Here is a 113317-nt window from a genome sequence, read left to right as displayed (position 1 = left end):
CGCCCATGTCACCGAGCTTCGCTGGGGGGTGTTCCGCCCGGGCTGGTCGCGGCTGGTGGCGGAACTCGACGGGCCGTTCCTCGTGTCCTCCGCCTGGCAGGAGACCGATCCCGCCTCCGTCCGCATCCGGCTGGAGCCGACCGATGCCGCGGGGCTGGCCGCCGTTGCCGCCGATCCGGGCCGCGCGGTGGAGGGTACGATCTGGGACCTGCCCGACCCGGTGGTAACGGCTACGCCCAAGCGCCGCCAGACCGGCGAGGCGCCGCTGGTGGTGGCGCTCGATCCGGGCCATGGCGGGCTCGACCCGGGGGCCGAGGCGGCGGGCCTGACCGAGGCGCATCTGATGCTGGCCTTCGCGCGTGAGTTGCAAGAGGTGCTGCGGCGCGGCGGGATGCAGGTGGAGCTGACGCGGACCGAGGATGTCTTCGTGCCGCTGGAAACAAGGATTTCGGTGGCACGGGCGGCGGGGGCCGACCTGTTCCTGTCGCTGCACGCCGATGCGCTGGCCGAGGGCGAGGCGGTGGGTGCGACGATCTACACCCTGTCGGAAGACGCCTCCGACACCGCCTCAAGGTTGCTGGCCGAGCGGCATGACCGCGCCGACCTGCTGGCGGGGATCGACCTTGATGGCCATGATGACGAGGTGGCGGGGGTGCTGATGGACCTTGCCCGCACCGAAACCCAGCCCCGCGCCGACCGTCTGGCCCGGGCCCTGGCCGATGGCATCACCGCGGCCGGGCTGAAGACCCACCGCCGCCCGGTGCAGGCCGCCGACTTCTCGGTGTTGAAATCGCCCGATATCCCCTCGGTGTTGCTGGAGGTGGGGTTCATGTCCTCGGCCACCGACCGGGCGCGGCTGATGGACGAAGGCTGGCGGGCGCAGATGCAGGCGGCGCTGCTGGCCGGGATAAGGGCCTGGGCCGAGGCGGATGCCGCCGAGGCGCGGCTGATCCGGCAATAGCTACAGCAGTGTCGCCTTGGCAGGTCTAAAGCAGGGTCGCCATGGCTCCGGGCGCGCCGCTGTGAAAGGCGTGGCGCAGCCGGTCCGTCGCCAGCGTCATCGCCTCTTGCGCCGTCTCCACGACCGCGCCCATCCCGAAGAATTCATGCGTGACACCGTCGAAGGTGCGTTGCGTCACCGCGACCCCGGCCTCGGAGAGCCGCGCTGCCAGTGCCTCGCCCTCCGACAGCAACGGGTCGATCCGCGCGTTCAGGATCGTCGCGGGCGGCAGGCCCGCCAGATCGTCGCGGCCGACCACGTTCAGCCGGGGGTCATCAGTCTGGCCGTCGATCGGGAAGGCCTGCGCCAGAAACCACGCCATCCCCTGGCGGCCAAGCGGGACAGCCTCGGCATGGGCCACATGGGACGCCGTTTCCAGATCGTTCCCCGCCACCGGATACACCAGCAACTGATGCAGCGGCGGCGTCATCCCGCGGTCGCGCGCCGCCAGCGCCACGCCGATGGCAAGGTTGCCGCCCGCACTTTCGCCCGACACGGCCATCCGCAAGGGATCGCCGCCGAACTCCGCCGCTGTCTCGCTGGCCCACTGCCAGGCGGCGACCGCATCCAGATGCGCCGCGGGAAACGGATGCTCGGGCGCGCAGCGATAGTCGAAGGCCAGCACCAGCGCGCCCGCGCCAACCGCCAGCGCGCGGGCGGTGGCGTCATAGGAGTCGAGCCCCCCCAGCACCCAGCCGCCGCCATGGAAATAGACGATCACCGGCAATGGACCGGCGCCTTGCGGCAGGTAGGCCCGCGCCGCGATGTCACCGGCCGCGCCCGGGACCGAAAACTCGCGAATCTGCAGTCCCTTGTCCGCGGGCGCCGTGCCCACCCCTTCGGCCAGCAGCGCCGCCACGGCATCGGCCGGACCCGCCTGCGCGCGGAAGGCTGCTGCGTCCAGCGTGCCGGCGGGCCGCGCGCCAAGCGCCGCCAGCCGGTCCAGCACCGCCTGCATCTGCGGGTCCGGCTTGGCAGGGCCGCTGTCGCCGAACAGGGCCGACAGCACGCCGGCGGTGGTCTCGGTCAGGACGCTCATCTGCGGTCTCCTTGCAATTGCGGCTTGGGCTTCGGCCAACCCCGAGCCACCGCCGCGCGTTCCCCGGGCACGCCCGGCCCGGCGGGCTTTCGCGCACCCATCCCCCATCCCGTCCCCGATCTCGCCCCTGACACCGAGTTGTTTTGACCCTCGCCGCCACCCCGGCTATAGAGGCGCGGAACCTCCCGGAGCTGCCCCTTGATCCGTTTCCTCCTGAACTTCGTCGGCGCGATCTTTTCCGCGATCACCATTGGCGCGGCCTTTGTCGCGCTGTCGGTGGGCGCGATCTTCTGGATGTATGGCCGCGACCTGCCCAATCATGAGCAGCTGGCGCAATATACCCCGAAAACCATCAGCCGCATCTATTCCGGCGAAGGCCGCATCATCGACGAATTCGCCGAGGAACGCCGCCTGTTCGTGCCGATCGAGGATGTGCCCGATCTGGTGAAAGGCGCCTTCATCTCGGCCGAGGACAAGAATTTCTACCACCACGGCGGCTTTGACGCCCGCGGCATCGTCGCGGCGGGGGTGGAGGCGGTGCGCTCGCGCGGGGAAAACGTGCGCGGCGCCTCGACCATCACCCAGCAGGTGATGAAGAACTTCCTGCTGTCGTCCGACCGCTCGGCAGAGCGCAAGGTCAAGGAACTGATCCTGGCGACGCGGCTGGAAGAGACGCTGAGCAAGGACAAGATCCTGGAGCTCTATGTGAACGAGATCTTCCTCGGGCAGAACTCGTTCGGGGTCGCCGCCGCGGCGCAGACCTATTTCAACAAGACGATGGCAGAGCTGGAACCGCATGAGGCGGCGACGCTGGCCTCGATGCCGCAGGCCCCGGGGCGTTACCATCCGGTCACGGCCAAAGAGCGTGTGACAGAGCGGCGTAACTATGTTCTGCGCGAGATGTGGCAGAACGGCTATATCGACGAGGCGACCTATCAGTCCGAGGCCGCGAAGCCGTTGCGGTCCGTGCAGAACGGTGACTTCCCGGCCTTCCGCGAGGCGCTGCCGCCGCGCGACTATTTCACCGACGAGATCCGCCGCCAGCTGTCGCGCAGCTTCGGGCAGGAGGAATTCTTCGGCGGCGGCCTGTCGATCCGCGCCACCGTCGATCCCGACATGCAGTCGGTTGCCGCAATGGCCCTGCGCCGCGCGCTGGAGCAATACGACCGCTCCATCGGCGTCTGGCGTGGCACCGGTGTGACGGTGGACACGTCCACCCTTGGCGCCGAGGACACCTGGCGCGCCGCCCTTGGCGCCGCCGAGGTGCCGCGCGACATCGAAGGCTGGTTCCCGGCCGTGGTGCTGGAGATCGGCGAGCGCGACGCGCGCATCGGCATCGAGGGCACCCCGGATGACGAGGACGGCCACTGGATCCCGGCCGAGGATGTGACCTGGGCGCGCAAGCTGATGCCGGGGCGCGAGCGCGCGCGGCAGGCCCGTGTCGCGGGCGATCTGCTGACGGTCGGCGATGTGGTGCTGGTCCGCGCGATGACCAGGGATGACGATGGCAGCTTCATCCGCTGGACCCTGCGCCAGGTGCCGGACATCCAGGGCGCCTTCATGGCGATGGACGTGAACACCGGCCGGGTGATCGCCATGCAGGGCGGCTTCTCCTACCAGTCCTCGGTGTTCAACCGCGCGACCCAGGCGCAGCGCCAGCCGGGCTCGTCCTTCAAGCCCTTCGTCTATGCCGCGGCGCTGGACAGCGGGTTTTCCCCCGCCACCATCGTCGTCGACGCGCCCATCGAGGTGAACACCCCGCAAGGCATGTGGCGGCCCAAGAACGCCTCTAACCGCTTCTATGGTCCGACGCCGCTGCGCACTGGGGTCGAACAGTCGCGGAACCTGATGACGGTGCGGATCGCGCAGGAAATCGGCATGGATGTGGTGGCGGGCTATGCGGAACGCTTCGGCGTCTACAACCCGATGTCGCCGTTCCTGGCCAACGCCCTTGGCGCGCAGGAAACCACGCTGTTCCAGATGGTTGCCGCCTATGCCATGTTCGCCAATGGCGGCGAGCGGGTAGAGCCGACGCTGGTCGACCGGGTGCAGGACCGCTGGGGCCGCACAGTCTATCGCCATGACCAGCGCATCTGCGAGGATTGCGCCGCCGACAGCCTGCCCGCCGGCAAGGCCCCGCAGATCGCGTCGAACCGCGAGCGGGTGATGAACGCCATCACCGCCTATCAGCTGACCTCGATGCTGGAAGGCGTCGTGCAGCGCGGCACCGCCCGCGGCATCAACCTGCCGGTGCCAATCGCCGGCAAGACCGGCACCACCAACGATGCCAAGGACGTGTGGTTCATCGGCTTCTCCTCGAACCTCGTCGCCGGTTGCTACATCGGTTACGACCAGCCGCGCAGCCTTGGCAGCGCCTCGGGCGGCGGCATGTGCGGCCCGGTGTTCCAGAGCTTCATGGCCGAGGCGATCAAGGAATACGGGGGCGGCAAGTTCAAGGTGCCGCCGGGCGGGCATTTCATCAAGATCGACCGCTTCACCGGCGCGCGCCTGCCCGACGATGCCGTGGGCGACCATGTCGTGTCGGAATACTTCCGCGACGGCGAGGACAGCTTCATCGGCTTTGGCGCCTATGTCGATGGTGGCTTCGCGATGGGGCAGAACCTGCCGCTGTTCGCCTATGGCGAGCAGGGCGGCGACGAAGGCACCGCGATCACCACCTCGACCGGGCAGAGCCGGGTGATCCCGAAGAAGGCGGATTTCGGCACGCTGAGTTCGGGCGGGCTGTACTGATTGCTGGTGGAGGAGGGGGGCCGTCTGCCCCCCTCTTGGCGCGATGCGCCAATTCACCCCCCGAGGATATTTGGAAAAGGCAAAGCGCAAGCGGAGCTTGGGACGGGGCGGGCGCCTTGCCTCAGCAGGTCGATGGCGCTATGTCAGGCGACTGAACCAGCCGGAAGTGACCCATGCGCGCCGAGATCCAGAACACCTGCGAGACCATCCGCAAATCGCTGAAACTGCTTGGCCAGCGGATGGACTGGGAGACGGCGCCGCATCGGCTGGAAGAGATGAACGCCATGATCGAGGATGGCGACCTGTGGTCCGATCCCGAGCGTGCGCAGAAGCTGATGCGCGACCGTCAGGTGCTGATGGACAAGGTGGAGAGCTACCGCCGGCTGGAAGCGGGGCTGAACGACAATATCGAGCTGATCGGCATGGGCGAGGCCGAGGGCGATGACGAGATCATCGCCGAGGCCGAGGCCGCCCTGAAGGCACTGGCCACCGAGGCCGCCGCCAAGGAGCTGGAGGCGCTGCTGGATGGCGAGGCCGATGGCAATGACACCTTCCTCGAGATCAACGCCGGCGCGGGCGGGACCGAGTCCTGTGACTGGGCCTCGATCCTGGCGCGGATGTATGTGCGATGGGCCGAGAAGAAGGGCTACAAGGTCGAGCTGATGGCCGAGACCGCGGGCGAGGAGGCAGGCATCCGATCCGTCTCGTACAAGATCGTCGGGCAGAATGCCTATGGCTGGCTCAAGTCGGAATCGGGGGTACACCGGCTGGTGCGCATCTCGCCCTATGACAGTGCGGCGCGGCGGCACACCTCGTTTTCCTCGGTCTGGGTCTATCCGGTGGTCGATGACAATATCGAGATCGTCGTCCCCGACAACGAGATCCGCATCGATACCTACCGCTCCTCGGGCGCGGGTGGGCAGCATGTCAACACCACCGACTCGGCCGTGCGCATCACCCACTTGCCAACCAATATCGTGGTGACGAGTTCGGAAAAGTCGCAGCACCAGAACCGCGCCAATGCCATGGCGGCGCTGAAATCGCGGCTCTACCAGATGGAGCTGGACCGCCGGAATGCCGAGGTGAACGCGCAGCACGCCGCCAAGGGCGATGCCGGATGGGGCAACCAGATCCGATCCTATGTGCTGCAGCCCTACCAGATGGTGAAGGATCTGCGCACCGGGCATGAGACATCGGACACGTCGGGCGTTCTGGACGGTGATCTCGATGCGTTCATGGCGGCGACGCTGGCGCTGGACGTGGCCGGCAAGAGCCGTGCCGAGGCCAATGCCGAGGCGTGAGATGGCGCTCTTGCGGCCCGCGCGACGCGCGGTGTCCTTGCGGCGGCGTGCCCCATGACGGGGATCTGGTCCGAGGCAGGCGGTTCTGAACGGGCCAAGGCCACACCAGCCCGTCGCGCGCTGATCGTCGCGCATGGCCAGCCCTCCGATCCGGACCCTGCGGAAGCTGCGCTTGCGCGCCTCGCGGAACGGGTGGCTGCTGAACTTCCGGCGGCTTGGCAGGTCGAGGCTGCGACGCTCGCCGCACCCGGTGCGCTGGAGGCGGCGCTGGCCAGGGCCGGGTCAGGCAGTGCGCCGCTGCTGATCTACCCGATGTTCATCGCCGATGGCTGGTTCACCCAGGTGAACCTGCCGGCCCGTCTGCGCGCGGCGGGGATGGTGATCGTGCAAAGCGGCGCAGGCCTGGGCGATGATCCAACGCGCAATGACAGGCCCGCGGGGGCCCCCGCGAATGGCGATGGCATTGTGCGAGGTGAGGGCGGGGTGACCCTCCCTTGCGGGGGAGGGCGCGACCTTGGCGCGGCGGCCGCGGCTGCAGTCCTGAGGGCGCCGGAAGGGCATGACGGGACTTCTGTCGCGGGGAGAGCGGTGCCCAAGGGGCCTGCCGCGGATGGCCAGAAGCGCATCGCTGCCGCAGCCGATGGGCCGGAGCCTGCACAGCCCGCGGCGGCTGGCCTGGACGATGCGGCGGCATCGCGCGCGAACCACGGCATGCGGGACGTGCAGATCCTGCCCCCCTTCGGCCTCGATCCCGGCATTCTGCCGCTGGCCCTGCAGGGGCTTCGCGCCGCCCTCGCGGATCACGGGCTGCGCGCGGCCGAGATGGGGCTGATCGTCGCTGCCCATGGCTCGTTCAAGAGCCCGGCGCCTGCCGCGGTCGCGCGCCGGCTGGCGCGGGCGATCATTGCCGAGTTGCCCTTTGCCGAGATGCGCACTGCCTTCATCGACCAGGCCCCGCGGATTGCCGACTTCGCCGGTGGCCTGCCTGCGCCCGCCCTGTGCCTGCCGCTCTTTGCTGCCGCAGGGGGGCATGTCGAGGACGACCTCCCTGCCGCGCTTGCCGAAGCCGGGTTCTCGGGCCACATCCTCGCCCCTTTGGGGCTGGCCGAGGGCGCGCCCGGACTTGTTGCGGCGGCACTTCTGGCAGCGTCCGGGCGCGAATACCTAGGATTGTAGACCGCCGGACGTGCGTTTGCTCCACAGGCGCATCCTCGTTCAGCGATGCGGGTCTGGAGGCTGAACCGGCGAGGGCGTGACCGCGGCTGCCTGCTCCTCGCGCCTGGCTCAGGGAGGGGCGCAAATGTCGCGCGCATAACCTTGGCCAATCGACAGTCGCAGAGCGGCGAGGACGGCTGCCATTGGCCAAAGTTAGCAAGTCATGCAGCGTCGCGGCCATGCAGTGCTGCGGGCTTTGGCATAGTCCGGGGTGCAGCTCAGAAATCCTCCCAGTCGTCATTGCTCGCTGCGGGCTTCACGGCCAGTGCCGTCAGGCGGCGGCCCCCGCCGGAGGCAATGGCAACCTTGGGTGCGGGGGCGCGCGGCGCGGGTTTACTGGCGGCGCGGGCGGGGGCTGCGGCGTGCGGGCGCGCTGCGGGGCGGGGCGGGGCTCCGGTGCCGGCGGCGCCAGTGCGGAACCGGGCCATCGTCGCCGTCAGCGCCTCGGCCTCGCGGTTCAGCGAATGGCTGGCGGCGGTGGTCTGCTCGAACATCGCGGCGTTCTGCTGCGTCACCTGGTCGAGCTGGTTCACGGCGATATTGATTTCCGCGAGGCCCGAGGACTGCTCGCGCGACGACACTGCGATATCGGACACGCAGGAATAGATATCGGCGACCGAGGTTTCGATGCCGCCAAGCGCCTGGCCGGCCTGGCCGACCAGATCGACCCCGCGCTTGACCTGATGCGAGGAGGCCGAGATCAGCCCCGCGATCTCGCGTGCCGCTTCCGAGGAGCGCTGCGCCAGCGCCCGCACTTCCGAGGCGACCACGGCGAAACCGCGCCCCGCCTCTCCGGCCCGCGCCGCCTCGACCCCGGCGTTCAGCGCCAGCAGGTTGGTCTGGAACGCGATCTCGTCGATCACGCTGGTGATCCGAGAGATCTTGCCAGAACTTTCCTCGATTTCGCCCATTGCCACCACCGCCTCGCGCACCACATTGCCCGACACCTCGGCATTGGCCTTGGCTTCCGAGACCATGCGGTTCGCCTGGCCCGCGACCTCGGCGGCGGACTTGACCGAAGATGTCAACTGGTCGAGCGCCGCGGCGGTCTGTTCCAGCGTCGCCGCCTGCTGTTCTGTACGCCGGCTCAGATCGTCGGCGGCAGAGGAAATCTCGCCAGCCTCGCCACGGATCGCTTCGGCATTCTCGACGACGCCCTGCATCGCAGCACGCAGCTGATCGGTCGCCTCGTTGAAATAGGCGCGCAGCCGTTCGTATTCCGGCGAGAAGGGTTCGGTGAGCTTCGTGGTCAGATCCCCGGCCGCCAGTTGCTCGAGTCCCATCCGCAGCGCCTCGACCACGCGGTGCTGCGCCGCCTCCATCCGGTTGCGCGCGGCTTCCGCCGCCGCCTTCGCGGTCTCGGAAGCGGTCACGTCGGTGCCCAGCAGGATCAGGCTGCGGATCTGGTTCTTGCGGTCGCGCACGACCCCGAAGCTGCCATCGAGAATGACCTCACCGCCATCGGGCCGCGCCAGCCGGATCTGGCCGGTGACGCTCTGTCCCTGTCCAAGCGCCTGCAACATTTTTTCGGGCGTCTCGAAGCCTTCGACGCTGATTCTGCTGCGGAAATCGACTCCCAGCAACTGGTCGGCGCTCCGGCCGAGCGCCCGGTAAAAGGTGGCGTTGGCCGAGTCGAGCTGTCCCGCCGGGGTGAACTCCGCGCGCAGCTGGTTGGCGTCGATGGCCTCCAGCACAGCGGCATTGCGAAGCTCGACCGACAGATCCTTCCATTCGACCACGAAACCGATATGGCTCCCGTCGATGCCGCGGACCGCATTGACCTCGATCACCAGGTTGGCCCGCCCGAAGCTCAGTTCCGCCCGGAGTGGCAGCGCAGACACGTCCGCGAGCCGACGGCGCGCCGTGGCGCCATTGCCCTCGTGGAAGTTGTCCATGCTGCGCCCGATCAGCGCCGCAGGATCGAACTCCGGCAACCGGCCGCGGATGTCACCGGCATGGGTCGTCATCAGATGGGACAGGGCGGGGTTCACGAAGAGAATCTTCATGTCGGTGTCGCAGATCATCAGCGCGGCCGAGCATCCTTCATAGGCCGAGCCCTTGAACATGCCGATCCGCGTCGCCTCGGCGGCGTCTTGCAGCGACGAGCGGAAGGTTTCCAGCGATTGGGCAATGGCACCGATCTCGTCATGCCGGTTCAGCGCCGGAACCTCGACCGCGTAATCCCCCGTCGCCACTTGCCGCATCGCGCCATTGACCGCCACCAGCGGCCGCGAGACCATGCGGCGGAACGGGATCGACATGGCGAAGAGCGAGATCAGCAGCAGCACCGCCCCCAATGTATAGGCACGGATATGCGTCTCGCGCACCAGCTCGGAGGCGAGGTTCCGGTTGGCCTTGATCACCACGGCACCCGTCACCGCATGCTCCTTGCCGAACACTGCGGGGTAGGAGAGAGTTTCATGGTCGCCGGCGTCATGGAGGGCACCCGTCGCCTGCGCCTTGGCCCCGGCTTCGGCCATCGCGGCGTTCGGCGGCTCGCCGGCCGAGGCGACCAATGCGCCTGTGCGGTCATAGGCGGCCAGCGACAGCACGGCCTCGGGCGCATGGTCGAGCGCGCTCTGCAGCAGGTCTGCCACCGCCGCGTGATTGCCGAAATGCAGGCCGGGCCCGACATCATCGCTCAGCAGGGTCACGATGGTGCTCGCCCGGGCCTCGACGCCGTCGCGGGCGGTGCGGTCGGTGGCGCGCCCGTCGGTGATGGCCATGGTGGCGATGATCAGCGCGGAGCAGATCGCAAACAGCATCGCGGTCTTGGCAAAGACCGATCGGGGCAGGAGGCGGGCGCCGCGCGCCGGGTCTTGGGGGCGAGCCATCGGGAAATCCTTGCAGGCAGATGGGGGAAGGGGGCGGGGCAGGGCCGGCTGGCCCTGCCGTCACGCCGGTTCAGAAGGTCTCGGCATTCAGCCCGACGGTGATCGCGCCGATCGCCTGGCCGCTGGCCGGGTCGGTGACGGTCATCGACACCTGCGCCTGATAGGTCTGGGTGGATTCGTCGAGTTCGACCGCGCCCAGATGCAGGGTGCCGGGGCCGTGCGGAAAGGTCTCGCTGAACTTCTCTTCATCGCCCTGCCAGAAATCCGAGGTGATGCCCGAGGTGGCGACGTTGAGCCCGAGCGCATCCATCACGAAGACCTCGGTGATGGTGCCGCCGGCAGCCTGAACCCGGGCGCGCAGGAAATCGGAGGCGGGGTTTTCCAGCACCGGGGTGATCGTCGGCATCGCCGCGGCGCCGACCTCCGCCCGCCAGGCAAGGTCCAGCGCCAGAACCCCGTCGGGGGTGAGCGCGGCGCGAGCGCTGTTCGCGGCATGGATCGCGTCGATCAGCACCGGGTCCTGGACCCAGGCTGCGACCTCTGTTTCGGCATAGGCCTTCAGGCGGCCTTCAAGCTCTGCCGAATGGACGGGCAGGGCGGTGATGGCGGCAAGCGCGATGGCTGCGGCGGCAAGGCGGCGGGGCATGAACGATCTTCTCCCTTTGCGCGGCGCGCACGGGCGCCGGATTCCTCAACTGGAGGGCAAGTTAGGGATCGCAGGTTTCCGCTTGCTTAATCGCGGCGGGGTGCTTCGGATTTTATGCAAAGAGCCGGAGGGCTCAGCCAAGCGTCGCCAGCGCCGGGAAGGTTTCCAGCAGCCACCACGAGAATTGCGAGAAACCGCCGGTCAGCATCAGCAGGCCGATGGTCCAGAGCAGCAGGCCCATGATCCGCTCGATCCGCTCCATGTTGCGCTTGAAGAAGGCCATCGCCCCGGTCAGCCGCGGGAAGAAGGCGGCCACCAGCAGGAAGGGAATGCCAAGGCCGAAGGCGTAGATGGCCAGCAGGGCGGTGCCGCGGGCGATGCTGTCATCCTGCGCGGCAAGGCTGAGGATCAGGCCAAGCTGCGGGCCGATGCAGGGCGTCCAGCCAAAGGCGAAGGCCAGCCCCAGTACATAGGCGCCAAGGGCCGAGCCGCCGCGGTCGCCCGCATCCATCCGCGCCTCGCGCAGCAGCAGCGGGATGCGGATCACGCCCAGGAAATGCGCGCCGAAGATCATGACCATGATCCCGGCGGCGGTGTTGAACCAGCCCTGGTTCTGCAGGAAGAACCGCCCGAAGATCGAGGCGGTGAAGCCGAGGAACAGGAAGACGGTGGACAGCCCCAGCACGAAGAACGCCGCCGCCAGCAACGCCTTGCGGCTGGCGCGGCCCTCGCGCCCCAGATCGGACATGCCGATGCCGCCCATATAGGCAAGGTACGGCGGCACGATCGGCAGCACGCAGGGCGAGAGGAACGACAAAAGCCCCGCAACCAGCGCGACGGTGGCGGCCGGCAGGAAGCTGGCGTCGATGAGGTCTATCCCGAACATGCCAAGGGCTTAGCCGATCCGCCGCGCCCCGTCACGCGGCAAGCCATCACTTCGCCGTGGACAAATCGCCCCACGGGGCCTATCGCGCCGGGCATGGAGATTGCGCTGGAAATCGACGCCCGCGGGCTGCTCTGCCCGCTGCCGGTGCTGAAGGCCCGCAAGGCGCTGCTCGGCCTGCCGCCGGGCGCCGTGCTGCGGATCTGGACGACGGACCCCGCCGCCTGGATCGACCTGCCGCATTTCTGCACCGAGGCCGGGCATGAGTTGCTGGCGGCCGAGGATGCGGGCGGGGATCAGGGGTTCACGATCCGCAGGGGGTGAGGGCGGAGTTGCTGGGGCCTGCCGGCTCAAGCCGTCACCTCTCATGCCGCGCCCGCCTTGGCGAAGACCATCGCCTTCGCCACAAGCTGACACGTCATCTTGCACCGGGCGGGCCCTCAAATGGCCCGGCCAGCGCCCGCCCCGCCCTCGGCGGGCGCTTCTCGCCCGCCAGGTCGGGCGCTGTCCTCCCCCGGTTTCTCGCTGCCAGCGGCTCTGGGGGCATATGTCCTGCACGGGCGGGGGCGACGCAATGCCTCGCCTTTTCCCGCCCGAACCGAGCGTTGGGAATGCCGCGGTGAGGCAGCCGTGCAACCTGCCTGCCCGCGAAATGCGGTCACTGGCATCGAAGCTCCCGCCCCCCAAACGACAAGCGCCGGACCCGAAGGTCCGGCGCTGTGCCGTGGTCACCGTGAGACGGGGTGCTTACCGCGCCCACCAGCCGCGGCGCTTGGGCTTGTCGCCGTCTTCCGCAGCCGCTTCGGGCTCGGCCGGGGTCGGCTCGGGCACCGTCACCGGGGCCATCGCCTCGACCAGCTCCGCCGCGGCGGCCAGATCGGCCTCGGGCGTTGCCGGGGCGCGGGTCTCGCCAGCGGCGTCGCCCGCTTCGGCGACGGGGGCCTCTGCCACCGTCTCCGCCACAGGCGCGTCCGCCACCTTCTTCGCCCGCGGCTTGGCCGGGGCGCGGGTGCGCTTGGGCTTGGCTGCGGGTTCAGCGGCTTCCGGGGTGGCGGCGGCTTCGGCAGCAGCCGCAGCAGCAGCCTCCAGCGCCACTCCAGCCTTGGCGCGCGGCTTGCGGGTGCGAGTCTTCTTCTTCGGCGCTTCGGCCTCGGCGTCCACAGCAACCGCTTCCGGCTCTGCCGCAGCGTCCACTACCATGGCGCTTTCCGGCGCCTCGGTTGCGGAAACTGCGTCGGAAGCGGCATCATCACCGTCATCCTCGCCCTCGTCGTCGCCCTGATCAGACCCGGCCTCGGTCCCGGCGTCTGCGCCGTTGCCATTGCCGTTCTTCTTCTTCCGACGACGCCGGCGCTTCTTCTTCGGGCCGCGCTCGCCATCGCCCTCGGCCGCAGCCTCGGGCGCCGCCGGAGCAGCAACCGGGGCCACCACGGCAACCTCGGCCTCTTCCTCTTCAATCGCCTCGACGGCGACCTCTTCCTCATCCAGATCCGCCATCAGCGCGGCATCGGTCGCCGACACCACCTGCAGCAGCGATTCGGGGACATTGCGCACCGCGGTCTTGAACTTCTCGACCACGAAATCGGGGCTGACGAGCGAGGGATCCGCCTCGACCCGCACCGACATGCCATAGCGCGCTTCGATCTGCGCCACATGCTCGCGTTTCTGGTTCATCAGGAAGTTGACCACCGCCACCGGCGCGCGCAGCAGAACCTCGCGCGAGCGCTTGCGGGTGCCCTCTTCCTCGATCGCCCGCAGGATCGACAGCGCAAGACTGTCGTCGGAGCGGATGATCCCGGTGCCATGGCAATGGGCGCAAGGCTGGGTGGTGCTTTCCAGCATCCCCGGCCGCAGGCGCTGACGGCTCATTTCCAGAAGGCCAAAGCCCGAGATGCGGCCAACCTGGATGCGGGCGCGGTCGGTCTTCAGCTTGTCCTTCAGCTTCTTCTCGACGGTGGCATTGTTGCGCCGCTCTTCCATGTCGATGAAGTCGATGACGATCAGCCCGGCAAGGTCGCGCAGGCGCAGCTGGCGGGCGATTTCCTCGGCCGCCTCGCTGTTGGTCTTCAGCGCCGTTTCCTCGATCGAGCCTTCCTTGGTGGCCCGGCCCGAGTTCACGTCGATGGCGACCAGTGCCTCGGTGATGCCGATCACGATGTAGCCGCCGGATTTCAGCTGCACCACCGGGTTGAACATCCCCGACAGGTAGCCTTCCACCTGGAAGCGCGCGAACAGCGGCTGCGGCTCGGCATAGCGCTTCACCGCCCCGGCATGGGTCGGCATGATCATCTTCATGAAGTCCTTGGCGGTGCGATAGCCACGCTCGCCCTCGACGATGACCTCGTCGATCTCCTTCGAATACAGGTCGCGGATCGACCGCTTGATCAGGTCGCCTTCCTCGTAGATCGGGGCCGGGGCGATGGATTTCAGCGTCAGGTCGCGGATCTGCTCCCACAGGCGCAGCAGGTATTCATAGTCGCGCCGGATCTCGGTCTTGGTGCGCTGGCTGCCCGCGGTGCGGATGATCAGGCCGGCGCCTTCCGGCACCTCGATCTCACCGGCGATTTCCTTGAGCTTCTTGCGGTCGGCGGCATTGGTGATCTTGCGGGAAATGCCGCCACCGCGCGCGGTGTTCGGCATCAGCACGCAATAGCGGCCGGCGAGCGACAGGTAGGTGGTCAGCGCGGCGCCCTTGTTGCCACGTTCTTCCTTGACGACCTGCACCAGCAGGATTTGCCGGACCTTGACCACTTCCTGGATCTTGTAGCGGCGCGGACGCGGTTTCCGCGGGCTGCGGATTTCCTCGGCCACATCCTCTTCGGCGATGGACTCGATCTCGTCATCGGTCTCGGCGGCATGGTCGGCGGCCACATAGGGCTCGTCGGCCTCGGGCTCGGATTCCGCCGCGTTCTCGGCGTCTTCCTCGGTCTCGGCCTCGGCGCGGGACGACCCACGGCCACCCCGGCGGCGCGAGCTGCGCTGCGGCGCCGGGCGGGCATTCGCCGCATCCTCGGCCGCGGAATCGCCGCCGATATCCTCGGGCGCCTCGTCATCGTCCGACAGATCGACGATATCCATGTTGCCGATGTCGTCGCCGCTGGTCACCGCATCATCCGACGGCGCGGAGTGCGCCTTGGGCTGGCTGCGGGTCTGGCGTTTGCGGGTGCGGGCGGCGTCTTCGGCCTCCTGCGCTTCGGCAAAGGCGCGTTCCTCGGCCAGCAGCGCCTGACGGTCGGCCAGCGGGATCTGGTAGTAATCCGGGTGGATCTCCGAGAAGGCGAGGAAGCCATGGCGGTTTCCGCCATAGTCCACGAACGCCGCCTGCAACGAGGGTTCGACCCGCGTTACCTTTGCGAGGTAGATGTTCCCCGCCAGCTGGCGCCTGTTGAGTGTTTCAAAGTCGAACTCTTCAACCTTGTTTCCGTCCACCACGACTACGCGGGTCTCTTCCGCGTGTGTGGCATCGATGAGCATCTTCTTTGCCATTGTATCCGTATTCCGCACGGCAAGGCCCGCGCGCGGCCAGAGGCCGGGCAGGGGTGTCGCCGTAAATTTTCATTGAAGCTCTGCGCACGGAGGAAGACGCGGCTGCAGCGGCGGCACATGGCCTGCCTCTGTCCTGCCTGATCGTCTTCACGCGCTGCATCGCGGTTCTTGTCCCGGCACCCCGAGGGATGCCTTTGAATTGGCCCCTCCGGCAACAGCCGTCAGGACGAATGAGTGGCCTTGCGGCCCAATCGACCCATCCGCGCGGCAGGGGGGCCCTTGTCAGGGGCCGATTGCCGGGAATGGCAGCGAAACTGATGGATCGGCGGCGCGACGGGCGCGGTCCGGCCGATGTTCTGCAACTGTAGCGGGGAACGCCGCGGAAACACAATCGGTTTTTCGGGCGGCGTCGATTGCGGGCGGGCTGGCGCGCAGGCAGCGCTCTGCGCCAGCCCAGACACAAGTGTCTAGACCAGCGAGAGAACCAGTATTCCGATCACGCCGACCAGGATCACCGGCGTGAGCAAGACAAGACGATAGATGACACCTTGATACCGCGGCTTTATGGCGTGGCACCGCCCGCAAGCCTCGCCGGACAAACGCATCTTGTGGCCGCACTCGTGGCACCGGAACATACGCAACTGTATCAGTGATGACATGGCTGCACTCCTGCCGGAGAGGCTCCCCCCGAGCGCTAGGGTATATGCTACGTTGCAGCATTTCGCTACTGGCGCGTGACGACATGCGAAAAGAATCTAAGTGGGCCTTGGGCAAACGGTGCCTCGCACGCCGCTTTCTGGCGCCGCCGGACCTGTCATGCGACGCGCCCGGCAGCCTGCCCGCAGGCCATTCGACTAGAGGTAATCCGAACGGCTCAACGCATATTTCGCCATTTTCTCGTTCAGCGTGCGCCGCGGCAGGCACAGCTCGTCCATCACTGCGGTGATCGATCCCTTGTGCCGGCGCATGGTATTGTCGATCAGCATCTTCTCGAAGCTTTCGACATATTCCTTCAGTGGCTTGCCTTCGGTGCTGATCGCCGGGCCCGCGGCCTCGTTCTCGGTCATCAGCAGCGACGCGATCGAGCCCGATCCCCGCCGGTTCTGCAGCACCGCCCGTTCGGCCACATTGATCAGCTGGCGCACATTGCCCGGCCAGGGCGCCTGCAGCAACTGCGCCGCCTCCTGTGCGGTGATCGCCGGGGCCTCGCAGCCATATTCCTCGGCGAACTGCTCGGTCATCCGCGTGAACAGCGTCAGGATATCCTCGCCGCGGCTGCGCAGCGGGGGCAGGGTGATCTTCAGCGCCGACAGCCGGTAATAGAGGTCGGGGCGCAGCGCATCTTCCACGGTGCGGCCCTGCTGGTGATCGTTGCAGATCGCCACGATCCGGGTTTCCGCCGGGGTGCCCTGATCGTTGATGAAGGTCAGCAGCCGCGCCTGCAGCCCTTGGCTCAGCGCCTCGACATCCTCCAGCAGCACGGTGCCGCCGCGCGCCTCCTCGACCAGCGGCAGCGGTCCGCCTTCCTCGACCGGGCCGAACAGCCGCGCCGCCAGCACATCCTCGGAATAGGCCGCGCAGGACAAGGACGCGAATTTCTTGCCCGCCCGCGGCCCCACCGCATGCAGCGCATGGGCGACCAAGGTCTTGCCGGTGCCGGTCTCGCCGTCGATCAGCACGTGGCCGTCGGCCTGGCCCAGATCGAGGATATCCTCGCGCAGCCGGTCCATCGCCGCGCTGGCGCCGATCAGCTTTTGCATGATGCCCGATCCGTCCGACAGCTCCTTGCGCAGCGCCCGCGCGTCCAGCGTCATTCGCCGCGCCTGCGTCGCGCGCTTGGCCAGTTCGGTCATCCGGTCGGGGTTGAACGGCTTCTCCAGGAAGTCCCAGGCCCCCAGCCGCATCGCCTCCACCGCCATCGGCACATCGCCATGCCCGGTGATCATGATGACCGGCAGGCCGCTGTCCTGGCTCATCAGCCGCTTGAGGAACACCATCCCGTCCATGCCCGGCATCTTGATGTCGGACACCACCACCCCCGGCCAGTCAGAGCCGATGGCCTTCAGCGCATCCTCGGCGCAGGCGAATGTCTCGGTGTCAAATCCCGACAGCGCCAGCCACTGGCTGATCGACTGCCGCATATCCTGTTCGTCATCGACGATAGCGACCTTCATGGTGCGTGCCATTGTTGTTCTTACTCCGCTTGGTCGTTCTTCATGGTCGCGCCCGGCCTATTCAGCCGCGCGGGCCTCGTTCCCCAATATGGGCAGTTGCATCTCGAATACAGCCCCGCCGCCCGGAGCGTTGCGGGCGGTCAGCCTCCCGCCAAGGTCCTTCATGATCCCCGAACTGATCGCCAGCCCCAGCCCGACACCGTCGCCGGGCTTCTTGGTGGTCCAGAACGGTTCGAACATCTTGTCCAGCTCGGAAATCCCGTGGCCATTGTCGCGCACGCTCAGCCGCGCGGTCTCGCCGGCGGCCAGCAGGATCTCGATCTGCGGGTCGTGGGTCTCGCGGGTTGCGTCCAGCGCGTTGCGCAAAAGATTGATGATCACCTGTTCCAGCCGGATCCGGTCGGCCATCACCATCACCGCGCCGCGCGGCACCGTGCGCACGATCCTGACCGCGCGGGTGCGCAGCTGCGGCTCCATCATCGTCAGCGCCGAGGACAGGCACAGCCGCAGATCCACCGGCTCGAACGCCTCGCCACCCTTGCGGGCGTAGGATTTCAGCTGACGGGTGATCGCCCCCATCCGCTCGATCAGGTCGTCGATGCGCTGGAAGGAGGACATCGCCTCGGCCGGCCGGTCGCGTTGCAGCAGCAGCCGCGCCCCCGCCAGATAGGTCTTCATCGCGGCCAAGGGCTGGTTCAGCTCATGGCTCACCGCCGCCGACATTTCGCCCAAGGCCGCCAGTTTCGAGGATTGCGCCAGCGTCTGTTCGGCCACCGCCAGGTCCTTCTGCGCCTTCTCGCGCTCTGCGATTTCCCGCTGCAAACGCGCGTTCAGCTGCCGCAGTTCCGCCGACTCGCGCTGGAACAGCCGGGTCTGGAACCGCGCCCGGCGCGAAAGCTGGTAGAACGCCAGCGCCATCAGGATCGCAAAGCCCATGATTTCCAGCGCCAGAACGGCATTCACCCGCTCGCGGATCGAATCGTAGGTCGAGAACGAGGTCATGCGCCAGCCGCGGAACGGCACCCGGCTGTCGATGCGCATCACCGCCTCGCCCTGCACATAGGCATCGGGCGGCTCATTGGCCCAATCGGCCGTCGCCTGCAGCGCCCGCCGGATCGCCGAGGGCGCCGAGCGCACCGCCAGCGCCTCGTCCATCGTCAACCCGCGCCAGCGCGGCTCGGTCGCCAGGATGATCCGCCCCTCGCTATCGGTCACCGCAATCGCATCGGCGATCACCGACCAGCTGCGCTCGAACTTCGACAGGTCCACCCCGACCAGGATCACCCCCACCACCTGATTGTCGAGCAGGACCGAGCGGGAATAGGTGAACTCGAACCCGCCGCTGTCGCGCTCGGTCACGGTGAACACCGTGTCCTTCGACCGCAGGCCGGCAATGTAATGCGGGGCCTGCGACAGGTTGCTGCCCAGTTCGTTGCGATCGGTCGCCGCCACCACCCGGCCGTAAGCGTCCAGCAGCAGGATCGAGGCCGCGCCGATCTCCTTCTGCGCCGAGATCAGCCGGGCCGAGGTCAGCGCGTAATTCTCGACATCCAGCGCGGTGATCAGCGCGGGGTCGCGCGCCAGCAGCAGCGGCACCACCGAATTGCGCTGCAACTCCGACAGGATGTTGCCGGTATACAGCGCGACCCGCACCTCGGCGCGGTTGCGCGTCGTCTCGGAAAAGCGCGCCGTCAGCCAGGCATTGGTGATCCAGATCACCGCGACCGCGACCAGCACGATGCCCGCCACCACGCCCCGCAGCCACCACGCGCTGCGCCGTCCGGCGCGGGCCGGGGGCGGGGACGGGGCTGGAATGTCGCTCAGGCTCATGCGCGCCAGCTTACGCAGCGCGCGCGCCTCTCTCAAGCGGGCGCCGCTCAGGCTGCGGCCATCGCGCCCAGAATCGAGCGGAACAGCGCCGATCCGTCGGTTCCGCCCTGCGCCGGGTCCACCGCACGCTCGGGATGCGGCATCATCCCCAACACCCGGCGGTTGGGGCTGAGGATGCCGGCTATATCGGCCATCGCGCCATTGGGCGTGTCGAGATAGGTGAAGGCGATGCGGTCCTCGCCCTGCAGCCGCGCGAGGCCCTCGGCATCGATGGTGTAGTTGCCATCGTGATGCGCGACCGGGATACGGGCGACATCTCCCACCGCCCATTCGTTGGTATAGGGGCTGTCCGAGGTTGCGATGCGCAGATCGACCGGCTTGCAGACGAACTTGAGGCTGGCATTGCGCATCAGCGCGCCGGGCAGCAGGCCCATCTCGGTCAGCACCTGAAAGCCGTTGCAGATCCCCAGCACATGCCCGCCCTTTTCGGCGAAAGCCCTGACGGCCGCGGCCACCGGAGATTGCGCCGCAATCGCCCCGCAGCGCAGGTAGTCGCCATAGGAGAACCCGCCCGGCACGCCGACGATATCGGTGCCCGCCGGCAGCTCCGGCTCCTTGTGCCAGACCCGCGCCACCTCGAAACCGGCGCGCTCGAAGGCCACCGCAAGATCGCGGTCGCAATTGGACCCCGGAAAGGTGAGGACTGCGGCTTTCATCGGCGGGCGCTCCATCGGCTGGGGAATGGCGCTGCCATAGCGCGGAACGGTGGTTTTGGCCAGAGGGATGGTGGGGGTGAAATGGGAGGCTGGTTTAATTGGTCGTGCGGGGGGCGACCCCTCGAGACTCCCACTCCGCTCTCCATGGCGAAGGCCATCGCCTTCGCCACGCGGTGCCCTCGCAACTCTTACCGGACGGGCCCCCAAAGGGCTCGGCCAGCGCCCGCCCCGCCCCTGGCGGGCGCTCCACGCCCGCCAGGTCGGGCGCTGTCCTCCCTCGGTCTCGCGCTGCCAGCGGCTCCGGGAGCAGCCGCCCCGCACGGGCGGGGTCGAGGCAGTGCCTCGCCTTGTCCCGCCCGACCTCGCCGTTCCGCCACACCCCGGCCCAACCCCGCCCCATAACCCCCTTATTCCGGCCCAACTTTCCCGCTACTCTGCCCCCGAACGGGCAGGGGCGGCGGATGAGCGACGATACCAAGGTGGCAAAGCGGCGGGTGTTCTACATCCCCGGCTATGACCCGATCCATCCCCGCCGCTACCGCGAGCTTTACCGGCGCGAGGGCGCCGAGCAGGCGCGGCTCGAAGGCTACACCCTCGCCCTGCGCCCCAAGACCGGCGGCGGCGCCTATGGCTGGCATGTGGAGGCGCAGATCGAGGGCGCCCGCACCGAGGCCGATATCGACGTCCTCGTCTGGTCCGATATCGTCCGCGGCTCGATGGGCCAGTCGATCCTCGCCACCTATGGGCAGCTGGTGCGCACCGCCTGGGTCTATATCGTCTCCGGCGCGCTCTTCCGGCTGATGCGCCTGCGCAAGGGTCCGATGATCGCCGCGCTCTATCCGGTGGGGATGCTGCTCGGGCAACTGGCACTGGCCCTGCTGGCGGGGCGGCTGGTGGGCGCGCTTGCGGCCTGGGGCGGGGCGGCCGCTGGTCTGCCGGCGCTGCTGGCCACCGCGCTTGGCTGGGCCCTCGCCGCCGCCACCCTCGCCTTCGTCCTCATCCGCTTCCGCCGCGCCGACCCGCGCTTCTACGCCTATTACCTGATGCACGACTTCGCCTATTCCGCCCGCTGGCAGGGCGCGAGCCCGCCCGAGCTGGAGGCGCGGATGGCCGAGTTCGCCGCCACCATCGCCGAGGCGCTCACCCAAGACTGGGACGAGGTGCTGATCGTCGGTCATTCCTCCGGCGCGCATCTGGCAATCTCCATCCTCGCCGACCTGATCCGCGATGGCCGCGTGCCCGCCACCGGCCCCGTGCTCTCGCTGCTCACCCTCGGCCAGGTGGTGCCGATGGTCTCCTTCCTTCCAAAGGCACAGCGCCTGCGCCGCGACCTGCGCGACCTCTCGCAGCGGGATGAACTCACCTGGATCGACGTCACCGCCCCCGGCGACGGCTGCGCCTTCGCGCTCTGCGACCCGGTCTCGGTCACGGGCGTTGCGCCGCCCGGCAAGCGCTGGCCGCTGGTCCTGACCGCCGCCTTCACCCGCACCCTCAGCCCCGCGCGCTGGAAGGCGCTGCGCTGGCGGTTCTTCCGGCTGCATTTCCAGTATCTCTGCGCCTTCGACGCGCTGCCCGGCAAGGCGGACGACTACGACTATTTCCGCATCACCGCCGGCCCGCGCAGCCTCGCCGCCCGGCTCGGGGGCCGGAGCCCGGCGAAAAGCCGCATTGAAACTCCCGTCAACCGTTATACCGATTGCGGATGACCCTTCCCCCCAAACCGCCCTCCCGCCCCGACAAGGTCTCGCTCTGGCGTTACCTGCGGCTCTTCCGTGCCGATATCCTCTCGGCGCAGCCGGCGCGGCTGTATCGGGCGTGGATGGCCGAATTCCGCACGCCCTTCTTCAGAAGTTACCTTTGCAATGACCCGCAACTGATTGATCTCGTGCTGAAAGAACGCCCCGCCGACTTCCCGAAATCGGACCGCATCCGCGAGGGCCTTGCCCCGCTGCTCGGCAACTCGGTCTTCGTCACCAATGGCGAGGTCTGGAAACGCCAGCGCCGGATCATCGACCCGGCCTTCGAGGGCGGCCGCCTGCGCGACACCTATCCCGCGATGCTGGAGGCGAGCCTCGCCGCCCGGGACCGCATGATGAAGAACGCCTCGCAAGATATTGAGATAGAACAGGAAACCAGCCACGCCGCCGCCGACGTCATCTTCCGCACCCTGTTTTCCATCCCCATCGAGCACAGGGTCGCCGCCGAGGTCTTCACCCAGTTCCGCGACTACCAGCGCACCCAGCCGCTGTTGAACCTCGCCGCCTTCCTGCCGATCCCGACATGGATGCCGCGCTTCCACCGCCGCTCCACCCGCACCACCGCCAAGGCAATCCGCGCTCTGATCACCGGGCTGACGGCGCAGCGGATGCAGGAAATCGCCGCCGGAACCGCGCCCGATGACCTTGCCACCAAGATCATGACCACCGCCGATCCGGTGACCGGGAGCCGCTTCGACGTCGAGGAAATGGTCGATCAGGTCGCGATCTTCTTCCTCGCCGGGCATGAAACCTCCGCCTCCGCTTTGGCCTGGGCACTCTACCTTCTGGCGACGCATCCCGAAATGCAGGCCAAGCTGGCCGCCGAGGTCGCGGACCTTGGCGAAACCCCTGACTTTTCAGCCATTTCCAGGCTGAAGTTCACCCGCGACGTGTTCCGCGAGGCGCTGCGTCTCTACCCCCCGGTGCCGATGATGGTGCGCGAGAACCGCTGCCCCGAAACCTTCCGCGGCCGCTTTGTCGCGCCCGGCGCGCAGGTGGTGATCTCGCCCTGGCATGTGCAGCGGCATGAACGGATGTGGACGACGCCCGACGCCTTCGACCCCGGCCGCTGGCAGACCGAGGCCTGCCGCCACGCCGTGCGCGAGGCCTGGCTGCCCTTCTCGGCCGGCCCCCGCGTCTGCACCGGCGCCGGCTTTGCGATGATCGAGGGGCCGCTGATCCTGGCCGTGCTGGTGCGGGCCTTTCGCTTCGAGCCGGTGGCGGGCAAGGTGCCGGTGCCGGTTGCCCATCTGACGGTGCGCGCCAAGGACGGGATCTGGCTGCGCCCGGTGCCGCGCGACTGACCTCTGGACCTCGCCCGCGTCTTGGGGAATGGTCCGCGCCATGAGCGCCTTGCCCGAGATTGCCCGCACCTTCCTGAAGCTCGGCCTCGTCTCGTTCGGCGGGCCGGCGGCGCATATCGCGCTGATGCACAGGGTGCTGGTGGATGAGCGGCGCTGGCTGACCGAGGCGGAATTCCTGCGCGCCCTGTCGCTGTGCATGCTGCTGCCGGGCCCCGAGGCGACGCAGCTGGCCACCTGGGCCGGATGGCGGCGCGGCGGGGTGGCGGGGGGCGTGATCGCGGGGGCGCTGTTCGTGCTGCCGGGCGCCGCGATCATCCTGGCGCTGGCGGCGGGCTATGTTGCCTTCGGGCAGGCGCCGGCGGTGGCGGCGCTGTTCCTGGGGGTGAAGGCCGCGGTGGTGGCCATCGTGCTGCAGGCGCTGACCCGGGTCGGGCGGCGAGCCCTGACCGGCACCGCGCAGCGGCTGGTGGCGCTGGCGGCGTTTGTGGGGATCTTCGCGCTTGGCCTGCCGTTTCCGCTGATCCTGGCGCTGGCGGCCTTGTGGGGGGCGGTATTCGTGCGGGTGTCGCTGGAGCCCTTGACGGCCCCCGTGTCAGCGCCCGCGCCCACAGGCGGCGCGGTGCTGGCCTGCCTTGCGCTCTGGGTCGGGCCACTCGCCCTGCTTTGGGCGATCGGCGCCGAGTTCCTGCTGGCGATTGGCCTGTTCTTCTCCAAGCTGGCGCTGCTGACCTTTGGCGGGGCCTATGCGGTGCTGGCCTGGATGGTGGAGGCGGTGGCGATGGATCGCGGCTGGGTCAGCACCGCGCAGATGATGGATGCGCTTGGTCTGGCGGAAACCACGCCGGGGCCGCTGATCCTTGTGACCGAGTTCGTGGGCTTCGTCGCGGGCCATGCGCAGGGCGGCTGGGGGATGGCGCTGGCGGCTGCGCTGCTGGTGCTGTGGGTGACGTTCCTGCCCTCGTTCCTGTTCATCTTCGCGCTGGCGCCGTTCATGGACCGGCTGACGGCAGAGCCGCGGCTGGCGGGCGCGCTGCACGGGGTTACCGCGGCGGTGGTCGGGGTGATCGGCAATCTGGCGGCGGTCTTTGCGCTGCATGTGCTGTTCGGCCCGCCCGGCGATGGCCCGCTGGCGCTGCCCGCGCCGGACTGGAGCGCGTTCGCTCCGGCCGCGGCGCTGATCGCGGTCGGGGCAGGGGTGCTGCTGCTGGGGTTGCGCTGGCCGCTGGGGGCGGTGCTGGCGCTGTCGGCGCTGGCGGGGCTGGGGACTTCTCTTATCTGAAAAGCCTTCCTTTGCCCGGAATCAAGGCGCCTTGGCGCCGCCGGGCAGCGCCCGTCCGCCCCCTCGGGCGGGCGCTTTGCAGCGGTTCCGTCTAGAAATTCTGTGGGAGGGGTTGAGAGATAAAGTGCCTAGAATTCCTGTTGCTCGCCCACCCGGCGGACCGGCGCCGCCCTATGACTGTGTGAACTGGCCGGGCTCACGGACCTTCTATCCCCGTTGAATCCGCCCCCTTTCCTTCGGGATCGAATCCCCTATGCTGGCCCCATTGTTCCGCCACCCTCCCGCGGTATCCCCAAGCCCCTCGAGGTTCCGACATGGCCCGCCAGATCGACTATGGAAACCTGATGCACCGCGCGCTGCGCAGCCTCATCCAGGAGGTGCTGCAGGACGTGGCCGATCACGGGCTGCCCGGGGCGCATCATTTCTTCATCACCTTCGACACCCAGCATCCGGATGCCAAGCTGGCCGACTGGCTGCGCGACCGCTATCCGCAGGAAATGACGGTGGTGATGCAGCACTGGTTCGACAATCTGGTGGTGGATGACGAGGGCTTTGCGATCACGCTGAACTTCGGCGACATGCCCGAACCGCTCTATATCCCCTTCGACGCGGTGCGCACCTTCGTGGACCCCTCGGTCGAGTTCGGCCTGCGCTTCGAGACGCAGGAGAGCGACGACGACGACGACGAGGAGGACGAGGACGGCGACGAGGCTGAGGATGATGACGCCCCCCGGCAGGATGCCGAAGTGGTGCGGCTGGATACCTGGCGCAAGTAACGCTGCACCTGCATCGCAGATTGCTTTTCGCAGCGGCATTTCCTATCACCCGGGCGACCCCTTCAGGAGGCTTGCCCCGATGACAGCTACCCGCACCGAAACCGACAGCTTTGGCCCGCTTGAGGTTCCTTCCGACAAGTACTGGGGCGCGCAGACCCAGCGGTCGATCATCAACTTTCCCATCGGCTGGGAAAAGCAGCCCGTTGCGATCATCCGCGCGCTTGGCGTGATCAAGCAGGCGGCGGCCGAGGTGAACATGGCCACCGGCGCGCTCGATGCCAAGATCGGCACGGCGATGGTGCAGGCGGCCTCGGAAGTGGTGGCGGGCAAGTTCGACGACAACTTCCCGCTGGTCGTGTGGCAGACCGGGTCGGGCACCCAGTCGAACATGAACGCCAACGAGGTGGTGTCGAACCGCGCCATCGAGATCCTGGGCGGCGAGATGGGCTCGAAAAAACCCGTCCACCCCAATGATCACTGCAACATGGGGCAGTCGTCCAACGACACCTTCCCGACCGCGATGCACATCGCCATCGGCATGATGGCGCGCGATGTGCTGCTGCCGGGGCTGGAAAAGCTGCACGGCGCGCTGGCGGCGAAATCGGAAGAGTTCAAGGATATCATCAAGATCGGCCGCACCCATACCCAGGATGCGACGCCGCTGACGCTTGGCCAGGAATTCGGCGGCTATGCCCATCAGGTCGCCAAGGGCATCGAGCGGGTGAAGGCCTGCCTCGGCGACATCTATGAGCTGGCGCAGGGCGGCACCGCCGTCGGCACCGGGCTCAACACCAAGAAGGGTTGGGACAGGGCGATTGCGGCGAAGATCGCCGAGATCACCGATCTGCCTTTCGTGACCGCCCCCAACAAGTTCGAGGCGCTGGCCGCGCATGATGCGATGGTCATGTTCTCGGGCGCGCTGAAGACGGTGGCGGCGAGCCTGTTCAAGATCGCCAATGACCTGCGGCTGCTGGGGTCTGGCCCGCGCTCGGGCCTTGGCGAGCTGATCCTGCCCGAGAATGAACCGGGATCGTCGATCATGCCGGGCAAGGTCAACCCGACCCAGGCCGAGGCGCTGACCATGGTCTGCGCGCATGTGATGGGCAATGACGCGGCGGTGGGCTTTGCCGGCAGCCAGGGGCATTTCGAGCTGAACGTCTACAACCCGATGATGGCCTATAACGTGCTGCAATCCATGCAGCTTCTGGGCGATGCCGCCGCCAGCTTCACCGACAACATGGTGGTCGGCACGCAGGCGAACATCCCGCGGATCGAGAAGCTGATGCGCGAAAGCCTGATGCTGGTGACGGCGCTGGCGCCGACCATCGGCTATGATGCCGCGACCAAGGTGGCCAAGACCGCGCACAAGAACGGCACCACGCTGAAGGAAGAGGCGATCGCGCTTGGCTATGTCGATGCCGAGACCTTCGACCGTGTCGTGCGGCCGGAACTGATGATCGGGCCGGAAGACTGAGCAATCGAAGCGGCACGGAAATTCGGCGGCCCCCCCCTCGGGCCGCCGTTTGCTTTTGGGCCAGGGGTGCTAGGTTGGGGGGCAGGGGAGGCCGGCATGACTGAGATCATCAATCTGCGGCAGGCGCGCAAGCAGCGGGCGCGGGCCGAGGAGCGTAGCGAGGCGACGGCGCGGGCGGCGAAGTTCGGGCGCAGCAAGGCAGAGAAGGCTCTGGAAGACGCGCAGGCCGGGAAGGCTCGGGCGGCGCTGGACGGGCACAAGATCGAGGGGCAAGGGCGGGAGCCGGAAGGCGGCGAGGTATGAGCCGCCCGGTCAAACGCTCGCTGACCCTGCAGGGCCACCGCACCAGCGTGTCGCTGGAGGAGGAGTTCTGGCGCGCCTTCCGGGCGATTGCGCGCGAACGGGGCCAGGGCATCAACCAGCTGGCGGTTGAGATCGACGGCGGGCGGGCCGAGGATACCGGCCTTGCCACCGCGATCCGGCTGTTCGTGCTGGCCGATCTGCAGGCGCGGCTGGCCGCCAGATAAGGTGGGCCGGGGTGGGGGCTCCCCGGCCCGCCCCGCGGTCAGAAGCGGTAGGACAGCTTCATCTGCACGGTATGGAAATCGAAATCCTCATCCGAGCCGCGGGCATTGGTGCCGCCCGCCGGATCGGCGACGGAGAATGGGCCGCCCTGCAGGTTGGCCTCGTAGTCATTGCCGCCGAGGTTGACGTAGAGATACTCGGCCGAGAGCGACAGCCGGTCCGACAGCTTGCGCTCCACGCCAAGACCCGCCGCATAGCCGATCTTGTCATCCTGCCCGCCCGAGGTGGTGGTGGTCGCGCCCGAACCCGGCTGCGAATAGCTGAAATCCACATCGCCATAAGCCAGACCGGCGGTGCCGTAGAGCAGCGTGCTTGGCGTCACCAGATAGCCGATGCGGCTGCGCAGGGTGGCGTAGGTGTCAAGGTCACGGGCAATGGTATAGGTCGCGGGGGTAACGGAGCGGCCCTGCTGCTCATCCCCCAGATCCGCGAAGATCACGTCGCCGACGATGCCGTAGACGAGGTTGCCCTGCTGCTCGTCATAGCCGAAATGCAGGCCGCCGACGGCGCCTTCCTTGAAGTCGCCGGAAAAGCCGGGGGCGAAGGCGGTGTCGAGCGCGGGGCTGGAGGGCGACAGATCGAAGATGCCCTCGTCGTCGCTGAAGCCGGCGCCAAGGCTGACGCCGCCGTAATAGCCGGTCCAGTCCTGAGCCGTGGCAGCGGTGGCCCCGGCGACAAGCGCGAGCGGGAAGAGGAAAGCGGTGCGGAGCATGGGAGGGATCCTTCCTGTGGGTCGTGCATCCGGAACGATGCCTGCGCAGCTACGAAGCCGCGGCGGGCAGAGTTGCGGAGACGCGGGAAGGACGGCGGTCAACTGCGCGTGAGCGGGCGTGATCGGCTGTGATGAGGGGGGAAGGTGCAGGTTTCTGTTGCCAGGTACCTGCGAACCCCGCCTTACGCTGCTAAGCGCAAGGACTTAGTTTCGGCGACTCGAACTGCTTACGCAGCCAGAGCCATTGCCGGAGCACGGTTGTTGTTGGCAACTGTACATTTCGGACCGATAACGGTGGTACCTCACCGGGACAAAGCATAACCCCTTTAGACGTTCGTCGATCCTGTTTCGGCCCCATGCTCCCCCAACAAGGGAGTATATGGTGGAGCCGCCGGGTACCGCCCCCGGGTCCGAGCCGCTTATTACGAGCGCGTTTATGTCCATAGTCGGGGAACTCCCCGACAGCCCAGATATAGGACGCGGGCGGGGTGGGCGCAAGGGTGCGCCTGTGGCAGGACGCCGGGGGCGCTGCCCCCGGACCCCCGGGATATTTATGCCAGCAAGAATGAGAAAGTGGGGCTCCCGGAGCCGGAACGCGGACCGGCTACGCAGCCGGGCGCCGCCCCGGAAGGCGGCGCGAGGCGTTCAGCGATGCAACGGGATCAGAACCCGGCCTTGATCTTCTCGAACTCGGCCAGCTGCTTTTCACGCTGCTCGGCGCTGTTCGGGGTCTGCGCCAGGATCGGGGCGCTGATCTCGGTCAGGCCGGCGGTTTCCAGCGTCTCGGCATCGACCAGCGCCATGGCGGCGGTGCTGGCATGGCCATAGCCGATGGCATCGACGAGCGCGGGGCCAGCCTCGGGGCGCAGCCAGGCATTGATGAAGTCATAGAGCTTGTCTTCCGACCCGGGACCGTCCTTGAAGTTCACGAAGCCGCAGAACCAGGTCGAGGAGCCTTCGGTGGTCTCGCGCTGGAAGCCGACCGGGAAGCCGTCATCCTGCAGATAGGCGACGCCATCGTTCCACGACCAGGCCACCAGCACCTCGCCCGAGGCCATCAGCTGGCTCATCTCGGACGGGTCGGCCCAGTAGCTGCGCACATTGGCATGGGCCTTGCGCAGCCATTCGGCGGCGGCGGCGAACTGGTCATCGGTGATGTCGGTCCAGTCGGTGACGCCGGTCGCCAGATAGGCCAGGGCCCAGACATCGTCCGAGCTGTCGGGAATCGACACGCGGCCTTCGTATTTCGGGTCGAGGAATACCTGCAGCGAGGCGACATCCTCGACCGGCACTTCCTCGGTGTTGTAGGCAACCGCGGTGACACCCCAGTCCGCGGGGATATACCACACGCCCTCGTCATCCTTGAACACCGGCGAGTCGAGGAACTTGGGGTCGATATTGGCGAATTCCGGGATCTTGGTGACGTCCCAAGGCTCGATCAGCCCGGCATCGCGGTATTTGCCGACCATCTGCGAGCAGGGATGCGCGACATCGGCCTTGAAGCCCGAGGCGACCTTCTGGAAGGCCTCGTCATCATCGCCATAGAAGGAATAGGTGGGCGCATCGCCATGCTTTTCCACATAGGTGGCGAAGAGCCCTTCTTCCTCGAACCCGGCCCAGTCGAACACCAGAAGGTCCGGATCGGCAGCGAGGGCGGGCGCGGCGCACAGGAGGGCGGCGGAGGCAAGCAGCAGCGAATGGCGGGTCATGTCTGTCCTTTCGGCAATTGGTGCAGGAAGTCGTCCGGCCAAAGGCTAGGGCGAAGCGATTTTCTCAACAAGTGATTTGTCGGCGAGCGGCGCCCCTGCGGCGGCGGGACGCGGCGGATGCCGAAGGATGCGGCAGGACGCGAACGGCTGGCGGCAGCTTGACCGGCGGCGGCATGCGTGGCCTGATCCGGCTCCGAGAATTGCTAAAAGGGGGCTGGGATGATCACCTTGGACAGCTGCCGCGTGATGGCCCGCTACAATGCCTGGCAGAATGACAACCTCTATGCGGCGGCGGCGCTGCTGGAGGACGAGGGGCGGCGCGCCCCGCGCGGGGCGTTCTTCGGCTCGATCCATGCGACGCTGAACCATCTGCTCTGGGCCGACCGCATGTGGCTGAGCCGGTTTGGCCGCGGCGAGGCGCCGGGGGGCGGCATCGCGGGCAGCGTCGCTTTGGTGGCGGAGTGGCAGGCGCTGTGCGCCGCGCGGCGGGACATGGACGCCGTGATCGTGGACTGGGCCGACGCGCTGGCGCCAGAGGATCTGGCCGGCGATCTGGCCTGGTATTCGGGCGCGTCAGGCCGGGAAATGACCCGGCCCAAGGCGCTGTGCGTACTGCACCTCTTTAACCATCAGACCCATCACCGCGGGCAGGTCCATGCGATGCTGACCGCGGCAGGGGCGGTGCCCGGCCCGACCGATCTGGTCTTCGCGCCGGGCGAGATGCTGGGTGCCTGAACGGCCCCGCGGGTCAGATCGTCTTGGGGAAGCTGGCCGGGTCGATGCCGAGGGCGCGCAGCGCTTCGGGATCGGGGGTGCGGTGGGCTTCCATCGCGGCTGACACCGACCGGGCAGCGGCGAAAGCGGCAAAGAAGGTTGCCAGCGCATCGCGCAGCGTCGCCAGCGGGTTGTGGGTCATCGTGAGGGTCGTCATCTGTTTGGCCTTTCGGGTTTCGTCTGACCCATAGATGGGCGCACAGGGGCTTCGCTGCAACGCAGAAACTCGGAAGGTCCGCCATGCGCTGGACGCAAGGCATCCGGACAAGACAAAGGCCCGGCAGGGTGCCGGGCCTTGGCATTTCACGGGAGGAGGAGATCAGTCCTCGTCGCCCGCCATCTGGCGCAGCAGCGCGCCGCGGCCACGCATCCGCATCACCAGCGGCACGATCAGCGCCACCGCGGAAATGGCCAGCATTGTCGCGGAAATCGGCGAGGTCAGCAGCACCGTCCAGTCGCCCTGGCTGATCGACAGCGCCCGGCGCAGCTGTTGTTCCGCCATCGGCCCCAGGATCAGCCCCACCACGATCGGGGCGATCGGATAGCCGAACACCCGCATCCCATAGCCGACAAGGCCGAAGACCAGCAGCATCCCCAGCTCGAAGGTCGAGGGGTTGGCGCCGATGGTGCCAAGCGTGGCGAACAGCAGGATGCCGGCATAGAGCCAGGGTTTCGGGATGGTCAGCAGCTTTACCCAAAGCCCGATCATCGGCAGGTTCAGCACCAGCAGCATCGCGTTGGCGATCAGCAGGCTGGCGATCAGGCCCCAGACCAGTTCGGGGTTGGTCACGAACAGCAGCGGGCCCGGTTGCAGGCCGAATTGCTGGAAGCCGGCCAGCATGATCGCGGCGGTGGCGGTGGTCGGCAGCCCCAGCGTCAGCAGCGGCACCAGCGTGCCCGCCGCGCTGGCGTTGTTCGCAGCCTCGGGCCCGGCCACGCCCTCGATGGCGCCATGGCCGAACTCTTCGGGGTGCTTGGACAGCTTCTTCTCGGCCGCATAGGACAGGAAGGTGCCGACATCGGCGCCGCCCGCCGGCATCGCGCCGATGGGGAAGCCGATGAAGGTGCCGCGCAGCCAGGGCTTCCACGAGCGGGACCAGTCGGCCCGGCTCATCCAGACCGAGCCCTTGACGGCATGGACCTTGTCATCGCCGACATTGCCAAGCGCGGCGATGGCCAGCGCCTCGCCCACCGCGAACATCGCCACGGCCAGGGTAGTGACCTCGATCCCGTCCAGAAGATCGGGCACGCCGAAGCTCATCCGTGCCTGCCCGGTCAGCTGGTCGATGCCGAAGCACGCCAGCCCGAGGCCGAGGAACAGCGAGGTCAGCCCGCGCAGGGTGCTGTCGCCGAAGGCCGAGGACACGGTGACGAAGGCCAGCACCATCAGCGCGAAATACTCGCGCGGGCCGAAGACCAGCGCCAGTTTCACCACATGCGGGGCCAGGAAGGCCAGCAGCAGCGTGGCGATCAGGCCCGCCACGAACGAGCCGATGGCAGCGGTGGCGAGGGCAGGGCCGCCCCGGCCCTTGCGGGCCATCTTGTTGCCCTCCAGCGCGGTGATGATGCTCGCGCTCTCGCCGGGGGTGTTCAGCAGGATCGAGGTCGTCGATCCGCCATACATGCCGCCATAGTAGATCCCCGCGAACATGATCAGCGAGCCGGCCGGATCCAGCCGGTAGGTGACGGGCAGCAAGAGCGCCACGGTCAGCGCCGGGCCGATGCCGGGCAAGACACCGATGGCGGTGCCGATGGTCACCCCGATCAGCGCATAAAGCAGCAGCATCGGGTCCGACGCGGTGACGAGGCCCTGCATCAGGAAGTCGAACGAGCTCATGGTGCAGGTCTCCCGAAGAACAGGTTCTCCAGCGGGCCAGCGGGCAGGTTCAGCAGCAGCAGCTGCGAGAACACCATCCAGACGGCGAAGCTGAGCGCGATGCCGACGCCAAGCGCCAGCGGCAGGTTGCGCTGGCCAAAGGCCCGCGCGGTGAAGGCGAAGAGGACGCCGGTGGCGATGGAGAACCCGGCCACATTCAGCAGGACCAGCTGCGCCGCAAGGCCGGCGATGATCCACAGCACCGGGACAGGCTGCTGGCGCGGGCGCTCGGGGAAGTCGCCGCGCAGCGCGGCGGCGACAGTCCAGACCGCCAGCAGGATCAGCGCGATCCCCACCATCCGCGGCACCGTGCCGGGGCCGACCCCGGAATAGCCGCCGAAATCGGCCAGCCGCGCGGCATCGACCACGATCACGCCGCCGAACAGGGCCAGCCCGGCAGCGACGGCCAGGGCCGCCCTGTCAGGGCGGCGCTGCGTTTCATGCTGCTTGACGCTCATTTCACCAGACCGATGTCCTTGAGGACAGTCTCGGTGGCGGTGATGTCGGCGGCCAGCTGCGCCTCGAACTCGGGACCGGCGAGGTAGGTATCGGCCCAGCCTTTGGTCGCCAGCTGTTCCTGCCAGGCGGCCGATTTCACCATCGCCTCGATATCCGCGGAAACCGTGGCCTTCTGCTCGTCGCTCAGGCCCGGGGCCGCGGCGACCATGCGCCAGTTCTGCAGGACCACATCCAGGCCCGCCTCTTTCAGCGTCGGCGCGTCCACGCCCTCGATCCGTTCTTCCGAGCTGACGGCCAGCAGGCGCAGCGTGCCCGACTCGACCTGGGACACGAATTCTCCCAGCGAGGAGATGCCCGCGGTGACCTGGCTGCCCAGAATGGCCGCCAGAGCCTCGCCGCCGCCCGAATAGGCGATGTAGTTGATCTTGGTCGGATCGACGCCAGCGGCCTTGGCCAGCAGGCCCACCGCGATATGGTCGGCCCCGCCGGCCGAGCCGCCGGCCCAGCTGACCGCGCCCGGATCGGCCTTCAGCGCCTCGACCAGTTCCTCGATGGTCTGGATCGGCGAGGCGGCGGGCACGACGATGGCCTCATACTCGCCGGTCAGGCGGGCAATCGGGGTCACCGCCTCAAGGCCGACGGGGGCGTTGTTGGTCAGGATCGCGCCGACCATCACGTAGCCGCCGACGATCAGCGCATTGGCATTGCCCTCGTTCTGGCTGGCGAATTGCGCAAGCCCGATGGTGCCGCCGGCGCCGGGCACGTTCTGCACCTGGACATTGCCCGAGATGCCTTCGTCCTGCAGCACGGCCTGCATGGTGCGGGCGGTCTGGTCCCAGCCGCCGCCGGGATTGGCCGGGGCGATGATCGTGTAGTCGGCGGCCATTGCCGGCAGCGCGACGGCGCCGGCCAGAATGGTTGCAAGCATGAGTTTCTTCATTGCGGTCTCCTCCCAGGGGCGCCCGCTTGGGGCGCCGGACATGTGACGGGGCAGGGCTGGCCGGTTGGTGTTGGCGCGCCTCCCCCCGAAGCGCGGGCGCTGCCTCCACAGCACCCATGCGTCCATTCAGCACAGGAACCTGTCATCTGCCTGACATGAGCGGCGAAAAAATGCGCAGATGCGAAAAAGGAGTTTGGCGGCGGGGGCTGCGTCAGTCGCCCGCCAGCGCCGAGTTCCACCGCGCGATCAGCCGGGCCCGCTTGGCCTGGTCGAGATAGACCAGCAGGCCGGGGCTGACCGGCACCGGGCGCAGCTGGCCCCCCAGCGTGTCCTGCATGGCGCGGGCGCTGTTGCGGTCTGCCACCTCGAGGCTCACGGCAGGCAGGCGCAGCTCTTCGGCCAGGATGGTCTGCCCGGCGCGGGACAGGAAGAACCCCAGCATCTTCGCCCCCAGATCGGGGCTGCGCGCCGCCCGCGGCACCAGCCCGATGCGCGAGGCGACGACGGTATAGTCGCGCGGCAGCACCAGCCCGACATCGGGATGCTCGCGCGCCCAGTCGGCGGCATAGGAGCCGAGGATGTTGTAGCCCATCGCCAGCCGCCCGTCGGACACCCGTTCGAGGATGTCCTGACTGGTGGGGAATTGCTGCACCCCCGCCGCGCCCATGGCGCGGACGACCGACCAGATATCGGGGAAATGCTCCTGATCGCGGGCGAGGAACAGATAGCCGACGCCGGAGCGTTCAATGTCATAGGTGCCGATGCGGCCCTGCACATCGGTGCCCGTGCGCATCCAGTCCAGAAACTCGGCGCGGGTGGCGGGGGGCGGGGCATCCCGGAAGCTGGGCTTGTGATAGACGAAGACCGCCGGTTCGAACGTCATCGCATAGGCGGTGTCGCGCCAGTTGGCCCAGTCCGGCCAGTCATCGGTTTCGGGCGCGGTGACGGGGACAGCATAGCCGTCATTGACCAGCTTCACCTGCAGGTCCATCGCCGAAGAGAAGGCGAAATCGGCTGTGGGCTGGCCGGCATCGGTCTCGGCGGTGATGCGGGCATGGATCTCGCCGGTCAGGATGTCCTCGTAGCGCACGGCGATATCGGGGTTCTGGGCCTGAAATCCGACGATCAGCGGGATCGCCAGCCGCTCATCGAGCGAGGAATAGACCAGGATCTCGCGCGCTGCCGTGCCCGAGGGGGCGGGGAACAGGAACATCTCGGCCCGTGCGCCTGGGGCCCACAGCGCAGTGACAAGCGCAAGCGAGAGGATGCGGCAAAGGACGATCATGGCGGGCAGGATGCCCCAGCGGCAGCCCGTTCACAAGCGCGGGCTCGGCCGCTAAGGTCGCGGGGCAGAGGGGGCCCAACATGCGGATATTGCTGGTCGAGGATAACCGCGCGCTGGCCGAGGGGCTGGCGACGATCCTGCGCGGCACCGGCCATGCGGTGGATGTGGTGCAGGACGGCGCCTCGGCCGAGGTGCTGGCGGCGGCGGAAAGCTTCGACTTGGTGATCCTCGATCTGAACCTGCCGCAGATGGATGGGCTGTCGGTGCTGCGCGCGATGCGCGATCGCCAGAACCGCGCCGCCGTACTGATCCTGACGGCGCGGGGCAGCGCCGAGGACCGCATCCGCGGCCTCGACCTTGGCGCCGATGACTACATGGTCAAGCCCTTCGACGTGGGCGAACTGGAGGCGCGGGTGCGATCCTTGCTGCGCCGGCAGGCGGGCCTGCGCGCCTCGAGCGTCAGCTTCGGCGCGGTGACGCTGGACCTGACCAGCCGCAGCTTTGTCGCCGATGGCGCGGCGCTGGACATCCCGGCACGGGAACGCGCGCTGCTGGAGGTGCTGTTCACCCGCGCGGGCAAGGTGGTGGCGAAGGAGGCGATCGTGCAATCGCTCACCAGCCTCGATGACGATCTCAGCGGCAACGCGATCGAGCAATATGTCAGCCGCCTGCGCAAGCGGCTGGCCCCGCACGGGCTGACGGTGCGCACCGCGCGCGGCATCGGCTATTACCTCGACCGGCTGGCAGAGGGATGACGCCGGGGATTTCAGCCCATGCCGCCTATTCGCTGCGCCGGCGGCTGCTGGGATGGCTGCTGATCTCGACCGCGGTGCTGGGGGTGCTGGCGCTGGTCGACACCTGGCGCGAGGCGGTGCGCACCGCCAACACCGTGTCCGACCGGGTGCTGTTCGGATCTGCGCTGGCGATTGCCGAGCGGGTGACGGTGGATGAGGATGGCGGGCTGCAGGTCGATATCCCCTATTCCGCGCTGGAAATGCTGTCTTCCGCCGCGCAGGACCGGGTCTTCTACCGCGTCGATGGCCCGCCCGGCACCTTCCTGACCGGCTATGACCAGCTGCCGATCCTTGATGGCCCCTCCGACAGCCCGGTCTTCGCCGATGGCAGTTTCGGCGGCGAGCCGATCCGCATCGCCTCGCTGCACCGCGCCGCCTCCACCGGCATCGATTCGGTGCCGTTCACGGTGATCGTGGCGGAAACCACGGCAGCGCGGCGGGCGCTGACCGGCACGATCCTGCTGCGGTCGGCGCTGCGGCTGGCGGGGATGATCGGGGGCGCGGCGTTGATCGTCTGGGTGGCGGTGACGCTGTCGCTGCGACCCTTGTACCGGCTCGGGGAGGCGATCGCCCTGCGCTCCCCCGACGATCTGCGGCCCATCGAGCAGGCGGCGCCGAACGAGGTGCGCGGGCTGGTCGATACGGTGAACAGCTTCATGCTGCGGCTGGAGACGGCGCTGCGCGCGATGCGCAGCTTCACCGGCAATGCCAGCCACCAGCTGCGCACGCCGCTGGCGGTGGTGCGCACCCAGCTGGCACTGGCAGTGCGGGCGGGCGATCTGCCGGCTGCGCGGGCGGCGGCGCAGGCCGGGGATGCGGCGCTGGCCGAGGCGGAGCGGATCCTGGCGCAACTGCTGCTGCTGGCGAGGGTCGATGCGGCGGGCGGCGCGCCGTTGCCCGATGCACCGCTGGATCTGGTCGCGCTGGCCCGCGATCTGACGGCCGAGAAGGTGCCGGCGGCGGCCGAGGCGGGGATCGACCTTGGCTTTGCCGGGGAGGGTCTGGTGCCGGTGCGGGCCGAGCCGGTGCTGCTGGGGGAGCTGCTGCGCAACCTTCTGGACAATGCGCTGACCTATGCCGGGCGCGGCGCCGAGGTGACGGTGCGGGTCTTCGCCTCAGCCGAGGGCGGCGCGGTGCTGGCGGTGGAGGACGACGGGCCGGGCATCGCCCCCGACCGCCGCTCGGCGCTGCGCGGCCGCTTCGTGCGCGGCGCCGAGGACGGCGATCACCCGGCGGGGATGGGCCTCGGCCTTGCCATCGTCGAGGAGATCGCCACGCTGTTCGGAGGGCGGCTCAGCCTTGAGGATGCGGCGCCGATGGACGGGGTGAAGGACCGGGCCGGGCACCGGGGCCTCGTGGTGCGGGTGGCGTTTCCGCCGGGCGCCTAGGCCTCGCGCGGGCGCAGTATCAGCCAGATCAGCGCGCCGCCCGCCGCCACCAGGAACGGCACCATCGCCAGGTTCACCGCCTGCCATCCGGCCTCGACGGTGCCGCCCGAGCAGTTCATCAGCCCGCCCGACGACAGCGAGGCCAGGAACACCCCGCCGAACACCACGAAGTCGTTGACGCCCTGGATCGTCCCCCGTTCCTCGGGCTTGTGCGCCGAGGTCAGCATCGCGGTCGATCCGATGAACCCGAAGTTCCAGCCCACCCCCAGCAGGATCAGCGCCACGAAGAACTGCTCCAGTTCCACCCCCGACAGCGCGACGAGGCCCGAGGCGGCGAGGATCACCAGCCCCAGCCCCACGATCACCTCTTTTCCGAACCGCGCGATGAGGTGGCCGGTGAAGAACGAGGGCAGATACATCGCCAGCACATGCGCGCTGACGATGTCGGCGGCATGACCCTCGGTGAAGCCGCAGCCGACGACCGCCAGTGGGGTCGAGGTCATGACGAGGTTCATCAGCGCATAGGAGACGGTGGCGCAGATCATCGCCACGATGATCACCGGCTGGCGCAGCAGCACCTTCAGCGGCCGTCCTGCGGCGAGGCTGCCCTTGGGCGCGGGCGGGGTGCGCGGGATGTCGAGGAACGAGAACAGCAGCGGCCCGGTCAGGTTCAGCACGATCACCGCGAGGTAGGTGGCGAAGAACGGCACCACCATCGCCTGCGAGGTGACCTTGACCAGCTGCGGCCCGAGGATCGCCGCCGCAAGGCCGCCCGCCATCACGTAGGAGATTGCCTTGGCCTGAAACTCCGGCGGGGCAGTGTCGGTCGCGGCGAAGCGGTAGAAGCCCTGCGCGCTCATGTACACCCCGGTGAAGAGCGCGCCGAACATGAACAGCCCGAAGGAGCCATACCACAGCGCGGCTGCGCTGATCGCCGCCCCGAGCGCGCCCGATCCGGTGGCGAGCGTGAAGCCCGCGCGGCGCCCGTAATGCTGCATGAACCGCGAGAGGCGGGTCGAGGACAGCACCGAGCCAAGGATGATCAGCGACAGCGGCAGCGTGGCGAAACAGGGATTGCTCGCCAGCGACTGCCCCGCCAGCCCGCCGACGGTGAAGATCATCGACATCTGCGCGCCCAGGATCGCCTGCGCCGCGACCAGCACCGCCACGTTGCGCCGGGCGCGGGGCATGGAGCACTCGGTCGGCGGGGCGGCGGGGGGCAGGGCTTCGCCCGGCACGGCAGCGGAATCGGGGGAGGACAGATCTGACATGGTGAATGCGTAGCGGGTGAGCGGCGTGGGGGGAAGGGGGAGGGTTGGCTTCTGGGATGCCCGGTCCGAACTCATGCGGATCTGAGCGGTCGGGTCGGGCGGGAATAGGCGAGGCACTGCCTCGCCCCCGCCCGTGGGAGACCTATCCCCCGGTACCATCGGCCGCACGAGACCGTGTGAGGCCAGCGCCCGCCAGAGGCGGGGCGGGCGCTGGCCGGGCCTTTGAGGCCCGTCCGGTGCGGAATGAGATGGCGGTCAGTGGCGAAGGCGATGGCCTTCGCCATGGCGTGCGGGGCGAGGGGAGCGGCTTCTTGTTGCTTTTGCGAGGCCCGACCTCAGCCCGTGCAGACCGGCGGGCGAAGGCGATGGCCTTCGCCAAGGGCCCGGCGCCAGAAGACTGCTCGGCAAGGCGGCTCCGGCCCGCCCGGTCATCCCACCACGCAAAGGGGGAAGCTTTTCTCCGTGCCGCTTCTTCTTTACCTCGCCTCGAGAGCGAACGCAGGAGCGAACACCATGACTGCCCAGATCAGACCCGCCACCGTCGCCGATGTCGCTGGCATCTTCCGCGTGCGCCTATCGGTGCGCGAGAACCACCTGAGTCTGGCGCAACTGGCCGAGATGGGCATTACCGAGGCGTCGATCACGCAGATGATCCGCGCCGCGCCCTGCGCCTGGGTGGCGGTGGAGGGCGGCGCGGTCATCGGCTTCTCGATGGTGGATCTCGAGGAAGGATCGCTCTTCGCGGCCTTCGTGCTGCCCTTGCAGGAGGGGCGCGGCCTTGGCAAGGCGTTGGTGCTGGCGGCGGAGGAGGCGTTGTTCGGGAGGCATCCGGTGATCTGGCTGGAAACCGGCGCGGCGAGCCGGGCCGCGGGCTTCTACCGCCGCCTCGGCTGGGGCCATGCGCAGGACATCGGCGAGGGGGACATCCGTCTGGAAAAGCGGTGCGGCTGAGCGCCCCTCTGGCCTTGCCGTGCCAGCCGGGGCAGGGTGCCAAGATGACCCACACCATGACCCACCGCCTCATCGACACCCCGGCCCACCTCGCAGAAGGGGCCGCGCACCTGCTGCGGATCGAGCCGCGCTTCGCGCCGGCGCTGGCCGAGCCCCTGCCGTTGCGCCGCAGGCCGGACGGGTTCGGCGCGCTGGTGGATGCGGTGGTCAGCCAGCAGGTCTCGGTCGCCTCGGCCGCGGCGATCCACGGGCGGATGCTGGCGGCGGGGCTGACCGATCCGGCGGCGCTGGCGCTTGCCAGCGACGAAACCTTGCGGGCCGCGGGCCTGTCGCGCCAGAAGATCCGCTATTTGCGCGGGATTGCGGCTGCCGATCTCGACTATGCCGCCCTGCGCGCCGCCCCGGATGCCGAGGTGATCGCGCGGCTGGTGGCGCTGCCCGGCATCGGGCCCTGGACGGCCGAGATCTATGCGATGTTCAGCCTGGGCCGCGCCGATGTCTTCGCGCCGGGAGACCTTGCGCTGCAGGAGGCGGCGCGGCTGCTGTTCGGTCTGCCCGTACGGCCCTCCGCCCGCCAGCTCCGCACCATGGCCGAAGCCTGGTCCCCCTGCCGGGCGGTTGCGGCGCGGGCGCTGTGGGCTTACTACCGGATGGCCAGAAGCCGAGAGGGGATCCGATGACGCGCGAACTGCAATTTGGCCGCAAGGCCGCGAAATCGGGCAATGCCCGGTCCATGGTGGTGTTCCTGCATGGCTATGGCGCCGACGGGGCCGACCTTCTGGGCCTCGCCGATCCGCTGGCCCCGCATCTGCCGGGCACGGTTTTTGTGGCCCCCGACGCGCCCGAACCCTGTGCCGGCAATCCCTTTGGCCGGCAGTGGTTCCCGATCCCCTGGCTGGACGGGTCCAGCGAGGCGGCGGCGACCGAAGGGCTGGCGCGCGCGGCAGTGGATCTGAACGCCTTCCTCGATGCTCAACTGGCCGCCGAAGGGCTGCTGCCTTCACAACTGGCGCTCGTCGGCTTTTCGCAGGGCACGATGATGGCGCTGCAGGTGGCGCCGCGGCGGGCAGAGCCGATTGCGGCGCTGGTGGGCTTTTCCGGCCGGCTGCTGAAGCCCGAACTGCTGGCGGCGGAGGCGGTCTCGAAACCCCCGGTGCTGCTGCTGCATGGCGATGCCGATGAGATGGTGCCGTTCCGCGACATGGAACTGGCGGGCGACGCGCTGGTGGTGGCGGGATTCGAGGTTTACGGCCATGTGATGAAGGGCACCGGACATGGAATTGCGCCCGATGGCCTTTCGGTGGCGCTTTCTTTCCTGAAGGACCGACTTGGCGCCTGATCGCCCTTGAACCCCGTTGCAGAGGGGTTACATTGGGATCAACAGATACTGGAGGAACCAAAGATGGACTATGCACTGATCGCCGCCCTCGCTCTGGCCGTTCAAGGCGTCGTCCTTGTCGCCTTCCTCCAGATGCCGCGCCGCAAGATGCAGCCCGTTCGCGTCGTGGCGACCCGCCGCAGCCGCTGAGGCTGCCATCAGCGCCCTTGGCGCAAGCAAGTGTGAGACAGCGGCGCCCCCGTGGGAGCGCCGTTTTTTTATGCCGCAAGGCGGCATGGCGATCCTCCGCCGCCCGGGCGGGGCCCGCGTCATTCCCTTGTCACGTTCCTGGGATACCCGATGCTGCGACGGCACCATTCCAGATCACGGGGCTTGTCAGGCGGAACACGCCAGATATAGTCGAATCGTTCCGGGGCGGGTTCCCGCTCTGGTGCCGGACCGGGCAGTGAGGGCAAGGACGGAGTCACGATGCTTGACCACAGCGAAGACGCAGACTTCAGGACCAGTTTCGTGCGCGAACCGGCGTCGCTGAAGCATTACCCCGCGCTGGTGCTCAACGCCGATTACCGGCCGCTCTCTTATTATCCGCTGTCGCTCTGGCCCTGGCAGGAGGCGATAAAGGCGGTGTTCCTCGACCGGGTCGAGATCCTCGCGCAATATGACGAGGTGGTGCGCAGTCAGCGCGCCGAGTTCCGGATACCCTCGGTGGTGGTGCTCAAGGATTACGTCAAACCCCAGAAGCGCGTGGCCTTCACGCGCTTCAATCTTTTTCTGCGGGACGAGTTCTGTTGCCAGTACTGCGGCAGCCGCGGCGATCTGACCTTCGACCATGTGCTGCCCCGCTCGCGCGGTGGCATCACCAGCTGGGAGAATGTCGTGGCGGCGTGCTCGCCTTGCAACCTGAAGAAGGCCAACAAGCTGCTGCGCCAGGCCGGGATGCAGCTGCGCAAGCCGCCGCGCCAGCCCTCGGCCGAGGAGATGCGCAACACCGGCCGCCGCTTCCCGCCGAACTACCTGCATGACAGCTGGATCGATTTCCTCTACTGGGACGCGGAACTCGAAGAGTAGGGGGCGCCCCTGCCGCACCCCGGAAGGGCGCTCCATGACCATCACCCATCAGGACGAGCTGGACGGGCTGAAAACCATCGGCGGCATCGTCGCGCGCACAATGCACGCGATGGCAAAGGCGATGGAGCCGGGGATGACCACGCGCGAGCTCGATGCCATCGGCCGCGCGCTGCTGGAGCGGGAGGGGGCCATCCCGGCGCCCGAGGCGACCTATGACTTCCCGGGCGCGACCTGCATCAGCGTCAATGAAGAGATCGCGCACGGCATTCCCGGCGGGCGGGTCCTGAAGGCGGGCGATCTGGTCAATATCGACGTCTCGGCCAGCAAGGCCGGCTATTTCGCCGATACCGGTGCCAGTTTCCGCATCGCGCCGGTGCGCCCCTCGCTGGACCGCCTTTGCCGCGATGGCAAGCGGGCGATGCAGATCGGCATCGCGCAGGTCGGGCATGGCAAGCCGCTGGCGGGGATCGGCAATGCCGTGGGCCGGTTTGCGCAGGCCAAGGGCTACACCCTGATCCGCAACCTTGCCAGCCACGGGGTCGGCCGGGCGCTGCATGAGGACCCCGAGGAGGTGCCGACCTGGCCCACGCGCGACAAGCGCCGCATCCACCGGGGCCTCGTGCTGACGGTGGAGCCGTTCCTGTCGAAGGGCGGGATCTGGGCGACCGAGGGCACGGGCACCCGCGCTGACGGATGGACGCTCTACAGCGAGCCCGCCGCGCCGGTGGTACAATATGAGCATACGGTGGTGGCGACGGATCGCGGGGCGTTGATCGTCACATTGCCGAACTGAGGGGGCGGGAGCGGGCCTGTCAGCCCGCGCGCTCTTCCAGCCCCATCCACTCTTCCTCGGCCGCCGCAAGCTGCTGCTGGCGTTCGACCAGGGCCTCACTGGCCTTGTTGAACTTGGCGGGCGAGCTGGCAAAGAGGGCCGGGTCCGCCAGGAACTCGGTCAGCTTGGCGATCTCGGCTTCCAGCTTGGCGATCACGCCGGGGAGCGACTCCAGCCGGTGCTTCTCGGTGAAGGACAGCGCCGCCGAGGCCTTGCCCACCGGCTTGTCCGACTTCACGGCAGGCCGGGCTGCCGGCGCCGCAGCCTGCGCCGCCTCGGCCGCATCGCTGACCTGCCGCTCGGCCCGCTGGCTCTGATAGTCGCTCCAGCCGCCAGCATAGACGGTGGCGCGCCCGTCGCCTTCCATCGCAATGGTGGTATTCGCCACCCGGTCGATGAAGTCGCGGTCGTGGCTGACCAGCAGCACGGTGCCGTCATATTCGCCCAGGATGTCCTGCAGCAGGTCCAGCGTTTCCACATCCAGATCGTTGGTCGGCTCGTCGAGGATCAGCAGGTTCGACGGCCGCGCCATGATCCGCGCCAAGAGCAGCCGCGCCCGCTCACCGCCCGACAGCGAGCCGATCGGGGCCCGCGCCTGCGATTCGTCGAACAGGAAGTCCTTGAGATAGGCGATCACATGCTTGGGCTGGCCGCGCACCATCACCTGATCGGCCCGGCCCGACACCCGCATCTCGGGGTCGTTAACCAGCCCGTCCCACAGCGTCATCGACAGATCGAGCGTGGCGCGCGCCTGATCGAAGACGGCGATGTCGAGGTTGGTGCCCAGTTTGACGGTGCCGGCATCGGGCGCCTCCTCGCCGGTCAGCATCTTCAGCAGCGTGGTCTTGCCGACGCCGTTCGGCCCGACAAAGGCCACCCGGTCGCCGCGCTGCACGCGCAGGTCGAACCCGGTCAGGATCACCTTGTCGTCGTAGCGCTTGGCGATGCCCTTGGCCTCGATCACCATCTTGCCCGAGGTGCTGCCCGAGTCCAGCGCCATCGCCGCCGTGCCCTGACGGCGGATCTGGCTGGCGCGGTCGGCCTTCATGTCCTGCAGGGCGCGCAGCCGGCCCTGGTTGCGCTTGCGCCGGGCAGAGATGCCTTCGACCGCCCACCGCGCCTCGGCCTTGATCTTGCGGTCGAGCTTGTGGCGCGCGTCATCTTCCGCCGCCCAGACCTCCTCGCGCCAATCCTCGAAGCCCGAGAAACCGCGCTCCTGCCGGCGGACCTGGCCGCGGTCGATCCACAGCGTGGCCTTGGTCAGCGCGCGCAAGAAGGCGCGGTCGTGGCTGATCAGCACGAAACCGGCGCGGGTCTCGCTCAGGTATTTCTCCAGCCAGGCGATGGCCTCGATGTCGAGGTGGTTGGTCGGCTCGTCCAGCAGCATCAGTTCCGGCGCGTGGGCCAGCAGGCGCGCCAGTGCCGCCCGCCGCCGCTCGCCGCCACTGGCCTTCGACGCCTCGGCCTCGGGGCGGAACTTCAACCCCTCGGCCGCCGCCTCCACCCGCCAGTCCTCGCCCGCGTCCAGCCCCTCGGCGGCGAAATCGCCAAGCGTGGCATAGCCGGTCAGGATCGGCTCCTGCTCCATGTATCCCGTGGTGATGCCCGGAGGCACCACGCGCAGCCCGGCATCGGGCTCGATCAGCCCGGCCATCACCTTCATCAGGGTGGATTTGCCGGACCCGTTGCGCCCGACCAGCGCGACGCGGTCAGAGGGTTGCACGACGAGGTCGAGCCCGTCGAAAATCGGATCGCCGCCGAAGGTGAGCGAGATGCCGGAAAGCTGGAGGAGGGGGATGCGTGCCATGTGCCGGGGGCTACAGGGGGCCGCGGGCGGCGTCAACGGGGGGCGTGGGGGCGGGGCGGGGGTTGGTGGGAAATATCCGCTCTGGTTGACGCGAACGTCCGAGGGCTGTGCCCCCCTTGCCCGGAATCAAGGCGCCTTGGCGCCGCCGGGCAGCGCCCGTCCGCCCCCTCGGGTGGGCGCTCCGCAACGCATGTGCGTAGACCTGCGGTGGGGAGATGCCGCACCATAAAGCGCCTAGAACTGCTGTTGCTCGCCCACCCGGCGGACGGGCGCTGCCCTCTGTCAGGGCAAGCCCCCTCAGCGCCCCCGCCAGATCCATCCACCGCCCAGAATGCGGGTGCTCTCGGTGTCATAGAACACGCAGGCCTGCCCCGGGCTGATCCCGGTTTCGGGGTCCAGCAGCTCCACCTCGGCTTCCGTCGCCGAAATCGGCCGGATCACCGCCGGCCGCGGCGGGCGGGTGGAGCGGACCTTGACCGCGACATGCCATTCGGGGCGGCTGTCGAACGGCTCATCCCCCAGCCAGTTGATCTCGCGCAGCGGCACCGTCCGCGTGGACAGCGCCTCGCGCGGGCCGACGATCACCCGGCGGCTGTCCGGGTCCAGCCGCACCACGAACAGCGGATCGCCCTGTCCGCCGATGCCAAGCCCGCGGCGCTGGCCGATGGTGTAATGGATCACGCCGCGATGCGCGCCGATCACCCGGCCCTCCAGATCGACGATGTCGCCGGGCTCCGCAGCCCCCGGCCGCAGCTTCTCGATCACCGCGGCATAGTTGCCATCGGGGACGAAGCAGATGTCCTGACTGTCGGGCTTGTCCGCCACCGAAAGCCCGTATTTCGCCGCCAGCGCCCGGGTTTCCGCCTTGCTGTGAAGATGGCCAAGCGGAAAGCGCAGATAGGCCAGCTGCTCGGGCGTGGTCGAGAACAGGAAATAGCTCTGGTCGCGGTTCGGATCGGCGGCCGAATGCAGCTCCGGCCCCGCCGCGCCGACATGGCGCTGGATGTAATGCCCCGTCGCCATGCAATCGGCGTCGAGGTCCTTGGCCGTCGCCAGCAGATCCTTGAACTTCACCCGCTCGTTGCAGCGGATGCAGGGCACCGGCGTCGCGCCCGCCAGATAGGCGTCGGCGAATTCCTCGATCACCGCCTCGCGGAAGGTGTTCTCGTAATCCAGCACGTAATGCGCAAAGCCCATGGTTTCCGCGACGCGCCGCGCATCATGGATATCGCGGCCCGCGCAGCAGGCGCCCTTCTTGGCCAGCGCCGCGCCGTGATCGTACAGCTGCAGCGTGACGCCGACGACGTCATAGCCCTCTTCCTTCAGCATCGCCGCCACGACGGAACTGTCGACCCCGCCCGACATCGCCACCACCACCCGCGTCTCGGCGGGCGGCTTGGCAAAGCCGAGCGAATTGAGCGGATGGGGTGTGTCGAGCGGCATGGCGGCGGCCTTGTGGCGGCCCGATCGTGCGGGCGGGGCAGGGGATGGGCGCGGAAGATCGCTGGAATATAGGAAAATGCGACACACTCACAACCCCGCGTTTCACCGCTCCTTAAGCCCGTCCGGGCAGCTTGCCCCGGATCAGCCTGCGATATCAGCCTGCGATCCGCGAGGGACAGCCGTATGTATCTGAAGAAAATCCAGGGCCCCCGCGCCGTGACGCTGCCAGATGGCACGGTGATGACCCGCGCCGACCTGCCTCCGCCCGAGACCCGCCGATGGGTCGCCAGCCGCAAGGCGAAGGTGGTCAAGGCAGTCGCCTATGGGTTGATCTCGCTCAAGGACGCGCTGGAGCGCTACGGGCTATCGGAAGAGGAATTCGATCTCTGGCGGGCCGCCGTAAATCAACATGGCGAGGCCGCGCTGAAAGTGACGACCTTGCAGCGGTATAGACAACTTTAAGTTGAAGGCGGCCTGCACTCTGCGAGAGTAACCCCTGATTAACCATTTGCCCCGACTGTGGCGAAGTTCGAGGGATAAAGCGGAGTGACCCCAGATGCGAATCCTGCTGGTCGAGGATGACCCCACCACGTCGCGCAGCATCGAATTGATGCTGACCCATGCCAACCTCAATGTCTATTGCACCGATCTGGGCGAGGAAGGGATCGATCTGGCCAAGCTCTACGATTACGACCTGATCTTGCTGGACCTCAACCTGCCCGACATGAACGGGCTCGACGTGCTGCGCCAGCTGCGGCTCGCGCGCGTCAACACCCCGATCCTGATCCTGACCGGCGCCGACGATACCGAGAACAAGATCAAGGGCTTCGGCTTCGGCGCCGATGATTACATGACCAAGCCCTTCCACCGCGAGGAACTGGTCGCCCGCATCCACGCGATCATCCGCCGCTCCAAGGGCCATTCGCAATCGGTGATCCGCACCGGCAAGATCGCCGTCAACCTCGACGCCAAGACGGTGGAGACCGAAGGCAAGGCCGTGCACCTGACCGGCAAGGAATACCAGATGCTGGAGCTGCTGTCCTTGCGCAAGGGCACCACGCTGACCAAGGAGATGTTCCTCAACCACCTCTATGGCGGCATGGACGAACCCGAGCTGAAGATCATCGACGTCTTCATCTGCAAGTTGCGCAAGAAACTGTCCGAGGCGACGGGGGGCGACACCTATATCGAAACCGTCTGGGGCCGCGGCTATGTGCTGCGCGACCCGAACCCGGCCGAGCAGGAGCGCCGCATCGCCATCGGCGCCTGACCCGCAGCCGACCGCTGGAATTTCCGTGCGCGCCGCCCTATCACTCTGGGGCGGCTCCCGGCCGCAGCACGACAGCGGAGGCGGCGGCATGGCGGATCTGGCGGAACTGGCGGTCAGCAAGATGGCGCCCGAGCAGGCGGCAGCCGAATGGCAACGGCTGGCCGAGGCCGTGACCCGCGCCAATCGCTCCTACCATACCGAGGACGCGCCGGAGATCACCGATGCAGACTACGACGCGCTGAAGCGCCGCCTGGCCGAGATCGAAGCCCGCTTTCCCGCCCTCGCCGCCGGCAGCCCCACGCAAGAGGTGGGCGCGCCGCTCGCAGAAGGCTTCGCCAAGGTCCGGCACGAGATCCGGATGCTCAGCCTGGAGAACGCCTTTTCCGAAGACGAGGTGACGGACTTCGACACCCGCATCCGCCGCTACCTGAACCTCGCGCCCGATGCACCGCTGCCCTTCACCGCCGAGCCCAAGATCGACGGCCTTTCGCTGTCCCTCCGCTATGAGGGTGGCAAGCTGGTGCAAGCCGCCACCCGAGGCGATGGTGAGATGGGCGAGAATGTCACCGCCAACGCCGCCACCATTGCCGACATTCCGCAAACCCTGACCGGCGCGCCCGAAATCCTCGAGGTCCGCGGCGAGGTCTACATGTCCCACGCCGATTTCGCCGCGCTGAACGCCCGGCAACTGGAGGCCGGCGCCAAGCCCTTCGCCAACCCGCGCAACGCCGCCGCCGGAAGCCTGCGCCAGCTCGATGCCGCCATCACCGCCGCCCGGCCGCTGCGCTTCTTCGCCTATTCCTGGGGCGCGCTGTCCGAACCCTTGGCCGCCACCCAGCTCGGCGCCATCCGGCGCCTGACAGAACTCGGCTTCAGCACCAACCCGTTGACCGTGCTCTGCGACGGCCCCGCCGCGCTGATCGCCCAGTATCGCAGCATCGAGGCCGAGCGCGCCACCCTCGGCTATGACATCGACGGCGTCGTCTACAAGGTCGACAACCTCGCCCTGCAGGCCCGCCTCAGCTTCCGCTCCACCACCCCGCGTTGGGCCATCGCCCATAAATTCGCCGCCGAGCTTGCCTGGACCCGGCTCGAGGCGATCGACATCCAGGTCGGCCGCACCGGCGCGCTGAGCCCGGTCGCGCGGCTGACCCCGGTCACCGTCGGCGGCGTCGTCGTGTCGAACGCGACCCTGCACAATGAGGATTACATCGCCGGCCGCGACTCCGCCGGCCAGCCGATCCGCGAGGGGCGCGACATCCGCATCGGCGACTGGGTGCAGATCTACCGCGCCGGCGACGTGATCCCGAAGATCGCCGATATCGACCTCTCCCGCCGCCCCGAGGATGCGCAGCCCTATAGCTTCCCGACAATCTGTCCCGAATGCGGCTCTGAAGCGCTGCGCGACGAGGGCGATTCGGTGCGCCGCTGCTCTGGCGGCATGGCCTGCCCGGCGCAGGCGGTGGAAAAGCTGAAACATTTCGTCAGCCGCGCCGCCTTTGACATCGAAGGCCTCGGCGCCAAGCAGATCGAGGCCTTCTTCCACGACACCCTCCTGCCGATCCGCGCCCCAGCCGACATCTTCACCCTTGCCGAACGGGATGCTGCGAGCCCCCTGCAAAAGCTGAAAAACCGCGAGGGTTGGGGCGAGCGTTCCGCCACAAACCTCTTCCGCGCCATTGACGAAAAGCGCCAGATCCCGCTGAACCGCCTGATCTTCGCCCTCGGCATCCGCCATGTCGGCGAGACCGGCGCCAGCCTCCTCGCCGCCCATTACGGCACCTGGGCCGCCTTCGAGGCGGCGATGACCGCGGCCGATCCCGCCGCCGGGGAGGGTGCAAAGCCCAAGGGCAACCCGGAATGGCAGGACCTGATCGCCATCGACGGCGTCGGCCCGGTGCTCGCCGCCTCGGTCGTGACCAGCTTCCACCAGCCCGCCGAACGCGCCGCCATCGACGCACTCGCCGCGCATCTCGACGTGCAGCCTGTCATCCGCCGCGTCGCGACGGGCAGCCCCGTCGCCGGCAAGATCGTCGTCTTCACCGGCACGCTGGAGCGGATGACCCGCGCCGAGGCCAAGGCCCGGGCCGAGGCGCTCGGCGCCAAGGTCGCGGGCTCGGTTTCGGCGAAGACCGACATTCTGGTCGCCGGTCCGGGCGCAGGGTCCAAGGCCAGCAAGGCCGCCGATCTGGGCGTCGAGGTCATCAATGAGGATGCCTGGCTGGCGCTGATCGGGGGATGAGGTGAACGACGCGCCCGTGAAAGGCCGCCCGCCGGTGCTGTTCCCGCTGTTCGCAGAGCTGGAAACGCTGGAGGGGGTCGGCCCGAAGACCGCCAAGCTCATGGCCGGGCTCGGCGTGGAAAAACCGCGCGACCTGCTGTTCACCCTGCCGCATTCGGGCGTCGACCGGCGCCCCCGCGCCTCGATCCGCGACTATCTGCCCCCCGCGGTGGCGACGGTCGAGGTGACGGTGGGCGCGCATTTCCCCCCCTTGCGCAAGGGCGGCCCCTATCGGGTGATGGTCCGCGATGCGGTGACCGAGTTCCAGCTGGTGTTTTTCCGCGCCAAGGGCGACTGGCTGCAAACCCAGCTGCCGACCGGGCAAAGGCGCATAGTTTCCGGAAAACTCGAAATCTTCGACAATGTCGCGCAGATCGTCCACCCCGATCACATCCTGCGCCCCGAGGAGGGCGCAAGCCTGCCCGCCTGGGAGCCGGTCTATCCGCTGACCGCCGGCCTCGGCCAGAAGCCGGTGGCCCGGGCGGCGGCGGCGGCGCTGGAACGGGCGCCGGACCTTGCCGAATGGATCGACCCCGCCCTGAAGGCGCGCGAGGGCTGGCCGGACTGGGCGGGCGCCCTGCACGCCGCCCATGCCCCGGCCTCGGGCGCGGATATGGCCGCGACCGCCCCGGCCCGCGCCCGCCTGGCCTATGACGAGCTCTTCGCGCATCAGCTGACCCTCGCTTTGGCCCGCGCTACCCTGCGCCGCGGCAAGGGGCGCGCGAGCCGCGGCACAGGGGTCTTGCAGCGCAAGGTTTTGGAATCGCTCCCCTATTCCCCGACCGGCGCGCAGACCCGCACCCTGTCCGAGATCGCCGCCGACATGGCCAGTGACCGGCGGATGAACCGCCTGCTGCAGGGCGATGTCGGCGCCGGCAAGACGCTGGTCGCCTTCCTTGCGCTGCTGGTCGCGGTCGAGGCGGGCGGGCAGGGCGCGATGATGGCCCCGACCGAGATCCTGGCGCGCCAGCATCTGGAGAGCCTGAGGCCCATGGCCGAAGCCGCCGGGGTCCGCATCGCGCTGCTCACCGGGCGCGACAAGGGCGCCGACCGCGCCGCGAAACTGGCCGCGCTGGCGGAGGGGAAGATCGATGTGCTCGTCGGAACCCATGCGATTTTTCAGAAGGATGTGAATTTTTACGACCTCCGGCTGGCGGTGGTCGATGAACAGCACCGCTTCGGCGTGGCGCAGCGGATGGAGCTTGGCGCCAAGGGCCAGGCCGCCGATGTGCTGGTGATGACGGCGACGCCGATCCCGCGCAGCCTGGCGCTGGCGCAATATGGCGACATGGATGTCAGCCTGCTGGACGAAAAGCCCGCGGGCCGCCAGCCGGTGCGCACCGCGCTCGTCTCCACCGGACGCATCGACGAGGTGGTGGACCATCTGCACCGCGCCGTGGCCGAGGGGCGCCAGGCCTATTGGGTCTGCCCGCTGGTCGAGGAAAGCGAGGTGCTGGACCTGACCGCCGCGACCGAGCGCTTCGGGATGTTGCGCGCCGCGCTTGGCGAAGGCGTCGTGGGCCTTGTCCACGGCCAGATGCCGCCCGCCGAGAAGGACGCCGCAATGGCCGCCTTCGCCGCCGGTCGCAGCAAGGTTCTGGTCGCCACCACGGTGATCGAGGTGGGGGTGAACGTACCCAATGCCTCGATCATGGTGATCGAGCGCGCCGAGATCTTCGGCCTCGCGCAGTTGCACCAGCTGCGGGGCCGGGTCGGGCGGGGGGCGGCGGAGTCCACCTGCCTTTTGCTCTACCAACCGCCGCTTGGCGGCACTGCCGAACGCCGGTTGCAGTTGCTGCGCGAAACCGAGGACGGTTTCCGCATCGCTGAGGAAGATCTGGCGATCCGCGGCGCCGGCGACATGATCGGCACCGCGCAGTCGGGGCTGCCTCGGTTCCGCATCGCCGATCTCGAGCGCCAGGCCGCGCTGCTGGCGGTGGCGCAAAGCGACGCCCGCGCTCTGCTGGCGGTGGACCCCGCCCTGACCGGCCCGCGCGGCCAGGCAGCGCGGGTGCTGCTGTGGCTGATGGAACAGGACCGCGCGATCCGGTTGATCTCGGTCGGGTAAGGGCGATCGACTGCGCCGCGAAGCACGGGGGGGACCGCGCCACGTGCAGGGCCGCCGACCTGCAGCCTGACCGGCCTGCCCACCCAACTGGCGCCGCCATGGCCCTGCCCAATTCCACGCGCGAGCCTTCCTGCCGCGCCTCGGAGATCGGGGCAGATGAACATCACCCTTCGAGTCGCGCCATGGGTCGTCATCTCCGCGAGCACCAACGGGCAAAGCTGGCGGATGCACAGACCATGTCTGCGCGCCAGCCGCCTGCAAGCCCATGGGCGCGGCCAAGCACGACAAGGGTCCGGGCTGGCGGGGGGGTAGAGCGCGATGCGGCCGCATCGCCGCCGGGCGCGTCCCGCAGGGGGTGTCCGCCACACCTGAACACGGGCGCTACCGACGCAGACTGGCGAGGCGAAGGCGCCTCCCAAGGCCGGGACGACTCCGCGCTCTTGTGGAGCGGGGGCTGGCACGGCAGATTCCGCTGCCGGTTCCGATGGTTGGGCGCATCACCTCGATCTCTCCTCTCGCGTGTTCCCGGATGTTCTGTCAAAGTTCTTAAAAAGTTCTTTACAGGCGCCCCGAAAAATGAGAACAAAGCAGCAACATAAACACCCGACAGGAGCCAGCCGATGTTCGCAGAGATCAGATCCGTCCTCCTTCGCTCGCGCGAAACGCTGATCGAGGATGCCGCTGGCGCCGTTGCGCTGATGGTGATGCTGGTGGTCGGCCTGCACCTTCCCGGGCTCGTCTGACGCGATCGCCTGTCGACGGCTGACCGCCGGCCGGCGTCTTGTCCCCGTCCGGAGCCTTCAGAGCGACAAATGCCGGTCGTCCCCCGCCCCTCAGGCAGGGCGCTTGGTCCAATCCGTCCACCGGCTTGCCGGTGCCAAGAATTTTGCGGCGGCGAGAAACCCGCCGCACACTGATACCGACCGTGGCCCCTGCCGCGCGCCTCTCTCGAACTGCCTCGCGCCTTTTCCACCCGGCGATGCGGCGGGCCAACCCCGCCCGTCCGCATCAACCCCTGTCCTGCCGGGTCCGCACCCCGGCCAGCCGGTGACCGGAATCTGCGCCACTTGCCGCCGCCATCCCCCAGGGTGGCGGCGGTTTTTTTTCATGCCCCTACCTCCCTCACACGTCAAACCCATAGGCCAGCCGCAAGCCGCCCCAATGCCGGCCCTTCACCCGGATCGGCGCCGACAGGTCCTTCATCGTCACGAAGGCGCCGCCGCCCATGTCGCGCCGGTAGACCTGCAGCAGGAAGGGCGCGGTCGAATTGCCGGCCTTCAGCGCCACCCGGTCGTCAAAGATCCGCCGGTTGCGGGCATGGGCGGCGTTCCAGAGCGGATCGTGGCCCTGGGGTTGCGAGAATTTTCGGTTATGCGTGGGCAGATAGCCGCCCCGATCGACGGCCGCGCAGAACACCACGCGCGGATCGAAGGCCAGCGCCGGCTCCTGGATCGCCGGGAGCACCTTGTCGGTGAATTCGGTGAAGCGCGTCAGATACTGCGGCGGATCGCTGCCCACCACTGCGCGGTACTCCCGGTCGAAAAGCGCCGCCCCGCTGATCTCGCCGCGCTCCACGCCCATTTCGAAGGCGCGGCTGATCGCTGCCGCAGCGGCCTGCACCTCGGCGATCAGCCGGCCATCGACCGAATCCGCGCCAAGGCCGACCGCCTCCTGCACGATGGTCTCGCTGGCATCGATCAGCCCCGAAATCCGCTGCCGGGTCTCGCTGATCGCGCCAGAAGTGCCCTCCACGCCCGCGCCGATCCGGGCAACGGCGGGCGCAAAGGCGGCAACCGCGCCGGCAACCTCGGCGCTGCGCCCGGCAATCGCCGCGGCGCCGCTGCGTGTTTCCTTCAACCCGTCCGAGATATGCTCCATCGCGCGGTCGCTTTCGGCCGCCTCGCTGCGCACCGCACCCGCCTCGGCCGAGATCTTGCCGGCATCGGCCTTGAGCCCGCCGATCCGCCCCGACAGCCCGCGCACGTTTTCCGAAATCGCGCCCGCCGTGGCAGCAGTCTTGCGTGACAGCTCGTTGATCGCCTCGGCCACCACCGCAAAGCCGCGCCCGGCCTCTCCGGCCCGCGCCGCCTCGATTTTCGCGTTGATCGCCAGGATGTTGACCTGCCCTGCGATCCCCGCAATCTCGCCATTGGCGGCCTGGATGCCGGTCAGCGCCGCCTCGACCTCGGTCATCCTTCGGTCGAATTCCTGCACCCAGGAGGCGATTTCCTGCGCACGCCGGCCCGCACCGCGCACCCGCGCCACCGAGGCCTCCACCGCCGCCATCGTCTCCTCGGCCCCGCGCTCCAGCGCCCTGGCGGCGGCCAGCGCCTCGGTATTGGCATGGCTCACGGCATCGGCGCCGCGGCGCACCGCGTCCAGTTGCGCGATCTGTTGCGCCGCCTCCTCCTCGACCTTGTCAAGGAACCCCGCGACATCGACGATATCGCGCCCCAGCAGTTCCGCCTGATGCAACCGCCGGGTCGAGCCCTCGCAGCCTTGGCGGACAAGGCCCGGCTGCGCCTCGACTTCGGGGGGAGGGAAGGGAATCATCCGGGGTTCTGCCTGTGCGCTGCCTGTCGGAAGGCTAGTCCGGCGCAGGTTTCGGCAAGGTTAACTGCTGGCCTCGGCCGCCGCCGCCGCATCGGCCGCCGCCTCGAGCGCGAGCAGGATCGAGGCGTGACGGTTGCGATAGTCGCGGGCGGGGAGCAGCACCTCGAAGCCATCGAATGGCGCGGCGGGGACCGGACCAGCGTCTTTCAGCATCGCGGCGAGCGCATCGCGCGCAGCTTCGATTTCGGCACGCGTCCGGCCGATCATCGCCGCGCCTGCGACCGCTGCCGCCGCCTGCCCAAGCGCGCAGGCCTTCACATCCTGCCGGAATTCCACGACTATTCCGTCCTGCAGCACCACATCCGCCGTCACCGTCGACCCGCAGAGCGGCGAGCGCCGCCGCGCGGTCCCCTGCGGCGCCGGCAGCCGGCCCAGATGCGGAATATCTGCCGCCAGCGCCAGAATGCGCTGCGAATAGAGGCGGATCAGGTCGGTATCGCTCATCCGGGGTTTCCGTATCTGGGGCAGGGCTATAGATAGTCGGGACCACACGGCTTGCAAAGGTGCCCCATGTCTTTCGACCCTTCGACGCTGCGCTATGATGCCCACGGCCTGATCCCGGCGATTGCGCAGGATCATGCGACGGGCGAGGTGCTGATGATGGCCTGGATGAGTGCAGAGTCTCTTCGGGAGACACTTGAAGATGGCCGCGTAACCTATTGGTCACGCTCACGGAAGGCGTTTTGGGCGAAGGGTGAGAGTTCGGGGCATGTGCAGCGGCTGATCGAGTTGCGGATCGACTGCGACCGAGACTGCCTGCTGCTGCTGGTGGACCAGACCGGGCCCGCCTGCCACACCAACCGGCGGAGTTGTTTCTACACCGCTGCGAGAGACGGCGGCGAGGTGGTGATCTTGGAGCCGATTGCGTGATTTTACAGCCTGTTACAAGCCGATCTTGATGCGAACGTCGGCTGGCGTATCGCCCTCGTCGCGGTAGCGACGGATGGCGCGGGCGTCGTCGCGTTTTGCAAGCCGCTTCCCGGCATCATCGCGGATAAGTGTGTGGTGGCGGTAGGTTGGCACTGGAAGTTCAAGTAATCTCTGAAGAACGACATGTATCCGCGTGGCCTCAAACAGATCTTCGCCCCGCGTGACTTCGGTGATCCCCTGTGCCGCATCATCCACCACCACCGCAAGGTGGTAGGAGGTGCCGATGGAGGGTCTCGACAAAATCACGTCTCCGACATGGGTTATAAGCTGATCGTTATTCAACGCCTGAACTCGGGGATGGACCGGGCCAGTCTCGGTGAACCAAAGCGGGACACCGTCAAGGAATCTCAGCGCCTCTGCCATGTCCAGCCGGATCGCATCCGCGGGGCCGGCGTCGCTCATGGCCCGTTCGCGGCAGGTGCCCGGATAGATCAGCCCGTCCGGGCCTGTCAGCGGCACGCCTTCTTGCGGCGCGGAAAGGGCGGCGCGGATGTCGCCGCGGCTGCAGCGGCAGGGGTAGCATAGCCCCAAGGAAATCAAGTGGTTGAGCGCCGTATCATACGCCTCTCGCCGCTCCGATTGCCGCAGCACCGGGCGCTGCCAGTCGAGGCCGAGCCAAGCCAGATCCTCATAGATGGCCGCCTCGAACTCCGGGCGGCAGCGGGCGGCGTCGATATCCTCGATCCGCAGCAGAAACTCACCGGGATCGGCGCGGGCAGCGGCGGTCAGCGCGGCATAGGCATGGCCGAGATGCAGCAGGCCGGTGGGCGAGGGCGCGAAGCGGGTCCGCCTCAGCTTTGGTCCGCAAGCCATTGGGAAAAAGCCTCTTTCGCGCGGTCGGTATAGGCCTTGTAGCGGTCCTTGCGCCCCCGGCGCCCGCCCTTGGCGTCGATCGGCGGGAACAGCCCGAAGTTGACGTTCATCGGCTGGAATGTCTTCGCCTCCGCGCCGCCGGTGATATGGGTGATCAGCGCACCGGTCGCGGTATCGGCAGGCGGCGGCGGCAGGTCGCGCCCCAGGATCTCGGCGGCGGCCATCCGGCCCGCGAGCAGACCCATTGCGGCGGATTCCACATAGCCCTCCACCCCCGTCACCTGCCCGGCAAAGCGGATATGCGGGCGTGAGCGCAGGCGCATCCGGTCGTCGAGCAGGGTCGGCGAGTTGAGGAAGGTGTTGCGATGGATGCCGCCGAGCCGGGCAAAGCTGGCGTCCTGCAGCCCGGGAATCATCTTGAAAACAGTGGTTTGCGCGCCGTACTTCATCTTGGTCTGGAAGCCGACGATATTGTAGAGCGTGCCCAGCTTGTTATCGCGGCGCAGCTGCACCACGGCATAGGGCTTGACCTGCGGGTCATGGGCGTTGGTGAGACCCACCGGCTTCATCGGGCCAAAGCGCAGCGTCTCGCGCCCGCGTTCGGCCATCACCTCGATCGGCAGGCAACCGTCGAAATAGCCGGCTGTTTCGCCTTCGCGGAACTCGGTCTTCTCGGCGGCCAGCAGCGCGTCGATGAAGGCCTCGTACTGTGCCTTGGTCATCGGGCAGTTCATGTAGGCGGTCTGTTCCTCGACCGTCTCGCCCTTGTCATAGCGCGACTGCATCCAGGCAACCGACATGTCCACGCTTTCGGCATAGACGATGGGGGCGATGGCGTCGAAGAAGGCGAGGCTCTCGGCCCCGGTCTCGGCACGGATCGCCTCGGCCAGAGTGCCGGAGGTGAGGGGGCCGGTGGCGATGATCCAATGGCCATCTTCGGGCAGGGCGGTGATCTCGCCCGGCTCCACGCGCACCAGCGGATGCGCCCGCAGCCTGGCCGTCACGGCGGCGGCGAAGGCCTCGCGGTCCACGGCCAGCGCGCCGCCGGCGGGCAGGCGATGCGCCTCGGCCATCGCCATCAAAAGCCCATTCGCCGCGCGCATTTCCCAATGCAGCAGGCCCACGGCGTTACGCTCGTCATCATCCGAGCGGAAGGAGTTGGAGCAGACCATCTCGGCAAGGTTGCCGGTCTGGTGCGCGAAGGTGCCGACATGGGGGCGCATCTCATGGACGACCACGGGCACGCCCATTTCGGCGGCCTGCCAGGCCGCCTCGGATCCGGCCATGCCGCCGCCGACGATGTGAAGCTCTTGTGTCATGGCGAACGCATAGCGGGGGCGGGTGCCAAAGAAAAGTCTGCCCGTTTCTTGCTGGCGGAAATATCCCGGGGTCCGGGGCAGCGCCCCGGCGCTGGCCAGCGGTGCGACGCCGGGGGTTTCACACCCCCGGACCCCCGTGGGATATTTGGAAAAGGCAAAGCGGGCAGGGTCAGGCCCAGTTCGGCGGGCGTTTGTCCAGGAAGGCCGTGATCCCCTCCTCGGTATCACGCCAGAGCATGTTCTCGACCATCACCGCGCCGGCGAGGTCATAGGCATCGTCCAGCGGCAGGGCGATCTGGTCGTAGAAGGCGCGTTTGCCGATACGGACGGCGGCGCCGAGCTTGCCGGCGACGGTCTGGGCAAGGGTCAGCGCCGCTTCGGGCAGATCGGCGGGGGCGGCGACGCGGTTGATCAGGCCGATACGCTGCGCCTCCTCGGCGCCGATGAAAGCGCCGGTGGTCAGCATCTCGAAAGCCTGCTTGCGCGGCACGTTGCGAGTGAGCGCGACCATCGGGGTGGAGCAGAACAGGCCGATATTGACGCCGTTGACGCCAAAGCGCGTCCCCTCGGCCGCGACCGCCATGTCGCAGCTGGCGACGAGCTGGCAGCCGGCGGCGGTGGCGATGCCATGGACCTCGGCGATCACCGGCTGGGGCAGGGCGGGGATCATCTGCATCACCTCGGCGCAGCGGGCGAAGAGATCCGCGAAATAGGCGGCGCCCTTGTCGGGGGCGGCGCGGCCGGCCTGCATCTCCTTGAGGTCATGCCCGGCGCAGAAGGCGCGGCCGGTGCCGGCGAGCAGCACGACGCGGACCCTGGGATCGGCGGCCAGTTCCGTCAGCCGCGCCTTCAGCGCCGCCAGCATCGCATCGGACAGGGCATTGAGGCTGGCGGGGGCGTTGAGGGTCAGCCGCGCCACCGGGCCGATATCCTCTCGCAGCACGAGGTCTTCTGTCATTGTCATTCCCTCCGGTTTGGCGAAACTCTAGGCGGGGAACGTGTGGGGGGAAAGATGCAGTCGATGGACCGGGCGGCGCTGGAGGCATTCCTGGCAGCGGAGTTCCCGCAGGTGGCGGGCGATTTCGCGCTGGAGGAAGTGGCGCCGGAGCGGCTGGTGGTGCGGCTGAAGGTGGGCGAGCGGCATTTGCGGCCGGGGGGCACCGTGTCGGGGCCGAGCATCTTTGCGCTGGCGGATGTGGGGATCTACCTGGCGATCCTCGCGCGGATCGGGCCGGTGGCGCTGGCGGTGACGACGAATGCGAGCGTCGATTTCATGCGCAAGCCGGCGGCTGGCTGCGATCTGCTGGCCGAGGTGCGGATCCTGAAGCTGGGGCGCAGCCTGGCGGTGGCGGATGCGCTGGTGTTCTCGGACGGGCTGGCAGAGCCGGTCGCGCGGGCGTCGATGACCTATGCGATCCCTCCGGCGCGGCGATTTGTTGGGGTAAATTAATACCTATTTCATAAGGCACTGATTTCTTGCAGTTAATTCCAATGCGACGCACTTGACCTGCGCCGTCGCATGTCTGATAAGCCCCCATCCGAATGCGGGCGCCACAAGCTACGATAGCAACCGGCTCCCATCTATCCGTCAGCCAAAGGGGCAAGACCCGATGAAAACCTTTACCGCGACCCCGGCGGACATCGAGAAGAAGTGGATCCTGATCGACGCCGAAGGCGTTGTTCTGGGCCGCCTCGCCACGATCGTCGCCATGCACCTTCGTGGCAAGCACAAGCCGACCTTCACGCCGCACATGGATATGGGCGACAACGTGATCATCATCAACGCCGACAAGGTGCAGATGACCGGCAACAAGCGCGCCGACAAACGTTACTACTGGCACACCGGCCACCCGGGCGGGATCAAGTTCCGCACGGCGGCGCAAGTGCTGGACGGCGCGCACCCTGAGCGTGTGGTCATCAAGGCTGTGGAGCGCATGATCTCGCGCAACCGCCTTGGCCGCGAACAGATGTCGAACCTGCGCGTCTATGCCGGTGCCGCCCATCCGCACGAGGCGCAGCAGCCCGCCGTGCTGGATGTCAAGACGCTGAACCCGAAGAACACCCGGAGCGCCTGAAGATGTCCGATGAAATCAAGACACTCGACGATCTGAAGGACGTTGTCGCCGGCACCTCCGCCGCCGCAGCCCCCGTTGTCGAACTCGCCCCCCGCCTGCCGCAGCGCGACTCGCTTGGCCGCGCCTATGCGACCGGCAAGCGCAAGAACGCGGTCGCCCGCGTCTGGATCAAGCCGGGTTCCGGCAAGGTCATCGTCAACGGCAAGGAAATGGCGGTCTATTTCGCCCGTCCCGTGCTGCAGATGATCCTGCGCCAGCCGTTCACGGTTGCCGGCGTGGAAAACCAGTTCGACGTGATGGCGACGGTTGCCGGTGGCGGGCTTTCGGGCCAGGCCGGTGCGGTCAAGCATGGCGTGTCCAAAGCTCTGCAGCTGTATGAACCGAGCCTGCGCGCCGCGCTGAAGGCCGCCGGCTTCCTGACCCGCGACAGCCGCGTGGTGGAACGCAAGAAATACGGCAAGGCGAAGGCCCGCCGCAGCTTCCAGTTCTCGAAGCGCTAAGTCTGGAGATGCAGCGGCAAGAAGCCGCTGCTTTCAGGGACAAGATGGCAAAGGCGTGGATCATGATCCACGCCTTTGCTCTATTGTCGGCCGGGTTCGGGCCGCGGGCCTGTCGCAGGAAGCTTGATGTCTGGACTTTACCGCCGCGAGATTGACGGCCTGCGCGCAATCGCGGTTCTGCCTGTCATCCTGTTTCATGCCGGCTTTGACGCCTTTGGCGGCGGCTATGTCGGGGTGGACGTGTTCTTTGTCATCTCCGGCTATCTGATCGCCGGCATTCTGGCGCGCGAGCTTGCGGCGGGGGAGTTCTCGCTGATGCGCTTCTACGAACGGCGGGCGCGTCGGATCCTGCCGGCGCTGTTCGTGATGCTGGCGGCGACGGTGCCGCTGGCCTGGGTGTTGATGACGCCTTCGCAGCTGACCGGCTTTTTCTCCAGCCTCGGATCGGTGGCGATCTTCGCCGCCAACCTGCATTTCTACCAGGCTGCGGGCTATTTCGCCGCCGAGACAGAGATGCAGCCGCTGATCCACACCTGGAGCCTTGCGGTCGAGGAGCAGTTCTACCTGATCTTCCCGCCGCTGGTCGCCGCGCTGTGGCGCTGGTGGCCGCGGATGCTGTGGCCGGTGCTGGCGCTGCTTGCGGCGGCGAGCCTGGCGGTGGCGATACGGGCGCTGCCCGGCAACCCCGAGAAGGCCTTCTTCCTGCCCGAGGCGCGGGCCTGGGAGCTGTTGGCGGGGGCGTTGCTGGCGCTGTGGCCCGGCGATCGGCTGGCCACAGCGCGTGGAGGGTCATTGCTGGCCGGGTTGGGGCTGGCGCTGATCCTGGGGCCGGTGCTGGTCTATGATGAACACACACCCTTTCCAGGGCTGGCGGCGCTGCCACCGGTGATCGGAACGCTGCTGGTGCTGCACGCGGCGCGGGCGGGAACGGCGGTTGCGGCGCTGCTGTCGTGGCGGCCGCTGGTCGGGCTCGGCCTGGTCAGCTACAGCGCCTATCTGTGGCATCAGCCGCTGTTTTCCGGAGCGCGGCTGGCCTATCTGACCGAACCGCCGCCCGCACTGATGATCGGGCTGACCGGGCTGACGCTGATCCTTGCGGTGCTGAGCTGGCGCTATGTGGAACAGCCGGTGCGCCGGGGGGCGGTGCTGCTGCGCCGGCGGGCGGTGTTCGGCGCGGCGGGGACGGGAATCGCCGTCGTGCTGCTGATCGGGCTGCTGGGGCAATCGCATTCGTCGGCGCTGTGGCGCTGGACGCATCCGGGGCTTGCGCCGGACCTGGCCCGGCTCGAGGCGGCCCAGGACCGGCCGGCGCCCTTCGATGACGGCGCCTGCTTCTTCATGACCGACACCGTCGATCCCGGCCTTCTGGCCCGGATGATGGAATGCCATGCAAGGTTCGGACCCGGGCTGGTGATGCTGGGCGACAGTCATGCCATGGACCTGATCGCGGCCATCGCCACCCGCGCCGACCGTCCCGCCTTCATGGTCGGGCTGACGGAGGGCGGGTGCCGGCTGTATCGCCCGCAGACCGACTGCGAGTTCGATGCTTTCCTTGATGTCATCCGCGATCATCCCGGCCTGGTGAAGCGCGTGCTTTACGAGCAGGCGGGGTTTTATCTGTTCAGCCCGGACGGCGAGGGCAACGGGTCGCGCAGCATCCTGAACGATCTTGCGCTGGACAAGGCTGTGCCGGATCTGCAGCCGATCCCGGGGGCTTCCGATGCGGTCCTAGCCTATCTGGACGCCGTTTCGGAGCATGCCGAGGTCTATTGGCTGGGTCCGAGGCTTGCGCCGCATGTCCCGCTGGAGCTGGTCCTGCGCCACGGCTGCAGGGCCCCTGTCGGGCTCCGCCCGAACCTCGAGGCCGAGTATCGCGCGCTTGACACCTATCTGGAGGGCCGCACAGAGGGCGAAGGCCTTCGCTATGTGTCGATGATCGACATGCTGGACCTCGCCTTCCCGGTGGACCTGCAGGATTGCGGCGCCTTCTTCTGGGCCGATGGCGACCATTTCAGCAAGGCCGGCGCCGCCCGGTTCGGGGACCGGCTGGACCCAGGTCTGTGGCACTGAAGCCACAGCCCGGCGCGTGGCCTGTGCCCTGAAGGACCCATCCCCCGCGAACGTGATCGCGGGCGGATTGACGCAGCGCCGCCAAAAATCAACACTCTCTTCATAAACGCACCCGAAAATCGGGGCATGAAGAGGCAGAGCACAATGGCAACCCTATCCACGTTCCACAGCTCCTGTGGGGGCTTCGATTTCCTTGGCATCCGCAAGGGCCGCATGGGCGGCTTCGAGATCGTCTATGACGATGGCGTCAAGCGGCGGCTGGTCTGGCGGGTGCAGGGCAAGGCGGGCGAGACGCAACTGGGCGACGCGCTGCGCAATGCGGTGAACAAGCCGCGGGTGCTGCCGGCGATGTATTCCGAGCTGAAGAAACGCTCGATCGCGATCGAGGCGGTCGCGGTCTGAAGGGGAGGCGGGTTATTCCGCCGCAACCTCGATCACCGGCTCCATCGTGGCCAACTGCGCGTCGGTCAGGTGGCACTTGACGCGGTGGCCGCCGGCGATGGGGCGCAGCTCTGGCACGACCGTCTCGCACAGGTTCCCGGGCACCAGCGGTTTCCAGCGGCAGCGGGTCTGGAACGGGCAGCCCGGCGGCGGGTTCATCGCGCTGGGGATATCGCCCTGCAGCACGATGCGCTTGCGGGTGACCCGCGGATCGGCGACGGGCACGGCAGACAGCAGCGCCTCGGTATAGGGGTGGAAGGGCGGGGAGAACACTTCCGCCGTGGTGCCGATCTCGACCACATGGCCCAGATACATCACCAGCACCCGGTCGCTGAGATAGCGCACGATGCCAAGGTCGTGGCTGATGAACAGCAGCGTGGTGCGGTTCTTGCGCTGGATCTCCATCAAGAGGTCGGTCACCGCCGCCTGCACCGACACATCCAGCGCCGAGACGGGTTCATCGGCGACCACCACCTTCGCCTCGCCGGCAAAGGCGCGGGCGATGCCGACGCGCTGCTTTTGCCCGCCCGACAGCTGGCGCGGCTTGCGGGTGGCGAATTCGCGCGGCAGCTTCACGAGGTCGAGCAGCTTCAGCATCCGGTCGTGCCGGTCGGCGGCGCTGCTGCCGATCTGGAAGATCTCCAGCGCGCGGATGATCTGGGCACCGATGCTCATCGACGGGTTCAGCGTGTCGAACGGGTTCTGGAATACCATCTGCAGGCTGGAGATCAGCGCGGGCCCGCGCTTTTCCACCGGCAACTGCTGGATCTGGTCGCCGTTGAGGGTGACGGTGCCGGCGCTGGCAACCTCCAGCCCCATCAGCACCTTGGCGAGGGTGGACTTGCCGCAGCCGGATTCTCCGACGATGGCCAGCGTTTCCCCGGCGCGGGCGGAGAAGTCGATCTGCTCATTCGCCTTGACGATCTTCGCGGTGCCGCCGCCGAACATGCCCGGTGCGGTCTCATAGTATTTGCGCAGGTCCGAGGCCTCGATCACCACCTCGCCCGGCGGCACCGGCTCGGCGGTGGCGGCGAGGGCGGGGGGCGCGTCCCAGTCGATTTCATCGACGCGGATGCAGCGGCTGTTGTGGCGGGGGGCGCCGCCGGCGGGCAGCATCGGGATCTCTTGTGCGTCGCAGCGGCCTGCCACGAAGTAATCGCAGCGCGGGCCGAAATTGCAGCCCGGCGGGCGTTCATGCGGCAGCGGGAAGTTGCCCGGGATCGCCACCAGCGGCCGCGCGGATTTGTCGGCGCCGGGCAGGGGAATGGAGCGGAACAGGGCCTGCGTGTAGGGGTGGCGCATCTCGGAAAAGACCTCGACCACGTCGCCCGTCTCCACCGCCTCGCCCGAGTACATCACGCAGAGCCGGTCGCAGACATCCATCACCAGCCCGAGGTTGTGGCTGATGAACAGCATGGATGTGCCGTGCTTTTCGGCCAGATCGCGGACCAGATCGACGATCCCCGCCTCGACCGTGACATCGAGCGCGGTGGTCGGTTCGTCGAGGATCAGCAGCGACGGGCGCGACATCAGCGCCATGGCGATCACGATGCGCTGCTGCTGGCCGCCCGACAGCTGGTGCGGCCAGGCCTGCAAGATGCGGTCCGGGTCGGGCAGGCGCACATCCTCGATGATGGCGCGGGCGCGGGCCCAGGCTTCCGCCTTGCCGATCTTCTCATGGATCAGCGGCACCTCGGCCAGCTGCGCACCGACCTTCATGGCGGGGTTCAGGCTCGCCATCGGTTCCTGATAGATCATCGCGATCTCGCGCCCGCGCAGGCCCCGCAGCTCGCGCTCGCCCATCGTGGTGATATCGCGGCCCTTGAAGCGGATGCTGCCGCCGGTGATGCGGCCATTGCGGCCAAGGTCGCGCATCACGCCAAGCGCCACGGTGGACTTGCCGCAGCCGGACTCGCCCACCAGCCCCATCGCCTCGCCCGGCATCACCTTGCAGGAGAAATCCATCACCGCCGGGATCTCGCGCGAACGGGTGAAGAAGCTGATCGACAGGTTCTCGATCTCGAGGATGGGGGTTTGCGCGTCGGTCATGTCATCAATCCTTCAGGCTTTCCTCGCGCAGCGCGTCGGCCAGCAGGTTCAGCCCCAGCACCAGGCTCAGCAGCGCCAGCGCCGGGACGATGGCGGGATGGGGCGCGATGGTCAGCAGGCGTCGCCCGTCATTGATGGTCGATCCCCAGTCCGGGCTTTCGGGGCTGACGCCGAGGCCGAAGAAGCCGAGCGTGCCCAGAAGGATGGTGGTGTAGCCGATGCGCAGGCAGAAATCGACGATCAGCGGCCCGCGGGCATTGGGCAGGATCTCCCACAGCATGATGTACCAGGGGCCCTCGCCGCGGGTCTGCGCCGCCGCCACATAGTCCCGCGTCTTGATGTCCATCACCAGCCCGCGGACGATGCGGAACACGGTGGGCGCGTTCACGAACACGACCGAGACGAAGACGTTGAGCATGTTCGGCTCCATGCTCCACACACCAAGCGGGTCGGCGTTGAAGGCAAGCCCCGACCAGGCCCAGAGGCCAAGCACCAGCGTGACCCCGACATAGAGGTTGCGCTTGGCGGGGTGGGTGAAGAAGCGGCTGTTCCAGAGCATGGTGAAGAACACCACCGGGAACAGGAACAGCACCGCCGCGAGGGCGACCGGCAGGCCGGTGGTGCGGATCTCGGGCGTGACCAGCAGGTAGAACAGCAAGATCACCGGGAAGGCGAGCACCAGGTTGGCGATGAAGGACAGCCCCGCATCCAGCCGCCCGCCGCGATAGCCCGCGGGCAGGCCGAGCGTGACCCCGACCATGAAGGCAAAGACCGTGGCGGCGGGCGCGATCGCCAGCACCCGGCGCGCGCCCATGACCATGCGGCTGAACACGTCGCGGCCAAGGTTGTCGCCGCCCAGCAGATAGACGCCGCCATCGGGCGTGATCGTGCCCGGCACCTTGTTCTTCATCTGCGCGATCTGCCCCAGCGGATCGAAGGTCAGCACCAGATCGGCAAAGAGCGCAGTGAACACCCAGAACATCACCAGCCCGAAGCCGACCATCCCGAGGGGGCTGTCGAACAGCCGGCCATAGAGCCCGGTGCGGCGCCGGTAGTGCAGCGACAGCGCGAAGACGGCCAGCAGCGCCAGCCAGACCGGCCAGAATTGCAGCGCGAGGCGAGAGAAGATTGCGGCCCAGCCAAGTTCTTCCATCATGACACCCGGATCCGCGGGTTCAGCAGCACATAGCCCACATCGGACATCGCCTGCGTCACCAGCACCACCACCACCGCGACCACCGAGCATCCCAGCAGCAACTGGATGTCATTGTTGCCGGCCGCCTGCACCAGCGTCCAGCCGAAGCCCTTGAAGTTGAACAGGGTCTCCACGATCACCACCCCGTTCAGCAGCCAGGGAAACTGCAGCATGATCACGGTGAACGGCGCGATCAGCGCGTTGCGCAGCGCATGGCGCACCACCACGCGGCCAAAGCTGGCGCCCTTCAGCCGGGCGGTGCGGATATATTGCGCCGTCATCACCTCGGACATGCTGGCGCGGGTCATGCGGGCGATATAGCCCATGCCGTAAAGCGCGATGGTCAGCACCGGCAGGAAGAAATTCTCGAAGGTGATGCCGTCCATGGCGCTTGTGGCGGTGCCCTTGAACCATTTCAGCCCGACCATGGAGGACGAGAACACCACGATCAGGATCACGCCCGAGACATATTCGGGCGTCGCCGTGGTGGTGATCGAGGCGGTGGACAGTACGCGGTCGAGCCGCGATCCCTCGCGCATGCCGGCCAGGATGCCGATCAGCAGCGCCGAGGGCACCATCAGCACCATCACCCAGAACATCAGGATCCCGGTCAGCCCCAACCTTGTGGCGATGATCTCGGACACCGGGGCCTTGAACACCGTGGATTGCCCCCAATAGCCCTGCAGCACCCCGCAAAATGCCGGGTTGTCCTCGGGCAACGTGCCCCGCGCGATGCAGCGGCCGCTGGTCACGCCATCGCGCTCATCCGTCCAGCCCGGCGCCACGCCCAGCCATTCGCCATAGCGCTTGAGCAGCGGCTGCGCATGGCCATTGCGGTCGAGCCAGCTTGTCACCTCGGCATCGGTCATCCGGGCATTGCCCTCGGATTTCGCCAGCTTTTCAAGGTTGGGCGGCAGGTTGGTCAGCCAGAACACCACGAAGGTGAGGACGAGCGCCGTCGCCACCATCGTAAGGATCCGCCTGAGGAGGAAGTTGAGCATCCGGCTGTCCCTTCGGACCCCGCGCGCCGATGCGGCAGGGTGGGGAGTGGCAAAGGGGGAAGGCGGCGGACGCCTTCCCGGTTCTTGCTTAAAAAGAGGGGAAGGCGGCGGACGCCTTCCCCCATGGCTTCAGGGCCTTGCGCCGATCACGCCTCGGTCATCCACCACTTGTAGTGGTGATGCTCGAAGGTCGGGTGCATGTCGGCGCCCTTCACCCGTTCGGTCATGTGGCGGTAGAGCGAGCGCCAGTAGGGTTGGATCAGCACGCCCTCGTCCTGCATGATCTGCTGCAGCTTGGCCATCGACTCGCGCCGTGCATCCGCGTCGGCAATCGCCATCGCCTTGTCGAGTTCGGCATCGAATTCGGCGTTGCTGAAAGCGCTCTCGTTCCAGGCCACGCCCGACTTGTAGGCCGATTGCAGAACCTGCACACCCAACGGGCGCATGTTCCATTCGGTCGCCGAGAACGGATACTTGGTCCAGTCGTTCCAGAAAGTCGCGCCCGGCAGGATCGTGCGCTTGATGTTGATGCCGGCATCGCGGATCTGCGCCGCCACCGCATCGCAGGTCGCCGCCTGCCAGGCATCGTCGATCGAGATCAGCTCGAATTCCGTATCGGCATGGCCGGCGGTTTCCAGCAGCGCCTTGGCACCGGCAGGGTCGGCCACGACGGGCGGCAGTTCGGCATATTCCGGGTGGATCGGGCAGACATGGTGGTTTTCCGCCACGGTGCCGAGGCCCGAATAGCCCAGTTCCAGCACGACCGCATTGTCCACGGCCATCTGCAGCGCCTTGCGGACATCGCGGTTGTCATAGGGCGCGTTGTCCTGGTTGAAGCGTACCGCCAGCGTCGCCGCGGTGATCGCCTCGGACTTGGTCCAGCCGAGCCCGTCGAAGATTTCCACGAATTCCGACACGGTCTGGTAGGTCATGTCGATCTCTTCGGCCTCGGCGGCCGCGATCAGCGCCGAGGGGTCGGTGCCGTAATCGACATATTCGATGCGGTCGAGGTAGGGCCCGCCATAGACCTCGGTGCCCCACCAAGTATGGTCCTCGTTCTTCACCAGCACCTGCCGGACGCCGACCTCGTTTGTCTCGGGCAGATAGGGGCCAGTGCCGATCGGGTTCACCGACGGGTCGCCATTGTCATAGGACTGGTGGACCACCAGCGCCGGATAGTCGGCGAAGTTGGCGATGACGGCGATGTCGGGGGTCGAGAGCGTCAGCTTGACGGTCATGTCATCGACCACGGTGATCGCGCCCTCGCGCACCATCTTGGTGGTCTCGTCGGCCAGCGCCGACATCCGGCCGGCCATCGAGTTGCCCTCGACCGTGCCATCGGTCCAGCGGATGATGTTATGGGCCACGTCTTCGGCGGTGAAGGCGTCGCCATTGCTCCAGGTGGCATTGGGGCGCACCTTCAGCGTGTATTCGGTGGCGTCGTCATTCACCTCCCAGCTTTCCAGCAGCATGCCGCGGAATGTGCCGTCGACCTGGTACTCGACCAGGTATTCCAACCAGCCGCGGGTGAAGTTCGCCAGCTGCGACCAGTCATAGGTCCGCGGGTCCTTCAGCGCCTTGGTCTCCATGTCCATCCGCAGGGTGCCGCCGGCCACCGGGGTCTCTTGCGCCATCGCCGGCGCCTTCATCCCCAAGAGGCCATAGGCCGCCGCGCTCGTCGCCCCCAGCGCCGAGGCGCGGGTCAGGAACTCGCGGCGGCTCATCAGCCCCGCCTTGCATTCCTCTGCGTAAAGCGTCACCGCCGGATGCAGCCGCTTGCCGAAGATCTGATGCTTGGTCATGTATTTAAACTCCCTGTGAGATGGAACGAGGTCCGTATTATTCTTGTCCGGCCGCGCGGTCTGGTGACGTTGCACTTCGGCGCCGGCCGGCGGAGCGGGCGAAGTCTCACCCCCACATTCCGCACGGATTGTAACAATGCGTCAACGCCTGGTTTCGACGGGTTGGCGCTTGAAAACGACATGCCGCGCAACAAAACGGACCGATGCCCTCGGGTCAACCCCAAGGGCGGCGTTAAATCGGCCTGCCCCCACGGCAAGGGCCTCGCGGCCCGCGCATGGGGGCGGTCAGTCATGCAGTCAGTTCTGGCGTCGGAAATCGCTCGGCGTCTTGCCGGTGCTGCCCTGGAAGGCGCGGGTGAAATAGGCCGGCGAGGCAAAGCCGAGGCTGGCCGACACGTCCTGCACCGGCAGCTTGGTCTCGGCCAGCAGGCGGCGGGCCTCGTGCATCTTGCGGTCGGCCAGAAGTGCATGGGCGGTGCGCCCGCAGGTGCGGTTGCACACCCGCGTCAGATGGGTGGCGGTGACGCCCAGTTCGGCCGCCAACTCGCCGACATTGGCGCCAGAGCGGTACTTGCGCTCCAGCAGCGCGGTATAGCGGTTGGCCAGCTTGCGCGCGGCATCCGGGCGGGGCGCGGCGGCGATGGCCGGATCGGCCGCCGCCTCGGCCAGCTGCCGCTCCAGCCAGACCCCGACGAGGCCGAGGTGATGCCGCGCCGCCCGTTCATGGCCGGGCTTCGTGCTGTCCATCTCGCGCTGCACGGCGTCGAGGATCCCGGACAGCTCGCCCTGCGGAATCGCGTCGCGGATGCGCAGATGCTGGGGGGTGCGCGGCAGGTCCAGCCCACTCTCGCGCCCGAAGAACAGCGCGGTGCCATGCACCTGATGGCCGATCTCGAAGCCATGCATCACGCCCGCCGGAATGAAGACGGCATTATGCGCGCCATAGCCGCGGGTGACACCGGCGACGGTGATCCGGCCCTGGCCGCGGGTGAACCACAGCAGCAGGGGTTCGGAATAGCTGCGCATCGCCTCGACCCGCCAGCGCCCGCCGGCCGCCAGCCGCGGGATCGGCACCAGCCGGATATCCGCCCGCTCCGGCGGGACCGGGGCAGCGAATTGCGAAAGCGGGGGGCCGGAAAACAGTTTCACGGGGCAGGGGATCCTTCCGGTCGGGCCAGGTGCCGGTTTTCACCGCACCGCTACTCGACACCGATTCTAGGGCAGCGCGCTGCAAGAAACCAAGCCCGAATGCAACCGATTCGGCAAGCGCCCCGCGCCGTGACCAATCGGCAACGCCAGCGAAACCCCGCCTTCCCCTTTGCCTTTTCCAAATATCCTCGGGGGGCGCGGGGGGCAGAAGGCCCCCCGCCTCTTGGTTTCATGTGGGGCAGAAGGCCCCCGCTTCTTCAGCCAGCCGCCACCGTCTCCCATCCGCGCATCCGCGCCCGGAACCATGTCCGCTGCCGCTTGGCATATTGCCGGCTCGAGGCCTGCGCCGCGGTCACGGCATCCTCGAGCCCCATCTCCCCCCGCAGATGCGCGATCAGCTCCGGCGCTCCGATGGCCCTGGCCCAGGGCGCTGCGGGCGCCCAGTCCGGCAGCACCGCCCGCGCCTCCTCCAGCGCGCCTGCCTCCAGCATCGCCCGGAACCGCCGGTCGATCCGCTCCGCCAGCCAGTCGCGCCCGGCCTCCAGCACCAGCAGCCGGGCGCTGGCGGGGGGCAGCAGGGCGGGGCCGGTCGCGGCCTGCCACGCCGCGAGGCCCTGGCCGGTGGCGCGCTGCACCTCCCAGGCACGCTGGATGCGGGCGGGGTTCTGCACGTCGATCCGGGCGCGGGTGGCGTCGTCCAGTTCCGCCAGCATCGCGGCCACTCTGCCGGCCACGATCCGGGCATCCGCTTCGGCGCGCACCTCTGCCGGCACCGCAGGGATCTCGGCCAGCCCCTCGGTCAGCGCGGTCAGGTACAGCCCGGTGCCGCCGACGATGATCGGCCGCTCGGCCCCCGCCAGCACGCCAGCCACCTCGCGCAGCCAGTGGCCCACGGAATACTCCGCCCCGCGGGGCAGATGGCCATAGAGGAGATGCGGCGCCCGGGCTTCCTCCTCGGCGCACGGCCGCGCCGTCAGCACCCGCCAGCAGCCCCAGACCTGCAGCGCATCGGCATTGACGATGACGCCGCCCTGCCGTTCGGCGATCTGCAGCGCGAGCGCGGATTTTCCGCTTGCGGTGGGCCCGGCGATCACCACCGGCATGTCGGACGGGAGATCCTTCAGCAATTCCAATGTACTACCGCCCCTCCCTCATGCAACTTCCACGTGCAGATATGCCGCAATGCAGCATTTCTCCCGCGTGCCCCGTTGAACCCCGGGACGATTTGGCGCATCTTGCCCGGCGATCAGGACAGCGGCAAGCGAGGCGACAGAGATGACCATGATGCAACAGGCGGCGGACGAACCGCAGGTCAGCTACAAGCGTGTGCTGCTGAAAATCTCCGGCGAGGCGCTGATGGGCGATCAGGGCTACGGTCTGCACCCGCCGACCGTGGCGCGCATCGCCCAAGAGGTGAAGTCGGTCCATGACCTCGGGGTCGAGATCTGCATGGTGATCGGCGGCGGCAATATCTTCCGCGGGCTGGCAGGCTCGGCGCAGGGGATGGAGCGGACGACGGCCGATTACATGGGGATGCTGGCGACGGTGATGAACGCGCTGGCGATGCAATCGGCGCTGGAGGCGCTGGACATCCACACCCGCGTGATCTCGGCGATCCCGATGGATCAGGTCTGCGAGCCCTACATCCGCCGCCGCGCCGTGCGCCACCTCGAGAAGGGCCGCGTCGTGATCTTTGCCGCGGGCACCGGCAACCCCTATTTCACCACCGATACCGCCGCCACGCTGCGCGCCAACGAGATGACCTGCCAGGCGATCTTCAAGGGCACCAAGGTCGACGGGGTCTATGACAAGGATCCCAAGAAACACGCCGATGCCAAGCGCTATGACAAGGTCAGCTATGACGAGGTGTTGCAAAAGCATCTGGGGGTCATGGATGCCTCGGCCATCGCGCTGGCGCGGGACAACAACCTGCCGATCATCGTGTTCTCGCTCGACGAGCCGGGCGGCTTCCTCGGCATCCTTGCGGGCCGGGGCACGTATACGCTTGTGAAAGGATGATGCCCTATCTTTCGGCAATCGGCTCGGTTATAGCGGCGTCCAAGGCAAACTGACGGGAAACACGACACATGGCCGACGATATCGAGATCGACATGGACGACCTCAACCGCCGCATGGAAGGGGCCATGGCCTCGCTGCGCACAGAATTCTCCTCGCTGCGCACCGGCCGCGCCTCGGCCTCGCTGGTCGAGCCGATCCAGGTCGATGCCTACGGCCAGATGACGCCGATCAACCAGCTTGGCACCGTGAACGTGCCCGAACCGCGGATGGTCACGATCAACATCTGGGACAAGGGCATGGTCAACAAGGTTGAAAAGGCGATCCGCGAAAGCGGGCTCGGCATCAACCCGCAGACCAATGGCACCATCATCATGCTGCCGATCCCCGAACTGAACGAGGAGCGCCGCCGCGACCTGACCCGGGTCGCCGCGCAATATGCCGAACATGCCCGCGTCGCCGTGCGCAACGTGCGCCGCGACGGCATGGACCAGATCAAGAAGGCCAAGGCCGATGGCATGAGCGAGGATGACCAGAAGTTCTGGTCCGCCGAGGTTCAGGCGCTGACCGACAAGGCCATCGCCGCGGTGGACAGCGCGCTCGATTCCAAGCAGGCCGAGATCATGCAGGTCTAGGCTGCGGCAGCCGCCGTGCCGATCCCTTCTCAACCCTAGCGAGGACTAGGCCCGATGGCCGCCAAGGACGTGAAAGACAAGGCACCATCGGGATGCGGGCCCGCGCATGTGGCCATCATCATGGATGGCAACGGCCGGTGGGCCACCAATCGCGGCTGGCCGCGGCTGGTCGGCCATCGCAAGGGGGCGGAACGGGTCAAGGAGATCGTCCGCGCCTGCCCGGACCTTGGGATCGACTGGTTGACGGTCTATGCCTTTTCCACCGAGAACTGGAAGCGCTCCACCGAGGAAGTGCTTGGCCTGATGGGCATTTTCGCGCGCTATATCGAACGCGAGGCCGATGCGATGTCGGCCGAGGGCGTGCGGCTGCGCTTCATCGGCGCGCGCGAGCGGCTGGACCCCAAGCTGCAAAAGCTGATGGCGGGGATCGAGGCGCGCACCGCCGGCAATTCCCGCGTGAACTTCACCGTGGCGATCAACTATGGCGGGCGCGACGAGCTGCTGCGCGCCGCGCGGCGGATGTGCGAGGATGTGGCCTCTGGCGTGCTGGCGCCCGAGGCCGCCGATGAGGCGGCGCTGACGGCGCGGCTCGATACCGCGGGCTTTCCCGACCCGGATCTGGTGGTCCGCACCTCGGGCGAGACGCGGACCTCGAACTTCCTGCCTTGGCAGGCGGCCTATGCCGAATACGAATTCACCCCGGTGCTGTGGCCGGATTTCACCCCGGACGTGCTGGGGGAAATCGTCGGGCGCTTCGGCACGCGCGAGCGGCGCTTTGGCGGCGTGCTGACCGGATAGTCGCAGCCGCGCGCGGCCTTCGGGGATTGCGCAGCGGCGGGCCGGGCGGGTAAGCCGGGCAAGTCTGCCAACGGGGCGCAACCGCGCCCGGCGACAGGCCGGGCAGGGAGGACATGACCAGATGACCGACAGCGATCCGAAGCCGACGCCGAGCCGCGCGGCGCGGTGGGCCGATCTTGGCCCGCGGCTGATCTCGGGCCTTGTCATGGCAGGCGGCGGGCTGGTGCTGATCTGGGCCGGCGGCTGGTGGTTCGCCGGGCTGGCGATCGTCGCCGCCGGGCTTATGGTGTGGGAGCTGGCGGCGATGCTGGCCGCGCCTCCTGGCAGAGCGATGCCGGCGCGTGGGCTGGGGTTGCTGGCGGGCGGTGGCCTTCTGGCCGCGCTGGTGCTGGCGCAGGTCTGGCCGGGGCAGGGCGGCGGTGTCGGCTATTGGGGCTGGGGCTGGGGCGGGCTGCTGCTGCTCTTGCCCGCGCTGGCCTCGCCGCTGGTACCGATGCGGGACCGGTTGCTGTTCGTGCTCTATTCGCTGGCGGTGTTGCAGGCGGCCTATGGCCTGGTGTCCTTCCGCGCCGATCATGGCGTGCTGTGGCTGGCCTGGCTGGTCGCGGTGGTGGTGGTTACAGACATCGCCGGGTATTTCGCCGGCAAGGCCTTTGGCGGGCCGAAATTCTGGCCGCGGATCAGCCCGAAGAAAACCTGGTCGGGCACGGTGGCGGGCTGGATCGGGGCGGCGCTGGTGGGCCTTGCCTTCGGCCAGTTCACGACCGCGGGGCCGGACCTGCCCTGGATTTCCGCCGCGCTGGCATTGGCCGCGCAGATGGGCGACATTGCCGAAAGCGCGATCAAGCGGCGGGCGGGGGTCAAGGACAGCTCGCGCCTGATTCCGGGGCATGGCGGATTGCTGGACCGGTTCGACGGGCTTCTGGGCGCGGCGCTGCTGATGCTGCTGGTGGCGCAGGTGGTGGATGTCCCGGTGGTGCGGTTCTGACATGACGGCAGCCCCTCGTTCCATCTCGATCTTCGGGGCCACCGGCTCCATCGGCGAATCGACCTTCGATCTGGTGATGCGCGCGGGCGGGCCGGCGGCCTTCCACACCGTCGCGCTGACCGGCGCCCGCAATGTGGCGCGGCTCGCCGAGATGGCCCGCGCGCTGCGGGCCGAGGTTGCCGTGACCGCCGATCCCACCTGTCTGCCCGCGCTGCGGGAGGCACTCGCCGGCTCCGGCGTCGAGGCGGCGGCAGGCGAGGCGGCGCTGGTCGAGGCGGCGGACCGGCCTGCCGATTGGGTGATGAGCGCGATTGTCGGCTTCGCGGGCCTTGCGCCCGGCCTTGCCGCGCTGCGACATGGGCGCACACTGGCGCTGGCCAACAAGGAGAGCCTTGTCACCGCCGGTCCCTTGTTGATGGAAACAGCCGCCGCCCATGGCGCGCGGATCCTGCCGGTGGACAGCGAGCATTCGGCGGTGTTCCAGGCGCTGGCAGGCGAGGAGATCGCCGCGGTGGAGCGGATCATCATCACCGCCAGCGGCGGCGCCTTCCGCGACTGGCCGCTGGAGCGGCTGGCGCAGGCGAGCGTGGCCGAGGCGTCGACCCATCCGAACTGGGCGATGGGCCAGCGCATCACCATCGACAGCGCGTCGATGTTCAACAAGGCGCTGGAAGTCATTGAAACGCGGGAATATTTCAATGTCGCCCCCGAATTGATCGAGGTGCTGGTCCACCCCGAATCGCTGGTGCATGCGCTGGTCGGCTTCCGCGACGGCGCGCTGATGGCGCATCTGGGCGCGCCTGACATGCGCCACGCCATCGGCTACGCGCTGAACTGGCCCGACCGCGCCCACCTGCCGGTGGCGCGGCTCGACCTTGCGCAGATCGGCCGGCTGAGCTTTGCCGCGCCGGACCCGGCCCGCTACCCCGCGCTGACCCTTGCGCGCGAGGTGATGGCGATCCGCGGGTTGGCGGGCGCGGCGTTCAATGCCGCGAAAGAGGCGGCGCTGGACGCCTTCATCGCCGGGCAGCTGTCTTTCCCGGGAATGGCGGGCGTGGTGGAAGATGTCCTCGCGCGAATGTCAGCCCAAACGGGGCTTGGAATTGCCACGATCAGCCTTGATAACCTGCGGCAAGCAGACCGCGAAGCGCGGCGACTGGCGGAGGCGGTGATCGCCTCGGCGCGTATTTGAGGCAGACCCTGTGGATATTCTGAGCCTTCTTCCGTCGTTTGGAAACCTTCTTTACACCCTTGCTGCCTTTGTCATCGCGCTGTCGGTGATCGTCGCGGTGCATGAATACGGCCATTACATCATCGGCCGCTGGTCCGGGATCCATGCCGAGGTGTTCAGCATCGGCTTCGGGCCGGTGCTGTATTCCTGGGTGGACCGGCGCGGCACCCGCTGGCAGGTGGCGGCGCTGCCGCTGGGGGGCTATGTCAAGTTCCTCGGCGATGCCAACGCCGCCTCGGCCGGGGCAGATGAAGAGACGATGTCGCATCTGACCCCCACGGAAAAGCGCCACACCATGCATGGCGCGCCGCTCTGGGCGCGAGCCGCGACGGTGGCGGCGGGGCCGGTGTTCAACTTCATCCTGTCGATTGCCCTCTTTGCCGGGATCTTCATGTTCTCGGGCGTTGCCACCAACACGCCCAGCATCGGCAGCACCTATGCGCTGCCCGGCGGCATCGGCGAGCTGGAAACCGGGGACGAGATCCGCGCCATCGAAGGCCGCCCGACCCCGGACTATCCGGCAGTGCAGGACGTGGCCGACGAATTCCCGGCGCTGGAGCGGATGCAGTATCTGGTGGCGCGGGCCGGGGCCGAGACCACGGTCGAGGGGCCGGCGGTCTATCCCGCCCGCATCAACGCCGTCACCCCCGATAGCGCGGCGATGGCCGCGGGCCTGCGCGAGGGCGATGTGATCCTGGCGATCAACGGCGCCCCGGTGCGCAGCTTTGCCGAGCTGCAGGGGATCGTGAAGACGGCAGGCGGCAGCCCGCTGGACCTGCGGGTCTGGCGCGACGGCGAGGCAGAGTTCGAGGTGACGCTGACCCCCAAACGCACCGACCTGCCGCTGCGGACGGGCGGATTCGAGACGCGCTACCTGATCGGCATCGGCGGCGGCTTCTTCTTCGAACCCGTCACCCGCAGCGTCGGTCCGCTCGAAGCGGTCAGCGCGGGCGCGGGGCAGGTGTCCTTCGTCGTCACCTCCTCGCTTTCGGCGCTGTCGCACATGATCACCGGGGCAATCTCGTCGTGCAACCTGCGCGGCCCGATCGGCATCGCCGAAACCTCGGGCGCGGCAGCGAGCGCGGGCTTTGCCGATTTCATCTGGTTCCTCGCGGTGCTGTCCACCGCGGTGGGGCTGATGAACCTGTTCCCGATTCCGGTGCTGGATGGCGGGCATCTGGTGTTCCACGCCTGGGAATGGGTCGCGGGCAAACCGCCGCCGGACGGGGTGATGCGGGTGCTGATGCTGGTGGGGCTGGCGCTGGTGCTGTCGCTGATGGCCTTCGGGCTGACCAACGATCTGCGCTGCTGATCCCTGGGGCAGGGGCCGCGTTCCGGCCCGACCCTTGCCCAATTCCGGCCACATTCCGCCGATAACTCTCTTGTGTCCCGGATTAAAACGCCAGAGGCCCAAGATGCAGATGATCGGAAAAAGCGCCCGCAGCCTCGAGCTGCTGATCGACCTGAGCTGGGAGCAGCTGGTGATTCCCGCGGCGATCCTGATGGGTTTGCTCGGCGGCGCGGCCATCGGCGTCGAACTGATGCAGATGCCGGTGATGATGCCCTAGTCCCGAAGGCGCGCGCCAGGCGGATTGCGATGACAGGGTGCCCGATGCGGGCGCCCTTTTTTGTTGGGCGGCCACGGCCCGATCCGGCGCATTGGCAAGGTTTCGCCCATCCCGGGGGCGCCGGATGGCGGCGCTGCGCCGCCATTCACCTCCTTTTGACAAGGCCCCCCTTTCCGGCTAGTCACGGGATCGGAAGAGAATGTTAAAAACGGCGGGAGTAACGACCGATGGCGACCAAGCTGAGCAGCGGCGGCAGCGCCCGGGAATATCGGCCGGCAATGCGGCGTTCGGGGCGGCGGGCGGGGCTTCTGCTCTCCGTCGCCATGCTGTGCACGGCCTCCCTAACGCCGGTTCAGGCCCAGACCTACAGTTTCAGCGACGTGCAGATCGAGGGCAACAGCCGCATCGATGGCGGCACGATCCTGTCCTATGCCGGAATCGCGCGCGGCGAGGCGGTGTCTGCCGGCGCGCTGAACGATGCCTACCAGCGCATCCTTGCCTCGGGCCAGTTCGAGACGGTGGAGCTGGTGCCCACGGGCGGCACGCTGGTGATCCGCGTCACCGAATATCCCACCGTCAACGTGGTCGATTTCGAAGGCAACGCCCGCATCAAGGATGAACAGCTGTCGAGCGTGGTGCAGACCACGGCGCGGCGCGTGTTCTCTCCCCAGCAGGTCGAAGCGGATGCGGCGGCGATTGCCTCGGCCTATGCCGGCGGCGGACGGGTTGCCGCGCGGGTGGAACCAAAGGTGATCCGCCGCGATGCCGATACCGTCGATGTGGTGTTCGAGATCAGCGAAGGCCGCCTGTCCGAGATCGAGCGGCTGTCCTTCACCGGCAACCGCGCCTTCTCCGACCGCCGGCTGCGCGAAGTGCTGGATACCAAGCAGGCCGGCCTGCTGCGCATCTTCGTTGGCTCCGACACCTATGCGCCCGACCGGATCGAGGCCGACAAGGTGCTGCTGACCGACTTCTACCGCTCGCGCGGTTATGTCGATTTCCAGGTGCTTGGCGTTGCGTCGGAATTCTCGCGCGAGCGCGATGCCTTCTTCCTGACCTACAATGTGCAGGAGGGCCAAAGCTTCAAGTTCGGCCAGATCCGCACCGTTTCGGAAGTGGAAGGGCTGAGCCCCGCCGAGTTCGAGCGTGCCGTGCGCGTCCGCTCGGGCGCGACCTATTCGCCGAACGCGGTGGACAACACCATCAGCCGCATGGAAGCCGTGGCGACCGAAAAGGGCCTCAGCTTCGTGCGGATCGAACCGCGCGTCACCCGCAATGACCGCACCCGCACGCTGGACATCGACTTCGTGGTGGCGAACGGCCCGCGGGTCTTCGTGGAACGGATCGACATCGAGGGCAACGCCACCACGCTCGACAAGGTGGTGCGGCGGCAGTTCAAATCGGTCGAAGGCGACCCCTTCAACCCGCGCGAAATCCGCGAGGGCGCCTCGCGCATCCGGGCGCTCGGGTTCTTCTCGCAGGCCGAGGTCGATACCCGCCCGGGATCTGCGCAGGACCGGGTGATCGTCGATGTGAACGTGACCGAACAGCCGACCGGCTCGCTTTCCTTCGGGATCAGCTACGGGGTGGATACCGGCGTCGGCCTCGCGCTCAGCTTCTCGGAAGAGAACTTCCTGGGCCGCGGCCAGTTCTTCAGCGCGACGCTGAACACCACGGACAGCACCGGCTCGTCCAGCATCACCTTCGTGGAACCGGCCTTCCTCGACCGCGATCTGGCGGCGCGCTTCAGCGCCTTCTACCGGATCTCGGAAAACGACAACTCCGACTATTCGATGCGTCTGGCCGGCATCGAACCGTCGCTTGAGTTCCCGATTGCACCCAACACCAGGCTGAACCTTGGCTTCAAGATCGGGCAAGAAGAGCTCTACGATATCGAGCAGCTCAACTCCTCGGCGATCCTTGTCGCGGAAGAGGGCAAGCAGGACAGCTTCGGCCTGAGCTATGCCCTCAGCTACGACAACCGGCGCACCGGGCTCAACCTCAATGGCGGCGTCCGGCTGCGCTTCGGGCAAGAGCTGTATGGGCTGGCCGGCGATGTCGAGGCGCTGAAGACCACGGCGGTCGCCACCGCCGAAACCAAGGTGTTCAACGAAGAATGGACGGTGCGCGCCGAGATCGAGGGCGGCGCCTATACCGCGCTTGGCGGCACCCAGTCGCGGGTGACCGACCGGTTCTTCGGCTCGGAAATGCGCGGCTTCGAAAGCCGTGGCATCGGTCCGCGCGATCTGGACGTGGAGAACGAAGACCCGCTTGGCGGCAATTACTATGCCGTGGCGCGCTTCGAGGCGGAATTCCCGCTGGGGATCCCCGAGGAATACGGGATCACCGGCGGCCTGTTCCTGGATGTCGGCACCGTCTGGGGGCTGGACAACACCAATGGCGGTCTGGCCTCGGGCTGCGTCGATCTGAACGGCGATGGCGATTGCCAGGTCGATGACGAGGCGATCCTGCGCTCTGCCGTCGGGTTCTCGGTATTCTGGACCACGCCGATCGGGCCGCTGCGCTTCAACTTCTCGCGGGCGCTGGCCAAGGAAGACTACGATCTCGAACAGAACTTCGACCTGACCGTTTCGACGCGGTTCTGATGCAACGGGGCGGGCAGGGCGTGCGCAGGATGGCGGGGCCCTGCCGCCTTGCGCTCGTGCTGCTGATGCTGGCGGGCGGGGCTGCGTCGGCGCAGGATCTTGCGCTTGATCCGGCAACGGGCTTTGCGCAGCAATTTGCGCAAGCCGCGCCCGGCGGGTTGCCTGCCACCAGCTTTCCCACCGGCACCGCCGTGCTGCAGGCCCCGATCCTGACCCTGAATGATGAGCAGCTGTTCGACGAGTCGGCCTGGGGTGCCCGCGCCGAGGCCGAGATCGAGGCCGCCGCAGCCGCGCTGGCGACCGAGAACCGCCGGATCGAGGCGCAGTTGCTGGCCGAGGAACGCTCGCTCACCGACCGTCGCCCCGGCATGGACCCCGCCGCCTTCCGCGCCGAGGCCGATGCCTTCGACGAGCGGGTGACCGGCATCCGCCGCGCGCAGGACGTGAAGGCGCGGGCGGTCTCGCGGCTGCGCGAGGCGGAACGGCGGGCGTTTTTCAGTGCTGCAGTGCCAATCCTGTCCGAGGTGATGCGCAAGCATGGCGCGGTGGCGATCCTCGATGCCCGGGCGATCTTCCTTGCCGACAGCCAGATCGACGTGACGGCCGAAGTCGTGGCGCTGGCCGATCAGCGGCTGGGGCCCGGCGCCGCGCCCGAACTGCCCGATCCGGTCGAGGAGCCGGAGGGCGAGGACGCCCCGACGCCCACCGCCGACTGAGCCCGGACCGGGAAAACCCGGCGCCTTGCCTCGCGCCGGGCGAATTGCTAGCAAGGCCAAAGACAAGCCGGCCAAGGTGGCGGGGTCATTCCGAGCGGGACGACCCGCGCGGAATGACCCCGCCACAGCCCGGCCCGACCGACCAGAGCGATGCGAGGGACAGAGTAAAGATGACCGAAGAACCCGCCGGCGTCGCGCCGGGCAAGACCCCGTTCCCCGCCACCGAGGCCGATATCCATCTGATCCAGCGGATCATTCCGCATCGCTACCCGTTCTTGCTGATCGACAAGGTGCGCGAGATCGTGCCGTTCAAATCGGCCATCGGCGTCAAGAACGTCACCTTCAACGAGCCGCATTTCCAGGGCCATTTCCCCGGCGCGCCGATCATGCCCGGCGTGACGATCGTGGAGGCGATGGCGCAGGCCTCGGCGGTGCTGGTCGGCATTTCCATGGATGTGGTGGACCGCGACCTTCTGGTCTATTTCATGGGCATCGACGGCTGCAAGTTCCGCCGCAAGGTGGTGCCGGGCGACGTGCTGGAGCTGGCGGTGACGGTCAAGCGCGGCGGCGGCAAGATCTGGAAGTTCGACGGCCGCGCCACGGTTGACGGGCAACTGGCCTGCGAGGCGGAATTCACCGCGATGATGGACCTGAGGGGCTGACCGCATGACCATTGACGCCAGCGCCGTGATCCACCCCTCGGCCGTGGTCGAACCCGGCGCGGTGATCGGCGCGGGCTGCCGCATCGGCCCCTTCGCGCTGATCGGCCCCGAGGTGGTTCTGGCCGCCGGGGTCGAGGTGAAATCCCATGCCGTGATCACCGGGCAGACCTCGGTCGGCGAGGGCACCACGGTGTTTTCCTTCGCCGTGCTGGGGGAGGTGCCGCAGGATCTGAAATACAGGGGCGAGCGCACGCGGCTCACCATCGGCGCGCGCAACCGCATCCGCGAGCATGTGACGATGAACACCGGCACCGAGGGCGGCGGCGGCGAGACGGTGGTGGGGGACGATGGCCTGTTCATGGCCGGCTGCCATGTCGCGCATGATTGCCGCATCGGCAACAACGTGATCCTGGTCAATGGCTCTGCCGTGGCGGGGCATTGCGTGCTGGAGGATGGGGTGATCGTCGGCGGCATGTCCGGGGTGCATCAATGGGTGCGCATCGGCCGCGGCGCGATCATCGGCGCGGTGACGATGGTGACGGCCGATGTGGTCCCGCACGGGCTCGTGCAGGGCCCGCGCGGCACGCTGGACGGGCTGAACCTTGTCGGCCTCAAGCGCCGCGGCGTCGACCGGGCCGAGATCCACGGGCTGCGCGATCTCTATGAGGCGCTTGGCGAGGGCAATTTCCGCGAAACCGCGCGGCGGCTGGACGGCACCGTGCCGCCGGGCTCGCTGGCGGCAGAGGTGCTGGCCTTCATCCTCGGCCCCTCGGACCGCAGCTTCCTGACGCCTGCATGAGCGGCAAGCGAAACGGGGGGCTCGCCCTGATCGCCGGCACCGGCGCGCTGCCGGGGCTGCTGGCGGGCGCGCTGGACGCGCAGGGCGAGGGCTTCGTGCTGGCCGAGATGGAGGGCTTCCCCGCCTCGGTCGCCGGGCAGGACCCTGTGCGCTTTCGTGTCGAACGGCTGGTGCCGTTCCTTGACGATCTGCTCGCCCGCGGCGTCCGCCGCGTGGTCTTCGCCGGTGCCGTGCGCCGGCCGCGGCTCGACCCCTCCGCCATCGATGCTGGCACCGCCGCGCTGTTGCCCCGGCTGATGGCGGCAATGCAGGCGGGCGATGACGCCACCCTGCGCGCGGTGATCGGCATCTTCGAGGAACGCGGGCTGGAGGTGGTCGGCGCCGAGGCGGTGCTGCCGGAACTGGTGCCCGGGCCCGGGATTCTGACCGGCGCGCCGACCGAGGCCGACAGCAAGGACGCCGCCCGCGCCGCTTCCATCGTCGCGGCGCTTGGCAGCGTCGATGTGGGGCAGGGCGCCGTGGTGGCGCAGGGCCTGTGCCTTGCGGTCGAGGCGCTGCCGGGCACCGATGCGATGCTGGACTGGGTGGCGATAACTGGCGCCGGCCTGCGCCCCGATCCCTCGGGTGCGAAGGGCGTGTTCTACAAGGCGCCGAAGCCGGGGCAGGACCGCCGGGTGGACTTGCCCGCCCTTGGCCCCGAAACCGTCGCCCGCGCCGCCGCCGCCGGGCTCGCCGGGATCGTCTGGGAGGCGGGCGGCGTGATCTGCCTGAGCCGCGCCGAGATGGTCGCGGATGCCGAAGCGGCGGGGCTGTTCCTCTGGGCCCGAGACCCCGGGACCGAACCGTGAGCCCGGTCTTGTTCCTGATCGCCGGCGAGGCCTCCGGCGACAAGCTGGGCGCGGCGCTGATGGCCGGTCTCAAGCAACTGGCCCCCGATGTGCGCTTCGCAGGCGTCGGTGGCCCGGCGATGCAGGCCGAGGGGTTGCAAGGCCTTTTCCCGATGGAAGAGCTGTCGGTGATGGGCCTGATGGAGGTGCTGCCGAAATACCGCGCGCTGAAGCGGCGCATCGCGCAGACGGCGCAGGCGGTCACGGACCTTGCCCCCGATGCGCTGATCGGTATCGACAGCCCGGATTTCTGCCTGCGCGTCGCGGGGCTCGCGCGAAAAGCGAACCCCGGCTTGCGCACCATGCACTATGTCGCGCCCTCGGTCTGGGCCTGGCGCCCGGGCCGCGCCGCCAAGATGGCACCGGTGATCGACCATGTGCTGGCGCTTCTGCCCTTCGAGCCGCCCTATATGGAGGCGGCCGGAATGACCTGCGATTTCGTCGGCCATCCGGTGGTGGCCGAGCCGGTGGCCACCCCCGAGCAGGCCGCCGCCTTCCGCGCCGCGCATGGCATTGCGCCCGATGCGCCGCTGGTGCTCGCCCTGCCCGGATCGCGCCGCGGCGAGGTCAACCGCATCGGCCCGACCTTCGACGAGGCGCTGATGCGGGTGCGCGACCGGGTGCCCGAACTGCGCGTGGTGCTGCCCACGGTGCGCGGCGTGGCCCCGCTGGTGCGCGAGATGTCGGCGCGCTGGCCCGTCGCCCCGGTGATCGTCGAGGCGCCCGAGGACAAGCGCGCCGCCTTCGCCGCCGCCGATCTTGCGCTGGCCGCCTCGGGCACCGTCAGCCTGGAGCTCGCCGCCAGCGCCACGCCGATGGTGATCGCCTATGACATGGCCTGGCTCAGCCGCCAGATCATCGCGCGGATGCTGCGGGTCGATACGGTGACGCTGGTGAACCTCGTATCCGAGACGCGGGCGATCCCCGAATATCTCGGCCGCCGTTGCACCCCGGCGCTGATTGCCCCGGCGCTGCTGGAACTGCTGGAGGATGACGAGGCGCAGGCCGCACAACGCGAGGCGATGCGCCTGACGATGGAGCGGCTGGGGGCAGGGGGCGAGGCCCCGGGGCTCAGGGCCGCGCGGTCGGTGCTGGCGCATCTGCCAGGGCCCCCGCAAGCATGAGCCGGTCGTGGCTCGCCGACACCGCCGCGCTCCTCAGCTTCTTCACCGTCACCGGCCTCCTCAACGAGCGCTTCATCGCCGGGATGACCTGGGATCAGGTGCTGCACGCCCGGCTGCTGGGGGCTGCGCTGATGGTCCCGGTGGGGCGGCCCTATGGCCTCTGGCGCGACTGGATGCTGCGCCACGCCGGGGCCAGCCGCGCCTCGCAGATCCTGTGGGACAGCCTCGCGCTGATGAGCTTTCAGGTGCCGATCTATGCCGCGATCCTTGCCGTCAGTGGCGCCACCGGCGGCAGCCTGCTGCGCGGCACCCTTGGCGCTGCGGTGATCATGCTGGCGCTCGGGCGCCCCTATGGCGCGTATCTCAACCTCGTGCGGCGGCTGTTCGGGCTGCCGCCGGGCGGCGCGAGGCCGATGTCGCTGAACAGCTGAGCAGAGAGCCGGACAGGCGGATTTTTCTTGCGAAGCGCTTCTGACAGGAGTGTTTGCGGTCATGTAGAACTTTTACCACAGGTATCACTGCAAGCTGATCGAGGCCCGTTCCGAGGACGCCCGCCAGCCGCTCTCGGCCCTCGGCGCCGCCGTCGGCCTATCGCAATCCGCGCTCAACGAACGCATCCGGCGGCTGACCGAGCGCGGCGCGATCCGCCGCGTGATGGCCGACAGCGACCCCGCCGCGCTTGGCCTGCCAGTGCTGGCCTTCGTCTGGCTGGCGCTGGCCGAGGGCGCCAGCGAGGCCGGCTTCCGCGCCCATGCCGCCGCCGATCCCGCCATCACCGCCTGCCACCATGTCACCGGGCCCTGGCCCTATCTGATCCAGGTGCGGCTGCCCTCGCTGGCCGGGGTGGAGCCGTTCCTCGCCGCGCTGAAATCCGGCGGCTGGCTCGGCCGCAGCGAGACCATCCTGGCGCTGACCGAGGTGGTCGCGCCGCCCTTCCCTATCGGGGGGACTGATGCTGGTCCTGTTCGGCACCGCCGTGGCGATGGGGCTGGCCATCGCCGCGCCCTTCGGCCCCATCGGCGCGCGCTGCATCGAGCGCACGCTGCGCGGCGGTTTTCGCGCCGGGATGGCTGGCGGCCGTGGCACTGCGCTCGCCGATGCGCTGTTCGCGGCGCTGGCGGCGGCGGGCTTTGCCAGCTTTGCCGCCACGGTGGCGCTGATCGAGCGGCCACTGGGGCTGATCGGCGGCGCGTTCCTGATCTGGCTGGGCCTGCGCGCCCTGCGCCCGGCGCCGCCGGTGGCGACAGAGGCGGCCAAGGCCCCGCCCGGCGCGCTGGCGGGGTTGGCCACCACCTTCGGCCTGACACTGGCCAACCCCGCCACCATCCTCAACTTCGCCGCGATCTTCGCCGGACTCGGCCTCGCCCGCACCGCCGGCCCCGGCGAAGCGGTCGCGGTCGTGACCGGCATCTTCACCGGCTCGCTGCTGTGGTGGGCACTGCTGTCGGGCACCGTCGCCCTGCTGCGCAACCGCCTGCCGCAAGGCTTCGCCCGCGGCACGGCGCTCGCCTCGGGCACGGTGATGCTGGGCTTCGGGATCTGGGCGCTGGCGGTCCAGGTTTGCGCGCCGCCGCGCGCGGGCGGTCCAGGTTTGCGCGCCGCCGCCCGCGGGCGGTCTAAGGCAGCAGCCGGTCGGCAAAGCCCGCCAGCCGGGCCATCGCCTCGGCGAAATCCTCATCGGGAATGGTCATCGCCACACGGCAATGCCCCGCCGCCGGCGCGCCAAAGCTCTCGCCCGGCATCACCGCGATGCGCTCCTCCTCCAGCAGCCGCTCGGCAAAGGCATTGCCGGAAAGCCCGGTGGCGCGGATGTCGAGCATCACATACATCGCCCCCGCCGAGGGGATCGCCCGGATCGCCTGCGAGCCGGCCAGCGCCCGTGCCGCAATCTCGCGCCGCCGCCGGAACGGGTCCGCGATGGTGGCCTCGAAGCCCTCGCCCTGCGCCAGCGCATGCAGCGCGGCATGCTGGATGAAGGCTGGCACCCCATAGGTGGTGACGGTCGACAGGAGGGTAATCGCCTCCACCACCGCCTCCGGCGCCACCACCCATCCCAGGCGCGAGCCGGTCATCGCATGGCTTTTCGACATCGAGCCGATCACCACCGTGCGCTCCGCCATCCCCGGCAGGGCGCGAGGGGAAAGATGCGCACTCTCCCAGACCTGGGTGTCATAGACCTCGTCCGAGATCAGCCACAGATCGGCTTCGCGCACCGCGCCGGCGATCCCCTCCAGCGTGCCCCGCCCATAGATCACCCCGGTCGGGTTGTTGGGCGAGTTGATCAGCAGGGTGCGCGCGCCCGAGGCCGCGGCCAGGATCGCCGCCGCCTCCGGCTGGAAATCGTGCGAGGAGCGCGTCGCCACCGCCACCGCCTCGGCCCCCGTCGCGCGGATCGTGCCGGGATAGGTCGGATAGAACGGCGCGCAGTAAAGCCCGGTATCGCCCCGGTCCAGCAGCGCCATATGCGCCGAGAACAGCGCCGACTGCCCGCCGGGCGTGACCACGATATTCTCCGCCCGCGTCGCCACGCCGGTGCGCGCCTGCACCCGGCCCGCAATCGCCGCCCGCAGCTCCGGCAGCCCGGCACCGAAGGTGTAGCCGGTATGCCCTGCCATCGCCGCGCCATGCATCGCCGTCAGGATCGCCGCATCGGTCTTCACGTCATGCTCGCCGATGGTCAGGTTCAGCACCCGCTCCCCGGCCCGGATCATCTCGCGGGTGCGGTAATAGATGCCCCAGCCATCGCCGTCCGTGCCGGCAATATGGGCAATGCGGGGGGCGAGGTGCATGGGGATCTCCGGTGAATGATCCGCAGAGGGAGCATGAACCACCGGGCCGGGGCAAGGGCCGGTGCTGTCACCGTTACAATGTTTGCCGGCGGGGAAGCGAGGGGGGCCGTCTGCCCCCCTCTTGGCGCGTGCCGCGCCAATTCACCCCCCGAGGATATTTCTGCCAGCAAGAAGCACCAAGCGCGCGCTGCCCCCTTCTTGCTGGCTCAAATATCCTCCGGGGGTCCGGGGGTGGAAAACCCCCGGCGCTGGCCGCGCGCGCCGGATTTTCCTTGGCAGCGCGCCCGCGCCGCGCTACTTGAGTGCGCATGGAACGCCAGCACATCGCCCGCATCTGCTGCATTACCGGCTGACACGCGTCAGGCGGGCTGTTCCTCTGTTTCAAAGCCAGATCGAACCCGAACCCCCGCCGCCGGAAGTGCAGCGCCAAGGGGCGCGAGGAGGGATCATGGTTGAGATCAGGCTTCACGACAGCCGCACCCGCCGCAAGGTTGCCCTTGCGCCGCTGGACCCGACGAATGTGCGGATGTATGTCTGCGGTCCCACCGTCTATGACCGCGCGCATCTGGGCAATGCCCGGCCGGTGGTGGTGTTCGACACGCTCTACCGGCTGCTGCGGCATGTCTATGGGGCGGACCACGTCACCTATGTGCGCAACTTCACCGATGTCGATGACAAGATCAACGCCGCCGCGCAGGCGCTGAAGGCTTCGGGCGATCCGCGCAGCCTGGAAGAGCTGATCGCCGCGCGCAGCGACGAGACCATCGGCTGGTATCACGCCGACATGGACGCGCTCGGCGCCCTGCGCCCCGATCTCGAGCCGCGCGCCACCGCCTACATCGCCCCGATGATCGCCATGATCGAGACCTTGATCGCCCGCGGCCACGCCTATGAAGCCGAGGGCCATGTGCTCTTTGACGTGCGCAGCTACCCCGCCTATGGCGCCCTCTCGGGCCGCAGCGTCGATGACATGATCGCCGGCGCCCGGGTCGAGGTTGCCCCCTACAAGCGCGACCCGATGGATTTCGTGCTGTGGAAACCCTCGGGCCCCGACCTGCCGGGCTGGGACAGTCCCTGGGGCCGCGGCCGCCCCGGCTGGCATATCGAATGCTCGGCGATGAGCCATGAGCTGCTGGGGCCGTCCTTCGACATCCATGGCGGCGGCATCGACCTGCAATTCCCGCATCATGAGAACGAGATCGCCCAAAGCTGCTGCGCCCATCCCGAGGGCGGCTTTGCCGGCATCTGGATGCATAACGAGATGCTGCTGGTCGAGGGCAAGAAGATGTCCAAGAGCCTGGGGAATTTCTTCACGGTGCGGGATTTGCTGGATCAGGGCGTGCCGGGGGAGGTGATCCGGTTCGTGTTCTTGTCCACGCATTATAGCAAGCCGATGGACTGGACGGCGGAGAAGGCGGCACAGGCGGAGGCGACCCTGAGGAAGTGGCGGGGTGCATTAACGGGAGTGGCGCCGAGTGCGCCTGACGACATGGTTGTTGTATCACTAGAAGACGACCTAAACACCCACAACGCAATTCGACAGTTGCACGGTCTCTATGATCGCCTAGACCTTGTGCGAAAGGTCGAAAATTACGGCCACCCTTTAGACCGAGCTCAACTCGTTGAACCCGGGGCCGTGATCGAGGCCCGCTTTCTTGCCTCGGCTCAGCTTCTTGGCCTGCTGACGCCCGATATGGTGGATTGGGCTTCGGTCCCTTTCGCCGACTTGTCCGGACCGACCGCGCGTCTGACCGCTCTGCGCGCTGACGCTATGGCGACCAAGGACTTCTCTGCCGTCGATGCGATGAAAGCGGCGCTGGTCGCAGCTGGCCTGGAAGTGCGCATGTCCAAGGCGGGTGTCGAATTGGTCCCGGGTGCGGGGTTCGACCCCGCCAAGCTGGAGTCCCTCAAATGACCCCCGCGCCAGCCGCCCTGCCAGCCCGCACCCGCCTCCACCTCTACGACACAACCCTGCGCGACGGCCAGCAGACCCAGGGCGTCCAATTCTCCGCCCTTGAAAAGACCCGCATCGCCGCCGCGCTCGATGCCATCGGCATCGACTATATCGAGGGCGGCTGGCCCGGCGCGAACCCGACCGACTCCGAGTTCTTCGACAGCCGCCCGCAGACCCGCGCCACCTTCTCCGCCTTTGGCATGACCAAGCGCTCGGGGCGCTCGGCGGAAAACGATGACGTGCTGGCGGCGGTGCTGAACGCGAACACGCCTGCCGTCTGCCTCGTCGGCAAGGCGCATGAGTTTCATGTGACCACCGCGCTTGGCATTCCGCTGGACGAGAACCTCGACAACATCCGCGCCTCCATCGCCCATCTCGTCGCCCAGGGCCGCGAGGCGCTGTTCGATGCCGAGCATTTCTTTGACGGCTACCGCGCCAACCCGGCCTATGCGCTCGACTGCCTCCACGCCGCCCACGGTGCCGGCGCCCGCTGGATCGTGCTCTGCGACACCAATGGCGGCACGCTGCCGGCAGAGATCGGCCGCATCACCGCCGAGGTGATTGCGGCAGGCATCCCCGGCGACCGGCTCGGCATCCACTGCCATGACGATACCGGCAATGCTGTCGCCGGATCCTTGGCGGCGGTCGATGCCGGGGCGCGGCAGATCCAGGGCACGCTGAACGGGCTGGGGGAGCGCTGCGGCAATGCCAACCTCACCACGCTGATCCCGACGCTGCTGCTGAAGCCCCCCTATGCGGGCCGCTACGAGACGGGGATCACGCGCGAGGCGCTGGCCGGCCTCACCCGCCTCAGCCGGATGCTGGACGATATCCTCAACCGCGTGCCGCTGCGCGCGGCGCCCTATGTCGGGGCCTCGGCCTTCGCCCATAAGGCCGGCCTCCATGCCTCGGCGATCCTCAAGGATCCCTCGACCTATGAGCATGTGGACCCGGCCCTTGTCGGCAATGACCGGGTGATCCCGATGTCGAACCAGGCCGGGCAGTCGAACCTGCGCGCGCGGCTGGTGGCGGCGGGCCTTGCCGTGGCTCCGGGCGATCCGGCGCTGGCGCGGATCCTCGATGCGGTGAAGGCGCGCGAGGATCAAGGCTATGCCTATGACGGCGCTCAGGCCAGCTTCGAGCTGGTGGCGCGGCGGGAACTGGGCCTCTTGCCGCGGTATTTCGAGGTGGAGCGCTACCGGGTCACGGTGGAACGCCGCCATCAGTCGGGGCGCGCCGTCAGCCTGTCCGAGGCGGTGGTGGTGGTGCGCATCGGCGGCCAGACCATGCTGTCGGTGTCGGAATCGCAGGACGAGACCGGCGCCGACCGCGGGCCGGTCAACGCGCTGTGGACGGCGCTGGCCAAGGATCTGGGGCCCTACCAGTGCCTGATCGACGACATGAAGCTGGTGGATTTCAAGGTCCGCATCACCCAAGGCGGCACCGAGGCGGTGACCCGGGTCATCATCGATAGCGAGGATGCCGCCGGCCATCGCTGGTCCACCGTCGGCGTCTCGCCCAACATCGTCGATGCCAGCTTCGAGGCGCTGCTGGATGCGGTCATCTGGAAGCTCGCCCGCGACGGCGCGACCCTGCCATGAGCCTTCATGCCTGCGCCGCGCTGGTCGAGACCGGGGACCCCGACCGCTTCCTCGCCGCGATGGCCGCGCCCCCCGCGGCCCGCGCCCGGCTCTGGCCGCTCTATGCCCTGAACCTGGAGCTCGCGCGCGCGCCCTGGGCCTCGGCCGAGCCGCTGGTGGCAGAGATGCGCCTGCAATGGTGGGTGGATACGCTGGACCGGATCGCGGCCGGCGAGCGCCCGCGCACGCATGAGGTGGCCGGGCCTCTGGCCGACCTCATCGCCGAAACCGGCCAACCGGTCGCGCCGCTGCAAGCGATTGCCGAGGCGCGGCGGCTGGATTGTTGGGGCGAGCCTTTCGCCGGCACTGACGACCTGCTGGCCTACCTCGGCGACACCGCCGGCAACCTGATGCTGGCCGCCGGGCAAGCCCTCGGCGCGCCGGAGGCCGCCCATACCGCGCTGCAGGACGCCGGCCTCGCGACCGGTATCGCCAACTGGCTGGTCGCGGTGCCGGACCTGATCGCGCGGGGCAGGGCGCCGCTGCCCGATCCCGGACCCGAAGCCATCGCCGCCTTGGCCCGCACCGGCCTCGCCAGCCTCACCCGCGCCCGCAACGCCCGCAGCGCGCTCCCCGCCGCCGCCATCCCCGCGCTCTACCCGGCTTGGCAGACAGGCGCGCTCCTCTCCCGCGCCGCCGCCGATCCGGGCCAGATAACCCAAACCCCGCTGCGACTCTCCGAATTCTCCCGCCGCGGCCGCCTGCTGCTCACCGCCGCCACCGGCCGGATCTGACCGTCTTTCCCGTTCTTGCTGGCAAAAATATCCTCGGGGGGTTCCGGGGGGCAGAAGGCCCCCCGGCTTCCTTGAACCCGGCCTCCGCCTATTCGCTCCGCCCCGCCGCCCGCACCCGCGCCGTCACCTCGGGCGCCAGCGCCCGCATCGCGTCATGCTGGGTCATGTAGACCTTCCCGCTCAACTCCTGCAGGAAATGCCCGCGCCTCAGCTTGTCCATCACCGGCCCCTTCACCTCGGACAGGTGCAGCGTCACCCCGGCATCGCGCAGCCGGCTGTTGATCGCCTCGAGGCTCTCGAAGGCCGAGGCATCGACATCGTTCACGGCAGGGCACATCAGCACCACATGGCGCAGGCCGGGGTCCGCCGCCACCCGGTCATAAACGGTGTCCTCCAGGAACCGGGCATTGGCGAAATAGAGGCTCTCATCCACCCTTATCGTCAGCACCTCCGGCACCGTCACCACCGCATGGCGCAGCACGTTGCGGAAATGCTCGGTCCCCGGCACCTGGCCCACGACGGCGACATGCGGGCGCGAGGTGCGGAAGAGGTGCAGGCCGAGGCTGAGGATCACCCCGGCCGAGATCCCGGCCTCCACCCCCACAACCAGCGTCACCAGCATCGTGGCCAGCATCGCCGCGAAATCGGTGCGCGACAGCACCCAGGTCCGGCGCAAGGCGCCAAGGTCCACCAGGCTCAGCACCGCCACCACGATGGTCGCGGCCAGCGTCGCCTTGGGCAGGTAGTGCAGCAAGGGCGTCAGGAACAGCACCGCCAGCGCCATGCCCACTGCGGTAAAGGCGCCCGCCGCGGGCGTCTCGGCCCCGGCGTCGAAGTTCACCACCGACCGCGCAAATCCCCCCGTCACCGGAAAGCCGCCCGACAGCGCCGATCCCAGATTGGCCCCGCCAAGCGCCAGCAGCTCCTGATCGGGGTCGATGCGCTGGCGGCGCTTGGCTGCCAGCGTCTGCGCGACAGAGATGGTCTCGACATAGCCGACGATCGAGATCAGCAGCGCCGGCACCGCGATCTGCGCCCAGAGGCCAAGGTCGAGCGGCGGCAGGCTCGGCACCGGCAATCCCCCCGGCACCTCGCCGACCAGCGCCACGCCCCGCGCCTCCAGCCCCAGCCCCCAGGCCGCCAGCGTGGTCAGCGCCACCGCCGCCACCGGGGCGGCGCGCACCACCATGCCGGCAGGGCGCGCCTGCCAGCCGCGGGCGCGCAGCAACGGCGCAAGACCCCGGCGTGACCACAGCAGGAACCCCACCGCCGCCGCGCCAATCACCAGAGTCGGCAGGTTCACCCCGCCAAGGCCGCGCAGCAGCGATCCCAGCAGCTCGGGCAGCGTCTGCCCGCCCGCCTTGATCCCCAGCAGATGCGGCAGCTGGCTGGCCGCGATCAGCAGGCCCGAGGCAGAGATGAACCCCGAAATCACCGGATGGCTGAGGAAGTTGGCGATGAACCCCAGCCGCAGCGCGCCCATCGCCAGCAGCATCAGCCCCGACAGAAACGCCAGCGCGATCGCCGCGCCCAGATATTCGGGCGTGCCCTGCGCCGCCAGCTTGCCCACCGCCGCCGCGGTCATCAGGCTGGCCACCGCCACCGGCCCCACCGCCAGCGTGCGCGAGCTGCCCATCAGCGCGTAGATCAGCAAGGGCGCGATCGAGGCGTAAAGCCCCACCTCGGCGGGCAGCCCCGCCAGCAGCGCATAGGCCAGCGATTGCGGGATCAGCATGATCGTCACGATCACCGCCGCAATCAGGTCATTGGCGGCGCTCGCGCGGGTATAGGCCGCGCCCCAGGTCAGGATCGGGAACAGGCGACGAAGGGCAGGGGGCATTGCCAGGGTCCAGTTCAGCAACGGGGGCGGCCTGCGCCCCGGCTCAGCTGCGCGCGGTCAGGAACGGCACCAGGGATTGCAGGTCGTAGCCGCCGCGATTGCCGGCCTCCACGATCTCGTCCACCGGGCGCTTGTCCGCCTCGGCCAGCGCCCAAAGCATCGTAGAGCGGGTGCCCGACCGGCAATAGGCCAGGATCGGCATCTCGCATTCGGCCAGCGCGTCCTGCATCCCGGCGATCAGATCGTCCGGGAAGGCGCCGGGGAAGACCGGCAGATAGCGGAACTCCATCCCGGCGGCGCGGGCCGCTGCCTCCATCTCGGCGGCATCGGGCTGGCCCGGCTGCTCGCCATCGGGGCGGTTGCACAGGATGGTGCGAAAGCCCTGCGCGGCCGCCTCTGCCATCTCGGACGTCTCCAGCTGCGGTGCGGCGGCAAAGCCATCCACGATCTGCCTGATATCCATGTCGATCTCCCCTGATGCGCGTGTCTTGGGTCTGTCGCATCTGGCGGGGCTTTCGGCAACGGGGTTTCAAGGGATCGTGTGTCAGAGAGAGGTTGCTTTTTCCCGGAACAAGGCGCCTTGGCGCCGCCGGGCAGCGCCCACCCGGCGGACAGGCACTGCCCTGGGTCTGAGCATGTCCCCTCAAATCGCGTTGATCGGCAGCTTCAGGAAGGTCTTGCCCTGGTCATCCGCAGGCGGCATCTGGCCGGCGCGCATGTTCACCTGCAAGGACGGGATGATCAGCCGCGGCATCGCCAGAGTCGCGTCGCGCGCCTCGCGCAGCGCCACGAACTCCGCGCCGGGGCGGCCAGAGCCCACATGCACGTTCTTCGCCTTCTGCTCGGCCACCGTCGTCTCCCAGGCATAGGCCTCGCGTCCCGGCACCAGGTAGTCATGGCCGACGAAGATGCGGGTTTCGTCCGGCAGCGCCAGGATCTTCTGGATCGAGGCGAACAGGGTTTCCGCCGAGCCGCCCGGGAAATCGCAACGCGCCGTGCCGAAATCGGGCATGAACAGCGTGTCGCCGACAAAGGCCGCATCGCCGATCACATAGGTCATGCAGGCAGGCGTATGGCCCGGCGTGTGCAGCACCTGCGCCTGCAGCGCGCCGACGGTAAAGGTATCGCCCTCCTCGAACAGCTTGTCGAACTGGCTGCCATCACGCTGAAACTCGGTGCCCTCGTTGAAGATCTTGCCGAAGGTGTGCTGCACCACGGTGATGCGCTCGCCGATGCCGATCTTGCCGCCGGCGCGGGCCTGGATATAGGGCGCGGCAGACAGATGGTCGGCATGGACATGGGTCTCGAGGATCCACTCGACCCGCAGCCCCTCTGCCGCCACATGCGCCAGGATCGCATCGGCGGAACGGGTATCGGTGCGGCCGGTGGGGAAGTCGAAATCCAGCACCGAATCGACGATGGCGCAGGCCGGGCTGCCTGGGTCCCGGGCGACATAGCTGATGGTGTTGGTGGCCTCGTCGAAGAAGGCAGCGATGTCGGGGGTCATGGCGGGCTCCGCAGGAGTGACTGCAGCCGATATACGCTCCGGCCAACACATACCAACCCACGAATGTATCCCCGCGGCAGCGTGTCGCTTACAGCGCCGCCTCTGCCGCCGCCCGGATCGCGCGGATATTGGCGCCGTAGGGGGAGGGGTCGCTGACCGACCCGCCCTTGAAGACCGCCGAGCCGGCGACCAGCACATCGGCGCCCGCCGCCGCCACCAGCGGTGCGGTGATGGGGGTCACGCCGCCGTCGATCTCGATATGGATCGGGCGATCCCCAATCAGCGCGCGCAACCGGCGCACCTTGTCCACCTGCGAGGCGATGAAGGACTGCCCGCCGAAGCCCGGGTTGACGGTCATCACGCAGACGAGGTCGAGCATGTCGAGCAGGTTTTCCACCCCGTCCAGCCCGGTGCCGGGGTTGATGGCCAGACCGGCCTTTTTTCCCGTGTTCCGAATGGCTTGCAAGGTACGGTGAATGTGCGGGCCGGCTTCGATATGCGCGGTGATCACGTCAGCACCCGCCGCCGCGAACGCCTCGATGTAGGGATCGACCGGCGCGATCATCAGGTGGACGTCCATCACGCCCTTGATATGCGGCCGGATCGCGGCGCAGGTGGCGGGGCCGAAGGTGATGTTCGGCACGAAATGGCCGTCCATCACGTCCACATGCACCCAGTCGGCACCCTCGGCTTCAATCGCGCGGCACTCCGCGCCGAAATTGGCGAAATCGGCGGAGAGGATCGAAGGGGCGATCTTGATGCGGCGGTCGAACATGCTGGCCCCTTTGGCTGTCCCGGTGTTGCGCCCGGCATAGCGCCAAGCCCGGTGCCGGTCCAGCCCCCGAAGGGGCCGGACATGCCGTCAGTAGACCCGGTTGCTGTGGCTTTCCGGCGCCGCCAGCACCCGCACCGGCACCCCGTCGCGCACCTGGTCATGCAGGTGGATCACGTCCTGATCCAGCAGCCGGATACAGCCCGAGGACACCTGCTGGCCAAGATATTGGGGCTCGCAGCCGCCGTGGATACGATAGAGCGTGTCCTCGCCATTCTGGAACAGATAGAGCGCCCGCGCCCCCAGCGGGTTGCCGGGGCCCGCATCCATGCCGCCATTGGCGATGGAATAGGGCTCCAGCGAGGGATCGCGCGCCACCATCTCGTCGGGCGGGGTCCAGCGCGGCCATTTGCGGCGGAACTGCAGCTTGGCGTCCCCGGTCCAGGAGAAGGCAGCCGCTCCGGTGCCGGCGCCATAGCGCAGGGCGCGGCCATCGGACTGGACGAGGTACAGAAGCCCGGCCGCCGGATCGACGACGATCATGCCCTCGGGCAGATCGGGCCAGGGGTTCGCCACCTCCTGCCGCCACAGCCGCTCGGGCACCACGCCCTCGGGCACCGCAGGCACCGGATGCGGCTCGTCCGGGATCGCACCATAGTGCGCGGGAAGCAGCGGGATCCGGCTGGGGGGAATGGTGCTGCGGCTGGTCACGTCGAGCGGGTCGCGGGAACAGGCGGCGACTGCGGCAACCGCTGCGAAGGCGGTGAAAGAACGTCTTGTAAGCATCTGAATTGTCCTGATCTTCTGGGGTTTCCCAACGGGCTTCTCTGCGGTCAGGCAGCCCTTGGCGGCCCCAGTGGCGGCTGCGTGCTGCGCCCGGGCGGCACCGGCATCAAGCGCGGCCCTGGCACGGCCAGATCCGCGGTCATCTGCGCATCGGTGCGCACCTCGGCCGGCGCGAGATCCAGCCCGCAGGGCGTGCCGGGCAAGGCGGGGCCGGGGCAGCGGTGCGTCGCGGTCACCCGAAGGGCCGGTTGTTCGGGCTCTGCGGAGAGCTCCATCGCTGTCTTCGCCTGGACAGCATGGCGCAGACCTTGACCGGCGCCCCAAGGCAGCAGCAAGGTCACGATCAGGCACAGGCAAAGGAGGCGCAGCATCGACATGCTTCTGCCATGCCAAGTCTCGGCAGAAGAGTCGATGCACAGGGCGGTCTTATAGGGAAAACTTCACGTGATCGGGGGCATGTTCAGGGCAATACGGCGCTCTGTGGCTTAACTTTATATTACATAATACCGATTATGGGCGGATTGGATATGATCTGGGTACATTCTAGTCTGGGTCGCGACATTTCCCCTATCCTGCTGGAAAGCAAGGAGGACGAAGGATGGCGCACAGAGAGTTGGACCTGAGTGAGCGGCGCAAGATCGATGACATGATCAGGGCCAAGGTGCCGGTCGATGAGATTGCGGCCGCCATGGGCAGGCATCGCTCCACGATTTATCGGGAGATCGGGCGCAATCGGTTTGTCGATCCGGAGCTGCCGTACCTGACCGGTTACTGGAGCATTGTGGCGCAGAACAAGGCAACTGCACGGCGCGCGCGCCGACGCAAACTGGTGCGGTTGCCTGCGCTGCTCGATGCTGTCGTCGATCGTCTGAAGGCCGGATGGTCGCCGGAACAGATCGCAGGCCGACTGCGCAGCGAAGGTCAGGCTGTCACTGTCTGCCACGAGACGATCTACGCCCATGTCTACAGCCGCGAAGGGCGTGCGGCCGAACTGGCCCGCCATCTGCCCGCCCGGCGACGGCAGCGCAGATCTCGCTTTGCAAGACGCCCGCAAGGCCTTGTGTTTCCTCCGGAACGCGCCATCCAGAACCGTCCGGACTGGGTCAAGGAGCGTTCCGTCTTTGGCGACTGGGAAGGCGATCTGATGATCTTTCGCCGCGAACATGGTCTGGCCAACGTCGCGTCCTTGGTGGAACGCAAGACCCGTTACGCCGTCCTGTTCCGCAACAATAACCGCAGCACCAAGCATCTGATGGACCGGCTGATGACCGCCATGGCCGCCCTGCCCCAGGCTGCGCGGCGATCCATCACCTTCGACCGCGGCATCGAGTTCTCCGGCTGGCGACGCCTCCAACAGGAGATCGGAACCGAGGCGTGGTTCTGCGACCCGCAGGCACCATGGCAGAAAGGCACGGTCGAGAACTTCAACAAACGCGCCAGACGCTATCTGCCCCGCGAGACTGTCGTTGCTGAGGTCCCTGATCGAGCAGTGGTGGCCATCTGCGCGCAACTGAACAACACCCCGCGCAAGTGCCTCGGATGGCAGACGCCGACCGAGGCGTTTCGGGCAGAAATCATGCGCCTGAGATAGCGGAACTTGTCGCAACGACCCTTGAATTCACACTCGCCAGCAGCAAAGCCCACCCTCACTCCTCCAGCAGATCCTCGAACCTCGCATCGGTCAGCGTCCCCAGAAACGCCACGATGGCGTCCACCCGCTTGTCATCGAGCGCCGGGCCATGCTCCAGCTCCTCCAGCGAAAGGTTCTCGGGCACCTCCGCAGGCTCCCATTCCTTGCCCGTCTCGGGGTTCACCAGCCGCGCTGCGTCGCGGGTGTTGTACTTGTTGTAGAACAGCACGACCGTCCGCAGATCGTCGAAGACGCCGTTATGCATATACGGCCCCGTCACCGCGACATTGCGCAGCGTCGGCACCTTGAAGCGGCCCGCGGCGTCCGGGTCCTGCACGCCCGGGTTCAGCGCCAGCCCAAGGTCCGGCACCGTCACGCCATTGACCTTGCGCGCGGCGCCATTGGCCGGCACGCCGATATTGTGGAACTCGTAATTGCTGAAGGTCTCATCCGCCGCCACCGGGCTGGCCCGCAGCTGGTGGCACTGGTTGCAATTGGTGAACTGCTCGGAAAAGAACAGCACCCGCCCCAGCTCTTCGTCGCGGGTCATCTTGTACTCACCGCGCAACCAGCGATCATATTTGGAATCGAACGGCGCGAATTCGTCGGTGGACTGGTACGCCGCCAGCGCTGCCCCCATCGCGGCATAGGCCGCCTCGGTATCGGCAAAGATCGCCGGGCCATAGAGCGCCTCGAAGGCGGTGCGGTAGTCCGGCTCGGCCGCCAGCCGGGCCACGACATCGGCACTTCCGGGCATCCCCATCTCGATCGGGTTCAGCGGCGGGCCGCCCGCCTGCTCTGCCAGATCCTTCGCGCGGCCGTCCCAGAACTGGCCGCCGACGAGGGTACCATCGGCAAGCCGTTGAAAGGACGGGCTGAACCTCGCGTAGCCGATGGCCGGCGCATTGCGGTCGCCAAGCGAGGCGCCATCATCGCCGAGGCTGACGGCATGGCCCGCCACGGTCTCGCGCGGGTCGGCATGGCCGGCGGAGGGATCATGGCAGGTGGCGCAGGACTGGCTGCGGTTCAGCGACAGGATCGGGTCGAAAAACAGCGCTTCGCCAAGGGATTCGGCGGTGGGAAAGGCCAGATCGCCGCCCTGCCCCGCCCGCAAGCCCCCGGCCAGCGGCAGCGCGACCAGTGTCGCAATCCCAAGGCCGAGAAGTGCCTTGCCAATCGGGGGCCGTGATCCTGACTGCGCCATACCGGGGCACCTCCATGCCGCAAGCGCCATCTCAACTCTTTTTGTCAGGCTTTCAAGCGCCCTGCTGTCGCACCTGACGACACCGGCCTCAATTCTCCGGCAGGATCACCGAGAACCGGCTGCCCTTGCCCTTGGCGCTGTCGATCTTCAGCCGGCCGCGATGGCGGTTGATGATGTGCTTGACGATGGCAAGCCCCAGCCCGGTGCCGCCCTTTTCCCGGCTGCGATGCGCATCGACGCGGTAGAAGCGTTCGGTCAGCCGCGGCAGATGCACCTGGTCGATCCCCTCGCCGCGGTCGATCACGTCAAAGCGCACCGCGGGGCCGCGCAGGCCAATCTCGCGCGGCTCGCGGGTGATCTCGACGGTGACCTTCTTGCCGGATCCGCCATATTTCACAGCATTTTCAATGAGGTTGGAAAAGACCTGCGCCATCTGGTCGGGGTCCGCCAGAAGATGGATCGGCGCCTCGGCCCCGGTCAGTTCGATCTCGACCTGCGCGGCCTCGGCCAGCGGCTTCAGCGCGGTGATCGCGGACCGCACGATGCCGGCCATGTCCACCCGCTCGCCCGGGCGCATCCGCTCCTCGGCTTCCACGCGGGACAGCGACAGAAGCTCGCTCACCAGCCGGTTCATCCGCCCCGCCTCGCGCTCCATGATCGTCAGGAACCGCTCGCGCGCCACGGCATCGTCCTTGGCGGCGCCCTTCAGGGTTTCGATGAACCCCAGCAGCGCGGTGAGCGGCGTGCGCAGTTCGTGGCTGACATTGGCCACGAAGTCGCGGCGCATCTCTTCGGCCTTTTCCAGCTCGGTCACATCCTCGAAGGCGATCAGCGCGCCGCGCTCCGGCCCGTTGCTGATCGGCGAGGTCATGATCCGGTAGGACGCATCCTGCGCGCCGGTGATCAGAAACCGCGCGCGATTGGTCGATCCGTCGCGCAGCGTCGCCTCCAGCGCATCGAGCAGCGCAGGTTGGCGGATCACGGTAAGCACCTGCCGCCCCTCCAGCTCGGGCCCGAAGATCGTATGGGCGCCGGCATTGGCGGATTTGATCCGCTGGTCATTGCCGACGATCATCAGCGGCAAGGGCACTGCGGTCAGCATTGACTTGACGAGTTCGGAGTTCATGCTGTCCCTCCACGCCCGGAAAAGGCGAGTTCTCCTGACTTGTCAGATATTTGTGACGTAAATGTAACGCAAAATCTGCAAAACCCGCCGCAAAGCCTTGGAATCAGACTTCTTTCAACCCTGCGCGGAACCTTGCCGCATTCGCCCGATATCCCGCTGCCGATCGCAGCAGCGCCGCTTGCCCTGCCTCGTCCAGCATCCTGACCACCTTGCCAGGGCTTCCCATCACCAGGCTGCCATCGGGGATCTCTTTCCCTTCCGTCACCAGCGCCCCAGCGCCGATCAGGCAGCTGCGACCGATCTTCGCGCCGTTCAGCACGGTGGCGCCCATGCCGATCAGGCTGCCCTCGCCGATGGTGCAGCCATGCAGGATCGCCTTGTGGCCGATGGTGCAATTGGCGCCGATCACCAGCGGGAAGCCCATGTCGGTGTGGCAGACGACGTTTTCCTGCAGGTTGGACCCGGCGCCGACGCGGATTTCCTCGTTGTCGCCGCGCAGGACGGCGCCGAACCAGACGCTGGCCCCGGCCTCCAGCACCACCTTGCCGATCAGATGCGCACCGGGTGCGACCCAGGCATCCGCGGCAATCTCGGGCGCAATTCCGTCAAGGGCGTAGATCATTCGGTCTCTCCCGCGTCATATTCGGCATTCAGGCCGCGCACGAATTCGGTCAGCCAGGGCTGGCGGTCGCGGCGCAGGCGTTCGGCGGCAAGGATCCTGCACAGGTCCGCCTCGGTCTCGTCGATGTCGCGGTTCACCAGCACATAGTCATATTCGCTCCAGCGGCTGATCTCTCCCAGCGATTTCTGCATCCGGCCCGCGATGACCGCGTCGCTGTCCTGCGCGCGCCCCCGAAGGCGGCTTTCCAGCTCTGCCATCGAAGGCGGCAGGATGAAGACCGACACCACCTCGCGGCCAAGCGCCGAGGAGCGGATCTGCTGGCCGCCCTGCCAGTCCACATCGAACAGCGTGTCGCGGCCCTCGGCCATTGCCCGGTCCACCGGGGCGCGGGGGCTGCCGTAGAAATTGCCGAACACCTCGGCATGTTCCAGCATCTCGCCGGCCGAGACCATCGCCTGAAATTCCTCGGGCGAGCGGAAGACATAGTCCCGCCCGTCCACCTCGCCCGGCCGTGGGGCCCGCGTGGTGGCGGACACCGAGAAGCGCAGCGAGGGGTCGCGCGCCATCAGCCGCTTCGACAGCGTCGATTTCCCGGCGCCGGAGGGTGACGACAGGATCAGCAGCAGCCCCTTGCGGCGGAGATCGGCGGTCATGGGCGCGTTCCTATTCGACGTTCTGAACCTGCTCGCGCATCTGGTCGATGACGTGCTTGAGGTCAAGCCCGATCCCGGTCAGCGCCGGGTTTCCGGCCTTGGCGCAGAGCGTGTTGGCCTCGCGCATGAACTCCTGGATCAGGAAGTCGAACTTGCGCCCCACCGGGCCCGCAGCTTCCAGCAGGGCGCGGGCGGCGAGCACATGCGCATCCAGCCGGTCCAGCTCCTCGGTGACGTCGGATTTCACCGCCAGCAGCGCCAGTTCCTGCGCCACGCGGGCCGGGTCGGCGCAAATCTCGGCGGTCATCACCCGCGCCAGCGCGGCGCGCAGGTTGCTGGCGGCCTGGTCGCGGCGGGCACCCGCGGCGATGCGGGCCTCGGCGGCCAGCGTGGCCACGCGGTCGATCTGGCTGCCGATCAGGCTGGCCAGCGCGGCGCCTTCCGAAGCGCGCATCGCATCGAAGGCGTCGATCAGCGGCTCGATATCGGCCAGCAGCGCCGCTTGCAGCGCGGCGGTGTCCGGCGCCTCGGCCTCGGTGCCCTGCTCCAGCACGCCGCGCAGGCCAAGGATCTCGGCCGGGCTGACCGGCGCCGTTTGCAGCCCGCTGCCCTGCGCCGCCGCATCGGCCTGCGCCAGCGCCGCCACCGCCGCGGCAAGCCCCGCGGCGTTGACCCGCAGCGCCTCGCCCCCAGCCCCGCGCGGCAGCCGCAGCGAGACCGAGACCGAGCCGCGGGCGATCCGGGCCGCGATCCGCGCCCGCAGCGCCGTCTCCAGCCGATCAAGCCCCTCGGGCAGCCGCAACCGCAGGTCGAGCCCCTTGCCGTTGACCGACCGCATTTCCCACAACCAGCCCGGCACCCCCCCGGCGCCGCCCTGCAGTGTGGCAAATCCGGTCATCGAGCGCAGGCCGGCATCAGGGACGGGCTTAACCATTTAGGAACTTTCCGCGCCAAAACCGCGCATTCTTGGGTAGATTAACACTTGGGTAAGCATTCTCACCCACGGTTAACAAAGCGTGAAGGTCATCGCAATCGCGGTGCGGACGGGGTTGGTCATGGACAAGCGTTTTCAGGTCACGGCAGAGATGCGCGGCTACTGGGAAGGGCTGCGCGGCGGGCGGGGGGTGCCGCTGCGGTCGGCTGTCGATCCGCGGGGGATCGAGCGGGCGCTGGAACATGCGTTCATCCTCGAACGGATCGCGCCCTCCATCGCGCGGTTCCGGCTGGCGGGAATGCACCTCAGCGATCTGATGGGAATGGAGGTGCGGGGGATGCCGCTGACCTCGTTCTTCACGCCCAAGGCGCGGCCGCTTGTGGCGGCGGTGCTGGAGGCGGTGTTCCAGGGGCCCGAGATCGCCGAGCTGACGCTGGCCGGCGAGGGCGGCTTCGGCAAGCCCGCCTTGCAGGCCAAGCTGCTGATCCTGCCGCTGAAAAGCGATCTGGGGGATGTGACGCGGGCGCTTGGCTGCCTTGTCGCCGATGGCCAGATCGGCCGGGCGCCGCGGCGGTTCGACGTTATCGCGGACAGCCGCACGAAGGTGGCGACCGGCTCGGTGGCGGCGCCGGAGCCCGCCCTCGGCAGCGGTTTTTCCGAAGCGGCGCGGGCGTTCCAGCCTGCCCCGGCGCCGATCGGGGCCCCGAGCGAGGCTCGCAGGGAAACCGCCACGCCCGAAGAGCGGCGGGCGATGATGCGGCTGGTGCGGTCCGACTGACCTCAGCCGCGCCGCGCCGCCTGCTGTGGAAGCCCATGCGCCGGATCGCGGCGCGCGCCGCCCGTCAGCGCCTGGCGCAAGGCGGCCGAGGTCGGCAGCATCACCTCGGGCAGATCGGCCCAGAGCGACACGTAGATCTCGGGCTGCTCCGGGTCTGCCCACAGGTGCCGGGGCGAGACCTCGACCACCCGGCACCGGATCTTGCCCGCGCGGGCGAGGCAGGCGACGAGGCCGCGCGGGGCATCGGGCTCGATCCGGCCGAAGGGCAGCCAAGCCCGCGCGCCGAACAGGCCGGCGAGCCAGCCGCGACGCTCTACCCGCGCCTCGATCCGGTCCTCCCCAATCCCCTCGTTCAGCAGCCGCACCTCGACGACGCGCCCCACCTCGATGCGTTCGCGCCGACGCGCGGGCGGAATGTCGAGCACCCGTGCCTTGTGGGTCATCAACTGCAGCATGCGGGTCCCCTTCCCAGATGAGCTCCCATTTGCTCACCTTTATGTGACCGATGGTGCGGGTGGAATGCGACCAAGGGACATGTCGCACCAATGGACGACGACAATTGCGGTGCGATGGCGGGGGCAGACATGCAAAGGGCCGGGATTGCTCCCGGCCCTTTGCATGTCAGGTGGCGACGATCAGAACCCGGCGGCGCGGCGCAGGGCGCGGCGGTCATTCAGCTCTTCGGCGACAAGGAAGGCCAGCTCCAGCGCCTGGCTGGCGTTCAGCCGCGGGTCGCAGGCGGTGTGATAGCGCGAGGACAGGTCTTCATCCGTCACCGCCCGCACGCCGCCGGTGCATTCGGTCACGTCCTTGCCGGTCATCTCGAAATGCACGCCGCCGGGGATCGTGCCCTCGGCCTTGTGGATGCCGAAGAACTCGCGCACCTCGCGCAGCACCGACTCAAACGGCCGGGTCTTGTAGCCCGAGGCGGCCTTGATGGTGTTGCCATGCATCGGGTCGCAGGACCACACCACGTTCGCGCCTTCGGATTGAACGGTCTGGATCAGCCGCGGCAGATGGTCGCCGACCTTGCCGGCCCCGAAACGGGCGATCAGCGTCAGCCGCCCCGGCTCATTCGCCGGGTTCAGCTTGGCCATCAGCACCTTGAGGTCATCCGCCGTGGTCGAGGGGCCGCATTTGAGCCCGATCGGGTTCTGCACGCCGCGGCAGAATTCCACATGCGCGCCGTCGGGCTGCCTTGTGCGGTCGCCGATCCAGATCATGTGGCCCGAGCCCGCGACCGGAACGCCGGTGGTGCTGTCGATCCGGCACAGCGCCTCTTCATATTCTAGCAGCAGGGCTTCGTGGCTGGTGTAGAAATCCACCTTACCAAGCTCATGCGCGGTTTCCGAGGTGACCCCCGCCGCCGCCATGAAGTCCATCGCATCGGAAATGCGTTCGCCCACGGCGCGGTAGCGCTGCGCCTCCTCCTCGTCGGTGAAGCCGGCGATCCAGCTTTGCACGCGGTGGATATCGGCATAGCCGCCGGTGGAAAACGCGCGCAGCAGGTTCAGGCTGGCCGCGGCTTGCGTATAGGCCTGCAACATCCGCGCCGGATCGGGGATCCGCGCCTCGGGCGTGAAGTCGAAGCCGTTGATGATATCGCCGCGGTAGCTGGGAAGCTCCTGCCCGCCGGCCATTTCGGTGGGGGTGGAGCGCGGCTTGGCGAATTGCCCGGCCATGCGGCCGACCTTCACCACCGGCAGCTTGGCGCCCCAGGTCAGCACGATGGCCATCTGCAGCATCACCTTGAAGGTGTCGCGGATGTTGTCGGCCGAGAATTCGGAAAAGCTTTCGGCGCAATCGCCGCCCTGCAGCAGGAAGGCGCGCCCTGCCCCGACCTCGGCCAGCGTCGCCTTCAGCTTGCGCGCCTCGCCGGCAAAGACCAGCGGCGGATAGGCGGCCAGTTGCGCCTCCACGGCCTGCAGCGCGCCCTGGTCCGGATAGTCCGGCATCTGCACGCGCGGCTTTGCACGCCAGTCGGATTTGGTCCAAGCCTTGCTCATCGGTCTTCTCCCCGCCTTTAGCGATAACGCCCGGGCTTATAGCGCGCCCGGCCCGCAGTGCAAACCCCATGCGTCTGTTGCATGACAGGAATGCAAACCTTCTGCAGCGCCGCCCAAAACGGTGCTTGAACGGCGCAGGGTTCCCTGATTGTCTGCGTCAAAACGACATATACGGGTCGCAAAATGCGCGCACGCCTTCCGGGCACCTTTCACGGCACCCAACACGGAATTTCGGCGGCGGCACCCGCCCTGCCCCTGCCTGCCACAGCCCGCGGCCGCGAGGCGGGATCGCTGTCGCAAAAGCCAGCGCCCCGCGGCGGCCGCGACAAGGCCGAACCGGTCCGCACCCGCCGCTTCATCTTCCTGCTGCTGGAACGGTTCACCATGCTGTCCTTTGCCGGGGCCATCGAACCCCTGCGCATCGCCAACCGCGTGTCGGGCCAGCCCCTCTACACCTGGAAGCTGGCGGGCGAAGGCGGGCATGAGGCGGTCTGTTCCAACGGCGCCGCCTTCCGGCTGGATATGGGCCTCGATGAGATCGACCGCGAGGATACCGTGCTGGTTTGCGGCGGGATCGACGTGGCCGAGGCGACGACCCGCCCGATCCTGAACTGGCTGCGGCGCGAGGCGCGGCGCGGGGCCAGCATCGGCGGGCTGTGCACGGGGGCCTGGGCGGTGGCGAAGGCGGGCCTGCTGGACGGGCGCCGCGCCACGATCCACTGGGAGAACCAGGACAGCTTCCTTGAGGAATTCGAGGAGGTGAAGCTGACCAAGTCGGTCTTCGTGGTCGATGGCAACCGCCTGTCGACCGCGGGCGGCACCGCCTCGATCGACCTGATGCTGAAGCTGATCGCCGAGGATCATGGCGAGGATCTGGCCAATACCGTCGCCGACCAGCTGATCTATTCCGCGATCCGCACCGATCAGGACACGCAGCGCCTGTCGATCCCCACCCGCATCGGCGTGCGCCACCCCAAGCTGAGCCAGGTGATCCAGATGATGGAGGCGAGCATCGAGGAGCCGATCAGCCCCGCCGATCTGGCCGAGGATGTGGGGATGAGCACGCGGCAGCTGGAACGGCTGTTCCGCCGCTACCTCAACCGCTCGCCCAAGCGCTACTACATGGAGCTGCGGCTGCAAAAGGCCCGTAACCTCTTGATGCAGACCGATATGAGCGTGATCAACGTGGCGCTGGCCTGCGGCTTTGCCAGCCCCTCGCATTTCTCGAAATGCTACCGCGCGCATTATGCCACCACCCCCTACCGCGAGCGCGGCAGCCATGGCAGCAGCCCCTCGGCGGCACCTCGGCTGTCGATATGACGGCTACGATATGATCCTGACCGACCGGCTGATCCTGCGCCCCGCGCGGATGGAGGATCTGATGGACCTGCACACCATCATGTCCGACCCGCGGGCCATGCGCTACTGGTCTCACGCCGCCCATGCCGGGACCGAACGCACCGAACGCTACCTGACGGGCATGGTCGCGGCGGTGCCCGAGGCCGAGGAATACATGGTGGAACTGCGCGCCGCCCCCGGACGGGTGGTCGGCAAGGCCGGCTGCTGGCGGCCCGATGAGGTCGGCTACATCTTCCACCCCGATGTCTGGGGCAAGGGTTACGCCTATGAGGCGCTGTCGGCGATCCTGCCCCGCGCCTTTGCCCGGAGCCCGGATCTGCCGGCAATCACCGCCGATGTCGATCCGCGCAACACCGCCTCGGTCCGGCTGCTGGAGCGGCTGGGATTCGAACTCAGGGGGCGCGCCGAAAACACCTTCGAGGTCGAGGGCGTCTGGACGGACAGCGTGTTTCTGTCGCTTCCCCGTGCCCGATCTGTCAGCCCTGCTGCCTCAATTCCGGGCTGACGCAGGGGAAGCTGCCCAATCGGGACGCGCTGCGCCCGTCTTCACTGCTTCACAATCCAATTTTCCCCGTCTAGTTTGACGGGCAGGACAACGTTCCAACATGGGAGAGACGTCATGAAAAAACTGCTTCTGGCTTCGGCCGCAATCGCACTGGTCGCCGGTGCCGCGGGCGCCGAGGACATCAAGCTCGGGATCTCGGTCGGCTTCACCGGCCCGCTCGAATCGATGGCCGGCCCGATGGCCGAAGCCGCCGAGATGGCGATGAAGGAAGTGACCGACTCCGGCAAGCTGCTGGACGGATCGACCGTCACCGCCGTGCGCGCCGACAGCACCTGCATCGACGCCGCTGCCGCCACCGCGGCCGTGGAACGCATCGTCACCTCGGACCGCGTCGCGGGGATCATGGGCGGCATGTGCTCGGGGGAAACCACCGCGACGCTGCAGAACGTCGCCATGCCGAACGGCATCGTGATGATCTCGCCCTCGGCCACCTCGCCGGCGCTGTCGACGCTGGAAGACAATGGCCTGTTCTTCCGCACCTCGCCGTCCGATGCCCGCCAGGGCGTGGTGATGACCGAGATCCTGGGCGACCGCGGCATCACCGAAGTCGCCGTGACCTACACCAACAACGACTATGGCAAGGGTCTGGCCGACAGCTTCCAGGCGGCCTTCGAAGCCGCTGGCGGCACCGTGACGATCAGCTCGCCGCATGAAGACGGCAAGGCCGACTACTCGGCCGAAGTCGGCGCGCTGGCCTCGGCCGGCGGTGAAGTGCTGGTGGTTGCCGGCTACGTCGACCAGGGCGGCGGCGGCGTGCTGCGCGGCGCGATCGACAGCGGCGCCTTCGAGACGTTCATGTTCCCCGACGGCATGGTCGGCGCCTCGCTCGAAACCGGCTTCGGCGCGGAAATCGAAGGCTCGTTCGGTCAGAACCCGGCTGCTGCCGGTGCGGGCCGCGATGCCTTCATCGCCATGGCGACCGAGGCGGGCTTTGACGGCACCACCGCCTTCGCCCCCGAAAGCTATGACGCGGCGGCGCTGATGATGCTGGCGATGGCCAAGGCCGGCTCGTCGGATCCGGCGGTTTACAAGGATCACGTCATGGACGTGGCCAACGCCCCGGGCGAGCCGATCCTGCCGGGCGAGCTTGGCAAGGCGCTGGACCTGATCGCCGCGGGCACCGACATCGACTATGTCGGCGCAACGGCTGTGGAACTGATCGGCGCGGGCGAAAGCGCCGGCTCCTACCGCGAGATCGAGTTCAAGGACGGCAAGCTGACGGAAGTCGGCTACCGCTGATCCACGCGGCATAACCATAGGGCAGCCCGGGCGCGTTCCGGGCTGCTTTTCCTTAAAAATCAAGCCCTTCAAGGGCGTTCTTCATGAACAACATGAAGTCAGGGGAAGCCTTTAGACATGATCGTCGTCGAAGACTTGCACAGGCATTTCGGCGGGTTTCGGGCCGTGGATGGCGCGAGCCTGCAGATTGCGACCGGGTCCATCACCGGGCTGATCGGGCCGAACGGCGCCGGAAAATCCACGCTGTTCAACGTGATAGCGGGCGTTCTTCCACCAACGTCCGGCCGCGTCACCATGGACGGCGAGGACATCACCGGCCTCGCCCCGCATGAGCTGTTCCACAAGGGCCTGCTGCGCACCTTCCAGATCGCGCATGAATTCTCCTCGATGACGGTGCGAGAGAACCTGATGATGGTTCCCGCCGGCCAGACCGGCGAGACGCTGTGGAACGCCTGGTTCCGCCGCGCCGCGATCCGGGCCGAGGAAGCTGCGCTGCGCGCCAAGGCCGATGAGGTGCTGGACTTCCTGACCATCAGCCATCTGGCGGACGAGAAGGCCGGCAACCTGTCCGGCGGGCAGAAGAAACTGCTGGAGCTTGGCCGCACGATGATGGTCGAGGCGAAGGTGGTGTTTCTCGACGAGGTCGGCGCCGGGGTGAACCGCACCCTGCTCAACACCATCGGCGATGCCATCGTCCGACTGAACAAGGAACGCGGCTATACCTTTTGCGTGATCGAGCATGACATGGATTTCATCGGCCGCCTCTGCGACCCGGTGATCGTGATGGCGACCGGCAAGGTGCTGGCCCAGGGCTCGGCCGCGCATATCATGGAGAATGAGGCGGTGATCGAGGCCTATCTGGGCACCGGACTGAAGAACAAGGTCAAGGCGGAGGGCGGCGTATGAGCGAACCCTTCCTGATCGCCGAAGGCATGACCGGGGGCTATGGCGCCGCCGATATCCTGCACAACTGCACCCTGAAGGTGGAGACGGGCGAGATCGCCGTGATCGTCGGGCCGAACGGCGCTGGCAAATCCACCGCGATGAAGGCCGTCTTCGGGATGCTGAAGCTGCGCGAGGGCCAGGTCCGCATCGGCGGCAAGGACATCACGCACCTCACGCCTCAGGCGCGGGTGGCCGAGGGCATGGCCTTCGTGCCGCAGACCAGCAACGTCTTCCCGACCATGACGGTCGAGGAAAACCTGGAAATGGGCGCGTTCCTGCGCCGCGACGATATCCGCGGCACGATGGAGCAGGTCTATTCCCTGTTCCCGATCCTGAAGGACAAGCGCCGTCAGGCCGCGGGCGAGCTGTCCGGCGGCCAGCGCCAGCAGGTCGCCGTCGGCCGGGCGCTGATGACCCAGCCACGGCTCCTCATGCTCGACGAGCCCACCGCCGGCGTCTCGCCCATCGTGATGGATGAGCTGTTCGACCGCATCATCGAGGTCGCCCGCAGCGGCATCTCGATCCTGATGGTCGAGCAGAACGCCCGGCAGGCGCTGGAGATTGCCGATCACGGCTATGTCCTCGTGCAGGGCGCCAACCGTTACACCGATACCGGAGAGGCTCTGCTGGCCGATCCCGAGGTGCGCCGCACCTTCCTGGGGGGCTGAGACATGGATCTTCTCAACGCAATCGTCGCGCTGGCCAATTTCGTGCTGATCCCCGCCACCGCTTACGGCGCGCAGCTGGCGCTCGGCGCGCTTGGCGTGACGATCATCTACGGCATCTTGCGCTTTTCCAACTTCGCCCATGGCGACACCATGGCCTTTGGCACCGCGACGGTGATCCTGGTCACCTGGGGCTTTCAGGCCATGGGCATCGGGCTTGGCCCGCTGCCGACCGCGCTGCTGGCGCTGCCGGTGGGGATCGCGCTGACCTCGCTTCTGGTGCTGGGGACCGACCGCGCCGTCTATCGCTTCTACCGCAAGCAAAAGGCCGCGCCGGTGATCCTGGTGATCGTGTCGATGGGCGTGATGTTCATCATGAACGGGCTGACCCGGTTCCTGATCGGGGTGGATGAGATCAACTTCGACGATGGCACCCGCTTCATCATCAACGCGCGCGACTTCAAGGAGGCGACGGGGCTGGCCGAGGGGCTGGCGCTGCGGTCCACGCAAGTGATCACCGTGGTGACGGCGGTGCTGGTGGTGGCGGTGCTGTTCTGGTTCCTGAACCGCACCCGCACCGGCAAGTCGATGCGGGCCTTTTCCGACAACGAGGATCTGGCGCTGCTGTCGGGGATCAACCCCGAACGGGTGGTGGTCTATGCCTGGCTGATCGCGACGGCGCTGGCGACGATTGCCGGAACGCTCTATGGCCTCGACAAGACCTTCAAGGTTTTCAACTACTTCCAGCTGTTGCTGCCGATCTTTGCCGCCGCCATCGTCGGCGGCCTCGGCAGCCCGGTCGGCGCGATTGCCGGGGGCTTCCTGATCGCGTTTTCCGAAGTGGGCGTGACCTATGCCTGGAAGAAGGTGGCCGGCTACGCGCTGCCCGAGGGGCTGGAGCCGGACGGGCTGTTGCAGCTTCTGTCCACCGAATACAAGTTCGCGGTCAGCTTCGTGATCCTGATTGCGGTTCTGCTGTTCAAGCCCACCGGGCTCTTCAAGGGGAAATCGGTATGAGCGGGCGCGTTGCAACGGGCGGAAACTCCACCATGCGGACGGTTCTGCTATTCGCAGGCATGGCGGGGCTGGTGCTGCTGGAGGGGCTGACAGGCGGGTGGAACACCGCGCTTGGCATCGTCAACATGGGGCTGATCTCGGCGGTGATGGCGCTTGGGGTCAATATGCAATGGGGCTATGCGGGGCTGTTCAACACCGGGGTTGTCGGCTTCGTCGCCATGGGCGGGCTCGCCCCGGTGCTGATCTCGATGCCGCCGGTGACGCAGGCCTGGGCCAATGGCGCGCCGCGGATGGCGGCGGCGCTGGCGGTGGCGGTGGGCGTGGTGGCGCTGGCGGTGGTGCTGTATCGCCGGCTGACCGGGCGCACGCGCGTGCTGGCGATGCTGGCGGTGCTGATCGGTGGCTTCTTCCTCTACCGCGCGCTCTTTGACCCTGCCGTCGCGGCGATCGAGGCGGTGAATCCCGCCGCCGCCGGCTATCTGGGCGGGCTCGGCCTGCCGGTGCTGCTCTCCTGGCCGGTGGGCGGCTTGCTGGCGGCGGGCGCGGCCTGGATCATCGCCAAGACCGCGCTTGGGCTGCGGTCGGACTATCTGGCGATTGCCACGCTGGGGATCGGCGAGATCATCGTCTCGGTCCTGAAGAACGAGGATTGGCTGGCCCGCGGCGTGAAGAACGTCGTCGGCATCCCGCGCCCGGTTCCGTATGAGGTGGCGCTGCAATCGGACACCGATTTTCTGGCCCGCGCCGCCGGGCTGGGGATCGACCCGGTCACAGCCTCCACCGTCTGGGTCAAGCTGCTCTATGCCGGGCTGTTCCTGGTGGTGCTGCTGGCGCTGATCTGGCTGATGGAGCGGGCGCTGAACTCGCCCTGGGGCCGGATGATGCGCGCGATCCGCGACAATGAGGTCGCGGCCGAGGCGATGGGCAAGCATGTCACCCGCCGCCATTTGCAGATCTTCGTGCTTGGCGGCGCGGTGCTGGGGCTGGCGGGGGCGATGATGATCACGCTCGACGGCCAGATGACGCCGGGCAGCTACACGCCCTTGCGCTTCACCTTCCTGATCTGGGTGATGGTGATCCTTGGCGGATCGGGCAACAACTGGGGCGCGGTCCTGGGCGGGATGCTGGTCTGGTATCTGTGGATCAAGGTCGAACCCTGGGGCAACTCGCTGATGGGCTTCGTCACCTCTGGCATGACCGATGGTTCGGCGCTGAAGGCGCACCTCCTGGACTCGGCGGCGCATATGCGGCTGTTGACGATGGGGGTGATCCTGCTGGTGGTGCTGCGCTTCAGCCCGCGTGGCCTGATCCCCGAAAAGTAGGGCACCCCTGCCCGCTTCTTGCTGGCAAAAATATCCTGGGGGGAGTCTGCACCGCAGACGGGGGGCAACGCCCCCCTTCTTCTCTTTTCCCCGCCCTGCCCCGTCCACGACATCCCATGTCGCAATCCGCCATGAAGCCGCACCCGGCTCGGGGTGACTTGGGCAAGGCAGCGGCAAGGAGTGAGCCATGAAATCCCATACCCGAGTTCTGGTGATCGGCGGCGGTGTCGTCGGCTGTTCGGTTCTGTATCACCTGACCAAGCTCGGCTGGTCCGACGTGATGCTGATCGAGCGGTCGGACCTGACCTCGGGCTCGACCTGGCACGCGGCGGGGGGGTTCCACACGCTGAACGGCGATACCAACATGGCGGCGCTGCAGGGCTACACGATCCGGCTTTACAAGGAGCTGGAGGCGATCACCGGCATGTCCTGCGGGCTGCACCATGTCGGCGGCATCACCCTTGCCGACACGCCCGAGCGCTTCGACATGCTGAAAGCGGAACGCGCCAAGCACCGCTACATGGGGCTGGATACCGAGATCCTGAGCCCGGCAGAGGTGGCGACGTTCACCGACGGGCTGGTGAACACCGATGGCATCCTCGGCGCGCTCTATGATCCGCTCGACGGGCACCTCGACCCCTCGGGCACCACCCATGCCTATGCACGGGCGGCGCGGATGGGCGGGGCCGAGATCGTGCTGCACAACCGGGTGCTGGAGACCAATCCCCGCCCCGATGGCAGCTGGGAGGTGGTGACGGAAAAGGGCACCATCATCGCCGAGCATCTGGTGAATGCCGCCGGGCTCTGGGCGCGCGAGGTCGCGGCGATGGCGGGGGTCTATCTGCCGCTGCTGCCGATGGCGCACCAGTATCTGGTGACCGACGACATCCCCGAGATCATGTCGATCCTCGCCGAGGGCCGCGAGTTTCCGCATGTGATGGACCCGGGCGGCGAGAGCTATCTGCGGCAGGAAGGCCGGGGGCTGTGCATCGGTTTCTATGAGAAACCCTGTGAGGCCTGGTCGGTGGACGGCACCCCCTGGGGCTTTGGCCATGAGCTGCTGAACGAGGCCTTCGACAAGATCGAGGATTCCGTCGCCTTCGCCTATCGCCGCTTCCCGGTGCTGGAACGCGCCGGGGTGAAGCGAGTGATCCACGGCCCCTTCACCTTCGCCCCCGATGGCAACCCGCTGATCGGCCCGGTGCCGGGCCTGCGCAACTACTGGTCGGCCTGTGCGGTGATGGCGGGCTTTTCGCAGGGCGGCGGCATGGGCCTTGCCCTCGCGCAATGGATGATCGAGGGCGAGGTCGAGCGCGATCCCCGCGGCTTCGACGTGGCGCGCTTCGGCACCTGGACCACGCCGGGCTATACCGTGCCCAAGGTGATCGAGAACTATCAGACCCGGTTCAGCGTCGCCTATCCCAACGAGGAAAAGCCCGCCGCCCGCCCGTTCCGCACCACGCCGATGTATGACATCTTCGCGGGGATGCGCGCGGTCTTTGGCCAGCAATACGGGCTGGAGGTGGTGAACTACCACGCGCTGCCGGGCGAGCCGCTCTATGAAACGCCCTCGTTCAAGCGGTCGAACGCCTGGGAGGCGGTGGCGCAGGAATGCCGCGCGGTGCGCGATGCCGTGGGCATCAACGAGATCCAGAACTTCGGCAAGTTCCGGGTGCGGGGCGCGGGTGCACGGGCTTGGCTGGACCGGATCATGGCGGGGCGCATCCCGGCGCCGGGCAAGCTGAGCCTGACGCCGATGCTGTCGCCGCAGGGCAAGATCATCGGCGATTTCACCGTGACCTGCCTGAGCGAGACCGAGTTCCAGATCACCGGCAGCTATGGCGCGCAGGACCAGCACCGCCGCTGGTTCGAGGCCAATCTCGATGCCGGGGTCACGGTCGAGAATGTCTCGGACCGCCTGACCGG

General features: G+C 68.0%; 102 protein-coding genes, 1 other RNA gene and 2 pseudogenes (2 of these 105 running past the window's edge). 61 read left to right on the top strand and 44 right to left on the bottom strand.

Translation table 11 applies throughout. The features are described 5' to 3' along the window. On the top strand, positions 1 to 961 hold the 3' portion of the coding sequence (locus GVY41_RS04895) for an N-acetylmuramoyl-L-alanine amidase (RefSeq protein ID WP_161343155.1). It extends 269 nt beyond the left edge of the window; only the last 961 of its 1230 coding nucleotides appear in the window; the start codon falls outside the window, past its left edge; it ends in the stop codon at positions 959 to 961. 25 nt (positions 962 to 986) lie between these two features. Here the strand turns inward: GVY41_RS04895 and GVY41_RS04890 are convergent, their stop codons facing one another. After that, positions 987 to 2039: an alpha/beta hydrolase gene (locus tag GVY41_RS04890; RefSeq protein ID WP_161343157.1), complete on the bottom strand. Its 1053-nt coding sequence runs from the start codon at positions 2037 to 2039 to the stop codon at positions 987 to 989. Between the two features lie 198 nt (positions 2040 to 2237). Here GVY41_RS04890 and GVY41_RS04885 point away from each other — a divergent pair, with 198 nt between their 5' ends. The 3 genes from GVY41_RS04885 (at position 2238) to GVY41_RS04875 (ending at position 7267) form a co-directional block, all read left to right on the top strand. Next, complete coding sequence (locus tag GVY41_RS04885; RefSeq protein ID WP_161343159.1) at positions 2238 to 4790, top strand: penicillin-binding protein 1A; 2553 nt, start codon at positions 2238 to 2240, stop codon at positions 4788 to 4790. Between the two features lie 173 nt (positions 4791 to 4963). After that, positions 4964 to 6091: a peptide chain release factor 2 gene (prfB, locus tag GVY41_RS04880; protein WP_161343161.1), complete on the top strand. Its 1128-nt coding sequence runs from the start codon at positions 4964 to 4966 to the stop codon at positions 6089 to 6091. A gap of 54 nt (positions 6092 to 6145) precedes the next feature. Next, positions 6146 to 7267: a CbiX/SirB N-terminal domain-containing protein gene (locus tag GVY41_RS04875; RefSeq protein ID WP_161343163.1), complete on the top strand. Its 1122-nt coding sequence runs from the start codon at positions 6146 to 6148 to the stop codon at positions 7265 to 7267. 257 nt (positions 7268 to 7524) lie between these two features. On the opposite strand, the gene GVY41_RS04870 is transcribed toward GVY41_RS04875, so the two are convergent. The 3 genes from GVY41_RS04870 to GVY41_RS04860 form a co-directional block, all read right to left on the bottom strand. Beyond that, on the bottom strand, positions 7525 to 10140 hold the full coding sequence (locus GVY41_RS04870) for a methyl-accepting chemotaxis protein (protein ID WP_161343165.1): 2616 nt from the start codon (positions 10138 to 10140) through the stop codon (positions 7525 to 7527). Between the two features lie 70 nt (positions 10141 to 10210). Continuing rightward, complete coding sequence (locus tag GVY41_RS04865) at positions 10211 to 10786, bottom strand: hypothetical protein (RefSeq protein ID WP_161343167.1); 576 nt, start codon at positions 10784 to 10786, stop codon at positions 10211 to 10213. A 133-nt stretch (positions 10787 to 10919) separates the two neighbouring features. Continuing rightward, positions 10920 to 11672: a cytochrome c biogenesis CcdA family protein gene (locus GVY41_RS04860; protein ID WP_161343169.1), complete on the bottom strand. Its 753-nt coding sequence runs from the start codon at positions 11670 to 11672 to the stop codon at positions 10920 to 10922. 93 nt (positions 11673 to 11765) lie between these two features. Here GVY41_RS04860 and GVY41_RS04855 point away from each other — a divergent pair, with 93 nt between their 5' ends. Then, positions 11766 to 11993, top strand: a complete 228-nt coding sequence (locus tag GVY41_RS04855; RefSeq protein WP_161343171.1) for a sulfurtransferase TusA family protein — start codon at positions 11766 to 11768, stop codon at positions 11991 to 11993. A 423-nt stretch (positions 11994 to 12416) separates the two neighbouring features. On the opposite strand, the gene GVY41_RS04850 is transcribed toward GVY41_RS04855, so the two are convergent. The 4 genes from GVY41_RS04850 to purQ form a co-directional block, all read right to left on the bottom strand. Continuing rightward, positions 12417 to 15155: an Rne/Rng family ribonuclease gene (locus tag GVY41_RS04850; RefSeq protein ID WP_161343173.1), complete on the bottom strand. Its 2739-nt coding sequence runs from the start codon at positions 15153 to 15155 to the stop codon at positions 12417 to 12419. An 854-nt stretch (positions 15156 to 16009) separates the two neighbouring features. Beyond that, positions 16010 to 17341 (bottom strand): sigma-54-dependent transcriptional regulator, encoded by a 1332-nt coding sequence (locus tag GVY41_RS04845; RefSeq protein WP_161343175.1) that lies wholly within the window; start codon positions 17339 to 17341, stop codon positions 16010 to 16012. Between the two features lie 45 nt (positions 17342 to 17386). Next, positions 17387 to 19159: a sensor histidine kinase gene (locus tag GVY41_RS04840; RefSeq protein WP_161343177.1), complete on the bottom strand. Its 1773-nt coding sequence runs from the start codon at positions 19157 to 19159 to the stop codon at positions 17387 to 17389. A gap of 47 nt (positions 19160 to 19206) precedes the next feature. Further along, complete coding sequence (purQ, locus tag GVY41_RS04835; RefSeq protein ID WP_161343179.1) at positions 19207 to 19875, bottom strand: phosphoribosylformylglycinamidine synthase subunit PurQ; 669 nt, start codon at positions 19873 to 19875, stop codon at positions 19207 to 19209. Positions 19876 to 20336: 461 nt separating this feature from the next. Between purQ and GVY41_RS04830 the strand changes: the two genes are divergently transcribed. From GVY41_RS04830 to GVY41_RS04800, 7 genes are all read left to right on the top strand, one after another. Next, a complete protein-coding gene (locus tag GVY41_RS04830; RefSeq protein WP_161343181.1) occupies positions 20337 to 21581 on the top strand; it encodes a hypothetical protein in 1245 nt (414 codons plus the stop codon). Beyond that, the gene (locus tag GVY41_RS04825) at positions 21578 to 22936 is read left to right on the top strand and encodes a cytochrome P450 (RefSeq protein WP_161343183.1); all 1359 of its coding nucleotides are present in this window, start codon (positions 21578 to 21580) and stop codon (positions 22934 to 22936) included. Before GVY41_RS04830 ends, GVY41_RS04825 begins: the two co-directional genes overlap by 4 nt. A 40-nt stretch (positions 22937 to 22976) precedes the next feature. Next, complete coding sequence (gene chrA, locus GVY41_RS04820) at positions 22977 to 24215, top strand: chromate efflux transporter (RefSeq protein ID WP_161343185.1); 1239 nt, start codon at positions 22977 to 22979, stop codon at positions 24213 to 24215. 314 nt (positions 24216 to 24529) lie between these two features. Then, entirely contained in the window at positions 24530 to 24991 is a 462-nt protein-coding gene (locus GVY41_RS04815; protein ID WP_161343187.1) for an SspB family protein, read from the top strand. Between the two features lie 79 nt (positions 24992 to 25070). Then, entirely contained in the window at positions 25071 to 26465 is a 1395-nt protein-coding gene (gene fumC, locus GVY41_RS04810) for a class II fumarate hydratase (protein ID WP_161343189.1), read from the top strand. Between the two features lie 96 nt (positions 26466 to 26561). Next, entirely contained in the window at positions 26562 to 26768 is a 207-nt protein-coding gene (locus GVY41_RS04805) for a DUF4169 family protein (RefSeq protein WP_161343191.1), read from the top strand. Then, positions 26765 to 26992 (top strand): ribbon-helix-helix domain-containing protein, encoded by a 228-nt coding sequence (locus GVY41_RS04800; protein ID WP_161343193.1) that lies wholly within the window; start codon positions 26765 to 26767, stop codon positions 26990 to 26992. The genes GVY41_RS04805 and GVY41_RS04800 overlap by 4 nt, the downstream gene beginning before the upstream one ends. A 38-nt stretch (positions 26993 to 27030) precedes the next feature. On the opposite strand, the gene GVY41_RS04795 is transcribed toward GVY41_RS04800, so the two are convergent. The 3 genes from GVY41_RS04795 to GVY41_RS04785 all read right to left on the bottom strand — a co-directional run bounded on the left by GVY41_RS04795 (position 27031) and on the right by GVY41_RS04785 (position 29471). Continuing rightward, positions 27031 to 27762: an outer membrane protein gene (locus GVY41_RS04795; protein ID WP_161343196.1), complete on the bottom strand. Its 732-nt coding sequence runs from the start codon at positions 27760 to 27762 to the stop codon at positions 27031 to 27033. A 143-nt stretch (positions 27763 to 27905) separates the two neighbouring features. Further along, positions 27906 to 28264: a transfer-messenger RNA gene (gene ssrA, locus GVY41_RS04790) on the bottom strand. A gap of 160 nt (positions 28265 to 28424) precedes the next feature. Further along, positions 28425 to 29471: an extracellular solute-binding protein gene (locus GVY41_RS04785; protein ID WP_161343198.1), complete on the bottom strand. Its 1047-nt coding sequence runs from the start codon at positions 29469 to 29471 to the stop codon at positions 28425 to 28427. Between the two features lie 219 nt (positions 29472 to 29690). Here GVY41_RS04785 and GVY41_RS04780 point away from each other — a divergent pair, with 219 nt between their 5' ends. After that, positions 29691 to 30206 carry a DinB family protein gene (locus tag GVY41_RS04780; protein WP_163535479.1) on the top strand — a complete coding sequence of 172 codons (516 nt, stop codon included), beginning with the start codon at positions 29691 to 29693 and terminating at the stop codon, positions 30204 to 30206. A gap of 13 nt (positions 30207 to 30219) precedes the next feature. Here the strand turns inward: GVY41_RS04780 and GVY41_RS04775 are convergent, their stop codons facing one another. From GVY41_RS04775 to GVY41_RS04755, 5 genes are all read right to left on the bottom strand, one after another. Beyond that, entirely contained in the window at positions 30220 to 30402 is a 183-nt protein-coding gene (locus GVY41_RS04775) for a hypothetical protein (RefSeq protein ID WP_161656859.1), read from the bottom strand. A 162-nt stretch (positions 30403 to 30564) separates the two neighbouring features. Beyond that, complete coding sequence (locus tag GVY41_RS04770) at positions 30565 to 32082, bottom strand: tripartite tricarboxylate transporter permease (RefSeq protein ID WP_161343200.1); 1518 nt, start codon at positions 32080 to 32082, stop codon at positions 30565 to 30567. Then, on the bottom strand, positions 32079 to 32579 hold the full coding sequence (locus GVY41_RS04765) for a tripartite tricarboxylate transporter TctB family protein (RefSeq protein ID WP_161343202.1): 501 nt from the start codon (positions 32577 to 32579) through the stop codon (positions 32079 to 32081). Before GVY41_RS04765 ends, GVY41_RS04770 begins: the two co-directional genes overlap by 4 nt. Continuing rightward, entirely contained in the window at positions 32576 to 33520 is a 945-nt protein-coding gene (locus tag GVY41_RS04760; protein WP_161343204.1) for a Bug family tripartite tricarboxylate transporter substrate binding protein, read from the bottom strand. Before GVY41_RS04760 ends, GVY41_RS04765 begins: the two co-directional genes overlap by 4 nt. A 211-nt stretch (positions 33521 to 33731) precedes the next feature. Beyond that, positions 33732 to 34805 (bottom strand): ABC transporter substrate-binding protein, encoded by a 1074-nt coding sequence (locus GVY41_RS04755; protein ID WP_161343206.1) that lies wholly within the window; start codon positions 34803 to 34805, stop codon positions 33732 to 33734. A gap of 80 nt (positions 34806 to 34885) precedes the next feature. Between GVY41_RS04755 and GVY41_RS04750 the strand changes: the two genes are divergently transcribed. Continuing rightward, positions 34886 to 35560: a response regulator gene (locus GVY41_RS04750; RefSeq protein ID WP_161343208.1), complete on the top strand. Its 675-nt coding sequence runs from the start codon at positions 34886 to 34888 to the stop codon at positions 35558 to 35560. Next, entirely contained in the window at positions 35557 to 36987 is a 1431-nt protein-coding gene (locus GVY41_RS04745; protein WP_161343211.1) for a sensor histidine kinase, read from the top strand. The genes GVY41_RS04750 and GVY41_RS04745 overlap by 4 nt, the downstream gene beginning before the upstream one ends. On the opposite strand, the gene GVY41_RS04740 is transcribed toward GVY41_RS04745, so the two are convergent. Next, positions 36984 to 38177 (bottom strand): MFS transporter, encoded by a 1194-nt coding sequence (locus tag GVY41_RS04740; protein WP_229725944.1) that lies wholly within the window; start codon positions 38175 to 38177, stop codon positions 36984 to 36986. The genes GVY41_RS04745 and GVY41_RS04740 overlap by 4 nt on opposite strands. Positions 38178 to 38771: 594 nt before the next feature. Between GVY41_RS04740 and GVY41_RS04735 the strand changes: the two genes are divergently transcribed. The 6 genes from GVY41_RS04735 to map all read left to right on the top strand — a co-directional run bounded on the left by GVY41_RS04735 (position 38772) and on the right by map (position 42409). Beyond that, positions 38772 to 39209, top strand: coding sequence for a GNAT family N-acetyltransferase (locus tag GVY41_RS04735; RefSeq protein ID WP_161343215.1), 438 nt, complete (start codon positions 38772 to 38774; stop codon positions 39207 to 39209). A 56-nt stretch (positions 39210 to 39265) separates the two neighbouring features. Next, a complete protein-coding gene (locus GVY41_RS04730; protein ID WP_161343997.1) occupies positions 39266 to 39889 on the top strand; it encodes a DNA-3-methyladenine glycosylase family protein in 624 nt (207 codons plus the stop codon). After that, on the top strand, positions 39886 to 40548 hold the full coding sequence (locus tag GVY41_RS04725) for an alpha/beta hydrolase (protein WP_161343217.1): 663 nt from the start codon (positions 39886 to 39888) through the stop codon (positions 40546 to 40548). Before GVY41_RS04730 ends, GVY41_RS04725 begins: the two co-directional genes overlap by 4 nt. A gap of 63 nt (positions 40549 to 40611) precedes the next feature. After that, positions 40612 to 40737 carry a hypothetical protein gene (locus tag GVY41_RS20500; protein ID WP_268234495.1) on the top strand — a complete coding sequence of 42 codons (126 nt, stop codon included), beginning with the start codon at positions 40612 to 40614 and terminating at the stop codon, positions 40735 to 40737. A 279-nt stretch (positions 40738 to 41016) separates the two neighbouring features. Further along, positions 41017 to 41616 carry an HNH endonuclease gene (locus GVY41_RS04720; RefSeq protein ID WP_161343219.1) on the top strand — a complete coding sequence of 200 codons (600 nt, stop codon included), beginning with the start codon at positions 41017 to 41019 and terminating at the stop codon, positions 41614 to 41616. Between the two features lie 34 nt (positions 41617 to 41650). Further along, positions 41651 to 42409 (top strand): type I methionyl aminopeptidase, encoded by a 759-nt coding sequence (gene map, locus GVY41_RS04715; RefSeq protein ID WP_161343221.1) that lies wholly within the window; start codon positions 41651 to 41653, stop codon positions 42407 to 42409. Between the two features lie 19 nt (positions 42410 to 42428). Here the strand turns inward: map and GVY41_RS04710 are convergent, their stop codons facing one another. Next, entirely contained in the window at positions 42429 to 44255 is a 1827-nt protein-coding gene (locus tag GVY41_RS04710; RefSeq protein WP_161343223.1) for an ABC-F family ATP-binding cassette domain-containing protein, read from the bottom strand. A gap of 297 nt (positions 44256 to 44552) precedes the next feature. Beyond that, positions 44553 to 45698, bottom strand: a complete 1146-nt coding sequence (gene mnmA, locus GVY41_RS04705; protein ID WP_161343225.1) for a tRNA 2-thiouridine(34) synthase MnmA — start codon at positions 45696 to 45698, stop codon at positions 44553 to 44555. 183 nt (positions 45699 to 45881) lie between these two features. Between mnmA and sciP the strand changes: the two genes are divergently transcribed. The 5 genes from sciP (at position 45882) to GVY41_RS20495 (ending at position 52060) form a co-directional block, all read left to right on the top strand. Beyond that, positions 45882 to 46160 (top strand): CtrA inhibitor SciP, encoded by a 279-nt coding sequence (gene sciP, locus GVY41_RS04700; RefSeq protein WP_161343227.1) that lies wholly within the window; start codon positions 45882 to 45884, stop codon positions 46158 to 46160. A gap of 94 nt (positions 46161 to 46254) precedes the next feature. Then, positions 46255 to 46968, top strand: a complete 714-nt coding sequence (gene ctrA / locus GVY41_RS04695) for a response regulator transcription factor CtrA (RefSeq protein WP_161343229.1) — start codon at positions 46255 to 46257, stop codon at positions 46966 to 46968. A gap of 88 nt (positions 46969 to 47056) precedes the next feature. Next, on the top strand, positions 47057 to 49210 hold the full coding sequence (ligA, locus tag GVY41_RS04690; RefSeq protein ID WP_161343231.1) for an NAD-dependent DNA ligase LigA: 2154 nt from the start codon (positions 47057 to 47059) through the stop codon (positions 49208 to 49210). A gap of 16 nt (positions 49211 to 49226) precedes the next feature. Further along, complete coding sequence (recG, locus tag GVY41_RS04685) at positions 49227 to 51317, top strand: ATP-dependent DNA helicase RecG (protein WP_161343233.1); 2091 nt, start codon at positions 49227 to 49229, stop codon at positions 51315 to 51317. A 620-nt stretch (positions 51318 to 51937) separates the two neighbouring features. Continuing rightward, the gene (locus tag GVY41_RS20495) at positions 51938 to 52060 is read left to right on the top strand and encodes a hypothetical protein (RefSeq protein ID WP_268234494.1); all 123 of its coding nucleotides are present in this window, start codon (positions 51938 to 51940) and stop codon (positions 52058 to 52060) included. A gap of 379 nt (positions 52061 to 52439) precedes the next feature. On the opposite strand, the gene GVY41_RS04680 is transcribed toward GVY41_RS20495, so the two are convergent. Further along, positions 52440 to 53870, bottom strand: a complete 1431-nt coding sequence (locus GVY41_RS04680; RefSeq protein WP_161343235.1) for a methyl-accepting chemotaxis protein — start codon at positions 53868 to 53870, stop codon at positions 52440 to 52442. A 60-nt stretch (positions 53871 to 53930) separates the two neighbouring features. Continuing rightward, positions 53931 to 54374 carry an iron-sulfur cluster assembly scaffold protein gene (locus GVY41_RS04675; protein ID WP_161343237.1) on the bottom strand — a complete coding sequence of 148 codons (444 nt, stop codon included), beginning with the start codon at positions 54372 to 54374 and terminating at the stop codon, positions 53931 to 53933. Between the two features lie 66 nt (positions 54375 to 54440). Between GVY41_RS04675 and hisI the strand changes: the two genes are divergently transcribed. Further along, the gene (gene hisI, locus GVY41_RS04670) at positions 54441 to 54800 is read left to right on the top strand and encodes a phosphoribosyl-AMP cyclohydrolase (RefSeq protein ID WP_161343239.1); all 360 of its coding nucleotides are present in this window, start codon (positions 54441 to 54443) and stop codon (positions 54798 to 54800) included. A 12-nt stretch (positions 54801 to 54812) separates the two neighbouring features. Here hisI and gluQRS read toward each other — a convergent pair whose 3' ends face one another. The 3 genes from gluQRS to GVY41_RS04655 form a co-directional block, all read right to left on the bottom strand. After that, a complete protein-coding gene (gluQRS, locus tag GVY41_RS04665; protein WP_161343241.1) occupies positions 54813 to 55673 on the bottom strand; it encodes a tRNA glutamyl-Q(34) synthetase GluQRS in 861 nt (286 codons plus the stop codon). Beyond that, on the bottom strand, positions 55652 to 56992 hold the full coding sequence (gene trmFO, locus GVY41_RS04660; protein WP_161343243.1) for a methylenetetrahydrofolate--tRNA-(uracil(54)-C(5))-methyltransferase (FADH(2)-oxidizing) TrmFO: 1341 nt from the start codon (positions 56990 to 56992) through the stop codon (positions 55652 to 55654). Before trmFO ends, gluQRS begins: the two co-directional genes overlap by 22 nt. Before the next feature lie 169 nt (positions 56993 to 57161). Continuing rightward, positions 57162 to 57950, bottom strand: coding sequence for an enoyl-CoA hydratase (locus GVY41_RS04655; protein ID WP_161343245.1), 789 nt, complete (start codon positions 57948 to 57950; stop codon positions 57162 to 57164). A 63-nt stretch (positions 57951 to 58013) separates the two neighbouring features. Here GVY41_RS04655 and GVY41_RS04650 point away from each other — a divergent pair, with 63 nt between their 5' ends. From GVY41_RS04650 to GVY41_RS04630, 5 genes are all read left to right on the top strand, one after another. Further along, positions 58014 to 58442 carry a PaaI family thioesterase gene (locus GVY41_RS04650; RefSeq protein ID WP_373283257.1) on the top strand — a complete coding sequence of 143 codons (429 nt, stop codon included), beginning with the start codon at positions 58014 to 58016 and terminating at the stop codon, positions 58440 to 58442. 160 nt (positions 58443 to 58602) lie between these two features. Continuing rightward, positions 58603 to 59067 (top strand): 50S ribosomal protein L13, encoded by a 465-nt coding sequence (gene rplM, locus GVY41_RS04645; protein ID WP_066812744.1) that lies wholly within the window; start codon positions 58603 to 58605, stop codon positions 59065 to 59067. Between the two features lie 2 nt (positions 59068 to 59069). Beyond that, a complete protein-coding gene (gene rpsI, locus GVY41_RS04640; RefSeq protein ID WP_161343249.1) occupies positions 59070 to 59567 on the top strand; it encodes a 30S ribosomal protein S9 in 498 nt (165 codons plus the stop codon). A gap of 126 nt (positions 59568 to 59693) precedes the next feature. After that, on the top strand, positions 59694 to 61637 hold the full coding sequence (locus GVY41_RS04635) for an acyltransferase family protein (RefSeq protein WP_161343251.1): 1944 nt from the start codon (positions 59694 to 59696) through the stop codon (positions 61635 to 61637). 144 nt (positions 61638 to 61781) lie between these two features. Continuing rightward, positions 61782 to 62039, top strand: coding sequence for a hypothetical protein (locus tag GVY41_RS04630; protein WP_161343253.1), 258 nt, complete (start codon positions 61782 to 61784; stop codon positions 62037 to 62039). Positions 62040 to 62051: 12 nt separating this feature from the next. On the opposite strand, the gene GVY41_RS04625 is transcribed toward GVY41_RS04630, so the two are convergent. From GVY41_RS04625 to miaA, 6 genes are all read right to left on the bottom strand, one after another. Continuing rightward, entirely contained in the window at positions 62052 to 64127 is a 2076-nt protein-coding gene (locus GVY41_RS04625; protein WP_161343255.1) for a dipeptide ABC transporter ATP-binding protein, read from the bottom strand. A 4-nt stretch (positions 64128 to 64131) separates the two neighbouring features. Further along, on the bottom strand, positions 64132 to 65280 hold the full coding sequence (locus tag GVY41_RS04620) for an ABC transporter permease (protein ID WP_161343999.1): 1149 nt from the start codon (positions 65278 to 65280) through the stop codon (positions 64132 to 64134). Then, positions 65280 to 66323 (bottom strand): ABC transporter permease, encoded by a 1044-nt coding sequence (locus GVY41_RS04615; RefSeq protein WP_161343257.1) that lies wholly within the window; start codon positions 66321 to 66323, stop codon positions 65280 to 65282. Before GVY41_RS04615 ends, GVY41_RS04620 begins: the two co-directional genes overlap by 1 nt. Before the next feature lie 146 nt (positions 66324 to 66469). Continuing rightward, the gene (locus GVY41_RS04610) at positions 66470 to 68125 is read right to left on the bottom strand and encodes an ABC transporter substrate-binding protein (RefSeq protein WP_170301111.1); all 1656 of its coding nucleotides are present in this window, start codon (positions 68123 to 68125) and stop codon (positions 66470 to 66472) included. Positions 68126 to 68422: 297 nt separating this feature from the next. Beyond that, the gene (locus tag GVY41_RS04605; RefSeq protein WP_229725934.1) at positions 68423 to 69274 is read right to left on the bottom strand and encodes a helix-turn-helix domain-containing protein; all 852 of its coding nucleotides are present in this window, start codon (positions 69272 to 69274) and stop codon (positions 68423 to 68425) included. Positions 69275 to 69531: 257 nt separating this feature from the next. After that, the gene (gene miaA / locus GVY41_RS04600; protein WP_161343259.1) at positions 69532 to 70377 is read right to left on the bottom strand and encodes a tRNA (adenosine(37)-N6)-dimethylallyltransferase MiaA; all 846 of its coding nucleotides are present in this window, start codon (positions 70375 to 70377) and stop codon (positions 69532 to 69534) included. Between the two features lie 178 nt (positions 70378 to 70555). Here miaA and pyrH point away from each other — a divergent pair, with 178 nt between their 5' ends. From pyrH to GVY41_RS04520, 16 genes and pseudogenes are all read left to right on the top strand, one after another. Beyond that, the gene (gene pyrH / locus GVY41_RS04595) at positions 70556 to 71293 is read left to right on the top strand and encodes a UMP kinase (RefSeq protein WP_373283255.1); all 738 of its coding nucleotides are present in this window, start codon (positions 70556 to 70558) and stop codon (positions 71291 to 71293) included. 68 nt (positions 71294 to 71361) lie between these two features. Continuing rightward, positions 71362 to 71925, top strand: coding sequence for a ribosome recycling factor (gene frr, locus GVY41_RS04590; protein WP_161343261.1), 564 nt, complete (start codon positions 71362 to 71364; stop codon positions 71923 to 71925). A 54-nt stretch (positions 71926 to 71979) separates the two neighbouring features. Then, a complete protein-coding gene (gene uppS / locus GVY41_RS04585) occupies positions 71980 to 72723 on the top strand; it encodes a polyprenyl diphosphate synthase (RefSeq protein ID WP_161343263.1) in 744 nt (247 codons plus the stop codon). 121 nt (positions 72724 to 72844) lie between these two features. After that, positions 72845 to 73711 carry a phosphatidate cytidylyltransferase gene (locus GVY41_RS04580; protein WP_161343265.1) on the top strand — a complete coding sequence of 289 codons (867 nt, stop codon included), beginning with the start codon at positions 72845 to 72847 and terminating at the stop codon, positions 73709 to 73711. Between the two features lies 1 nt (position 73712). Then, positions 73713 to 74903, top strand: coding sequence for a 1-deoxy-D-xylulose-5-phosphate reductoisomerase (dxr, locus tag GVY41_RS04575; RefSeq protein WP_161343267.1), 1191 nt, complete (start codon positions 73713 to 73715; stop codon positions 74901 to 74903). A 10-nt stretch (positions 74904 to 74913) separates the two neighbouring features. Then, positions 74914 to 76254: an RIP metalloprotease RseP gene (gene rseP / locus GVY41_RS04570; RefSeq protein ID WP_161343269.1), complete on the top strand. Its 1341-nt coding sequence runs from the start codon at positions 74914 to 74916 to the stop codon at positions 76252 to 76254. 103 nt (positions 76255 to 76357) lie between these two features. Further along, positions 76358 to 76510 (top strand): hypothetical protein, encoded by a 153-nt coding sequence (locus GVY41_RS04565; RefSeq protein WP_161343271.1) that lies wholly within the window; start codon positions 76358 to 76360, stop codon positions 76508 to 76510. Positions 76511 to 76737: 227 nt separating this feature from the next. Further along, entirely contained in the window at positions 76738 to 79116 is a 2379-nt protein-coding gene (bamA, locus tag GVY41_RS04560) for an outer membrane protein assembly factor BamA (RefSeq protein ID WP_161656858.1), read from the top strand. 29 nt (positions 79117 to 79145) lie between these two features. Then, positions 79146 to 79832, top strand: a complete 687-nt coding sequence (locus tag GVY41_RS04555) for an OmpH/Skp family outer membrane protein (protein ID WP_161343273.1) — start codon at positions 79146 to 79148, stop codon at positions 79830 to 79832. A gap of 170 nt (positions 79833 to 80002) precedes the next feature. Further along, positions 80003 to 80494 (top strand): 3-hydroxyacyl-ACP dehydratase FabZ, encoded by a 492-nt coding sequence (gene fabZ, locus GVY41_RS04550; RefSeq protein WP_161343275.1) that lies wholly within the window; start codon positions 80003 to 80005, stop codon positions 80492 to 80494. 4 nt (positions 80495 to 80498) lie between these two features. Further along, the gene (lpxA, locus tag GVY41_RS04545; RefSeq protein ID WP_161343277.1) at positions 80499 to 81293 is read left to right on the top strand and encodes an acyl-ACP--UDP-N-acetylglucosamine O-acyltransferase; all 795 of its coding nucleotides are present in this window, start codon (positions 80499 to 80501) and stop codon (positions 81291 to 81293) included. Then, a complete protein-coding gene (locus GVY41_RS04540; RefSeq protein ID WP_161343279.1) occupies positions 81290 to 82141 on the top strand; it encodes an LpxI family protein in 852 nt (283 codons plus the stop codon). The genes lpxA and GVY41_RS04540 overlap by 4 nt, the downstream gene beginning before the upstream one ends. Further along, on the top strand, positions 82138 to 83304 hold the full coding sequence (gene lpxB / locus GVY41_RS04535; RefSeq protein ID WP_268234493.1) for a lipid-A-disaccharide synthase: 1167 nt from the start codon (positions 82138 to 82140) through the stop codon (positions 83302 to 83304). Before GVY41_RS04540 ends, lpxB begins: the two co-directional genes overlap by 4 nt. Next, positions 83301 to 83735 (top strand): L-alanine exporter AlaE, encoded by a 435-nt coding sequence (gene alaE / locus GVY41_RS04530; protein ID WP_161343281.1) that lies wholly within the window; start codon positions 83301 to 83303, stop codon positions 83733 to 83735. The genes lpxB and alaE overlap by 4 nt, the downstream gene beginning before the upstream one ends. Before the next feature lie 94 nt (positions 83736 to 83829). Continuing rightward, positions 83830 to 84111, top strand: a pseudogene (locus GVY41_RS04525) (Lrp/AsnC family transcriptional regulator); the annotation flags it as partial. 145 nt (positions 84112 to 84256) lie between these two features. Beyond that, a pseudogene (locus GVY41_RS04520) lies at positions 84257 to 84787 on the top strand (LysE family translocator); the annotation flags it as partial. Positions 84788 to 84920: 133 nt separating this feature from the next. Here the strand turns inward: GVY41_RS04520 and GVY41_RS04515 are convergent. Continuing rightward, complete coding sequence (locus GVY41_RS04515; RefSeq protein ID WP_161343283.1) at positions 84921 to 86093, bottom strand: pyridoxal phosphate-dependent aminotransferase; 1173 nt, start codon at positions 86091 to 86093, stop codon at positions 84921 to 84923. Between the two features lie 448 nt (positions 86094 to 86541). Here GVY41_RS04515 and cysS point away from each other — a divergent pair, with 448 nt between their 5' ends. The 3 genes from cysS to GVY41_RS04500 are packed head-to-tail and all read left to right on the top strand — an operon-like array spanning position 86542 to position 90421. After that, positions 86542 to 88008: a cysteine--tRNA ligase gene (gene cysS, locus GVY41_RS04510; RefSeq protein WP_161343285.1), complete on the top strand. Its 1467-nt coding sequence runs from the start codon at positions 86542 to 86544 to the stop codon at positions 88006 to 88008. Then, positions 88005 to 89648 (top strand): citramalate synthase, encoded by a 1644-nt coding sequence (gene cimA / locus GVY41_RS04505; RefSeq protein ID WP_161343288.1) that lies wholly within the window; start codon positions 88005 to 88007, stop codon positions 89646 to 89648. The genes cysS and cimA overlap by 4 nt, the downstream gene beginning before the upstream one ends. Continuing rightward, on the top strand, positions 89645 to 90421 hold the full coding sequence (locus GVY41_RS04500) for a squalene/phytoene synthase family protein (protein ID WP_161343290.1): 777 nt from the start codon (positions 89645 to 89647) through the stop codon (positions 90419 to 90421). Before cimA ends, GVY41_RS04500 begins: the two co-directional genes overlap by 4 nt. Positions 90422 to 90509: 88 nt before the next feature. Here GVY41_RS04500 and GVY41_RS04495 read toward each other — a convergent pair whose 3' ends face one another. From GVY41_RS04495 to GVY41_RS04470, 6 genes are all read right to left on the bottom strand, one after another. Beyond that, complete coding sequence (locus GVY41_RS04495) at positions 90510 to 92261, bottom strand: SulP family inorganic anion transporter (protein ID WP_161343292.1); 1752 nt, start codon at positions 92259 to 92261, stop codon at positions 90510 to 90512. 43 nt (positions 92262 to 92304) lie between these two features. Continuing rightward, positions 92305 to 92724, bottom strand: coding sequence for a TIGR01244 family sulfur transferase (locus tag GVY41_RS04490; RefSeq protein ID WP_161343294.1), 420 nt, complete (start codon positions 92722 to 92724; stop codon positions 92305 to 92307). Positions 92725 to 92904: 180 nt separating this feature from the next. Beyond that, positions 92905 to 93768 (bottom strand): MBL fold metallo-hydrolase, encoded by an 864-nt coding sequence (locus GVY41_RS04485; RefSeq protein WP_161343296.1) that lies wholly within the window; start codon positions 93766 to 93768, stop codon positions 92905 to 92907. Positions 93769 to 93856: 88 nt separating this feature from the next. Then, the gene (gene rpe / locus GVY41_RS04480; protein ID WP_161343298.1) at positions 93857 to 94543 is read right to left on the bottom strand and encodes a ribulose-phosphate 3-epimerase; all 687 of its coding nucleotides are present in this window, start codon (positions 94541 to 94543) and stop codon (positions 93857 to 93859) included. 87 nt (positions 94544 to 94630) lie between these two features. Continuing rightward, the gene (locus GVY41_RS04475) at positions 94631 to 95326 is read right to left on the bottom strand and encodes a L,D-transpeptidase (protein WP_161343300.1); all 696 of its coding nucleotides are present in this window, start codon (positions 95324 to 95326) and stop codon (positions 94631 to 94633) included. 47 nt (positions 95327 to 95373) lie between these two features. Then, complete coding sequence (locus GVY41_RS04470) at positions 95374 to 95697, bottom strand: hypothetical protein (RefSeq protein WP_161343301.1); 324 nt, start codon at positions 95695 to 95697, stop codon at positions 95374 to 95376. Between the two features lie 227 nt (positions 95698 to 95924). On the opposite strand from GVY41_RS04470, the gene GVY41_RS04465 reads away from it, so the two are divergent. After that, a complete protein-coding gene (locus GVY41_RS04465) occupies positions 95925 to 96917 on the top strand; it encodes an IS30 family transposase (RefSeq protein ID WP_161343303.1) in 993 nt (330 codons plus the stop codon). 55 nt (positions 96918 to 96972) lie between these two features. Here GVY41_RS04465 and GVY41_RS04460 read toward each other — a convergent pair whose 3' ends face one another. The 5 genes from GVY41_RS04460 to GVY41_RS04440 form a co-directional block, all read right to left on the bottom strand. Further along, the gene (locus tag GVY41_RS04460; RefSeq protein ID WP_161343305.1) at positions 96973 to 98160 is read right to left on the bottom strand and encodes a cytochrome-c peroxidase; all 1188 of its coding nucleotides are present in this window, start codon (positions 98158 to 98160) and stop codon (positions 96973 to 96975) included. 88 nt (positions 98161 to 98248) lie between these two features. Next, positions 98249 to 99286, bottom strand: a complete 1038-nt coding sequence (locus tag GVY41_RS04455; protein WP_161343307.1) for an ATP-binding protein — start codon at positions 99284 to 99286, stop codon at positions 98249 to 98251. 103 nt (positions 99287 to 99389) lie between these two features. Next, on the bottom strand, positions 99390 to 99908 hold the full coding sequence (locus GVY41_RS04450; RefSeq protein WP_161343309.1) for a gamma carbonic anhydrase family protein: 519 nt from the start codon (positions 99906 to 99908) through the stop codon (positions 99390 to 99392). Continuing rightward, complete coding sequence (gmk, locus tag GVY41_RS04445) at positions 99905 to 100561, bottom strand: guanylate kinase (RefSeq protein ID WP_161343312.1); 657 nt, start codon at positions 100559 to 100561, stop codon at positions 99905 to 99907. The genes GVY41_RS04450 and gmk overlap by 4 nt, the downstream gene beginning before the upstream one ends. A 10-nt stretch (positions 100562 to 100571) precedes the next feature. Then, positions 100572 to 101495, bottom strand: coding sequence for a YicC/YloC family endoribonuclease (locus tag GVY41_RS04440; protein WP_229725933.1), 924 nt, complete (start codon positions 101493 to 101495; stop codon positions 100572 to 100574). A gap of 121 nt (positions 101496 to 101616) precedes the next feature. Between GVY41_RS04440 and GVY41_RS04435 the strand changes: the two genes are divergently transcribed. Then, a complete protein-coding gene (locus GVY41_RS04435) occupies positions 101617 to 102273 on the top strand; it encodes a PAS domain-containing protein (protein WP_161343314.1) in 657 nt (218 codons plus the stop codon). Between the two features lie 2 nt (positions 102274 to 102275). On the opposite strand, the gene GVY41_RS04430 is transcribed toward GVY41_RS04435, so the two are convergent. Continuing rightward, positions 102276 to 102728, bottom strand: a complete 453-nt coding sequence (locus GVY41_RS04430) for a hypothetical protein (RefSeq protein ID WP_161343315.1) — start codon at positions 102726 to 102728, stop codon at positions 102276 to 102278. A gap of 180 nt (positions 102729 to 102908) precedes the next feature. Beyond that, positions 102909 to 104279 (bottom strand): class II 3-deoxy-7-phosphoheptulonate synthase, encoded by a 1371-nt coding sequence (locus GVY41_RS04425; RefSeq protein ID WP_161343317.1) that lies wholly within the window; start codon positions 104277 to 104279, stop codon positions 102909 to 102911. A gap of 183 nt (positions 104280 to 104462) precedes the next feature. On the opposite strand from GVY41_RS04425, the gene GVY41_RS04420 reads away from it, so the two are divergent. The 8 genes from GVY41_RS04420 to GVY41_RS04385 form a co-directional block, all read left to right on the top strand. Next, positions 104463 to 105599, top strand: coding sequence for a GlxA family transcriptional regulator (locus GVY41_RS04420; protein ID WP_161343319.1), 1137 nt, complete (start codon positions 104463 to 104465; stop codon positions 105597 to 105599). A gap of 10 nt (positions 105600 to 105609) precedes the next feature. After that, positions 105610 to 106143: a GNAT family N-acetyltransferase gene (locus tag GVY41_RS04415; RefSeq protein ID WP_161343321.1), complete on the top strand. Its 534-nt coding sequence runs from the start codon at positions 105610 to 105612 to the stop codon at positions 106141 to 106143. A gap of 114 nt (positions 106144 to 106257) precedes the next feature. Beyond that, positions 106258 to 107442 carry an ABC transporter substrate-binding protein gene (locus GVY41_RS04410; RefSeq protein WP_161343323.1) on the top strand — a complete coding sequence of 395 codons (1185 nt, stop codon included), beginning with the start codon at positions 106258 to 106260 and terminating at the stop codon, positions 107440 to 107442. Positions 107443 to 107559: 117 nt separating this feature from the next. Continuing rightward, positions 107560 to 108348, top strand: a complete 789-nt coding sequence (locus tag GVY41_RS04405; protein WP_161343325.1) for an ABC transporter ATP-binding protein — start codon at positions 107560 to 107562, stop codon at positions 108346 to 108348. Then, positions 108345 to 109055, top strand: coding sequence for an ABC transporter ATP-binding protein (locus tag GVY41_RS04400; RefSeq protein ID WP_161343327.1), 711 nt, complete (start codon positions 108345 to 108347; stop codon positions 109053 to 109055). Before GVY41_RS04405 ends, GVY41_RS04400 begins: the two co-directional genes overlap by 4 nt. A 3-nt stretch (positions 109056 to 109058) precedes the next feature. Next, positions 109059 to 110069 carry a branched-chain amino acid ABC transporter permease gene (locus GVY41_RS04395; protein WP_161343329.1) on the top strand — a complete coding sequence of 337 codons (1011 nt, stop codon included), beginning with the start codon at positions 109059 to 109061 and terminating at the stop codon, positions 110067 to 110069. Then, complete coding sequence (locus tag GVY41_RS04390) at positions 110066 to 111391, top strand: branched-chain amino acid ABC transporter permease (RefSeq protein WP_161343331.1); 1326 nt, start codon at positions 110066 to 110068, stop codon at positions 111389 to 111391. Before GVY41_RS04395 ends, GVY41_RS04390 begins: the two co-directional genes overlap by 4 nt. A 187-nt stretch (positions 111392 to 111578) precedes the next feature. Next, positions 111579 to 113317, top strand: the 5' portion of a protein-coding gene (locus GVY41_RS04385) for a GcvT family protein (RefSeq protein WP_161343333.1). 682 nt of this gene lie beyond the right edge of the window; only the first 1739 of its 2421 coding nucleotides appear in the window; the start codon lies at positions 111579 to 111581; its stop codon lies beyond the right edge, outside the window.

The sequence above is a fragment of the Frigidibacter albus genome (assembly GCF_009908165.1).
GTDB lineage: Bacteria > Pseudomonadota > Alphaproteobacteria > Rhodobacterales > Rhodobacteraceae > Frigidibacter > Frigidibacter albus.
Note: the sequence above shows the minus strand (reverse complement) of the source record. Positions and strands in the feature narration are given on the sequence as shown.

Coding starts and splice junctions, on each gene's coding strand:
- GVY41_RS04890 (WP_161343157.1), bottom strand. CDS start 2,039: ATGAGCGTCCTGACCGAGACCACCGCCGGCGTGCTGTCGGCCCTGTTC.
- prfB (WP_161343161.1), top strand. CDS start 4,964: ATGCGCGCCGAGATCCAGAACACCTGCGAGACCATCCGCAAATCGCTG.
- GVY41_RS04875 (WP_161343163.1), top strand. CDS start 6,146: ATGACGGGGATCTGGTCCGAGGCAGGCGGTTCTGAACGGGCCAAGGCC.
- GVY41_RS04870 (WP_161343165.1), bottom strand. CDS start 10,140: ATGGCTCGCCCCCAAGACCCGGCGCGCGGCGCCCGCCTCCTGCCCCGA.
- GVY41_RS04865 (WP_161343167.1), bottom strand. CDS start 10,786: ATGCCCCGCCGCCTTGCCGCCGCAGCCATCGCGCTTGCCGCCATCACC.
- GVY41_RS04860 (WP_161343169.1), bottom strand. CDS start 11,672: ATGTTCGGGATAGACCTCATCGACGCCAGCTTCCTGCCGGCCGCCACC.
- GVY41_RS04855 (WP_161343171.1), top strand. CDS start 11,766: ATGGAGATTGCGCTGGAAATCGACGCCCGCGGGCTGCTCTGCCCGCTG.
- GVY41_RS04850 (WP_161343173.1), bottom strand. CDS start 15,155: ATGGCAAAGAAGATGCTCATCGATGCCACACACGCGGAAGAGACCCGC.
- GVY41_RS04845 (WP_161343175.1), bottom strand. CDS start 17,341: ATGGCACGCACCATGAAGGTCGCTATCGTCGATGACGAACAGGATATG.
- GVY41_RS04840 (WP_161343177.1), bottom strand. CDS start 19,159: ATGAGCCTGAGCGACATTCCAGCCCCGTCCCCGCCCCCGGCCCGCGCC.
- purQ (WP_161343179.1), bottom strand. CDS start 19,875: ATGAAAGCCGCAGTCCTCACCTTTCCGGGGTCCAATTGCGACCGCGAT.
- GVY41_RS04830 (WP_161343181.1), top strand. CDS start 20,337: ATGAGCGACGATACCAAGGTGGCAAAGCGGCGGGTGTTCTACATCCCC.
- GVY41_RS04825 (WP_161343183.1), top strand. CDS start 21,578: ATGACCCTTCCCCCCAAACCGCCCTCCCGCCCCGACAAGGTCTCGCTC.
- chrA (WP_161343185.1), top strand. CDS start 22,977: ATGAGCGCCTTGCCCGAGATTGCCCGCACCTTCCTGAAGCTCGGCCTC.
- GVY41_RS04815 (WP_161343187.1), top strand. CDS start 24,530: ATGGCCCGCCAGATCGACTATGGAAACCTGATGCACCGCGCGCTGCGC.
- fumC (WP_161343189.1), top strand. CDS start 25,071: ATGACAGCTACCCGCACCGAAACCGACAGCTTTGGCCCGCTTGAGGTT.
- GVY41_RS04805 (WP_161343191.1), top strand. CDS start 26,562: ATGACTGAGATCATCAATCTGCGGCAGGCGCGCAAGCAGCGGGCGCGG.
- GVY41_RS04800 (WP_161343193.1), top strand. CDS start 26,765: ATGAGCCGCCCGGTCAAACGCTCGCTGACCCTGCAGGGCCACCGCACC.
- GVY41_RS04795 (WP_161343196.1), bottom strand. CDS start 27,762: ATGCTCCGCACCGCTTTCCTCTTCCCGCTCGCGCTTGTCGCCGGGGCC.
- GVY41_RS04785 (WP_161343198.1), bottom strand. CDS start 29,471: ATGACCCGCCATTCGCTGCTGCTTGCCTCCGCCGCCCTCCTGTGCGCC.
- GVY41_RS04780 (WP_163535479.1), top strand. CDS start 29,691: ATGATCACCTTGGACAGCTGCCGCGTGATGGCCCGCTACAATGCCTGG.
- GVY41_RS04775 (WP_161656859.1), bottom strand. CDS start 30,402: ATGACGACCCTCACGATGACCCACAACCCGCTGGCGACGCTGCGCGAT.
- GVY41_RS04770 (WP_161343200.1), bottom strand. CDS start 32,082: ATGAGCTCGTTCGACTTCCTGATGCAGGGCCTCGTCACCGCGTCGGAC.
- GVY41_RS04765 (WP_161343202.1), bottom strand. CDS start 32,579: ATGAGCGTCAAGCAGCATGAAACGCAGCGCCGCCCTGACAGGGCGGCC.
- GVY41_RS04760 (WP_161343204.1), bottom strand. CDS start 33,520: ATGAAGAAACTCATGCTTGCAACCATTCTGGCCGGCGCCGTCGCGCTG.
- GVY41_RS04755 (WP_161343206.1), bottom strand. CDS start 34,805: ATGATCGTCCTTTGCCGCATCCTCTCGCTTGCGCTTGTCACTGCGCTG.
- GVY41_RS04750 (WP_161343208.1), top strand. CDS start 34,886: ATGCGGATATTGCTGGTCGAGGATAACCGCGCGCTGGCCGAGGGGCTG.
- GVY41_RS04745 (WP_161343211.1), top strand. CDS start 35,557: ATGACGCCGGGGATTTCAGCCCATGCCGCCTATTCGCTGCGCCGGCGG.
- GVY41_RS04740 (WP_229725944.1), bottom strand. CDS start 38,177: ATGCCCCGCGCCCGGCGCAACGTGGCGGTGCTGGTCGCGGCGCAGGCG.
- GVY41_RS04735 (WP_161343215.1), top strand. CDS start 38,772: ATGACTGCCCAGATCAGACCCGCCACCGTCGCCGATGTCGCTGGCATC.
- GVY41_RS04730 (WP_161343997.1), top strand. CDS start 39,266: ATGACCCACCGCCTCATCGACACCCCGGCCCACCTCGCAGAAGGGGCC.
- GVY41_RS04725 (WP_161343217.1), top strand. CDS start 39,886: ATGACGCGCGAACTGCAATTTGGCCGCAAGGCCGCGAAATCGGGCAAT.
- GVY41_RS20500 (WP_268234495.1), top strand. CDS start 40,612: ATGGACTATGCACTGATCGCCGCCCTCGCTCTGGCCGTTCAAGGCGTC.
- GVY41_RS04720 (WP_161343219.1), top strand. CDS start 41,017: ATGCTTGACCACAGCGAAGACGCAGACTTCAGGACCAGTTTCGTGCGC.
- map (WP_161343221.1), top strand. CDS start 41,651: ATGACCATCACCCATCAGGACGAGCTGGACGGGCTGAAAACCATCGGC.
- GVY41_RS04710 (WP_161343223.1), bottom strand. CDS start 44,255: ATGGCACGCATCCCCCTCCTCCAGCTTTCCGGCATCTCGCTCACCTTC.
- mnmA (WP_161343225.1), bottom strand. CDS start 45,698: ATGCCGCTCGACACACCCCATCCGCTCAATTCGCTCGGCTTTGCCAAG.
- sciP (WP_161343227.1), top strand. CDS start 45,882: ATGTATCTGAAGAAAATCCAGGGCCCCCGCGCCGTGACGCTGCCAGAT.
- ctrA (WP_161343229.1), top strand. CDS start 46,255: ATGCGAATCCTGCTGGTCGAGGATGACCCCACCACGTCGCGCAGCATC.
- ligA (WP_161343231.1), top strand. CDS start 47,057: ATGGCGGATCTGGCGGAACTGGCGGTCAGCAAGATGGCGCCCGAGCAG.
- GVY41_RS20495 (WP_268234494.1), top strand. CDS start 51,938: ATGTTCGCAGAGATCAGATCCGTCCTCCTTCGCTCGCGCGAAACGCTG.
- GVY41_RS04680 (WP_161343235.1), bottom strand. CDS start 53,870: ATGATTCCCTTCCCTCCCCCCGAAGTCGAGGCGCAGCCGGGCCTTGTC.
- GVY41_RS04675 (WP_161343237.1), bottom strand. CDS start 54,374: ATGAGCGATACCGACCTGATCCGCCTCTATTCGCAGCGCATTCTGGCG.
- hisI (WP_161343239.1), top strand. CDS start 54,441: ATGTCTTTCGACCCTTCGACGCTGCGCTATGATGCCCACGGCCTGATC.
- gluQRS (WP_161343241.1), bottom strand. CDS start 55,673: ATGGCTTGCGGACCAAAGCTGAGGCGGACCCGCTTCGCGCCCTCGCCC.
- trmFO (WP_161343243.1), bottom strand. CDS start 56,992: ATGACACAAGAGCTTCACATCGTCGGCGGCGGCATGGCCGGATCCGAG.
- GVY41_RS04655 (WP_161343245.1), bottom strand. CDS start 57,950: ATGACAGAAGACCTCGTGCTGCGAGAGGATATCGGCCCGGTGGCGCGG.
- GVY41_RS04650 (WP_373283257.1), top strand. CDS start 58,014: ATGGACCGGGCGGCGCTGGAGGCATTCCTGGCAGCGGAGTTCCCGCAG.
- rplM (WP_066812744.1), top strand. CDS start 58,603: ATGAAAACCTTTACCGCGACCCCGGCGGACATCGAGAAGAAGTGGATC.
- rpsI (WP_161343249.1), top strand. CDS start 59,070: ATGTCCGATGAAATCAAGACACTCGACGATCTGAAGGACGTTGTCGCC.
- GVY41_RS04635 (WP_161343251.1), top strand. CDS start 59,694: ATGTCTGGACTTTACCGCCGCGAGATTGACGGCCTGCGCGCAATCGCG.
- GVY41_RS04630 (WP_161343253.1), top strand. CDS start 61,782: ATGGCAACCCTATCCACGTTCCACAGCTCCTGTGGGGGCTTCGATTTC.
- GVY41_RS04625 (WP_161343255.1), bottom strand. CDS start 64,127: ATGACCGACGCGCAAACCCCCATCCTCGAGATCGAGAACCTGTCGATC.
- GVY41_RS04620 (WP_161343999.1), bottom strand. CDS start 65,280: ATGGAAGAACTTGGCTGGGCCGCAATCTTCTCTCGCCTCGCGCTGCAA.
- GVY41_RS04615 (WP_161343257.1), bottom strand. CDS start 66,323: ATGCTCAACTTCCTCCTCAGGCGGATCCTTACGATGGTGGCGACGGCG.
- GVY41_RS04610 (WP_170301111.1), bottom strand. CDS start 68,125: ATGACCAAGCATCAGATCTTCGGCAAGCGGCTGCATCCGGCGGTGACG.
- miaA (WP_161343259.1), bottom strand. CDS start 70,377: ATGCCGGTGGTGATCGCCGGGCCCACCGCAAGCGGAAAATCCGCGCTC.
- pyrH (WP_373283255.1), top strand. CDS start 70,556: ATGATGCAACAGGCGGCGGACGAACCGCAGGTCAGCTACAAGCGTGTG.
- frr (WP_161343261.1), top strand. CDS start 71,362: ATGGCCGACGATATCGAGATCGACATGGACGACCTCAACCGCCGCATG.
- uppS (WP_161343263.1), top strand. CDS start 71,980: ATGGCCGCCAAGGACGTGAAAGACAAGGCACCATCGGGATGCGGGCCC.
- GVY41_RS04580 (WP_161343265.1), top strand. CDS start 72,845: ATGACCGACAGCGATCCGAAGCCGACGCCGAGCCGCGCGGCGCGGTGG.
- dxr (WP_161343267.1), top strand. CDS start 73,713: ATGACGGCAGCCCCTCGTTCCATCTCGATCTTCGGGGCCACCGGCTCC.
- GVY41_RS04565 (WP_161343271.1), top strand. CDS start 76,358: ATGCAGATGATCGGAAAAAGCGCCCGCAGCCTCGAGCTGCTGATCGAC.
- bamA (WP_161656858.1), top strand. CDS start 76,738: ATGGCGACCAAGCTGAGCAGCGGCGGCAGCGCCCGGGAATATCGGCCG.
- GVY41_RS04555 (WP_161343273.1), top strand. CDS start 79,146: ATGGCGGGGCCCTGCCGCCTTGCGCTCGTGCTGCTGATGCTGGCGGGC.
- fabZ (WP_161343275.1), top strand. CDS start 80,003: ATGACCGAAGAACCCGCCGGCGTCGCGCCGGGCAAGACCCCGTTCCCC.
- lpxA (WP_161343277.1), top strand. CDS start 80,499: ATGACCATTGACGCCAGCGCCGTGATCCACCCCTCGGCCGTGGTCGAA.
- GVY41_RS04540 (WP_161343279.1), top strand. CDS start 81,290: ATGAGCGGCAAGCGAAACGGGGGGCTCGCCCTGATCGCCGGCACCGGC.
- alaE (WP_161343281.1), top strand. CDS start 83,301: ATGAGCCGGTCGTGGCTCGCCGACACCGCCGCGCTCCTCAGCTTCTTC.
- GVY41_RS04515 (WP_161343283.1), bottom strand. CDS start 86,093: ATGCACCTCGCCCCCCGCATTGCCCATATTGCCGGCACGGACGGCGAT.
- cysS (WP_161343285.1), top strand. CDS start 86,542: ATGGTTGAGATCAGGCTTCACGACAGCCGCACCCGCCGCAAGGTTGCC.
- cimA (WP_161343288.1), top strand. CDS start 88,005: ATGACCCCCGCGCCAGCCGCCCTGCCAGCCCGCACCCGCCTCCACCTC.
- GVY41_RS04500 (WP_161343290.1), top strand. CDS start 89,645: ATGAGCCTTCATGCCTGCGCCGCGCTGGTCGAGACCGGGGACCCCGAC.
- GVY41_RS04495 (WP_161343292.1), bottom strand. CDS start 92,261: ATGCCCCCTGCCCTTCGTCGCCTGTTCCCGATCCTGACCTGGGGCGCG.
- GVY41_RS04490 (WP_161343294.1), bottom strand. CDS start 92,724: ATGGATATCAGGCAGATCGTGGATGGCTTTGCCGCCGCACCGCAGCTG.
- GVY41_RS04485 (WP_161343296.1), bottom strand. CDS start 93,768: ATGACCCCCGACATCGCTGCCTTCTTCGACGAGGCCACCAACACCATC.
- rpe (WP_161343298.1), bottom strand. CDS start 94,543: ATGTTCGACCGCCGCATCAAGATCGCCCCTTCGATCCTCTCCGCCGAT.
- GVY41_RS04475 (WP_161343300.1), bottom strand. CDS start 95,326: ATGCTTACAAGACGTTCTTTCACCGCCTTCGCAGCGGTTGCCGCAGTC.
- GVY41_RS04470 (WP_161343301.1), bottom strand. CDS start 95,697: ATGCTGCGCCTCCTTTGCCTGTGCCTGATCGTGACCTTGCTGCTGCCT.
- GVY41_RS04465 (WP_161343303.1), top strand. CDS start 95,925: ATGGCGCACAGAGAGTTGGACCTGAGTGAGCGGCGCAAGATCGATGAC.
- GVY41_RS04460 (WP_161343305.1), bottom strand. CDS start 98,160: ATGGCGCAGTCAGGATCACGGCCCCCGATTGGCAAGGCACTTCTCGGC.
- GVY41_RS04455 (WP_161343307.1), bottom strand. CDS start 99,286: ATGAACTCCGAACTCGTCAAGTCAATGCTGACCGCAGTGCCCTTGCCG.
- GVY41_RS04450 (WP_161343309.1), bottom strand. CDS start 99,908: ATGATCTACGCCCTTGACGGAATTGCGCCCGAGATTGCCGCGGATGCC.
- gmk (WP_161343312.1), bottom strand. CDS start 100,561: ATGACCGCCGATCTCCGCCGCAAGGGGCTGCTGCTGATCCTGTCGTCA.
- GVY41_RS04440 (WP_229725933.1), bottom strand. CDS start 101,495: ATGGTTAAGCCCGTCCCTGATGCCGGCCTGCGCTCGATGACCGGATTT.
- GVY41_RS04435 (WP_161343314.1), top strand. CDS start 101,617: ATGGACAAGCGTTTTCAGGTCACGGCAGAGATGCGCGGCTACTGGGAA.
- GVY41_RS04430 (WP_161343315.1), bottom strand. CDS start 102,728: ATGCTGCAGTTGATGACCCACAAGGCACGGGTGCTCGACATTCCGCCC.
- GVY41_RS04425 (WP_161343317.1), bottom strand. CDS start 104,279: ATGAGCAAGGCTTGGACCAAATCCGACTGGCGTGCAAAGCCGCGCGTG.
- GVY41_RS04420 (WP_161343319.1), top strand. CDS start 104,463: ATGCGCGCACGCCTTCCGGGCACCTTTCACGGCACCCAACACGGAATT.
- GVY41_RS04415 (WP_161343321.1), top strand. CDS start 105,610: ATGATCCTGACCGACCGGCTGATCCTGCGCCCCGCGCGGATGGAGGAT.
- GVY41_RS04410 (WP_161343323.1), top strand. CDS start 106,258: ATGAAAAAACTGCTTCTGGCTTCGGCCGCAATCGCACTGGTCGCCGGT.
- GVY41_RS04405 (WP_161343325.1), top strand. CDS start 107,560: ATGATCGTCGTCGAAGACTTGCACAGGCATTTCGGCGGGTTTCGGGCC.
- GVY41_RS04400 (WP_161343327.1), top strand. CDS start 108,345: ATGAGCGAACCCTTCCTGATCGCCGAAGGCATGACCGGGGGCTATGGC.
- GVY41_RS04395 (WP_161343329.1), top strand. CDS start 109,059: ATGGATCTTCTCAACGCAATCGTCGCGCTGGCCAATTTCGTGCTGATC.
- GVY41_RS04390 (WP_161343331.1), top strand. CDS start 110,066: ATGAGCGGGCGCGTTGCAACGGGCGGAAACTCCACCATGCGGACGGTT.